126 protein-coding genes, 1 tRNA gene and 8 pseudogenes (2 of these 135 running past the window's edge) are annotated in these 105,652 nt (G+C 65.2%); 62 read left to right on the top strand and 73 right to left on the bottom strand.

The window, feature by feature from the left end; all coding sequences use genetic code 11:
* The 4 genes and pseudogenes from AC3WSN_RS25350 to AC3WSN_RS25335 form a co-directional block, all read right to left on the bottom strand.
* On the bottom strand, window positions 1-811 hold the 5' portion of the coding sequence (locus AC3WSN_RS25350; RefSeq protein WP_492541746.1) for a hybrid sensor histidine kinase/response regulator. The gene continues 815 nt to the left of window position 1, outside the view; the window shows 811 of its 1,626 coding nt (coding positions 1-811); its start codon is at window positions 809-811; its stop codon lies beyond the left edge, outside the window.
* Window positions 812-2,713: 1,902 nt separating this feature from the next.
* A complete protein-coding gene (locus tag AC3WSN_RS25345) occupies window positions 2,714-2,974 on the bottom strand; it encodes a hypothetical protein (RefSeq protein WP_492541744.1) in 261 nt (86 codons plus the stop codon).
* Between the two features lie 112 nt (window positions 2,975-3,086).
* A pseudogene (locus tag AC3WSN_RS25340) lies at window positions 3,087-3,335 on the bottom strand (hypothetical protein).
* A gap of 236 nt (window positions 3,336-3,571) precedes the next feature.
* Entirely contained in the window at window positions 3,572-3,727 is a 156-nt protein-coding gene (locus AC3WSN_RS25335; protein WP_492541742.1) for a hypothetical protein, read from the bottom strand.
* 456 nt (window positions 3,728-4,183) lie between these two features.
* Here AC3WSN_RS25335 and AC3WSN_RS25330 point away from each other — a divergent pair, with 456 nt between their 5' ends.
* The 7 genes from AC3WSN_RS25330 to wrbA all read left to right on the top strand — a co-directional run bounded on the left by AC3WSN_RS25330 (window position 4,184) and on the right by wrbA (window position 8,314).
* Window positions 4,184-4,438, top strand: a complete 255-nt coding sequence (locus tag AC3WSN_RS25330) for a hypothetical protein (protein ID WP_492541740.1) — start codon at window positions 4,184-4,186, stop codon at window positions 4,436-4,438.
* A 148-nt stretch (window positions 4,439-4,586) separates the two neighbouring features.
* On the top strand, window positions 4,587-4,826 hold the full coding sequence (locus AC3WSN_RS25325) for a DUF6894 family protein (protein ID WP_492541738.1): 240 nt from the start codon (window positions 4,587-4,589) through the stop codon (window positions 4,824-4,826).
* A gap of 94 nt (window positions 4,827-4,920) precedes the next feature.
* Window positions 4,921-5,709, top strand: coding sequence for a Crp/Fnr family transcriptional regulator (locus tag AC3WSN_RS25320; RefSeq protein WP_492541736.1), 789 nt, complete (start codon window positions 4,921-4,923; stop codon window positions 5,707-5,709).
* Window positions 5,710-5,867: 158 nt separating this feature from the next.
* The gene (locus tag AC3WSN_RS25315; RefSeq protein ID WP_192711576.1) at window positions 5,868-6,164 is read left to right on the top strand and encodes a hypothetical protein; all 297 of its coding nucleotides are present in this window, start codon (window positions 5,868-5,870) and stop codon (window positions 6,162-6,164) included.
* Window positions 6,165-6,198: 34 nt separating this feature from the next.
* On the top strand, window positions 6,199-6,486 hold the full coding sequence (locus AC3WSN_RS25310; RefSeq protein WP_492543247.1) for a hypothetical protein: 288 nt from the start codon (window positions 6,199-6,201) through the stop codon (window positions 6,484-6,486).
* Between the two features lie 869 nt (window positions 6,487-7,355).
* Entirely contained in the window at window positions 7,356-7,649 is a 294-nt protein-coding gene (locus AC3WSN_RS25305) for a hypothetical protein (protein ID WP_492539537.1), read from the top strand.
* An 8-nt stretch (window positions 7,650-7,657) separates the two neighbouring features.
* Window positions 7,658-8,314, top strand: coding sequence for an NAD(P)H:quinone oxidoreductase (gene wrbA, locus AC3WSN_RS25300; protein WP_492541734.1), 657 nt, complete (start codon window positions 7,658-7,660; stop codon window positions 8,312-8,314).
* Here wrbA and AC3WSN_RS25295 read toward each other — a convergent pair.
* The gene (locus AC3WSN_RS25295; protein ID WP_492541732.1) at window positions 8,311-8,475 is read right to left on the bottom strand and encodes a hypothetical protein; all 165 of its coding nucleotides are present in this window, start codon (window positions 8,473-8,475) and stop codon (window positions 8,311-8,313) included. The two genes, wrbA and AC3WSN_RS25295, sit on opposite strands and share 4 nt — an antisense overlap.
* A 421-nt stretch (window positions 8,476-8,896) precedes the next feature.
* Window positions 8,897-9,374 (bottom strand): annotated as a pseudogene (locus AC3WSN_RS25290) (hypothetical protein).
* A 14-nt stretch (window positions 9,375-9,388) separates the two neighbouring features.
* Between AC3WSN_RS25290 and AC3WSN_RS25285 the strand changes: the two are divergent.
* Both AC3WSN_RS25285 and AC3WSN_RS25280 read left to right on the top strand, forming a co-directional pair.
* The gene (locus AC3WSN_RS25285) at window positions 9,389-9,568 is read left to right on the top strand and encodes a hypothetical protein (protein WP_492541730.1); all 180 of its coding nucleotides are present in this window, start codon (window positions 9,389-9,391) and stop codon (window positions 9,566-9,568) included.
* A gap of 86 nt (window positions 9,569-9,654) precedes the next feature.
* Window positions 9,655-9,879, top strand: coding sequence for a hypothetical protein (locus AC3WSN_RS25280; RefSeq protein ID WP_492541728.1), 225 nt, complete (start codon window positions 9,655-9,657; stop codon window positions 9,877-9,879).
* 87 nt (window positions 9,880-9,966) lie between these two features.
* Here the strand turns inward: AC3WSN_RS25280 and AC3WSN_RS25275 are convergent.
* The 3 genes and pseudogenes from AC3WSN_RS25275 to AC3WSN_RS25265 form a co-directional block, all read right to left on the bottom strand.
* Window positions 9,967-10,461, bottom strand: a pseudogene (locus tag AC3WSN_RS25275) (manganese catalase family protein); the annotation flags it as partial.
* 163 nt (window positions 10,462-10,624) lie between these two features.
* Complete coding sequence (locus tag AC3WSN_RS25270) at window positions 10,625-11,041, bottom strand: ester cyclase (protein WP_492541726.1); 417 nt, start codon at window positions 11,039-11,041, stop codon at window positions 10,625-10,627.
* 97 nt (window positions 11,042-11,138) lie between these two features.
* Window positions 11,139-13,301, bottom strand: coding sequence for a molybdopterin-containing oxidoreductase family protein (locus AC3WSN_RS25265; protein ID WP_492541724.1), 2,163 nt, complete (start codon window positions 13,299-13,301; stop codon window positions 11,139-11,141).
* Window positions 13,302-13,529: 228 nt separating this feature from the next.
* On the opposite strand from AC3WSN_RS25265, the gene pdxR reads away from it, so the two are divergent.
* Window positions 13,530-15,002, top strand: a complete 1,473-nt coding sequence (gene pdxR, locus AC3WSN_RS25260; RefSeq protein ID WP_492541722.1) for a MocR-like pyridoxine biosynthesis transcription factor PdxR — start codon at window positions 13,530-13,532, stop codon at window positions 15,000-15,002.
* Between the two features lie 352 nt (window positions 15,003-15,354).
* On the opposite strand, the gene AC3WSN_RS25255 is transcribed toward pdxR, so the two are convergent.
* On the bottom strand, window positions 15,355-16,098 hold the full coding sequence (locus AC3WSN_RS25255) for an SDR family oxidoreductase (protein WP_492541720.1): 744 nt from the start codon (window positions 16,096-16,098) through the stop codon (window positions 15,355-15,357).
* A 93-nt stretch (window positions 16,099-16,191) separates the two neighbouring features.
* Here AC3WSN_RS25255 and AC3WSN_RS25250 point away from each other — a divergent pair, with 93 nt between their 5' ends.
* The 3 genes from AC3WSN_RS25250 to AC3WSN_RS25240 all read left to right on the top strand — a co-directional run bounded on the left by AC3WSN_RS25250 (window position 16,192) and on the right by AC3WSN_RS25240 (window position 17,887).
* On the top strand, window positions 16,192-17,121 hold the full coding sequence (locus AC3WSN_RS25250; RefSeq protein ID WP_492541718.1) for an AraC family transcriptional regulator: 930 nt from the start codon (window positions 16,192-16,194) through the stop codon (window positions 17,119-17,121).
* 158 nt (window positions 17,122-17,279) lie between these two features.
* The gene (locus tag AC3WSN_RS25245; protein WP_492541716.1) at window positions 17,280-17,468 is read left to right on the top strand and encodes a DUF3606 domain-containing protein; all 189 of its coding nucleotides are present in this window, start codon (window positions 17,280-17,282) and stop codon (window positions 17,466-17,468) included.
* Window positions 17,465-17,887: a response regulator gene (locus tag AC3WSN_RS25240; protein ID WP_492541714.1), complete on the top strand. Its 423-nt coding sequence runs from the start codon at window positions 17,465-17,467 to the stop codon at window positions 17,885-17,887. The genes AC3WSN_RS25245 and AC3WSN_RS25240 overlap by 4 nt, the downstream gene beginning before the upstream one ends.
* Window positions 17,888-17,904: 17 nt before the next feature.
* Here AC3WSN_RS25240 and AC3WSN_RS25235 read toward each other — a convergent pair whose 3' ends face one another.
* Window positions 17,905-20,397 carry a hybrid sensor histidine kinase/response regulator gene (locus tag AC3WSN_RS25235; protein ID WP_492541712.1) on the bottom strand — a complete coding sequence of 831 codons (2,493 nt, stop codon included), beginning with the start codon at window positions 20,395-20,397 and terminating at the stop codon, window positions 17,905-17,907.
* Window positions 20,394-20,600, bottom strand: a complete 207-nt coding sequence (locus tag AC3WSN_RS25230) for a type II toxin-antitoxin system ParD family antitoxin (RefSeq protein ID WP_192711749.1) — start codon at window positions 20,598-20,600, stop codon at window positions 20,394-20,396. Before AC3WSN_RS25230 ends, AC3WSN_RS25235 begins: the two co-directional genes overlap by 4 nt.
* 446 nt (window positions 20,601-21,046) lie before the next feature.
* Between AC3WSN_RS25230 and AC3WSN_RS25225 the strand changes: the two genes are divergently transcribed.
* The 4 genes from AC3WSN_RS25225 to AC3WSN_RS25210 all read left to right on the top strand — a co-directional run bounded on the left by AC3WSN_RS25225 (window position 21,047) and on the right by AC3WSN_RS25210 (window position 25,303).
* Complete coding sequence (locus AC3WSN_RS25225) at window positions 21,047-22,075, top strand: IS110 family RNA-guided transposase (RefSeq protein ID WP_492541710.1); 1,029 nt, start codon at window positions 21,047-21,049, stop codon at window positions 22,073-22,075.
* Between the two features lie 371 nt (window positions 22,076-22,446).
* Window positions 22,447-23,715: a flavin monoamine oxidase family protein gene (locus AC3WSN_RS25220; RefSeq protein WP_492543245.1), complete on the top strand. Its 1,269-nt coding sequence runs from the start codon at window positions 22,447-22,449 to the stop codon at window positions 23,713-23,715.
* 305 nt (window positions 23,716-24,020) lie between these two features.
* Window positions 24,021-24,410, top strand: coding sequence for a hypothetical protein (locus tag AC3WSN_RS25215; protein ID WP_492541708.1), 390 nt, complete (start codon window positions 24,021-24,023; stop codon window positions 24,408-24,410).
* 524 nt (window positions 24,411-24,934) lie between these two features.
* Window positions 24,935-25,303 carry a hypothetical protein gene (locus AC3WSN_RS25210; RefSeq protein WP_492541706.1) on the top strand — a complete coding sequence of 123 codons (369 nt, stop codon included), beginning with the start codon at window positions 24,935-24,937 and terminating at the stop codon, window positions 25,301-25,303.
* A gap of 470 nt (window positions 25,304-25,773) precedes the next feature.
* Here the strand turns inward: AC3WSN_RS25210 and AC3WSN_RS25205 are convergent, their stop codons facing one another.
* Complete coding sequence (locus tag AC3WSN_RS25205) at window positions 25,774-25,989, bottom strand: hypothetical protein (protein ID WP_192711767.1); 216 nt, start codon at window positions 25,987-25,989, stop codon at window positions 25,774-25,776.
* A gap of 254 nt (window positions 25,990-26,243) precedes the next feature.
* Between AC3WSN_RS25205 and AC3WSN_RS25200 the strand changes: the two genes are divergently transcribed.
* The 4 genes from AC3WSN_RS25200 to groL all read left to right on the top strand — a co-directional run bounded on the left by AC3WSN_RS25200 (window position 26,244) and on the right by groL (window position 29,201).
* Window positions 26,244-26,432, top strand: coding sequence for a DUF3606 domain-containing protein (locus AC3WSN_RS25200; protein ID WP_192711768.1), 189 nt, complete (start codon window positions 26,244-26,246; stop codon window positions 26,430-26,432).
* Window positions 26,429-26,851, top strand: coding sequence for a response regulator (locus tag AC3WSN_RS25195; RefSeq protein ID WP_492541704.1), 423 nt, complete (start codon window positions 26,429-26,431; stop codon window positions 26,849-26,851). Before AC3WSN_RS25200 ends, AC3WSN_RS25195 begins: the two co-directional genes overlap by 4 nt.
* A gap of 325 nt (window positions 26,852-27,176) precedes the next feature.
* Complete coding sequence (groES, locus tag AC3WSN_RS25190) at window positions 27,177-27,464, top strand: co-chaperone GroES (protein WP_243920647.1); 288 nt, start codon at window positions 27,177-27,179, stop codon at window positions 27,462-27,464.
* Between the two features lie 99 nt (window positions 27,465-27,563).
* Window positions 27,564-29,201 carry a chaperonin GroEL gene (gene groL / locus AC3WSN_RS25185; RefSeq protein WP_492541702.1) on the top strand — a complete coding sequence of 546 codons (1,638 nt, stop codon included), beginning with the start codon at window positions 27,564-27,566 and terminating at the stop codon, window positions 29,199-29,201.
* 454 nt (window positions 29,202-29,655) lie between these two features.
* On the opposite strand, the gene AC3WSN_RS25180 is transcribed toward groL, so the two are convergent.
* The 4 genes from AC3WSN_RS25180 to AC3WSN_RS25165 form a co-directional block, all read right to left on the bottom strand.
* Window positions 29,656-30,519, bottom strand: coding sequence for a transglutaminase family protein (locus AC3WSN_RS25180; protein WP_492541700.1), 864 nt, complete (start codon window positions 30,517-30,519; stop codon window positions 29,656-29,658).
* A 402-nt stretch (window positions 30,520-30,921) separates the two neighbouring features.
* The gene (locus AC3WSN_RS25175) at window positions 30,922-31,674 is read right to left on the bottom strand and encodes a Crp/Fnr family transcriptional regulator (protein ID WP_492541698.1); all 753 of its coding nucleotides are present in this window, start codon (window positions 31,672-31,674) and stop codon (window positions 30,922-30,924) included.
* 81 nt (window positions 31,675-31,755) lie between these two features.
* Complete coding sequence (locus AC3WSN_RS25170; protein ID WP_192711702.1) at window positions 31,756-32,004, bottom strand: hypothetical protein; 249 nt, start codon at window positions 32,002-32,004, stop codon at window positions 31,756-31,758.
* The gene (locus tag AC3WSN_RS25165) at window positions 32,001-32,780 is read right to left on the bottom strand and encodes a Crp/Fnr family transcriptional regulator (protein WP_492541696.1); all 780 of its coding nucleotides are present in this window, start codon (window positions 32,778-32,780) and stop codon (window positions 32,001-32,003) included. Before AC3WSN_RS25165 ends, AC3WSN_RS25170 begins: the two co-directional genes overlap by 4 nt.
* A gap of 695 nt (window positions 32,781-33,475) precedes the next feature.
* Here AC3WSN_RS25165 and AC3WSN_RS25160 point away from each other — a divergent pair.
* Window positions 33,476-33,964, top strand: a complete 489-nt coding sequence (locus AC3WSN_RS25160) for a response regulator (RefSeq protein WP_192711704.1) — start codon at window positions 33,476-33,478, stop codon at window positions 33,962-33,964.
* Window positions 33,965-34,628: 664 nt separating this feature from the next.
* Here the strand turns inward: AC3WSN_RS25160 and AC3WSN_RS25155 are convergent.
* The 7 genes from AC3WSN_RS25155 to AC3WSN_RS25125 all read right to left on the bottom strand — a co-directional run bounded on the left by AC3WSN_RS25155 (window position 34,629) and on the right by AC3WSN_RS25125 (window position 37,654).
* Window positions 34,629-34,853, bottom strand: a complete 225-nt coding sequence (locus AC3WSN_RS25155) for a hypothetical protein (RefSeq protein ID WP_192711705.1) — start codon at window positions 34,851-34,853, stop codon at window positions 34,629-34,631.
* Between the two features lie 162 nt (window positions 34,854-35,015).
* A complete protein-coding gene (locus tag AC3WSN_RS25150; protein ID WP_192711706.1) occupies window positions 35,016-35,198 on the bottom strand; it encodes a hypothetical protein in 183 nt (60 codons plus the stop codon).
* A 282-nt stretch (window positions 35,199-35,480) separates the two neighbouring features.
* Entirely contained in the window at window positions 35,481-35,675 is a 195-nt protein-coding gene (locus tag AC3WSN_RS25145) for a hypothetical protein (protein WP_492541693.1), read from the bottom strand.
* Between the two features lie 371 nt (window positions 35,676-36,046).
* Entirely contained in the window at window positions 36,047-36,247 is a 201-nt protein-coding gene (locus AC3WSN_RS25140) for a hypothetical protein (RefSeq protein WP_492541691.1), read from the bottom strand.
* A 7-nt stretch (window positions 36,248-36,254) separates the two neighbouring features.
* Window positions 36,255-36,494 (bottom strand): hypothetical protein, encoded by a 240-nt coding sequence (locus AC3WSN_RS25135; protein WP_492541690.1) that lies wholly within the window; start codon window positions 36,492-36,494, stop codon window positions 36,255-36,257.
* A gap of 768 nt (window positions 36,495-37,262) precedes the next feature.
* On the bottom strand, window positions 37,263-37,403 hold the full coding sequence (locus AC3WSN_RS25130) for a hypothetical protein (protein WP_192711708.1): 141 nt from the start codon (window positions 37,401-37,403) through the stop codon (window positions 37,263-37,265).
* Entirely contained in the window at window positions 37,403-37,654 is a 252-nt protein-coding gene (locus AC3WSN_RS25125; RefSeq protein WP_192711709.1) for a hypothetical protein, read from the bottom strand. The genes AC3WSN_RS25130 and AC3WSN_RS25125 overlap by 1 nt, the downstream gene beginning before the upstream one ends.
* A gap of 1,137 nt (window positions 37,655-38,791) precedes the next feature.
* On the opposite strand from AC3WSN_RS25125, the gene AC3WSN_RS25120 reads away from it, so the two are divergent.
* Complete coding sequence (locus AC3WSN_RS25120) at window positions 38,792-39,154, top strand: hypothetical protein (protein ID WP_492541688.1); 363 nt, start codon at window positions 38,792-38,794, stop codon at window positions 39,152-39,154.
* A 109-nt stretch (window positions 39,155-39,263) separates the two neighbouring features.
* The gene (locus tag AC3WSN_RS25115) at window positions 39,264-40,235 is read left to right on the top strand and encodes an alpha/beta fold hydrolase (RefSeq protein ID WP_492541686.1); all 972 of its coding nucleotides are present in this window, start codon (window positions 39,264-39,266) and stop codon (window positions 40,233-40,235) included.
* 426 nt (window positions 40,236-40,661) lie between these two features.
* Here the strand turns inward: AC3WSN_RS25115 and AC3WSN_RS25110 are convergent, their stop codons facing one another.
* The 5 genes and pseudogenes from AC3WSN_RS25110 to AC3WSN_RS25090 form a co-directional block, all read right to left on the bottom strand.
* A complete protein-coding gene (locus AC3WSN_RS25110; RefSeq protein ID WP_492541684.1) occupies window positions 40,662-41,750 on the bottom strand; it encodes an AraC family transcriptional regulator in 1,089 nt (362 codons plus the stop codon).
* Between the two features lie 97 nt (window positions 41,751-41,847).
* Window positions 41,848-42,138, bottom strand: coding sequence for a hypothetical protein (locus tag AC3WSN_RS25105; RefSeq protein WP_492541682.1), 291 nt, complete (start codon window positions 42,136-42,138; stop codon window positions 41,848-41,850).
* Window positions 42,139-42,277: 139 nt separating this feature from the next.
* A protein-coding gene (locus AC3WSN_RS25100; RefSeq protein ID WP_492541680.1) for an IS630 family transposase occupies window positions 42,278-43,239 on the bottom strand; the annotation gives its coding sequence in 2 pieces (ribosomal slippage) (window positions 42,278-42,891 and window positions 42,891-43,239; 963 coding nt in all).
* A gap of 250 nt (window positions 43,240-43,489) precedes the next feature.
* A pseudogene (locus tag AC3WSN_RS25095) lies at window positions 43,490-44,264 on the bottom strand (IS701 family transposase); the annotation flags it as partial.
* Between the two features lie 35 nt (window positions 44,265-44,299).
* Window positions 44,300-45,460, bottom strand: a pseudogene (locus tag AC3WSN_RS25090) (IS3 family transposase).
* Between the two features lie 304 nt (window positions 45,461-45,764).
* Here AC3WSN_RS25090 and AC3WSN_RS25085 point away from each other — a divergent pair.
* Both AC3WSN_RS25085 and AC3WSN_RS25080 read left to right on the top strand, forming a co-directional pair.
* On the top strand, window positions 45,765-46,214 hold the full coding sequence (locus AC3WSN_RS25085) for a hypothetical protein (protein WP_492541678.1): 450 nt from the start codon (window positions 45,765-45,767) through the stop codon (window positions 46,212-46,214).
* 105 nt (window positions 46,215-46,319) lie between these two features.
* Window positions 46,320-46,478: pseudogene (locus AC3WSN_RS25080) on the top strand (DUF6531 domain-containing protein); the annotation flags it as partial.
* 21 nt (window positions 46,479-46,499) lie between these two features.
* Here AC3WSN_RS25080 and AC3WSN_RS25075 read toward each other — a convergent pair.
* The gene (locus AC3WSN_RS25075; RefSeq protein WP_492543354.1) at window positions 46,500-46,718 is read right to left on the bottom strand and encodes a hypothetical protein; all 219 of its coding nucleotides are present in this window, start codon (window positions 46,716-46,718) and stop codon (window positions 46,500-46,502) included.
* A gap of 229 nt (window positions 46,719-46,947) precedes the next feature.
* Window positions 46,948-47,490 carry a hypothetical protein gene (locus AC3WSN_RS25070; protein WP_492543352.1) on the bottom strand — a complete coding sequence of 181 codons (543 nt, stop codon included), beginning with the start codon at window positions 47,488-47,490 and terminating at the stop codon, window positions 46,948-46,950.
* Between the two features lie 103 nt (window positions 47,491-47,593).
* Between AC3WSN_RS25070 and AC3WSN_RS25065 the strand changes: the two genes are divergently transcribed.
* Window positions 47,594-48,085 carry a carboxymuconolactone decarboxylase family protein gene (locus AC3WSN_RS25065; RefSeq protein WP_492541677.1) on the top strand — a complete coding sequence of 164 codons (492 nt, stop codon included), beginning with the start codon at window positions 47,594-47,596 and terminating at the stop codon, window positions 48,083-48,085.
* A 728-nt stretch (window positions 48,086-48,813) separates the two neighbouring features.
* Complete coding sequence (locus AC3WSN_RS25060; protein WP_492541675.1) at window positions 48,814-49,236, top strand: hypothetical protein; 423 nt, start codon at window positions 48,814-48,816, stop codon at window positions 49,234-49,236.
* A 324-nt stretch (window positions 49,237-49,560) separates the two neighbouring features.
* On the opposite strand, the gene AC3WSN_RS25055 is transcribed toward AC3WSN_RS25060, so the two are convergent.
* The 5 genes from AC3WSN_RS25055 to AC3WSN_RS25035 form a co-directional block, all read right to left on the bottom strand.
* The gene (locus tag AC3WSN_RS25055; RefSeq protein ID WP_492541673.1) at window positions 49,561-49,857 is read right to left on the bottom strand and encodes a hypothetical protein; all 297 of its coding nucleotides are present in this window, start codon (window positions 49,855-49,857) and stop codon (window positions 49,561-49,563) included.
* A gap of 15 nt (window positions 49,858-49,872) precedes the next feature.
* On the bottom strand, window positions 49,873-50,232 hold the full coding sequence (locus tag AC3WSN_RS25050; RefSeq protein WP_492541671.1) for a hypothetical protein: 360 nt from the start codon (window positions 50,230-50,232) through the stop codon (window positions 49,873-49,875).
* 503 nt (window positions 50,233-50,735) lie between these two features.
* Window positions 50,736-51,593 carry an outer membrane protein gene (locus tag AC3WSN_RS25045; protein ID WP_492541669.1) on the bottom strand — a complete coding sequence of 286 codons (858 nt, stop codon included), beginning with the start codon at window positions 51,591-51,593 and terminating at the stop codon, window positions 50,736-50,738.
* Between the two features lie 415 nt (window positions 51,594-52,008).
* A complete protein-coding gene (locus AC3WSN_RS25040; protein ID WP_492541667.1) occupies window positions 52,009-52,389 on the bottom strand; it encodes a hypothetical protein in 381 nt (126 codons plus the stop codon).
* A gap of 117 nt (window positions 52,390-52,506) precedes the next feature.
* Complete coding sequence (locus tag AC3WSN_RS25035) at window positions 52,507-52,917, bottom strand: DUF1236 domain-containing protein (protein WP_492541665.1); 411 nt, start codon at window positions 52,915-52,917, stop codon at window positions 52,507-52,509.
* 1,010 nt (window positions 52,918-53,927) lie between these two features.
* Here AC3WSN_RS25035 and AC3WSN_RS25030 point away from each other — a divergent pair.
* Window positions 53,928-54,194: a hypothetical protein gene (locus AC3WSN_RS25030; RefSeq protein ID WP_492541663.1), complete on the top strand. Its 267-nt coding sequence runs from the start codon at window positions 53,928-53,930 to the stop codon at window positions 54,192-54,194.
* Between the two features lie 286 nt (window positions 54,195-54,480).
* Here AC3WSN_RS25030 and AC3WSN_RS25025 read toward each other — a convergent pair whose 3' ends face one another.
* Both AC3WSN_RS25025 and AC3WSN_RS25020 read right to left on the bottom strand, forming a co-directional pair.
* Window positions 54,481-54,876, bottom strand: a complete 396-nt coding sequence (locus tag AC3WSN_RS25025; protein ID WP_492541661.1) for a response regulator — start codon at window positions 54,874-54,876, stop codon at window positions 54,481-54,483.
* A gap of 345 nt (window positions 54,877-55,221) precedes the next feature.
* Entirely contained in the window at window positions 55,222-55,398 is a 177-nt protein-coding gene (locus tag AC3WSN_RS25020; RefSeq protein ID WP_192711669.1) for a hypothetical protein, read from the bottom strand.
* 1,767 nt (window positions 55,399-57,165) lie between these two features.
* Between AC3WSN_RS25020 and opgC the strand changes: the two genes are divergently transcribed.
* The 3 genes from opgC (at window position 57,166) to AC3WSN_RS25005 (ending at window position 58,961) form a co-directional block, all read left to right on the top strand.
* Window positions 57,166-57,318: an OpgC domain-containing protein gene (opgC, locus tag AC3WSN_RS25015; protein WP_492543242.1), complete on the top strand. Its 153-nt coding sequence runs from the start codon at window positions 57,166-57,168 to the stop codon at window positions 57,316-57,318.
* A 493-nt stretch (window positions 57,319-57,811) separates the two neighbouring features.
* A complete protein-coding gene (locus AC3WSN_RS25010; RefSeq protein WP_492541659.1) occupies window positions 57,812-58,339 on the top strand; it encodes a DUF4142 domain-containing protein in 528 nt (175 codons plus the stop codon).
* A gap of 226 nt (window positions 58,340-58,565) precedes the next feature.
* Window positions 58,566-58,961, top strand: coding sequence for a response regulator (locus tag AC3WSN_RS25005; protein WP_192711667.1), 396 nt, complete (start codon window positions 58,566-58,568; stop codon window positions 58,959-58,961).
* A gap of 51 nt (window positions 58,962-59,012) precedes the next feature.
* On the opposite strand, the gene AC3WSN_RS25000 is transcribed toward AC3WSN_RS25005, so the two are convergent.
* The 3 genes from AC3WSN_RS25000 to AC3WSN_RS24990 all read right to left on the bottom strand — a co-directional run bounded on the left by AC3WSN_RS25000 (window position 59,013) and on the right by AC3WSN_RS24990 (window position 59,855).
* A complete protein-coding gene (locus AC3WSN_RS25000) occupies window positions 59,013-59,231 on the bottom strand; it encodes a hypothetical protein (protein ID WP_192711666.1) in 219 nt (72 codons plus the stop codon).
* Window positions 59,232-59,261: 30 nt separating this feature from the next.
* Window positions 59,262-59,486, bottom strand: coding sequence for a hypothetical protein (locus tag AC3WSN_RS24995; RefSeq protein ID WP_492541656.1), 225 nt, complete (start codon window positions 59,484-59,486; stop codon window positions 59,262-59,264).
* Between the two features lie 207 nt (window positions 59,487-59,693).
* Window positions 59,694-59,855 (bottom strand): hypothetical protein, encoded by a 162-nt coding sequence (locus tag AC3WSN_RS24990; protein WP_192711664.1) that lies wholly within the window; start codon window positions 59,853-59,855, stop codon window positions 59,694-59,696.
* Between the two features lie 1,588 nt (window positions 59,856-61,443).
* On the opposite strand from AC3WSN_RS24990, the gene AC3WSN_RS24985 reads away from it, so the two are divergent.
* Complete coding sequence (locus AC3WSN_RS24985) at window positions 61,444-61,581, top strand: hypothetical protein (protein WP_492541654.1); 138 nt, start codon at window positions 61,444-61,446, stop codon at window positions 61,579-61,581.
* Between the two features lie 1,079 nt (window positions 61,582-62,660).
* A complete protein-coding gene (locus AC3WSN_RS24980; RefSeq protein WP_192711663.1) occupies window positions 62,661-62,858 on the top strand; it encodes a hypothetical protein in 198 nt (65 codons plus the stop codon).
* Between the two features lie 44 nt (window positions 62,859-62,902).
* On the opposite strand, the gene AC3WSN_RS24975 is transcribed toward AC3WSN_RS24980, so the two are convergent.
* Window positions 62,903-63,439: a hypothetical protein gene (locus AC3WSN_RS24975; protein ID WP_192711662.1), complete on the bottom strand. Its 537-nt coding sequence runs from the start codon at window positions 63,437-63,439 to the stop codon at window positions 62,903-62,905.
* A 109-nt stretch (window positions 63,440-63,548) separates the two neighbouring features.
* On the opposite strand from AC3WSN_RS24975, the gene AC3WSN_RS24970 reads away from it, so the two are divergent.
* Window positions 63,549-63,803 carry a hypothetical protein gene (locus tag AC3WSN_RS24970; protein WP_492541651.1) on the top strand — a complete coding sequence of 85 codons (255 nt, stop codon included), beginning with the start codon at window positions 63,549-63,551 and terminating at the stop codon, window positions 63,801-63,803.
* On the opposite strand, the gene AC3WSN_RS24965 is transcribed toward AC3WSN_RS24970, so the two are convergent.
* The gene (locus tag AC3WSN_RS24965; protein ID WP_492541649.1) at window positions 63,800-64,750 is read right to left on the bottom strand and encodes an IS481 family transposase; all 951 of its coding nucleotides are present in this window, start codon (window positions 64,748-64,750) and stop codon (window positions 63,800-63,802) included. The genes AC3WSN_RS24970 and AC3WSN_RS24965 overlap by 4 nt on opposite strands.
* Before the next feature lie 688 nt (window positions 64,751-65,438).
* On the opposite strand from AC3WSN_RS24965, the gene AC3WSN_RS24960 reads away from it, so the two are divergent.
* A complete protein-coding gene (locus AC3WSN_RS24960; protein ID WP_492541647.1) occupies window positions 65,439-66,059 on the top strand; it encodes a hypothetical protein in 621 nt (206 codons plus the stop codon).
* Between the two features lie 32 nt (window positions 66,060-66,091).
* On the opposite strand, the gene AC3WSN_RS24955 is transcribed toward AC3WSN_RS24960, so the two are convergent.
* Window positions 66,092-66,358 carry a hypothetical protein gene (locus AC3WSN_RS24955; protein ID WP_492541645.1) on the bottom strand — a complete coding sequence of 89 codons (267 nt, stop codon included), beginning with the start codon at window positions 66,356-66,358 and terminating at the stop codon, window positions 66,092-66,094.
* A 66-nt stretch (window positions 66,359-66,424) separates the two neighbouring features.
* Entirely contained in the window at window positions 66,425-66,853 is a 429-nt protein-coding gene (locus AC3WSN_RS24950) for a hypothetical protein (protein ID WP_492541643.1), read from the bottom strand.
* Between the two features lie 158 nt (window positions 66,854-67,011).
* Here AC3WSN_RS24950 and AC3WSN_RS24945 point away from each other — a divergent pair, with 158 nt between their 5' ends.
* From AC3WSN_RS24945 to AC3WSN_RS24935, 3 genes are all read left to right on the top strand, one after another.
* The gene (locus AC3WSN_RS24945) at window positions 67,012-67,269 is read left to right on the top strand and encodes a hypothetical protein (protein WP_492541642.1); all 258 of its coding nucleotides are present in this window, start codon (window positions 67,012-67,014) and stop codon (window positions 67,267-67,269) included.
* Window positions 67,266-67,418 carry a hypothetical protein gene (locus AC3WSN_RS24940; RefSeq protein WP_492541640.1) on the top strand — a complete coding sequence of 51 codons (153 nt, stop codon included), beginning with the start codon at window positions 67,266-67,268 and terminating at the stop codon, window positions 67,416-67,418. Before AC3WSN_RS24945 ends, AC3WSN_RS24940 begins: the two co-directional genes overlap by 4 nt.
* Before the next feature lie 134 nt (window positions 67,419-67,552).
* Window positions 67,553-68,005: a carboxymuconolactone decarboxylase family protein gene (locus AC3WSN_RS24935; protein ID WP_492541638.1), complete on the top strand. Its 453-nt coding sequence runs from the start codon at window positions 67,553-67,555 to the stop codon at window positions 68,003-68,005.
* Window positions 68,006-68,410: 405 nt separating this feature from the next.
* Here the strand turns inward: AC3WSN_RS24935 and AC3WSN_RS24930 are convergent, their stop codons facing one another.
* Complete coding sequence (locus AC3WSN_RS24930; RefSeq protein WP_492541636.1) at window positions 68,411-68,671, bottom strand: hypothetical protein; 261 nt, start codon at window positions 68,669-68,671, stop codon at window positions 68,411-68,413.
* 330 nt (window positions 68,672-69,001) lie between these two features.
* On the opposite strand from AC3WSN_RS24930, the gene AC3WSN_RS24925 reads away from it, so the two are divergent.
* The 3 genes from AC3WSN_RS24925 (at window position 69,002) to AC3WSN_RS24915 (ending at window position 69,911) form a co-directional block, all read left to right on the top strand.
* Window positions 69,002-69,193 (top strand): hypothetical protein, encoded by a 192-nt coding sequence (locus AC3WSN_RS24925; RefSeq protein WP_492541634.1) that lies wholly within the window; start codon window positions 69,002-69,004, stop codon window positions 69,191-69,193.
* 231 nt (window positions 69,194-69,424) lie between these two features.
* On the top strand, window positions 69,425-69,640 hold the full coding sequence (locus tag AC3WSN_RS24920; RefSeq protein ID WP_492541632.1) for a hypothetical protein: 216 nt from the start codon (window positions 69,425-69,427) through the stop codon (window positions 69,638-69,640).
* 133 nt (window positions 69,641-69,773) lie between these two features.
* Window positions 69,774-69,911: a hypothetical protein gene (locus AC3WSN_RS24915; protein WP_492541630.1), complete on the top strand. Its 138-nt coding sequence runs from the start codon at window positions 69,774-69,776 to the stop codon at window positions 69,909-69,911.
* Window positions 69,912-69,966: 55 nt separating this feature from the next.
* Here the strand turns inward: AC3WSN_RS24915 and AC3WSN_RS24910 are convergent, their stop codons facing one another.
* Window positions 69,967-70,245 (bottom strand): hypothetical protein, encoded by a 279-nt coding sequence (locus tag AC3WSN_RS24910; RefSeq protein WP_492541628.1) that lies wholly within the window; start codon window positions 70,243-70,245, stop codon window positions 69,967-69,969.
* A gap of 220 nt (window positions 70,246-70,465) precedes the next feature.
* On the opposite strand from AC3WSN_RS24910, the gene AC3WSN_RS24905 reads away from it, so the two are divergent.
* Entirely contained in the window at window positions 70,466-70,675 is a 210-nt protein-coding gene (locus AC3WSN_RS24905) for a cold-shock protein (protein ID WP_192711697.1), read from the top strand.
* A 347-nt stretch (window positions 70,676-71,022) separates the two neighbouring features.
* Here AC3WSN_RS24905 and AC3WSN_RS24900 read toward each other — a convergent pair whose 3' ends face one another.
* From AC3WSN_RS24900 to AC3WSN_RS24885, 4 genes are all read right to left on the bottom strand, one after another.
* Window positions 71,023-71,244, bottom strand: a complete 222-nt coding sequence (locus AC3WSN_RS24900; protein WP_192711685.1) for a hypothetical protein — start codon at window positions 71,242-71,244, stop codon at window positions 71,023-71,025.
* A 107-nt stretch (window positions 71,245-71,351) separates the two neighbouring features.
* Complete coding sequence (locus AC3WSN_RS24895) at window positions 71,352-72,182, bottom strand: cobalamin B12-binding domain-containing protein (protein WP_492541626.1); 831 nt, start codon at window positions 72,180-72,182, stop codon at window positions 71,352-71,354.
* Between the two features lie 296 nt (window positions 72,183-72,478).
* Complete coding sequence (locus AC3WSN_RS24890) at window positions 72,479-72,631, bottom strand: hypothetical protein (protein ID WP_492541624.1); 153 nt, start codon at window positions 72,629-72,631, stop codon at window positions 72,479-72,481.
* A 41-nt stretch (window positions 72,632-72,672) separates the two neighbouring features.
* Window positions 72,673-72,987, bottom strand: coding sequence for a hypothetical protein (locus AC3WSN_RS24885; protein WP_492541622.1), 315 nt, complete (start codon window positions 72,985-72,987; stop codon window positions 72,673-72,675).
* Between the two features lie 170 nt (window positions 72,988-73,157).
* Here AC3WSN_RS24885 and AC3WSN_RS24880 point away from each other — a divergent pair, with 170 nt between their 5' ends.
* The 7 genes from AC3WSN_RS24880 to AC3WSN_RS24850 all read left to right on the top strand — a co-directional run bounded on the left by AC3WSN_RS24880 (window position 73,158) and on the right by AC3WSN_RS24850 (window position 75,930).
* Window positions 73,158-73,418, top strand: a complete 261-nt coding sequence (locus tag AC3WSN_RS24880; RefSeq protein WP_492541620.1) for a hypothetical protein — start codon at window positions 73,158-73,160, stop codon at window positions 73,416-73,418.
* A 70-nt stretch (window positions 73,419-73,488) separates the two neighbouring features.
* Complete coding sequence (locus AC3WSN_RS24875; RefSeq protein ID WP_492541619.1) at window positions 73,489-73,689, top strand: hypothetical protein; 201 nt, start codon at window positions 73,489-73,491, stop codon at window positions 73,687-73,689.
* A gap of 172 nt (window positions 73,690-73,861) precedes the next feature.
* Window positions 73,862-74,080, top strand: a complete 219-nt coding sequence (locus AC3WSN_RS24870; protein WP_492541617.1) for a hypothetical protein — start codon at window positions 73,862-73,864, stop codon at window positions 74,078-74,080.
* A 261-nt stretch (window positions 74,081-74,341) separates the two neighbouring features.
* Window positions 74,342-74,521, top strand: coding sequence for a hypothetical protein (locus AC3WSN_RS24865; protein ID WP_492541615.1), 180 nt, complete (start codon window positions 74,342-74,344; stop codon window positions 74,519-74,521).
* A 325-nt stretch (window positions 74,522-74,846) separates the two neighbouring features.
* Window positions 74,847-75,113, top strand: coding sequence for a hypothetical protein (locus AC3WSN_RS24860; RefSeq protein ID WP_492541613.1), 267 nt, complete (start codon window positions 74,847-74,849; stop codon window positions 75,111-75,113).
* Window positions 75,114-75,125: 12 nt separating this feature from the next.
* Complete coding sequence (locus tag AC3WSN_RS24855; protein ID WP_492541611.1) at window positions 75,126-75,389, top strand: hypothetical protein; 264 nt, start codon at window positions 75,126-75,128, stop codon at window positions 75,387-75,389.
* Between the two features lie 172 nt (window positions 75,390-75,561).
* Window positions 75,562-75,930, top strand: coding sequence for a hypothetical protein (locus tag AC3WSN_RS24850; RefSeq protein ID WP_492541609.1), 369 nt, complete (start codon window positions 75,562-75,564; stop codon window positions 75,928-75,930).
* Between the two features lie 103 nt (window positions 75,931-76,033).
* Here the strand turns inward: AC3WSN_RS24850 and AC3WSN_RS24845 are convergent, their stop codons facing one another.
* Window positions 76,034-76,186 (bottom strand): hypothetical protein, encoded by a 153-nt coding sequence (locus tag AC3WSN_RS24845; RefSeq protein WP_492541607.1) that lies wholly within the window; start codon window positions 76,184-76,186, stop codon window positions 76,034-76,036.
* 349 nt (window positions 76,187-76,535) lie between these two features.
* Between AC3WSN_RS24845 and AC3WSN_RS24840 the strand changes: the two are divergent.
* Window positions 76,536-77,696: pseudogene (locus AC3WSN_RS24840) on the top strand (IS3 family transposase).
* 33 nt (window positions 77,697-77,729) lie between these two features.
* Window positions 77,730-78,269, top strand: a pseudogene (locus AC3WSN_RS24835) (DJ-1/PfpI family protein); the annotation flags it as partial.
* A 33-nt stretch (window positions 78,270-78,302) separates the two neighbouring features.
* On the opposite strand, the gene tnpC reads toward AC3WSN_RS24835, so the two are convergent.
* From tnpC to AC3WSN_RS24790, 9 genes are all read right to left on the bottom strand, one after another.
* Window positions 78,303-79,583: an IS66 family transposase gene (gene tnpC, locus AC3WSN_RS24830; protein ID WP_492541606.1), complete on the bottom strand. Its 1,281-nt coding sequence runs from the start codon at window positions 79,581-79,583 to the stop codon at window positions 78,303-78,305.
* A complete protein-coding gene (locus AC3WSN_RS24825; protein WP_492541604.1) occupies window positions 79,556-79,843 on the bottom strand; it encodes a hypothetical protein in 288 nt (95 codons plus the stop codon). Before AC3WSN_RS24825 ends, tnpC begins: the two co-directional genes overlap by 28 nt.
* Window positions 79,844-80,068: 225 nt before the next feature.
* Window positions 80,069-80,710, bottom strand: a complete 642-nt coding sequence (locus tag AC3WSN_RS24820; RefSeq protein WP_492541602.1) for a hypothetical protein — start codon at window positions 80,708-80,710, stop codon at window positions 80,069-80,071.
* A gap of 80 nt (window positions 80,711-80,790) precedes the next feature.
* The gene (locus tag AC3WSN_RS24815; protein ID WP_492541600.1) at window positions 80,791-81,675 is read right to left on the bottom strand and encodes an MvdC/MvdD family ATP grasp protein; all 885 of its coding nucleotides are present in this window, start codon (window positions 81,673-81,675) and stop codon (window positions 80,791-80,793) included.
* Window positions 81,672-81,851: a hypothetical protein gene (locus AC3WSN_RS24810; RefSeq protein ID WP_492541598.1), complete on the bottom strand. Its 180-nt coding sequence runs from the start codon at window positions 81,849-81,851 to the stop codon at window positions 81,672-81,674. Before AC3WSN_RS24810 ends, AC3WSN_RS24815 begins: the two co-directional genes overlap by 4 nt.
* Window positions 81,852-82,253: 402 nt before the next feature.
* A tRNA-Ser gene (locus AC3WSN_RS24805) sits at window positions 82,254-82,343 on the bottom strand.
* A gap of 81 nt (window positions 82,344-82,424) precedes the next feature.
* The gene (locus AC3WSN_RS24800; RefSeq protein ID WP_192711334.1) at window positions 82,425-83,543 is read right to left on the bottom strand and encodes an ATP-dependent DNA helicase; all 1,119 of its coding nucleotides are present in this window, start codon (window positions 83,541-83,543) and stop codon (window positions 82,425-82,427) included.
* The gene (gene hemF, locus AC3WSN_RS24795; protein ID WP_492541596.1) at window positions 83,540-84,472 is read right to left on the bottom strand and encodes an oxygen-dependent coproporphyrinogen oxidase; all 933 of its coding nucleotides are present in this window, start codon (window positions 84,470-84,472) and stop codon (window positions 83,540-83,542) included. The genes AC3WSN_RS24800 and hemF overlap by 4 nt, the downstream gene beginning before the upstream one ends.
* A gap of 69 nt (window positions 84,473-84,541) precedes the next feature.
* Complete coding sequence (locus tag AC3WSN_RS24790; protein WP_492541594.1) at window positions 84,542-84,955, bottom strand: PaaI family thioesterase; 414 nt, start codon at window positions 84,953-84,955, stop codon at window positions 84,542-84,544.
* A gap of 435 nt (window positions 84,956-85,390) precedes the next feature.
* On the opposite strand from AC3WSN_RS24790, the gene AC3WSN_RS24785 reads away from it, so the two are divergent.
* Window positions 85,391-85,894 carry a Ros/MucR family transcriptional regulator gene (locus AC3WSN_RS24785; protein ID WP_192711337.1) on the top strand — a complete coding sequence of 168 codons (504 nt, stop codon included), beginning with the start codon at window positions 85,391-85,393 and terminating at the stop codon, window positions 85,892-85,894.
* A 74-nt stretch (window positions 85,895-85,968) separates the two neighbouring features.
* On the opposite strand, the gene AC3WSN_RS24780 is transcribed toward AC3WSN_RS24785, so the two are convergent.
* Entirely contained in the window at window positions 85,969-86,148 is a 180-nt protein-coding gene (locus AC3WSN_RS24780) for a hypothetical protein (RefSeq protein WP_492541592.1), read from the bottom strand.
* Between the two features lie 176 nt (window positions 86,149-86,324).
* Between AC3WSN_RS24780 and AC3WSN_RS24775 the strand changes: the two genes are divergently transcribed.
* From AC3WSN_RS24775 to AC3WSN_RS24765, 3 genes are all read left to right on the top strand, one after another.
* The gene (locus tag AC3WSN_RS24775; protein WP_492541590.1) at window positions 86,325-86,852 is read left to right on the top strand and encodes a cupin domain-containing protein; all 528 of its coding nucleotides are present in this window, start codon (window positions 86,325-86,327) and stop codon (window positions 86,850-86,852) included.
* 60 nt (window positions 86,853-86,912) lie between these two features.
* On the top strand, window positions 86,913-87,374 hold the full coding sequence (locus tag AC3WSN_RS24770) for a GNAT family N-acetyltransferase (RefSeq protein WP_492541588.1): 462 nt from the start codon (window positions 86,913-86,915) through the stop codon (window positions 87,372-87,374).
* Between the two features lie 70 nt (window positions 87,375-87,444).
* Window positions 87,445-87,801 (top strand): hypothetical protein, encoded by a 357-nt coding sequence (locus AC3WSN_RS24765; protein WP_492541586.1) that lies wholly within the window; start codon window positions 87,445-87,447, stop codon window positions 87,799-87,801.
* 115 nt (window positions 87,802-87,916) lie between these two features.
* Here the strand turns inward: AC3WSN_RS24765 and AC3WSN_RS24760 are convergent, their stop codons facing one another.
* Both AC3WSN_RS24760 and AC3WSN_RS24755 read right to left on the bottom strand, forming a co-directional pair.
* A complete protein-coding gene (locus AC3WSN_RS24760; protein WP_492541585.1) occupies window positions 87,917-88,630 on the bottom strand; it encodes a peptidoglycan-binding domain-containing protein in 714 nt (237 codons plus the stop codon).
* Between the two features lie 27 nt (window positions 88,631-88,657).
* The gene (locus tag AC3WSN_RS24755) at window positions 88,658-90,547 is read right to left on the bottom strand and encodes a sensor histidine kinase (RefSeq protein WP_492541583.1); all 1,890 of its coding nucleotides are present in this window, start codon (window positions 90,545-90,547) and stop codon (window positions 88,658-88,660) included.
* Window positions 90,548-90,801: 254 nt separating this feature from the next.
* Here AC3WSN_RS24755 and AC3WSN_RS24750 point away from each other — a divergent pair, with 254 nt between their 5' ends.
* Complete coding sequence (locus AC3WSN_RS24750) at window positions 90,802-91,107, top strand: hypothetical protein (protein WP_192711344.1); 306 nt, start codon at window positions 90,802-90,804, stop codon at window positions 91,105-91,107.
* 10 nt (window positions 91,108-91,117) lie between these two features.
* On the opposite strand, the gene AC3WSN_RS24745 is transcribed toward AC3WSN_RS24750, so the two are convergent.
* On the bottom strand, window positions 91,118-92,248 hold the full coding sequence (locus AC3WSN_RS24745) for a DUF2336 domain-containing protein (RefSeq protein ID WP_192711345.1): 1,131 nt from the start codon (window positions 92,246-92,248) through the stop codon (window positions 91,118-91,120).
* A gap of 859 nt (window positions 92,249-93,107) precedes the next feature.
* On the opposite strand from AC3WSN_RS24745, the gene AC3WSN_RS24740 reads away from it, so the two are divergent.
* The 3 genes from AC3WSN_RS24740 (at window position 93,108) to AC3WSN_RS24730 (ending at window position 95,625) form a co-directional block, all read left to right on the top strand.
* On the top strand, window positions 93,108-93,932 hold the full coding sequence (locus tag AC3WSN_RS24740; protein ID WP_492541580.1) for an outer membrane protein: 825 nt from the start codon (window positions 93,108-93,110) through the stop codon (window positions 93,930-93,932).
* A gap of 449 nt (window positions 93,933-94,381) precedes the next feature.
* Entirely contained in the window at window positions 94,382-94,933 is a 552-nt protein-coding gene (locus tag AC3WSN_RS24735; RefSeq protein ID WP_192711347.1) for an RNA polymerase sigma factor, read from the top strand.
* Window positions 94,930-95,625, top strand: coding sequence for an anti-sigma factor (locus AC3WSN_RS24730; protein ID WP_492541578.1), 696 nt, complete (start codon window positions 94,930-94,932; stop codon window positions 95,623-95,625). Before AC3WSN_RS24735 ends, AC3WSN_RS24730 begins: the two co-directional genes overlap by 4 nt.
* Before the next feature lie 89 nt (window positions 95,626-95,714).
* On the opposite strand, the gene AC3WSN_RS24725 is transcribed toward AC3WSN_RS24730, so the two are convergent.
* The 3 genes from AC3WSN_RS24725 to AC3WSN_RS24715 all read right to left on the bottom strand — a co-directional run bounded on the left by AC3WSN_RS24725 (window position 95,715) and on the right by AC3WSN_RS24715 (window position 98,695).
* Window positions 95,715-96,284 carry a fasciclin domain-containing protein gene (locus AC3WSN_RS24725; protein ID WP_492541576.1) on the bottom strand — a complete coding sequence of 190 codons (570 nt, stop codon included), beginning with the start codon at window positions 96,282-96,284 and terminating at the stop codon, window positions 95,715-95,717.
* Between the two features lie 114 nt (window positions 96,285-96,398).
* Window positions 96,399-98,051 carry a sensor histidine kinase gene (locus AC3WSN_RS24720; RefSeq protein ID WP_492541574.1) on the bottom strand — a complete coding sequence of 551 codons (1,653 nt, stop codon included), beginning with the start codon at window positions 98,049-98,051 and terminating at the stop codon, window positions 96,399-96,401.
* Between the two features lie 353 nt (window positions 98,052-98,404).
* Complete coding sequence (locus tag AC3WSN_RS24715; RefSeq protein ID WP_192711351.1) at window positions 98,405-98,695, bottom strand: hypothetical protein; 291 nt, start codon at window positions 98,693-98,695, stop codon at window positions 98,405-98,407.
* A 323-nt stretch (window positions 98,696-99,018) separates the two neighbouring features.
* Here AC3WSN_RS24715 and AC3WSN_RS24710 point away from each other — a divergent pair, with 323 nt between their 5' ends.
* Complete coding sequence (locus tag AC3WSN_RS24710; RefSeq protein ID WP_492541571.1) at window positions 99,019-99,357, top strand: DUF1491 family protein; 339 nt, start codon at window positions 99,019-99,021, stop codon at window positions 99,355-99,357.
* A 148-nt stretch (window positions 99,358-99,505) separates the two neighbouring features.
* Here the strand turns inward: AC3WSN_RS24710 and AC3WSN_RS24705 are convergent, their stop codons facing one another.
* Window positions 99,506-100,555: a ketopantoate reductase family protein gene (locus AC3WSN_RS24705; RefSeq protein ID WP_238199770.1), complete on the bottom strand. Its 1,050-nt coding sequence runs from the start codon at window positions 100,553-100,555 to the stop codon at window positions 99,506-99,508.
* Between the two features lie 570 nt (window positions 100,556-101,125).
* Here AC3WSN_RS24705 and AC3WSN_RS24700 point away from each other — a divergent pair.
* On the top strand, window positions 101,126-102,094 hold the full coding sequence (locus AC3WSN_RS24700) for an IS110 family RNA-guided transposase (protein WP_492536452.1): 969 nt from the start codon (window positions 101,126-101,128) through the stop codon (window positions 102,092-102,094).
* Window positions 102,095-102,168: 74 nt separating this feature from the next.
* On the opposite strand, the gene dgcA is transcribed toward AC3WSN_RS24700, so the two are convergent.
* The 4 genes from dgcA to AC3WSN_RS24680 form a co-directional block, all read right to left on the bottom strand.
* A complete protein-coding gene (dgcA, locus tag AC3WSN_RS24695; protein ID WP_492541569.1) occupies window positions 102,169-103,152 on the bottom strand; it encodes an N-acetyl-D-Glu racemase DgcA in 984 nt (327 codons plus the stop codon).
* Window position 103,153: 1 nt separating this feature from the next.
* Entirely contained in the window at window positions 103,154-104,167 is a 1,014-nt protein-coding gene (dgcN, locus tag AC3WSN_RS24690; protein WP_492541567.1) for an N-acetyltransferase DgcN, read from the bottom strand.
* 251 nt (window positions 104,168-104,418) lie between these two features.
* Entirely contained in the window at window positions 104,419-104,970 is a 552-nt protein-coding gene (locus tag AC3WSN_RS24685) for a GNAT family N-acetyltransferase (protein WP_492541565.1), read from the bottom strand.
* A gap of 227 nt (window positions 104,971-105,197) precedes the next feature.
* Window positions 105,198-105,652, bottom strand: the 3' portion of a protein-coding gene (locus tag AC3WSN_RS24680) for a type III PLP-dependent enzyme (protein WP_238199763.1). The gene runs 712 nt beyond the window's last position; the window shows 455 of its 1,167 coding nt (coding positions 713-1,167); its start codon lies beyond the right edge, outside the window — the gene reads right to left on this strand; the stop codon is at window positions 105,198-105,200.

Below are 105,652 nucleotides of genomic sequence, written 5' to 3'. Positions count from 1 at the left end.
TCCAGAGATCCTCAACAAGGGCTAACCGCATCTCGATGTGCTCGCCGAGGGTGCGCTCGGCCATCTCGCTCATGTTCTGTACGAGGCCGTTGAGGTTCAGGAGGCGGCCCTCCAAGCGCTGCTTGCGCGAGAAGGCGAGAAGCTGGTGAGTCAGCTTGGCGGCGCGCTCGCTGGCGTCGCGCACGGCCTCGCCCGCACGGCGCATCCGTCCGACATCGATGGTCGGGTGATCGATCAGCGCGAGCATCACCTCGTTGTGGCCTGAGATGACTTGGAGCAGGTTGTTGAAGTCGTGCGCGATGCCGCCGGTAAGCTGGCCCAGGCTTTCCATTTTCTGAGCCTGATGCAGCGACTCCTCGGCGTCCCGCCGCCGCGACACGTCAAGCTGCGAGCCGAAGAAGTACACGAGATCGCCCGACCTGTTGAACACCGGAGAGACGAACAAGGCGTTCCAAAACGAGGAGCCGTCTTTGCGGTAATTTATGATCTCGGTGGAGAACTCGCGGTGCTCGGCGATGGCGGCGCGGATCTCAGCGACTGTCTCCCGATCGGTCTCTGGCCCTTGTAGAAACCGGCAGTTCGTCCCAATCAACTCCGCGCGGGTGTAGCTTGTCATCCGCTCGAAGGCGCGATTGACGAAGATGATTGGGTTGTCCGGCTGATGCGGGTCCGTGACGATCATAGGCATGCGCGTCGTCTCGACGGCAGCGAAAAAGATGTCGTGGTGCTGATCGACGACGCCCTCGGGGCCGCTACCGCTGACCGGTGTGCGCGGGCCGCGGATCGCGGGCTTCTCAGGAGTGGTCACCATCGGTTCGGCTCATTACGGGACCGAACCGCGGATGCAACAGGCCATCTCGTCACTTCGTTCTGAGGACGCGTAACATGAAGCCGGAACCATGTCCGGGTGCAGCGCGGCTACCCGCTGTCGCAGTTGTCACAAGAATTAGATCCCCTATCGGAGCCGATAAGTCCTTCGTGCCCCGCAGAAATTTTTCTCTTGCCGAGTCTTTGACCACGGATGCGTGGATGAAATAGGTTATGCGATCTGAAAAAGTCTACTTTTTCACACAACTTGCGCGTCGGTCTCAGCCGCCAGCTGCCATAGCGAGGACCACCACGAGTTGAAGAAACACGAGCCCCCCCGAGCGTCAGCCGCCAGCCCGTCAGGAGCCTCGGCATCAAAGCCAACTACCCGATAGGACCAGTGCTTTCGCCCCTGAGAGGGCGAGGTCGGTGACACCATTGTAGATGTTGAAGTGAAAGCGCACGGGGCTCTCCGCCGTTCGAGGCGGGAGCCGGCCGCTCTCACTCGCTGGCGTGCCAAGGCCGAAGCCCGCGATTGATAGCTGCGTTGTCACCCATCCTCGGGCGTCGCACAGACACAGATCAACCTTTCTGATGCGCGATATGCCAACCCATGTTGGGCAAGGTCGCTTCTGGCCGCATGGTCACCCGATCGCGCCGGCCGTAGCCCTTGAGTGGGCTTCCGGTTTTCCGCTCTCCATGCTCGCTGACGCAGCCGCCCTGTGGCGCGCAGCGCTATAGAGGACGCGATCTCATTTCCATAAGGCTCGGGCTGCAACTATGAGCGCCAAGGCTGTGAGGATTGCCAGCTGTGGCCAGTCACTCCGGTCAGGTGCGTTTCCATAACGCTCGATCTGCAGCACCCCACCGCCCAGAAGTACGGTGAGCAGCAGCAACAGAACGAGGCTTAGCATTCAGACGCTGCGCGTCGGCGCTGCGTACCACAGCCTCTCTGCCCGGCTTGCTGACTGAACTCAGCTTGGATCTGACGAGCTTCTAAGGTCATGCGAACTCGTCCGACCTCAAATTCAGGAGTTCAGGTCGGACTGAGGCTTTCATGCGGGCTCCCTCTACGCCGCAGTAATCAGGGGAAGCGTCCTAAGGCTCGCGCAACGGTGATGATGCCTGCAAGCGCCACGAGGCCAGCGGCCAACAGCAGCTTGGCGTGTACCCACCACATGTCAGCTTCGCTCCGGCCAGTAGTTTTAGGGAACCTCACCGGGTGAGCTATGTGACCAAGACACTCTGCGCTAAGCGAACGCACCCTCGCAGCTCGCCAGGCCTCACGCATCCCGATCGCATTACGGCTGCTGATACCAAGATAGGCTGATCGAACGGCTTGCCCGACGTGACCACGTGATCACATTGCGACGCGAAAAGGTTGTTCATCGACGGTCGGTTACAGTGCGGCCTCGCCGACGCAGTCGCATAGAGCCTGCCCAGGTCCCATCTGGGCGGGCTTTTTCGTGCGTGATATCCAAGGCTCTCTTCACCATCCGAGGCGGAAGAATGGACCGACTCGGGATTACGCCCGTTCAAGCCGCATGGGCCAACGGGCGCAGACGCTACAGGACTTCCTGACGTCCAGCGCATCGGCGGTGGCCGACCTATCCGTGGCCGACTTCGTTCAACGCTGGCGTATGATCACGGGCGAACCGCCAGCCGTTCTGCTCACCTCACGAACCGAGATGCTGGCGCTCCTCATCGAGAGCACGCCCGCCGCGCCATTCAAGGCCCCCATCCCTACGTGGGACAATCGCAAGCTGGGTTCCGGCACCGCCCGGTAATCGCCGCCCGCCATCCTGCCTCCGAGCCAAGTTGCGTATCGGCTCGGCTCACACGCTGGTGAGATCGGACGCTCCCCCGCCCCGTGAGCAGATCGGGGCGGGGCCGAGCGGCCGAGGAGTCAGCGCTTGATCGGCTGAGCAGACATGACGGCGGCAGTCAGCACCATCCGAAATGCCTTCTCCTTTGGCCCTGATAGGTCCACCGCCTCAAAGGCTGGCGTGGCGTTCACGAGGGCCGCGATGTCGAGGTTGTGTCCGCTAGCGAACCGGTAGGGGCCAGCGGTCGGATCCCGCAGGTACACGTCGATCGCCGCGACGATCTCCTGGCTGCTGATGATGCCGGCCCTGCGCAGGTCGGCGACGGTCGGCGGTTCGGCCATGGCGGCGGATCATCCCTCAAGGTAGTGACTTGGGCCGCACAGTCAGATCGAACAGCACTGCCAGCAGCGATCCACCTCGCGGGAGCTAGCCATGTGCCAACGGTGGCTAATCTCAGGTCGATCTCGGCTCCCGCTTTGGCGAGCGTGCGAGGCTCTGGATACTTCGCGGCGGTCGCTTCGCCTTCACGGCAATCTCAGCTTCCTGCTACGGCATGAGGTCGCGCGCCGGCTCATCACCATCGAAGCCGCTCAGGATCTCCATCGGCATGCGCCTGTTCGAGGCGCGGCTGCCGTCCTCGAACACGACGTCGAACAGGATGAAGCCTCGATCCTGAGGCAATTGTTTCACGCGCTTGGCCATGCCCCGCTGATAGGCCGGCAAGCTCGGCAGTGCCAGATCTCTCGGCCGCGGCAGACGGCTGGCCCATGTCACGAAAGGCAGACAACCCGGCTTCAATAGGTCGACGGGGGCGGGCCTACACGCGACGACACTGACGAGGTCCCATGGCGCCGAAGAGTAGGCCACGCTGCTCTGCCGGCGTCGGGCAATCACCCGGTCGCTGTGGGAGCCCTACCGAACGGGGGTCAACGATCCGTTTAGGGAGTGGTCGCCTGCTGATCTGAGATCTCCGCCGTAGCTTGATCGATCGCATGCACAAACAGCATTGCGGCGACGACGATCAACACGAGCGCTGCGATGCGCCAGGGTTCGATGATGGGTTGTAGGGCTGGCGTGTTCATCTCGGTCTGCATCAGCCCACTCTCCCGGAGGTCTTGGGCCGTGAGACGGCGCTGAGATGGCAAGCGCTGGGTAAGAGCGTGGCACCCTGACGTTGGCTAAACCGTATAGTCCGGTCGACTCAGACAATACCATTCACGCTCGGAGGCCAGCGTAGCATCAGCCGGCACTCAGCAGAACCGCTAGAGGGCTGCGGAGGGGCGGCGGGCGACTTCCTCCGAAGCGATCCTGTGAGAATTCTCGCAGGCGGCAATTCGAGCGGAGCCATGCGTTGAGGGTCTGCGATCGGGCAGTATGACGAACGCGGTTTCCCGTCGCACCCAGCCTGCCGCCTAACTCAAGTAGTTTCAGCAACAGCTGCCTCTGCACAGGACAGGCGGACCGGCCGCGTGCCGGGAGGTCCTGTCGGCCGTGTTCTAGTCCCCCTCAGTTCACGGCTGACAGGTCCGCTCCTGGGAGAAACGCACCGCATGAAGGAAGGGGCTGCGTGTGGGCCTGAGTTCTGGGATGGGCTCGCCGACCACGTCACTGCAACCGTCGAGCCGGTGTTGCGGCGGAACCGGCGCGCCCGCGAGCCGGTGATCGCCTACCTGCGCGATTTGGAAGTACTGGCGCGACGCGAGTGCGACAGTCGAGAGGTGATCCAGATCATCGCGTCCGCGCGCAGGCTCCTCGGTGATCGGGACGAGATCGAGACGCTCAATGAGCCATCCTTTCGAGCTTAGTCCCCGTAAAAACGTGTTTTCTTTGATCTAGATGCTATCGTAATCGACACAACTGTACGAACCCTGGCCTCAATCGTAGCGATTAATCCTGGCAGGGCTGCGAGTGAGGGTCCGTGTCGCCCCCGCCGAGTGACGAGCGGGGGTATGGATGCCGCGCTACCACTTCAACGTCCACGACGGCGTGAGCAGCCTTGATCACGATGGGACGGAGTTGCCGGACTGGAAGGCTGCCCGCCTGGAGGCTGTCCGGCTGGCAGGCGAGATCCTGAAAGACGAGGCGGAGCGCGTCGTTCTCGGCGAGGACTGGCGTATCGAGGTCAGCGACGATACTGGCCTCGTCCTGTTTCACATGGCGTTCGTGATAACCGAGTCCTCAGCTATAGGATAAGATTAGACCGATCTAGGTCGCTTGTTCTGACCACCTTCACTTGACCGTCGAGTCACCGGCGGTCGCCGATCTCAGCCCACGGGTCCGTTCGCCGATGAACAAGCATGACGCCGGTGGTTTCGTCGGCGATCGACCAAGGTCTATCGATCTCGACAACCCGCTGGCGCGCAAACTGGAGCATTTTGCCCGCCTCGCGGATGACGATCGGCTGCAGCTCGCGGCGGCTCTCTCACCCGCTCGGACCATAGCGGCGCGCGCCGATATCCGGGAAGAGGGAGACGACCCGCGCTCCGTCAACGTCATCCTCGACGGTTGGGCCTGCCGTTACCGGCAACTCCCGAACGGGCAACGGCAGATCGTCAGCCTGCTCCTGCCAGGCGATCCGTGCGACCCACAGGTGTTCCATCAGCGCCGCGTCCATCACGCGATCGGCGCGCTCACCCCAGTCAGCCTCGCTCAGATCCGCGGGTCTGCCATGAAGGAGCTGATGGCGCACAGTTCCGCGCTGGAAGAGGCCTTCTTCCGCGAGCGCCTGAGCGCAACGGCGATCCAGTACGAGTGGACGGTCAGCCTGGGCAGGCGCTCGGCCATCGAACGGCTCGCGCATCTATTCTGTGAGCTCCACGCCCGGCTCGACGCTGTGGGTCTGGCCGACGGAGCCTCATGCGCGATGCTGCTGACCCAGACCGATATGGCGAACGCTCTCGGCCAGACCTCAGTCCATATCAACCGTACGCTGAAGGAGTTGCGCGATATGGAGCTGATCACACTCCGGTTGCGGCGCCTGACCATCCACGATCATGCAGGCCTACAGGCGCTGGCCATGTTCGAGCCTACGTATGTGATGGACGATGAGGTGGGTTCGTCAGCGCAGCCACGCTGATCCTCGGTGCAATCAGCGGGGCACCAAGACAGCCTCTAGTGATCCTCGCAGCTGTCCTGATGACCGTGGGCGCGGCTTAGGTTGTCCTGTTCTGATTGTCCCAGCCAGGAACAACGTCGCGGGTCCACGTCTTCCCTTCCCTCAAACTTGGAGGGAACATGTCTCGTTTCATCACGCTCACCGGCGCTGCGGCCATCCTGGCGCTCACGGCAACAACTTCTTTCGCGGCCCCGTGTGCTGTCGGTACGACGACCAGCAGCAAGGGCCCGACGACGAAGGACACCAGCTCCAACGTCGAGGGTGGCTCGACCCAAAAGGTGACTCCGGGCGCGAAGGGCGAGTCCCCCGGCACAGTCGGCGCGCTGAACAACGTCGGCGCCAACGCGATGGCCGACAAGGGCGAGAAGAAGGCCCCCGAAGGTCAGCCGGTCAAGCCGGGCGACGACAACTGCTAAGGTGAACCTGATCCGCTTATCTGGTGAAACGTCGATGTCGGTGAGGACGCTGACTTTGGCAACCGCACTTACGCTCGCGCTCTCGGGTGTCGCCACGGCCCAGGCTGCAGCCGGCGGCGGTAGCGCCGAGGGCAACATGAACAACCCCGGCTCGGTGAAGAGCAATTCTGAGAAATCCATGAGCACTGGATCTGGCACCAAGACCACGGGTACTGGACCTGGGACCAGCGGCGGCCCACCCGTCAGCACGTCCGGTGCACCAACCGGCAGTGGCACGGGCAACAGTGCCACCGGCAGCGAAGCAGCGCCAAGCGGCAGATAAATCATCGCCCCGCGGCTTCATGGTCGCGGGGCTGTCACTTCGCTTATAGAGCGGCCCGACTGCCATGGCGTCGCAGCGGAGGACCTATTCGGTAAAGTGCCTGTTGCACTCTCGGATCCGCATTTGTGGATCAGCGAGGTCTTCAGGTGGCAGAGCGGCATTCCAGCCAGAACGGGCAACACGGCGGCCCCAAGATGCCGCTATTTTACGGTGTAATCTGCAGTATGGGGCTGATGGGCGCGGCTCTAACCATCCTGATGACTGGACAGATCTTCGGCGCACATCCGAAGACGAACGGCCCAATTTCGCTGTCAGGTGAAGCATTAGTTGCTAGAGGTAACGTTCTACCTCGCAGCCCGGGCAACAAGCAACCGACTCAGACGCGTTCAGAACTAGACGGGCAGCGCCTCTCGCGCGCTCCGATCTGATGATTGCGAACCTCCGGGGCGCGGGCAAGATCAATCACGGGCATGTTGGAGCGGCCCAACTCGGTACATGCGATGAGGCAGGAGGGGCCCCCACAACACCGCAATTCGTGAAATTTGCTCGCGCGAACGAAGCGGCGTCGGAACGTGTGCGTGATACACATCAGACGCGCGACGGTCTTAGGTGGACCGTGCCGGTCTTCTCCGTAGCTATCGCCGCGATCGGAATGACATTAGGTCTTGGGATCTGGATGACTCCGTGAATTTATCGCGCTGAATGTCAGGTTCAGCTCGTTAGCATCTCAGGTGCGCCGGCTGGCAGCTCCTGAGATGATAGCATCATCGGCAGGAGCGCAGCAGTCAAAGCGCCACAGGGCCGGACCTTTCATACCAACAGCCCGTTGCACCTACGCGCTCGCATCATCGAGCGAGCGAGGTTCATCGGTGGCAGAACAACTCTCCGGGCAAGACGGTCGCCAAGGCAAGCGCGGCAGGCCGGCGCTCTACGTCCTGATCGTCAGCGTGGGTTTGATGCTGGCAGCGCTGGCCGGGCTCATGATGTGGCAGGGTGCGAGTTCGCCGCCGGACTATGCGAGCCAGAGCCAAGGCGCTTCACGCAAGCAGATCACGGGAACTGAGAGCGGTCAGGGCAGCGCGACGTCGTCGTCCAACAGCACCGCTGTTCCGGGTGGCAACCCGTCTTATCCGCAGCCTGCGGCACGCAGCGCTAATCCGTAGGGCGCGCAATGGCTGACCGTACATCCGATCCGACACGCCTGCTGATTGTCTATTACTCGCGCAGTGGCAGCGTCGAAAAGCTTGCGACCGCCGCGGCCGAGGCTGCACGAGAGGCCGGCGCCGATGTGCGCGTGCGCAGAGCGCGAGAGGTCGTCGATGCGGCAGCCATGGCCAAGGTCGATGGCTGGACCGAGAGTGCGGCTCGGCAGAACGCTCTGTACGAAGCGCCCACGCACGACGATGCCGAATGGGCGGACGCGATCCTGTTCGGCACGCCGAGCTACTTCGGGGCGATGGCGACCGAGGTGAAGAACTTCCTCGACCAACTCGGCCCACAGTGGAAGCGGGGTGCTCTGGCCGGCAAAGTCGGGGGAGCCTTCGCGGCGGCATCCTGGCCGCACGGTGGCTCTGAGGTCGTCACGCTGTCGTTGTACGCTCCGATGTCGCATCTGGGCATGGTAATCCTGCCGACCGGCTACACCGACGAGGCGATGCTGGAGGCGGGCTCACCCTACGGTGCATCCACGATCGTCGGTAAGGAGAACCAGCCGCCACGGTCGGAGGACCTCGATGCCGCCCAACATCAAGGGCGGCGGATGGTGGCGATCGCCGGTGCGCTGATCGCGGCCGGCGAGATGCCGTGTCGCCGGCCGGATGCTACCTAGGCCAAGCCATCTTTGGCTGCTCTGTCCGGATCGTCAGGCTTGCGCTTAGCGTCCTCGACGAGATCCTCGCTACCGGTCGTTGGATCCGGAATGTTGACACCCGGGATCGGTACAGTGGGCGGCTGGACGCTTTCGCCCGCAGGCTTGTCATGCTCGGACATGATGCTGATCGCTCTCCTATCGTCCTCGCAGGAAGAAGAACCAGATCAGGATCAGGACGGGGATCGGCACCCCTAAGAGCCACAGCAGGCTACCGGTCAGCATGGTGTTACCGCCTTGTACCGGTGGTGATGGCGTTCATTGCGCCAGAGTGCGACAGCGACACGCCGGGCCTCGTAGCTTCGCCGCAGCGACGTACCAAGGCCGCCCTGCCCTTCCGGCGCGTACCCATAGGTCAGCACCCCATCCGGCCCGTAGATCCGGCGCATCTCCTCACGCCAAAGCCGATCCGCTGATGCGAGGGCGGCTTCCGTAAGAGCTAAACGGGTAGGGTTTGGCAGGATCATGGAAAACTCCGCGCGTGTATCGCTCAACGCGGCGATCGGAGCAGAGGTCCTCAGAATTGGCCTCGCTCGCCAGCCGTTAGGCGTAGGGGCTGCCGAACAGGTCGCCCAGGGCCTTTCGCCGGAACAACGTGCGCCCAGCGCCTAGGCTGATGCTCCGGCCGTTCGTGGATCATGTGGCATCGCTGGCAGAAGGCCGCGAGGTTGGCATCTGCGTTGTTCGAGGTGTTGTGATCCCGATGGGCGGTGGCCAGAACGACCCGGGTTTGACGGATCAGCCCAAGGATGTCGGCGTCCGAGGCTATGCGGAACCGCCTTCCCCAGCCATTGCGCCATCGGCCGGTATCCGGGTCCCACCAGCGTCCATCTCCGAGATGGTAGACCATCCGTCCGTGCGGCCGCCCGCAGCCTTCGCAGCAGCCTTTCGCCCGGCTGAACCGGATCACGGCTGAGATCTGCGCCCAGTCGATGGGGTAGAAGTAGCGATGCTCGGGCCGGATCGGCCTGGTGGTCGCACTGTGCCACCGAAGATGAAGAAAGCGTAGCGTTAGAAGGATGCTACGGATCGCCCATGGACCTATCCGACCTTGAGTTCTGGGCCTTCCTCACGGCGGCGATCCCAGTCCTGTTCCTGCCGGTCGCGATCGTCTGGTGGAAGGGCCGCCCCATCGTTCCGGTTGCCCTGCTTAGCGTCGTGTTCTGGCCTGGCGCGCTGATCCTGGCTCTGCGCCTGCGGCGGCGGGATCCGTAACTAGCCTCTGCGGGAACTTGAACGATGTTGATCGCGGTCACGTTAGGTCCGGGACCGATCAACACGATCCGTCTGGAGGAAACGCCATGTCGATCAAGACACTCGCGCTGGCTGCAGCACTGTCGCTCGCAGTCACAGGGTCGGCTCTCGCTCAGATGCCTGCTGGTGGCGGCAGCGCCCAGAGCAACATGAACAACCCGGGCAGCGTGAAGAGCCCGTCGCAGAAGCGGATGGGCGGCCAGCGGGTTATGATGAGTATGAAGCACATGAAGCGCCATCGGCACCACCACATGCGTCGTTCCCCCATGTAATGTGATTTGCCCCGCGGGTCTCACGCTGCGGGGCGTCTGCACGCTTAGACCACTAGGGGATCCACCCTGATCCCTACCTGGATTAACTTAGCATCCCTTCTTGTAGAGTTTGCTCGCGATCTCGAAGATCTCCTCCGGCGCGTAGTCCGGCGCGAACGCACCGTAGTTGCCGTCGAGTTCCGGGATCTTGCCACCCTCAGGGTAGCTGTCGACGACTTCGAGATTGCCTGGCGGGTCGCCTAGGAGCGCCACCTCGTCGTTCGACCATACGCCAGCCGCTTCCTTGTAGTCATGCTCGCTGAAGGTGTAGAGCCGCCGGTGCTTGCCCTCGTCGAGGTACTTCTGACACTCCGGGATGCGCGACAGGTCGATGTTGGGCGTCGGCAGCATCTGCTCGATGGCCACCCCGGTGAGCTACTTCAGCGCCAGAGCGTAGGCATGGGCGTGGAGCGAACCGCGCACCAGCAGGTAGCCGCAGACCTCGCGCCCCGTCGGCTCGGTCATGGTCTCATAGACTCGCAGCTTATGGATGCGCGCGCCGCACTCCAGGTGGAAGTTGTGCAGCAGTTCGATGATCCGGTTCCTCAGATCCAGTTCGCGCACGTCCGAAAAGGGTCGTTTCCGGCTGTTCCGCTTATGGAACCGGCGACAAGGAAAGCAGCGGTTCCTTAGTATAGCTCGGGTGCATATGTCTGGCGGCCTCGTCACGCGGATTGGTGGAGGACGAGGCTCGCTGCTGAGGTAATTAAGCCCATCCGAGCTCTCTCACGGCCCGGACGTCATTCCAGATCTTTGTCAAACCTACGATCCGGTTACCCTCGAACTGCATGACATACACGTAGTCGGTCGACGTGGACTTGCCCGTTGGCGGGCAGGGGCCGCCCTCGCCGGTGTGGGTTCCGTGGAAGACCCCGTAGGCCGCCACATTCTGGCGCTCCTCGTCGGTCGCGAAGGATCGCACCTCGTACCGACCATCGGGGATGAAGGTCAGGAGCCCCTTCATCCACTCCGTGTAGTCCCTCAGTGAGGTTACGCTGGCCAGGGCATCGGCCTGGGCCGAGAAAGTCGCGTCTGGGGCACAATAGCGCTCGCATGCCTTCCAGCCTCCGCCCGTCTCGCAGGCGTCGAAGAAGGCCCTTGCTACCGTCGTGATGTTGCCCATGCCTGGATCGCCCTTTCCCATTGCCTGAAGCGCCGCATGTAGCTGATGCCATCCGCGCCAGCACCCTCTGGAAGTGCCGGCGCGGATGGCCGTTCGGCTAGTTCGCGCGCGACACCTCGACGAGGTTGTCGGAGAACGAGGGGGCGTGGCCCATGTCGGTGAAGGCGCCGGACGAGATGCTGTTGACCGTCCCCTCGTTGAGCTGGCGCCAGTAGCCCAGCGTCGCCACCACGATCCCGGCCTTCACGTCGTCGGTGATCCGCGCCACGCCTTTGAAGGCGCCGCGGTCGTTACCGACCTTCACCCGGTCGCCGTCCCGGATGCCGCGCGCGTCGGCATCGGCTTGGCTGATCATCACGAACTGCTTGCCCTGGCCCTTCTGCTTGTCCTCCATGTTGGCGTAGCAGGAGTTCAGGAAGTAGTGGCTCTTCGGCGAGACGATGTTGAGCGGATAGCGCTTGGCGAGCTCGGGATCGTTCGTGTGCGACTCGCGCGGACCGAGGTAGTCCGGCAGCGGGTCCAGCGCCTCGCCGGGCTGGAAGCCCTCGTACATCTGCCGGAACGGCGGGGCGACGAAGTTCGTGGCGCCCTCGACCTTCAGCATGCACTTGCCGGTCGGCGTCGGGAAGTTCCCCTCCCGATGCGGCGCCCGGTCGTCCGGCGTGCCGACCTTGAGGCGCGCGAAGCCGTGCTCGCGCATGTAGGCGAGGTCGATGCCCTCGCAGGCGGGGGCGTTCCAGTCGACGTAGTGCTCAAGGCACTCAGCATCGCTCCACTTGAAGTTCTCCTCCTCGAAACCGAGCCGCGCGGCGAGCCTGCGGAAGATCTCGTTGTTGGGGATCGCCTCGCCCGGCGCCTCGGCGCACTTGGTGTTGTAGGTCAGGTAGAGATGGCCCCAGGACAGGATCATGTCCTCCATCTCGGCGCCCATGGTGGCGGGCAGCAGGATGTCGGCGTAGGAGGCCGTGTCCGAGATGAAGTGCTCGGCCGAGACCATGAACAGGTCCTCGCGCATCAGCCCCTCGACGATCTTGTCGGTCTCGGGCGCCTGCGTGACGGGGTTCGAGTTCCAGCACATCATCGACATGATCGGCGGGTCGAGCTTCATCTCGCCGGTGAGCGCGCGGCCGATCTGGAGGTTCGAGACGACGCGTGTGCCCTCCGGGATCAGGTCCGGGCGGCAGATGACGTCGAACTTGTAGGGGTGCTCCCAGACGCCGAACTGCGTGATGCCGCCGCCGACATGGCGCCACGCCCCGGTGAGCGCCGGGATGCAGGCGACCGCCCGGATGGTCTGGCCGCCGCCATAGTGCCGCTCAAGGGCCACGCCGATGCGGATGCCCACCGGCTGCTCGGTGGCCATTTCACGGGCGAGCTTGCGGATGTCGTCGGCGGAGACGCCGGTGATCTCCGCGGCCCATTCGGGCGTGCGGTCCGCGGCCCGCTCCTTCAGCTCCTCGAAGCCGACCGTGTAATTGTCGACGTAGTCCTGGTCGACGAGGCCCTGCGCGATGATCGCGTTGATCAGCGCCATGGCGAGCGCGCCGTCCGTGCCGGGCTTCGGCGCGATGTGCCAGTCGGCGGCCTTGGCGGTGCGCGACGCGTAGGTATCGATCACCACGACCTTGGCGCCCTTCTTCTGGGCGTCCTTCACGATCGCCCAGTGGTGCAGGTTCGTGCTGACCGAGTTGCAGGCCCAGATCACGATGTACTTGGAGTGGATGTAGCTGTCCGGGTCGAGGCCGGCCGTCGGGCCGACGGTGAGGAGCCACGCGGTGCACGAGCCCTCGCCGCAGAAGGTGCGCTCGGTCACGGTGGCGCCCATGCGGTTGAAGAACGCGTCGCCGCCGTTCAGCCCGTGCACGAGGCCCTGGTTGCCGAGGTAGCTGTAGGGCGCGATGGCCTGCGGCCCGTACTGGTCGATGATCGCCTTCCAGCGCGACACGATGGTGTCGAGCGCCTCGTCCCAGGTGATCCGCTCGAACTGCTTCGAGCCCTTCGGGCCGACCCGCCTCATCGGGTAGAGCAGCCGGTCCGGGTGGTAGTGGCGCTTCTCGTAATCCTTCAGCTTCACGCAGAGACCGCCGCGGGTCATCGGGTGATCCGGATTGCCGCGCACGCCCTGGAGCTGGCCGTCCTTGACGTCGAACAGCATCGAGCAGGTGTCGGGGCAATCGTGCGGGCAGCCCCCGAAGAAGGTCTCCGTCAGGCTCTCGGCCTCGGAGACGATCAGAGAATCCGGCTTGACGATCTCGTTCATGGGTCCTCCGCGATCGGACGTCCGGCCTTCTTGGCGTTCCGGATGACGTGCCCGACCCGTTCCTAGGGTGCACTAAGCTGCAAGCAATTCCAAATTTTGGTCAGGTAAAAGGGCCAAAACAGGCGCGACCGATGGTGCCAACCGTTTTGTCGCGCCTGACTGGGCAGGTCCTAAGCGGTGGGCGCTGGTACCGACTGGGCGTCCTGACGGGTCGCCGACGATGATGGGGTGACGGTGGAACTAACGCTCACGCTGGACGCGGCCTCCGCCAAACCCTTGCAGGTCCAGGTTTTCGACCAAGTCCGGGAGATCATCCTGGAAGGGAGGCTAAAGGCCGGCATGGCGCTGCCGCCGAGTCGTCTGCTGGCCGAGCGCCTGGGCGTCTCTCGCAACACCGTGATCACGGCCTACGAGCGGCTAGCGGCCGAGGGCTACGTCAAGGCGCGTGGCACGGCCGGCCTGTTCGTAGAGCCGATCCCGCCGGACAGCCTCCTGCTGATCCAACGTGGCGGCCAAGCTTCGACCAATGGACCGGTCCCGGACGTAGTCGGCGAGCCCTTGCTCTGCTTCGCCGGCTCGCCGGGCGGCGGCGGAGACCGGCCGGCGCTCGACTTCTGGGTAGGACGCTCCGATCCCGCGGGGTTTCCCCTCCGCATTTGGCGGCGGATCGTGAACCGTCTCCTGTCACACGAGACCGTATACCTGACCGACTATTGCGACCCGGCCGGTCTCCCGGAACTCCGCGCAGCCATCGCCACGCACCTGAGGCGTGCCCGCGCCGTGGCGGTGACGGAGGACCAGATCATCGTGACCACGGGCGGGCAGGACGCCCTCAACCTGGTGTTCAACCTGCTCAGGCCACACACCCGGCAGCTCTGCATCGAGAACCCCTGCTACCTCGGGGCTTCCCTGATCTTCAGAAGCGCCGGCGTAGCCATCCATCCGGTACCGGTCGACGGCGACGGGCTGCGCACGGACCTTCTGCCCATGGACCGGGGCAGCCTGTTGTACGTCACGCCCTCGCACCAGTTCCCCACCGGCGCGCTCATGCCGGTGACCCGGCGGCTGGAACTGCTGCGATGGGCCGAGGAGACCGACAGCTATATCGTCGAGGACGACTACGACAGCGACTTCCGGTACGACGGCCCGCCGCTGACCGCCCTGGCCGGCCTCGATGGGGGACGACGCGTCTTCTATGTCGGCACTTTCTCCAAGTCGGTGGGGGCAGGCCTACGCATCGGCTACGCCACGGTCCCGCGCATGTTCTGGGACGAGGCCCGGATGCTGAAGGCCCGGATGAGCAACGGTCAGGCATGGCTTGAGCAGGCCGCGCTGGCCACCTTCATCAATGAGGGGCACTTCGACCGGCACCTGCGCCGGCTGCGACAGGTCTACAAAGCCCGGCGCGACTGCCTCGTTCGGGCGCTGCGGGAGACGTTCGAGGAGCCAGTCATCCTAGGTGCCGAGAGCGGCCTGCACTTGGTCTGGCGGCTGCCGAATGGCTTCCCGCCGGCCAGGAAGATCCAGATCATGGCACGCGAGCGAGGCATCGGCGTTTACGCCCTGTCCAGCGGGGCCGCGTACGACTTCGACCTCGACGCGCGGGACGACATGCTCGTGTTCGGTTACTCGTCGCTGACTGAGGTACAGATCGCAAAAGCGGTCCGCGAACTGAAGTTGCTTTCAAAGGATGCACGCTGAGGACAAAGCTTAACGCAACTTATGTCCGCTCTCGGGCGCTCGCGACAACCCTCCGAGCGTCCGCCCTGGGTCGAAAACCGAATGACCGCTCAGGGTGGATTTTGTTGAAAAACTCAGGACCTGGCCGATTGCACCTTGTGAACGGCTCCGGCCGGTGAAGATCCTAATATTAAACGCTTAGAACACAATGCAGGAATGGGGTCGCGCCGTCCGCAAGAGGCAAATTTTCTCCCGGGCGCCAACTTTGATGACGCTTGAAGCGCTACCTTCGAGTTTTCAACAAAATCGGTGGGTATCTGCCAGTCCGCTTCCGCTCAAACATGTAGCGGAAGCGGACGTTCGAGGGTTCGTGTCAGGCCGCCGCCCAGGCGATCGCATCAGCGCCGGCCGGCAGGCGCATCGGGCAAGCCGGGTCGGTTGCCGCGCGCCAGACCGCCTCGGCCACGTCCGAGGCCCGAGTCACCTCTTCCGTCGCCTGCTGGAAGTTCGCGAAGACACTCCCAGCCAGATCGCCGTAGGCCCTGGGCACATCCATCCCCATCCGGGTGCGGGCGTTGGTCCCGAACGCGGTCTCCGGCGATCGGCCGGGAATGACGAGATGGGCGCGCACGTCGAATGGCACGAGCTCGTGGGCGAGGGACTCGGTGAAGGCGTTCACCGCCGCCTTGCTCGCGGTATAGACCGCCAGCAGCGGCAGCGGCCGCAGGGTCACGCTTGACGTCACGTTGACGATCACACCGGCGCCCCGTTCCCGGAACTGCGGCAGCACAGCCTGGGTCATGGCGATGGTGCCGAGGGTGTTCGTCTCGAACACCTCCCGGGCGGACTCCATCGACAGGCCTTCCAGGGCGTTCAGCAGCCCGACGCCCGCGTTGTTCACCAGGACATCGAGCGGCCCGGCCTCCGCGACTGCCCGGGCGATGCTGCCGGCGTCGGTCACGTCGAGCGGCAGGACGGTGAGGCGGTCGGACTCCGGGATCAGGGCCGCCTGAGGCGTACGCATCGTGGCGACGACCCGCCAACCTCGGTTGAGGAACAGGCGCGCCGTCTCCAGGCCGAAGCCGGATGAGCAGCCGGTGATGAGGATCGTGTTCATGGGGACCTCGCGTTTGACCCACACGGGGTGATAGGAGCGCTCCGCCGGACGTGATACGGGCGCAAGTCCGTATTTCATTAGCGAGCGTCCGAAATGGTCGACCCGCTCACCCAGGTGGTCGGGCTGCTTCAGCCCAGCGCCTCGTTTTCCAAGTTGGTCCTGGCCGGCGGCGCCTGGACCGTGCGCCGCGAAGACCACGGCCAGCCGTTCTACGCCGCGGTACTGGAGGGGGCGTGCCGCCTCGCGATCGACGGCGAGGCGGAGATCGTCCTCGCGGCCGGCGACTTCGTGCTGATCCCTGCCGCCAGCGCCTTCGCCGCCTCCAGCCTCGTCGCGCCATCGGTGGGGCGGGCGCCACCGCCCGTCGAGGTCGGCCCCGGCGTGTTCCGGCTCGGCCCTCCCGAGGTGCCGCCCGACCTGCGCATGCTGGTGGGGCACTGCACCTTCGCCTCCGACGATGTGGACCTGCTTCTGTCGCTCCTGCCCCGGTTCGTCCATGTGCGCGGCGTCGGGCGACTAGCGATGCTGCTCGGCCTCGTGAACGAGGAGACGCGGGAGGACAGGCCCGGCCGCGAGGTGATTTTGGCGCGGCTTCTGGAGGTGCTCCTGATCGAGGCGCTTCGGTCCACCAAGGGTCCGGCGGCGCCCTCGGGCCTCCTGCGCGGGCTTGCAGACGACCGCGTGGCCGCCGCGTTGCGCCAGATGCACGAGCGCCCGACCGTTCCCTGGACGGTCGCGGCCCTGGCCCGAGAAGCGGGACTGTCGCGCTCGACATTCTTCGAACGGTTCCGGCGCGAGGTCGGCGTCGCGCCGATGGCGTATCTTCTGGCGTGGCGCATCGCGCTGGCGAAGGATCTGCTTGGTCGCGAGGGAGCTGGCGTGGCGGAGGTGGCTGAGCGCGTGGGCTACGGGTCTGCCAGCACCTTTAGCACTGCCTTCGCTCGTCATGTCGGCAGGCCGCCAATCCTCTACGCCCGCGAGCAGCGCGCCCAACTCCGCAGCCCTGCGCCTCTGAACGTCTGAGACGGATGGAGAACAGTCTTGCCGCTTTCAAGCCGCGAATGGGTCGAGGCGGCCAGTTACAGCCTTTGCAACCTAAGCCCCGGGCGTCCGTTGGATGAGTATCCATTCAATCGGATCAAGGAGGCGCGATCTTCGTGAGAAGTCGCGGGAGATCGCTTATGTCTTTTAGTCCTATGCCAGTTCAAAGCCGCACCGTTACGCATATCGACATCACTGATTGCGCCGTCCGATCCGCATGGGCCGAGCGCTATGGCGTGACCGACGCGCAATTGCGCAAGGCCGTGAGGATGGTGGGTTCGCGGATCACCACACTCTCGAACCATCTTCGCATGGCGTCCACATCGTGATCGCTGCGCTTGCCCCGGATCAGCGGGCGTCATTGGCCGCGCATGAACTCGGCGTCCTGATCGTGGACGACGATCCCATACTCCTGATGGACATGGCGCAGTCTCTCGCCGATGCCGGCATCGTCGTGTTCGAGGCGCGAAACGCCAACGAGGCGCTACAGGTGCTCTCCACCCGAACCGATGTGCGCATGACGATCACCGATGTCGATATGGGCGACGGAGGCCTAAACGGGTTCCAGTTGGCGAAGGTGGTCGCGACGCGGTGGCCAGCGATGAGCTTGCTCATCGTCTCCGGTCAGAGCCGCCCCAAAGCCACTGACCTGCCCGAGGGCGCACGGTTCCTGGCAAAGCCCTGTGCGCCCAGTTCGCTTATTGGAAACGTGTTTGCGTTGGTGGCGCAGCAGAGCGGTTCCATCTAGCCGGCCAAGCTGCCGCTTCACGGTCGGTTCGTGCTCCCGTTCCTGCGCTTGCGCATGGCGCGGCTTAGGACCCGCGACAGCGCCTCCACGGAGTACGGCTTCTGCAGAAGCTCGAACCCATGGTCCGCATCCTGCGCGAGCACGTGGCTATATCCGCTCGTCAGGACGACCGGGATGCGCGGGTACAGCCGAGCGATCTCCTGCCCCAGTTCCACGCCGTTCATGCCCGGCATGATCACGTCCGAGAACACCACGTCGTGGGCATCAGGGTCTCGCGCCAATGCATCGAGCCCTGCCTTCGCGCTCAGAACCCAGTCGGTCCGGTACCCCAATTCGCTCAGCGTCTGCGTCACGAACGTGCCGACGTCGCGGTTGTCCTCGACGACCAGCACGCAGGCGCCACCGCCGTCGATGGCCGGCGCGTCCTCCTCCAGGCGGGCGCGAGCCTGCTTCTCGGCCGCGCGCGGGAGGTAGAGGGTGAACGTCGTCCCCGTGCCGACCTCGCTCTCCACCATGATCTCGCCGCCGGACTGCTTGGCGAAGCCGTAGACCTGGCTGAGCCCCAGCCCCGTCCCCTGACCCACCTCCTTGGTGGTGAAGAACGGCTCGAAGATCCGCCCGAGCTTCTCCGGAGCGATGCCGCTGCCGGTGTCCTGGATCGACACCTTCACGAACGCCCCCGATACGGCTTCGTGGGCACGGACCGCCGGCATGCCCGCGGCCGGCTGCACGCTGATGGTCAGCTCACCCTCGCCCTCCATGGAGTCGCGGGCGTTGACCGCCATGTTGACCAGCGCGGTGTCGAACTGGCTCGGATCAGCGTTGATGAAGCACGGCTCGTCGGAGAGCTGCTGGCGAACGCTGATGCGCGCGCCCGTCAGGGTGCCGACCATGTCGGCGATGGCGCGCACGCTGACCGCTGCGTCGAACACCTCGGGGCGCAGGGCCTGGCGGCGGGCGAACGCGAGGAGCTGACCCGTGAGCTTGGCGGCGCGGTCGACCGTGTCGGAGATCGCCGCGATGTAGCGGGCACGCCGCTCCGCCGAGAGGTCGGGACGCTTGAGCAGGTCGGTCGAGGACTTGATGACGGTGAGCAGGTTGTTGAAGTCGTGTGCCACCCCGCCGGTGAGCTGGCCGACAGCCTCCATCTTCTGCGACTGACGCAGCGCGTCCTCGGCCTGCAGCAGCAGCCCCGCCTGCCGGCCGTTCTCGGTGATGTCGCGGGCGGAGCAGTACAGCAGGCCGTCCGAGGGAACGGCTGTCCACGACAGGTGCACGTAGTCCCCGTCCTTGGCGCGGAAGCGGTTCTCGAACGCCAGCGTGGCCCGCCCCCCGGCGAGATGGGGGACCTGCTCGCGCGTCTTGACCTGATCATCCGGGTGTTCCAGCCACTCCGTCGTCCGGCCGATGAACTCGCCCTGGTCCCATCCCAGAACCGTGGTCCAGGCCGGGTTGACGCTCAGGATCACGCCGCCACCGTCGGTCACCATGAACAGGTCGCGGCTGACCTCCCACAGGCCGTTGCGCTCCTGCGTGCGCTGCTGGACCTGCTCGGCCAGGGTCGCGTTCAGGGCCTGCAGGGCCGCCTCGGCACGCCGCCGGTCCGTGACGTCGGAGGCGGCCCCGAGCCAGCCGGTGATCTCGCCTTGGGGATCGAGGAGCGGCACCGCGTGCGAGAAGGCCCAGCCCACCGTGCCGTCGACGCGGTTGACCCGATGTTCGAGGCGGTAATCAGCCTTCGTACGGATCGCGCGCTCGATCTCTGCGCGCACCGCCGCACGGTCCTCTTCCGGGATGTACTCGTCGAGCCAGTTCGCGTTAGCCGCGTCGGTATCGGGAATGAAGCCGCCGCCGGCGAGCTGGTGCAATTCGCCCCAATCCGCGCTGATCGAGTAGCGTACCTCGGAGGACGAGCGGATCAGGGCGTCGAGGCGCTGCTCGCTCTCGCGCAGCCGGATCTCGCTGGCCTGGACGGCCGCGAACTGCCGTTCGAGGCTCTCGTTAAGCTGGGTGAGATCGCGCTCGGCGGTGACCCGTCGTGTCGTCTCCGTTACGACCAGGAAGACGCCGGCGATCCGCCCCGCATCGTCCCAGAGTGGGCTGTGGCAATGGGTGAAGAAGGCATCCTGCGGCGTGCCGTCCCGGTCTGGAGTGTAGCGGGCATCCTCGACGAGGTAGGGCTGTCCCGCGAGCACCTGGTCGAAGATGGGCGTGAGCTGGTCCCACATCTCCGACCACCATTCCCGTGCCGGCTGACCAAGGTGGCCGGGGTGCTTGCGACCGAGGCTCGGCGCGTAGGCGTCGTTGTAGATCGTGACGAGGTCCGGTCCCCAATGGAGCATCATCGGGAAGGCCGAGTTCAGCACGATGCGCACGGCCGACTGCAGCGATAGCGGCCAGCGCTCCACGGGACCGAGCGAGTTGCCGGACCAGTCGAGGGCGCGCAGCCGCTCGCCAGCTTCGCCGCCGCCCGCGAGGCAGGAGCGTTCGAGTGAGAGCCCGGCGCTCACGCGCTCAGGGCCTGGTGTGTGGACTGCGTCGCTTTGAGTGTCTCGCAATGCAGCTGGAAGCTCCGCTCACGCTTATCGAGTAGGCGGAGCGCCGCGCGGAACACCTCGCTCAGATTGCCGTAACGCCCGGAGGCGAGCATGCGCTCGGCGGCGGCATGCAGCTCAGGGCTGAGGGAGACGGAAATGGTCAGACGTGCGGCCATCACTCATGTATCGCGCGCAGGAATTGTTAGAACAAGGCGTCCACGGCTGACGGAGGTGAGAGAGACCTCCGGTTTAGTTCAAGGCAGAAAACTCGGGTCGTCTTCCTGGCACGAGCTCACTCTAACGGCGTGTTGGCGAATGGCTGCTTTCGGGGAGCGGTGACGGCCATCTCAACGGCTGCCTTGGGTCGGTAGGAGGCCGTCTGCTTTTCCGGCAGCACCGCTCCGAAGCGGACCGACAGCTTTCGGCCAGACTACGCCACGCCGGATCGGCTGGCCGGGCAAAACCGGACCTTCGGCTTTGCGCCTATCCCGGCCATTGAGCCGACTCTCCCACTTTCTCCAAAGCAGATGGGGTGGATGGCTCCCGCTCCGACAGACGGCATCTCGGTGCCAAGATGTGGTTGCTGTCGAACAGCAGCCACGCAGATGCAGGAGCCATTCTCATGGAGATCACCACCGTCGGCATCGATCTGGCCAAGAGCATCTTTCAGGTTCACGCCGTCGATGCAGCTGGGCACGTCGTCGTTCGTAAGGCTCTGAGGCGGGCACAGGTCGTGCCGTTCTTCTCCAAGCTGCCGCGCTGCCTGGTCGGCATGGAGGCGTGCGGCACGGCGCACCACTGGACCCGGGAACTCATGAAGCTCGGCCATGACGTGCGGCTGATGCCGCCGGCTTACGTGAAGCCGTATGTGAAGCGCGGCAAGACCGATGCGAACGACGCTGCTGCCATCTGCGAGGCGGTGACGCGCCCCAGCATGCGCTTCGTGCCGGTGAAGTCGACCGAGCAGCAGGCGGCGCTGGCGCTGCACCGGACGCGCGACCTGCTGGTCAAGCAACGCACGCAGTTGGTGAACATGATCCGCGGCCTGCTCGCCGAGTTCGGGATCGAGATGGCGCGGGGCCTGCGGCACGCGCTCGAACTGGCGGCCCGGCTCTCGGCCGGAGACGCGGCCGAGGTGCCGCCGTTAGCCCAGCGCGTGGTGACCGGGCTGGCCGATCAGATCGGTGCCTTGCAGATCCAACTCGCCCGACTGGAGAAGGAGTTGCTCGCCTGGCATCGGGACAGCGACCTGTCGCAGCGCCTGGCGACGATCCCGGGTGTCGGCATCGTCTCGGCAACCGCGTTGGCCGCCTCGGTGAGCGAGCCCGAACGCTTCCGCTGCGGTCGGCAGTTCGCGGCCTCGTTGGGCCTGACACCACGGCAGAACTGCAGCGGCGGCAAGGAGCGCCTGGGCCGGATCTCGCGCATGGGCGACCGCTACCTGCGCCGGCTGCTCGTAGTCGGCATGACCTCTCTGATCCGGCGTGCGAAGACGACACCGACCTCGGTCGACCCGCGGCTGCCGGCGCTGCTGCAGCGTAAGCCGGTGCATGTGGTGACTGTTGCGGCGGCCAATCGCACGGCGCGGGTCGCCTGGGCGATCATGACCCGCGGCGGCACCTACCGCGCACCGGCGGCTACGGCCGCCTGACAGCACGCAGAGGAGACGTTTCCAGGTTGCGAGGACGATGAGAGTTGATGGCGAACCGGTCAGACCGGGAGCCGGGACACCCCGCCGCCTGTCCAGGGCGTCATAGCCCGCAAAGCAGAGTGGGACCCAGCTCGCGGATACCATCGGGGCCAGCGGTCAACATGAACGACTGCATCAACAGCCGGACACAAGACTGCACCCGACCAACGCGTCAGAAGCTCAATTCGCCACTTGCAATGCGGGAGCCATCCACACAGGACGTTCGAACAGCCCAGCGCGTAAGCCCGAGTAGCGTTCATCGGCTTCAACAGGTCGTTCTCCGCGACCCTCGGTGCTTGTGTCATCCGACGGTCGGTCTCACCTACGTCCACATGGCCAGCGATTTCGACGTCATCATCGTAGGCGGAGGAGCCGCCGGAATCGGCGCGGCGCGGCACCTCGCGAGGAGCGGCGTGGGCGTGATCCTGCTTGAGGCGTCATTGCGGCTCGGGGGCCGCGCCTTCACCCAGGATCTCGGAGGCTATCCGCTCGACCTCGGTTGCGAATGGCTGCACTCGGGCGACCGCAACGCCTGGGTCGACATCGCCGAGGCGTCGGGCTTCCCGGTCGACCGGACCGACCCGCCGTGGGCGAAGGCGCATCCCGGCATCGCCTGGGACGAGGACGACGAGGAGGCGGCTCGGAAGGCGTTCGGCGATTGGGAGGAGCGGCTCCGGGCGGTCGCGCAGGGCAGCGACCGTGCGAGCGATGCCCTGGAGCCCGGGGGTGAGTGGAACGCCTACGTGCGAGCCATCGCCGGCTTCATGAGCGGGGTCGCGCCGGAGCGCATCTCTGCCACCGACTACGTGGCCTACGACGATGCCTCGACGGGCCGGAACTGGAACCTGCCGCTCGGCTACGGCACGCTCGTCGCGGCCAGCCTCCCGCCCTCGGTGGTGCTGCGTCTGGCGACCCCCGTCGGCCGGATCGAACTGACGGCGGACGGCGTCGCCGTCTCGACGCGCGCCGGCACCGTCCGCGCCAAGGCCACCATCCTCACGGTCTCGACCGCGGTCCTGGCCGGCGACGCCATCCGCCTGCCCCCGGGAACCGAGCCCTGGCGCGATGCGGCCGCCGCCCTGCCGCTCGGTCGTAACGAGAAGGTTTTCCTTGAGATCGGGCGCGACGCCGCCTTCGAGCCGGATTCGCACGCCTACGGCAACCTGCGCGACGCGCGGTCAGCCGCGTATTCCATCCGGCCCAACGGCTGGCCGGTCATCGAGGCGTTCCTCGGCGGCGAAGGAGCCCGCATCTTGGAGGAGGAAGGCCCGGCCGCCGGCTTCGCCCACGCTACGGCCGAGTTGGGCGCCCTGTTCGGGAGTGATGTGGCCTCGACCCTCCGACCGTTTGCGGCCACGTCATGGAGCCGAATGGCGTCCATCGGCGGCGCCTATAGCTGCGCCCTGCCGGGGCAATCGAACGCGAGGGCGCGGCTGGCCCGGCCGTTCGAGGACCGGCTGTTCTTCGCGGGCGAGGCGACGCACCCCTTCGATTTCACGACCGCCCACGGGGCCCACGACAGCGGGCAAAGGGCCGCCAACGAGGCTCTGGGAGCACTCCGGGCGAGACTTCCCACTGGTCGGTTCGTGCGTTCCGCTTGAAGCCATTGCGGGCGGCATCGGAAGGCTTGCGCTGGAATTCGGCTCGCGCCCTTGGACGAGATCGGTGAGGCCGGTCATGGATATGGAACGCCGTCGCCTCCGGCTTCCTATTCCCTTCACGGACATGCCCGTCGAAGTCGCAGACGAGTAGGCTCGACGCCGTCACTTCGGCGATGCGAGCCCTTCACGCTGAAGCAGTGCGCGGCGAAGTAGGTCCCAGCTTCGAAGCCGTCCGACAGCGAGATCAGGCGATTAACATTATGCGCCCGCCGCGCAGCGAGGATTTCGGCGACGATCTCTAATCCGTGACCGGCCGCGGCGGCGTCGATCGCGACCTCCGGCGTCTCCTCGTCGTGCTACGCCTGCGCACTGCCGACGTCGATAAACGCCAAGACATCGAAGCCCTCCGACGAGAGCGACCGACCGATGCACTCGCGCCGGCCCTCGTCCTCGGACAGGACAAAGCCGAATGGGCGGCCGGCCCGTTCGTCCACCCGGCCGGTCATGCCGCCTTCCGGGTCCTGCTGGCGGTCGCCGTGCCCGAAGTGCGCTTGCTTACCAGCGCCGAACACCTCGTTTTCGCCTTCCTGGGCCCCAACTTACGGGCGGCTCCCGTTCCAATGCAGGCCTCTGCATCATGGCGCGGGCATGCCATTGTCTCGGTAGGTGGCAATCTCTTGCCTCGCACCAAGTGAGATCAGCGCACGGCCCCCGCTACTCGACAGCGGATACTCATCGACTCGACGGAACCGAAAACGAGCGTATTCTCCGATAGCTCCACAAGAGGGCACGGGAGGAATAAATGTCTGCAAATTGGAAGGCGGTCAAAGAGGACTTGGATTGGAGTTTGAATTCGGGGGAAAATGTTCAAGGCCGCAACGACCTGAAAGCAGCCTTCAGCAGAGACAATTCACGGCACATGGATGCTGTAATACAATCTTATAAACACGGCCAGCGCGATAATCACAAAATTTCGAATCTTTCAAGATGCGCGCATGAGGACGAGAAGCGACTGTATAACATAGGAAGAAAATTAGTCGGCTTGAAGCCTCTATGACCGGACGCACTCAGTCTGCCTCGCTCGCTGCCCCGCCTCGTGGGCCTGCCATTCGGCTCTACTGCTCAGCGGGCATCATGGCGGCGCCTCTGAGCCCGAAGCTAGCTGGTATGCGTTGCCTCCGAAAAGGCACCGCCGCTGCTGCCCGTTCAGGACACTCCGATGAACTCACTCATGTGGCTGCTCTCCAAAATCGTCCAGTTTCTCTTCGGCAGTGGGGGGCAGCGTAGAAGCACCTCGATTGGAAAAGAGAACGAGGCAGGAGCCTACAGGGGCCAGACCGCGACCAGAAGCAGGAACTTCGATGACGATTATCGCGCCGCCACGAAGATCCTGAAGATGCGAATGGACGCGCGCTTCCCCGACAATTTCCATGCGCGGATGGGTACCGAGACAAACAGCATGCGTGACTTCGGGGACGAGCGGGCCGGCGCGATCGACACAGCATCGTCCACAATAGCCGAGGCGCTGCGCAGGGGGGCAACCGTCAAACAGGCGGCTGAAGCCGGTGCTGCGAGCGTGGGAATCTAAACGGCGTGACAGGATCTCGGCGACCGCCGGCGTGGCTCTGCTGGGTGATACCTCTCCGGGAAGACTCTCGCGATGCTCAGGGTTGTCGGGGCCGAGGGCTGGGAATGAGCCGAGGTCGATATCAGTGACGGTTTCACCGAACGCCTCGTTGGCCGAGTGTCGGACGAAAGCGAGGCCGCCCTTAAAACTGCGCATCTAGTCCCATCGGTCTCCATCAGGACTGGCATAAAGCTCGAGCGTGCGCATTCCGGGTCCCATATTCCTCAGTTGGCGCCAAGCATACTCCGCCATGAGGAGCCGCGCGAGCGTGACCAACTGTTGAGACTAGGTTAACAACCCTTCCCTACGCTGCATGTTGGGCGGCATCGCATATTTGGTTGGCCCCAGCTTTGCGGAGCGGCAACATGCCTCGCCAGCCGTGATCAGACCTGGCTGCGATGCTGCCCGTGATTTTTCAGATCCGGCCGGCCTCAGTGTCCTCCCGGGTTCCACACGAAGACCTCGGCTCCGCCTTCATCGAGAATGCGAACGCCATCAGGCTTTTGCGGGAGGTCCAAAGACCCGAACAAAGAACGAGCCTTCATCATCGCGGCATCCAGATCCGATGCCTCCTGCTGGATTCGCTCTAGCGTGGCATGCGCCTTATCGCCCGGCCTGATGCGGTAAAACTCGAATGTGTAGTTCATGGTCGCTCCTGCTGCGCGCTAAGCATACACGTCACATCGTATTGTGTGATGCGAACGCGGGCCTCGATCTGCATGGATCTACGACGGTCGCTCATCCGTCGCTGAAGCCGCGATTGGGAGCCGCTGTCAGTCCGCGAAGAGGTGGCAGCATTCGGCGAGGGAACGATGCAACCCTGCCGGTTGTCCCACGTTGGCAATCATCCATCCAACAGAATACCTGAGGCGCGGTCTTCGTGAGAAGTCGCGAAGCTCCCATGCCGTTCAGCTCGACAGCCGATCAAAGTCGCGCCGCCATCCATATCGACATTCATGATCACGTCGTTCGAGCTGCCTGGTCCGAGCGTTTCGGCGTGACGGACGCGCAGCTGCGCAAGGCGGTGAGAATGGTCGGCTCCCGAATCACCACCCTCTCAAGCCACCTAAGCGGGCCGTCCGGATCATGACGGCCCCCGCTGCTCTAAACCAACGGGCAAAGTTGGCCTTGCACCAGCTCGGCGTCCTCATCGTCGACGATGATGCAGTGCAGCTGATGGACATGGCCCAGATGTTGGGCGATTCCGGAATGGTCGTGTTCGAAGCGCGCAGCGCTGGCGAGGCGCTTGGCGTACTCGGGACTCGCACCGACGTGCGTGTGATGATCACTGACGTCGATATGTGTCGCGGCGACCTGAACGGCTATCAGCTGGCGAAGGCAGTCTCGGCGCGGTGGCCCGAGATCAGCTTGCTGATCGTGTCAGGCCAGAGCTACCCCAAAGCCGCCGACTTGCCAGAAGGCGCGCGCTTCATGGCCAAGCCGTACGCACCCAGCATGCTCACCGCCAACGTGTTCGACGTCGTGTCGCAGCAGAGCGGCGGCATCTAGGCCGCCAACGGCGATGGCTTAAACGGGTACACCGACGAGCACGGCGGGACGTGTAGCTGCGGGAGAATGACCCGAATCGTGACAGTATCAGCGGACTGAATCAGGCGGCGTGCAGCTGTAATGTTTGAACTGATGCGCCCGCTTCTACGAGGTATCCCGACAGGTGAAAACGCGGATTTGGTTGCCGGAATAGGATTAGCACTACCGTATGACGAGTGCTAAGGTGCATCGATCGGGCCGCGATGCTCCTCTTCGCCGCTACCTCTCCCGCGACAGCGCCAACCATGTCGGTTGGATCTCGCTTGGGAACGATCAGGATCTCACAATGAAATTCCGTCCGCTGCACGACCGCGTGGTGCTCCGTCGCATCGAAGGCGAAGAGAAAACCAAGGGCGGCATCATCATTCCCGATACGGTCAAGGAGAAGCCGCAGGAAGGTGAGGTCGTCGCCGTGGGGCCAGGTGCACGGGACGAGGCCGGCAAGATCAACGCACTCGACGTGAAAGCCGGCGACCGCGTCCTGTTCGGCAAGTGGTCCGGCACCGAGGTCAAGATCGACGGTCAGGACCTCCTGATCATGAAGGAATCCGACATCCTGGGCGTCGTCGCCTAGCTCGGATCAGGCCGCAACGGCCTTGATCCTCGACCTGCCCTTTGAGGCGCCCGCTGTGGCGTGCCTCGGGGTCAAACGACAGATGATGAGCGCCCCACCATGTCCGCCAAAGACGTTCGCTTTTCGGTCGATGCCCGCGAGAAGATGCTGCGTGGCGTCGAACTGCTCGCCAACGCGGTGAAGGTGACGCTCGGCCCGAAGGGCCGCAACGTCGTGATCGAGAAGAGCTTCGGCGCCCCGCGGATCACCAAGGACGGTGTGACGGTCGCCAAGGAGATCGAGCTCGCCGACAAGTTCGAGAACATGGGCGCCCAGATGGTGCGCGAAGTGGCCTCGAAGTCCAGCGATACGGCCGGTGACGGTACCACCACTGCGACCGTGCTGGCCGCGTCCATCGTCCGCGAGGGCGTGAAGTACGTCGCCGCCGGAATGAACCCAATGGACCTGAAGCGCGGCATCGATTTGGCGGTAGCCGCAGTCGTGAAGGATATCGGCGAACGCTCACGCAAAGTCGCCTCGTCGGAAGAAATCGCCCAGGTCGGCACGATCTCCGCCAACGGCGACAAGGAGATCGGCGAGATGATCGCCCACGCCATGCAGAAGGTGGGCAACGAGGGCGTGATCACGGTCGAGGAGGCGAAGACCGCCGAGACCGAGCTCGACGTCGTCGAGGGCATGCAGTTCGACCGCGGCTACCTCTCCCCGTACTTCATCACGAACGCGGAGAAGATGGTCGCCGAGCTTGAGGACCCCTACATCCTCATCCACGAGAAGAAGCTCTCCTCGCTCCAGGCCATGCTGCCGGTGCTCGAGGCCGTGGTCCAGACCGGCAAGCCGCTCCTGATCATCGCCGAGGACATCGAGGGCGAGGCTCTGGCCACGCTGGTGGTCAACAAGCTCCGCGGCGGCCTGAAGATCGCGGCCGTCAAGGCGCCGGGCTTCGGTGACCGCCGCAAGGCGATGCTCGAGGACATCGCGATCCTGACCAAGGGCCAGATGATCGCCGAGGATCTCGGCATCAAGCTCGAGAACGTGACGCTCCCCATGCTCGGCCGCGCCAAGCGCGTGCGCATCGAGAAGGAGAACACCACGATCATCGACGGCGCGGGCGAGAAGTCCGACATCGAGGGCCGCATCTCGCAGATCAAGGCGCAGATCGAGGAGACCACCTCGGACTACGACCGTGAGAAGCTGCAGGAGCGTCTGGCCAAGCTCGCGGGCGGCGTCGCGGTGATCCGCGTCGGCGGTTCGACCGAGGTCGAGGTCAAGGAGAAGAAGGACCGCGTCGACGATGCGCTGCACGCCACCCGCGCGGCGGTCGAGGAAGGCATCGTTCCGGGCGGCGGCACCGCGCTGCTGCGCGCCAAGGCAGCCGTTCAGCGCCTCTCGAACGACAACCCCGACGTCCAGGCCGGCATCAAGATCGTGCTGAAGGCTCTCGAGGCCCCGCTGCGCCAGATCGCCCAGAACTCGGGTGTCGAGGGCTCGATCGTGGTCGGCAAGATCACCGACAACACCTCGTCGGAGACCTTCGGCTTCAACGCCCAGACCGAAGAGTATGTCGATATGATCCAGGCCGGCATCGTCGACCCGGCCAAGGTAGTCCGTGCAGCGATCCAGGGAGCTGCCTCCGTGGCCGGCCTGCTGGTGACCACCGAGGCGATGATTTCCGAGGCTCCGCGTAAGGAGGCTCCTGCCATGCCTGCCGGCGGTGGCATGGGTGGGATGGATTTCTGACCTGCCAAATAGACCCAAAGCGCTCTCCGGCATGCCGCGATGCGGCTGGTTGGAGAGCGCTTTGGAGCACCGCTGAGTGGTGGATTGGTCTGCTGAGACTAACGACAGCTCCGCGCCGCCCTTACGGTTTTAAGGCCGTCAATGATGACCGCTCGCTTAGCGCGTCGCGAGCCGAGTTCAAACAGGAACACGGCGCGTCGCTGCGTCATCGTATGGATTCTCGACCTTAGACGGCGAGCCGTGCCGTTCGCGTCCGTTGTCCGTCAAGGGATTTAAGAACCAATCCCGACGTCGCTATCGCCCCTGCCGACTACGAACGCCGTCGGAACTCCACGCAGGATGAACGCCCCTATCGACCCTCGGCGAGCCTTGTCCGGATCAGCGTATGCAACAGACGCAGATCACCATCAGCATGCCAACCTCGACGTCATCTTCGACAACCAGCACATGGCGCCTACCCGTCGACGCTGACCTCTACGGACATGTCCAGGAAGGCATCTGCCGGCCCGACGAAGCTTCCGACCAGCGGCATAGCTTGCCTGATGTCGCGTGCGACCGCGACCGGGATCAGGTTCGCGCCGCCGACGCTCTGGTTCGTCGGATCGAATGTGACCCACCCCGCACCCGGCAGGAAGATTTCTGCCCAGGCATGCGTGGCTCCCGCATCCGCAGAGCCGAGCAACGTTCGCGACGGGTCATGGAGGTAGCCTGAGACGACCCGGGCTCCGAAGCCGAGGCTGCGCACCGCCTCGACGAGGAGCGTCGCCAAGTCCCGGCACGAACCCACCCCGAGGGACAGGGTCTCACTCGGGGACTGCGTACCTTCGTCCTCCCGAACCCGGTAGACGATGGTGCTGCCGACCCCCGCATTCAGGTCCTTGAGCAGGGACAGCGTGTCGGTCGGATAGGCCGCCACGAACCCTTGCGCCCAGGCCCTCAGGCTTGGCGATTCCTCCGCATACTGCCGAACCGTCAGACTGCCGAGGTCCGTCCATTCGTCGTCGGTGTACCGGAAGGGAAACGTGATGGCGGAACCGGCGATGGCAAAGACCGGATAGGCCGCGGCCGAGAGTTCGACCCGCGATACACTCTCCACGACAAGGCGCTCGGCCAACGACCCGAACGTCGCGGTCGCCACGGCATTGCCGGCGACGTCGTAGGCCCAGGTGAGAGTCGCGTCCGGCGATAGGCTGATGTCATTCGACAGCAGGCGCAGGTCTCGGCTCTCCCGCGGCCTCATCATCAGCCGATGCGGTCCGAGGCTGACCGGCTGGCGATAAAGGTATGTCGTACGGTGGCGAATACGAAGCTCGACCAAAGAATCGCCCTCTCAATTCTTCACGTCCGCGCGGCGCGCCAGCTATTCCGACGCAGCCTAGCATGCATTCGGCCCTATCCCGATCCGGAGCGCGATCGGCTTGCCGGGATCAGGAATTCGTCGGGGGAGACTTGTCCGGCAAAATAGGATTTGGACTCTGTGACCCATGTTGCTTAGGGCGATGAGCCTCACGCTCTCATCGTCGATGACGACGCCCTGATCCGCTTTCGAGCCATTGCGGATGCTGAGAACGTCCGATTAGGCTGGTCAGTCACTCAAAGGGAACCGACCGAAGCGGGCAGTCTCGCTCAAGCTATTTCTGAGTTGAAAATCGCGGTGCAGTTATCGAGTAAACGATGTGTCCGAGCCTGGCTCGGCGTTCGCGATTACCAAAACAGAAGCCTACATGCCGTCCTGGCTACTCAGATGTAGGTAAGTCGGGTCGAATTCTGCCGCCGCCGTTAGCCCCTCCCAGTCGTTCACTGTCAGCCGTCTGCTGCGCAGTGTGATCAACCCCGCCTCTCTGAGGCTCCCCAAGGTGCGGTTCACGTGCACCGGCGTAAGCCCGAGCGCGTCGGCCAATTCGGGCTGCGTCATGGGCAGCGAGCAGGTACGATCCTGGACAAGCCCGACTGCCTCCAAGCGGGTCATCAACTCGCAGAAGAGATGGGCCATGCGGGCATAAGCGTCGCGCCGGCCGATGTTGAGCATCCACTCGCGAATGATGGCCGCATCGATCAGCGTCGAACGCCAGAACGCGCCCAGCAGCCTCGGCTGAGCTTGAAACAGCGCACGAACTGCATCGTGCTCGACAAAGCCTATCCGGCATGGGCTAACCGCCGCGATGCTGTTGTCGAGCACCTTCAGGTGCAGACTCTGAAGATCAGGTACGTCGCCGGGGACGTGGTAGGCCATGACCTGACGCTTGCCTGAGCGCGTGGTCTTGTAGACGGCGGTGAAACCCTCCAGCACGGCGAAGCAGCGGGAGGGCCGGTCACCCTCGCGTACGATGTCCTGAGACCCGTCGAACTGCGCCACATGCATCGGCAGGGCGAGCAGCGCGGCCCGCTCCGCCTCCGACAGAGGGAAGAGCGCGATGCTCTCTACCTTGCGCACGAATGGGTGCGTGCCGCGCGGGTGGAGAGATCCGGTCATCACGTTCCCACGCTGTGCTTGAGGACGCAATTCCACTGGCCGCTAAGCTCAACGTATCGACCTCGCCTATGTTGCCGCGGCTCAAGCGAAAGGCAGTCCGAGCTTGCCCAAGATCCAGGACTGCGCCGCGTCAATGTCGGAGAACACGGGACCGGAGAAGTCACTGACCGGGCCGAAGCCCGCTTCCAGGAACCACTTGCCGGCGTTTGCTTCGTGCTGGTCGGAGAGGCGCACCAGGATCGCGACGAGGTAGCCGTCGTGGAACACAAGCTGGCTCTCCTGGTCGTCGCTACCCGTTGCAACCTGCACGGGTTGGAGGCGAAGGTTCATGCCGCGTCTCTCCCGCCCAGATGCAGGTAGTTCGGCTTGAACTCGGCCAGCGCCTCCAAGCCGGCCCGATCCAGGATCTTCAACTGCCGTCCTGACAGTTCAATCAGCCCGCGCTGCTTCAAGGTCCCGAGCATGCGGTTGACGTGGACGCTGGTCAGGCCGGTGGTGTCGGCCAGATCCTCCTGGGTGATCGGCAGGGTGTAGCCCTCGCCAGCCGTCCGGCCCACGGCGCGCAGCCGCAGCAACAGCTCACACATGAGATGCGCGATGCGCTCGTCCGCAGAGCGCCGGCCGACGTTGACCAGCCACTCGCGCAGTGTCGCCTCATCCACCAGCGTGGCCAGCCGCAACGCATGCGTGATGCCGGGATGGTCTCGCAGCAGGTTCTCGATGGTGTCCAGATCGATCCGGACCACTTGGCAGGCCGACAGCGTGCCGATCGCGTGGTCCATGGCCTTGAGCATGGCCACGTCCAGGTCGCAGTAGTCGCCCGGTACGAGGTAGGCCATGATCTGGCGCGCACCGCTGGCTCTGAGCTTGTAGCGGCAGGCGATGCCGTCGAGGATCAGGTAGACGCCGTCCGGCTTGTCGCCCTCACGGATCAGGTCCGTACCGGCTGGGACAAGATGCGGCTTGGCGCTGATCCGCTCCAGCACCACCCGGTCGTCATCGGAGAGCCTGGTGAGGCTCTCCAGCTTCAGGATCAAGGGGTTGTTGGTCCACCCAGCCGGGCGGGATGTGCCGTCACCAGCAGCAGCTTTGTCGTTGTCCTGCATCGCCTTTCACCCGACTCGTGCGTGAGACTGCCGAGGGAAGTAGGCAGTCCGTCCCTGTTTCGCGATTAAGGCATCGCCGATGCAATCGGCATCGTGCAAGCTTAAGCCTCTGCCGCGATAATTCCTCTTCGCAATGGGCGGTGTAAACCAAAGTTCCGCTTCGGCCACAACACAGGATTGTTGCGGCGCAAAGCGTCGACTTCTGCACCATAGGTCTCGGCGTCGTCCGACGAGCAGCAGAGGCGGCTCCAATATGTGGAAATCCGTAGAACGCATTTGTGCTGGCAGCTTACGGACCGGTAAAAGCGTCTGGGTACCGTGCTACGTCTGAACCGATCGAAGGATCGAAAAATGCAGACGGTTACCGAGATGCCGCCGAGACGAACGACTACGTTTGAGCCCGGCTTAGGGCGGCCTCTAAGGCAAAGTTGAGTCAGACGCAGCCTGGGCGCTGAGGGTGATTTTGCGACGGTCCCGGATGTGGCGAAGGATTGACAGACGGAACCTGAGCTTTCGACGACGCGGTTCAACAGCGCGCTCGCCGGTGGAGACAGCTCCCGGATTAGGCATCCTGCCCCTGGTGCGATACGATATCGAGTGGCTCCTACATTCATGGAGCAGCGACATCGCCATGCCGGAGTGCTCCGAAGCTCCTCGTCCTGACGACCGTAAGTTCGAGATCAGGAGCGGGCTTGATGGTCGTCGACAGCAGGCCTGTAGCAATCCTCATCGCGGAAGCAGATCGGCTCGTCCGTACGATCACGGCCGACATGCTGAGCGACGTGGGCTTCCGGACTATCGAGGTGCAGACTGCAGCTGAGGCCTTGGTGGTGCTCGAAGGCCCGGCCGCTGTACACATCCTGATCACGGGGCGAAGAATCGTGGGCGATGGTGTCGCCCTGGCCCACCTCGTCCATCGCCGTTGGCCCGCTGTGAGCATCATCGTCACTTCGGGAGCTGGAGCGGATATGCAGCACGTGTTGCCGCCGGGCACACGCCTGCTGAGCAAGCCGTACGATTTTGTGGACCTCATCCACGAGGTGGAGGCTGGACTCGGACATGTTCAGGAGGAGCCTGCGGCCGCTCCCGTACTGCCGAGCGGTGTGCCGCCCCATACAGGAACCGAGATGAGCAACGGCATGAGAGCTGTTGCCGCTCCCGCGACAGAGCCGGACAAGACGTAAGCTTCATCTTCCCAGCCGTACATCCCGGACCAATTCATTTGCCATAAGATGTCCGTACGGTTGATCTCCGTCCCGGAAGCGACGATTGGACGCTGCTCCACTCGTCTGCTTTCGAGATTGGCGCGCATCAGCAGCATCGGCGGGGTTGGGTCGCAACCAGCCCGTCCGCTTAGACTGGCCTCACTGCAGGGAGCATCGGTTCGAGCGACTTCTCGCCTCGTCGGCATGCGCTGACGAGGCGAAAGGCGATGGGACATTCCGCATACGATCCGGCCACCAAAGGGCGACCGGCCTGGAACGCTGGCCTCGAAGCTGCCTTACGTTCCCTTGCGTGTGAGCGCGGGCCTATCGAGGTTTTGGTCTATAACGCTTACAGGGTCCGCATCCGGCTCCCGGTGCACCCGTGCCACGGAACTTCGCGGCCGAACCTCCAGGCGAACGTGGTCAGAGCCTACGCGGCAGCTCGGTCGGTCCGCAATCTGATTGCGCCTCGCGGGCGCGGCGGCATCATCCTGACCGGTGGCGGCCTAGCCATCGATCCCCGGCCTGGCCCAGTGCGTTTTCCCTCTCTGCCGGAAAGGCGGCTCTACGCATCGTGAGCGACCCCAGCATCACTTCAGATAGCCCTTCGCTTTCAGGCGCTCGGTGAGGGTGGTAGCCATGCTTAACCTCCGCTCCGATTGTTCATCTGAACAAGCCGAGTCAGCACTTCTTCAAAGCTCGGGTCTCTTTCCACGCCATCCACGACGGTCGCAGTCGCGATCAAGTCACGCTGCATGTCGGCCTCCAGTAGGGGCCACGCCAGGATCACGGCCGCTCCCAATTGGGCTAAGGCGACGCTGTCCTGTTCGCCGTGCGTGTCGATGAGTGCACGATCTTGATCGGCCATGGAAGCCTCCTGCTTGGCGCCAGGCATACGCCATCGGGAGGGAACGCGCGACGACTAGGAAAGGAGCACCCTAGAAGCTCGCATAGCGAACGGCGTCAGACTCACTTCAGGTAGCCTTTCGCTTTCAGGTGCTCGGTGAGGAGCTACGCAACGACACTCATATCACGGCTTCTTTGCACCAGCCGCGGAGGCATCTCGTGCAAGCCGTGCGGCCTTCAGACGAGCCGTATTTTGGTCCGCGTCGCTGAGGCTTGTCTCGACAGCGACATCACCGCCGGGACGGACCTGCGTTTTGGCAAAAGCCTCCTCGGCGTGCTGTCGCTCTTTGCTGTGGTTGTCAGCCATAGGAAACTCCGTCAGTTCGCTGACTCAGGACCTCGCAGCGCCGTACGTAATCCTGGTCCGCGAGCCATCAGGTTGCCGCGCTCTCCCGTGCAAGCCTCATCGCCCGCAGCCGCTCCGTTCGCTCATCAAGCGTCTGGCGCTCAGCTTCAATTTCATCCCTTACTTGAGCAGATGTTGACACTCGGGTCTCTGCCTTTAGTTGGGCGCTTGTGCGATCAAATTGGTGGGATGACGGGAAGTGGGACATGCACTCTCCTCGCTGAGCGGCGGCCTGGGATAGGATCAGGTGCGGCTTTGTCCTACGCCCAATCCCTTGAGCGGCACGCCAGTTCTGAAGCGGTCGTACCTGCGGCCGACGTTATCGAGCTGATCGCCCAACCCAAAGAGCGTGACGTGAAGATCCTTGCGGTCGACCACCCGTAGTAGACGAGCACGGAAAAGTGAGTCGGGCTCAGGATCGCTCATAAATTCCTTCACCAACGCTTCGGTTTCAACACTTCCGCGAGAAGGCGGCGGATCGCTTCAGAAGTTCAGGTATTGGACACTGGCCGAGCCGACTCCAGTCGCTCAGCCATCTCGCGCACAACTTCTTGCACGAGGGGCGGCCAAGTGATGTTGTTGTCCGTTAGGTACCGGGCAGCTATCACAAGCGCCGTGAGGTGGCTCGTTGGAATTGACCGGCCCATGATCTGTGAACCGAGCATCTGCTCAGCTAGCGCGTTTGCCAAACGCAGAACCTCGGACATCTTCGTAGGCTCTGCGTCGGCGTTTGTCATTTTAGATAACCCTTCGCCTTCAGTCACTCGGTGAGGGCTTCGCGGAGAACCTGAAGACTGGTCAGCTCGGGCTCAGGTGTCATCATCTTCGGTGCCGCCATCCCCGAAGCCGTCGAACCCATCCAGCGGCACACCGGTCCGGCACACGTCGTACTTGCCACCCAACGCGTCCAGCCGCTTTCCCGTCGCTCTGATCACAAGGTCCCGATCACCGTCATGGACTTCTCGCAGCATGCGCTCGCGAAAGTCGGCATCTGGCTCGGGATCGCTCATGCGTCACCTAGGTTCGCTTCGCCTTCAGGGCTTCCTTCACGAGGCGACGAATGCCTTCAGATACCTTGATACCCTCGCACTCAGCATAGGCGGTGATCTCGGCCACGCATGCCGGCGTCATCCGCACCGGGATCGGATCAGCGAAAGCGGCGCCTGCTGGACGACCACGCTTTTTTCCTTCCACAGGAAGTGATGCCGAAGCCATATTACCCTTATACAGAAATCCGGGCCGAACGGAAAGGCTCAAGCTTCCGTCCAGCATAAGCTAGACTCGGCAGGAATATACTGAGCCTGGACGGGGCAAAAACCGCCTTCCAAGACTTCCGCCTTCGCAATCTGTGGATTGCAAATCCAATAGCACCCACGCCCGCGGACCTCTCACCGGGGGAAGCAAACTCCGAGAACGTGGGCGGTCGCCAGGATCAACGACATTGGAAGGTTCCTTCTGCCCGGCAACACTGGTTACCTGCTTATGACACGGCATCCACGCCCGCCCGCTCGGATCGGGAAGAGAGAGCGGGCGTGGAAGGTCAGTGGCGCGGGGCTGCCACCAACTCAGTCAACCTGCGCCGAAGTAGCAAACCGGCGTCGGCCTTAAGGCACGTGCGGCTGGATCAAGCGGCCAACTTGGCCACTTGGCCGACCGAGGGTTCGCCAAACGGGCAAGGGCACCCACGCCCGCTGACCTATCGCCCAAGGAGGGTGTGGCGATCACCGCGGACGCGGGCGGTTGAGCCCCCATCCCGAGACCTCGACCACTGTGCTTAACCTAGATCAACCCAGTCTCCGAATGGGCTAAGGATCCCAGAGGTTGCAAACAGCGCAGATTGGGGCGGTTAACTACAGCATTCACGGGCGCGGCGACGGCTTTTTTGGGCGCACACAAAGCATCGAGCGGGCGCGAAAGGTCGGGCAGTCCGGTGACCGCCGACAGCAGCCGTTAGCTGAGACCGGGACAACAGCCTGATCAACGCCCTCGCGAATGCCGCTCACACATCGGGTGCGAGCGTCAGACTTAGGCGCCTTGCGCGATCCAGCCGAGAACCGTCGCGCAGCGCTCGGCTTGGTTGCGGGTCAGTCCTGACGCGACGGCTGCACCGTTGCGGTAGACCGCGAAGGTGCCGTCATCAGTGACGCGGATCTTGACCGAGGGCATCAGGCGCCTCGGTGGTCAAACGCGCCGAGCTTCTCCAGGCCTGCCGGAGTGATCTGCCACTTCGAGAAGGTGCCACCGAGATGAGGGCCTGCCTGCTCCCCAAGCCACACGAGTTCGCCTCGGCTCTCAAGATTGCACAAGCGGCTGTGATCACCGGGCCAAGCTCGGTCCAGCTGGCGTTTGACAGAGACGCATCCGTCGGTGGACTGGGCGGCCTTGGTAAGCAGGCGGCGCTCGTGGTTGACCAGCATCGGCTCTCCTGGGTGCGGGCTCCATCGCGCGTCGCGTTCGAACAATGCGGCGCGTATAGTTAAGCTTCAGCAACAGTGCGGCAACAATGTGGTTTTCTACGTAGTCATCTCAGCCCTCACGAACGCCGCTCGCGCATCCGGTGAGGGCGGGACGGGACGACCATTATGCCGCTAATCTGTAGGCCGGAGGGTGCTCGGATTGAGCAAGCTGTAGGTGTGATCACACCAATTATGCGTCAGAGCCCAAAAGGGACCCACTCGCCTCTTTTGGGTCGAAACCTTAACCCGCCGATCGGCGTCCAAATCGCAGTCTACTGCAAGCGGAGTGATGATCCCGATACCGCCGGACGCGATGGTGTCTCGTCTGCCAGGCCACGAGCATACAACTTGGCTACAATGACCCAAAACTCTGGGCAGTCGCGCTCTTCCAGCTGGGAATCGATCTTCCGCCGGGCAGCCTGGGCGTACTCTTCAACCCAGTCGACCGGGATCTCTAGAGGCATGACCATCACTTCGCCCTCGCGGACGGAATGTGGCGCCCGTTCACATTAACCCATGAGAAGAAGCATCGATCCGGCAGGCCACTGCCAGCGCTCCCTCAGCTGCGAGCCGTGCTCCCTCTCATGCTCCCGGGCCAGCCGCACCGCCCGCTCACGACCCTTCTCAGACCTTGAGAGTGTCCGCTTCTGTCCCATCCGATCAAGCGGAGGCGGATGATCGGGATAGTCGGTTCAGCGACGTTTCGCTTTCAGGTCGTCTGCTGGTTGTAACGAACAACGTGGCCCGACCGGCAATGACCTTATCGAGGTGGGTACCCTCTATGTCCCGCAGCCACGCGTTTCGCCGCCGTTCGTAGCAAACCAGGACAATCCAGGACGCGTTCGTATCTGCAGTCCGGCCTGACTGCGGACCCGCGACGTAGGCTTCGCTGCCCCGTACGCCGGGTGCACACGCCCCAATTCGGATCTTTCCTCGATCGCTAGGGATCGTTCTCGGCATCCGAGGGTTTTCATGTTGCACCGCAACCATCCCTGCAATCACCCGTCGGCCGCGTGAGTATCCCGCTGCCACTCGGATCGTGCGGCCTGCCGCCATGGCAAAGCGTGGATCAACGGCTCGCGGTACAAAGGACCCCTCATGCGCCTCGAACTCTCTCTTGCGGCTTCAGCCCTTCTACTCGGCCTCACGCAGCTCCCTGCTCGGGCCAGCTCCTGCGCCGAGCAGATCGGGACAATCGACCGCCGTCTCGACAGCGCCGGCGCTGTTCACGTGGCCGGTCTCCAGGACGGCCATGCGATCCGCAGCAGCTCTTCGCCAAAGGCTCTCGCCGCAGCTCCGACTGGCGAACCCAGCGACGCCACGATGATCCCCACGTCGGCGCGCGTCGCTGAGGCGCGTCGGCTTCTGAGCCGAGCCGTCGAGGAGGATCGCCAGGGTCATCAGCGAGCGTGCGAGGACACGATGACTCAAGCCAAGGGCATGATTGGCGCGCTGCCGTAGCGCGCAGGAACTCCCGGCTCGGCATTCAAACCGCGCCGACTGTACCGCATGGCTTCAGAGCGATCCGATTGATCAAGGAGCATGTCCCGCAATCCACCAGGATCATCTCATGACACGCCATTCCTCTACCGGCCGTTGGCTCGGACCGACGCTACTCGGATCCGCCGCAGCGGTCGCTGCATCGGCGCTCTATGCTGCCTCGAAGACGCGGGATGCTGAGCGCCAAACCCCGCCGATCGGCCAGTTCCTGACCGTCGACGGGGTGCGGCTGCACTACGTCGAGCGGGGCCGCGGCGAGCCGCTGGTGCTGATCCACGGCAATGGCATGATGATCCAGGATTTTCTGGTCAGCGGCATCGTCGACGATCTCGCCAAGCGCTATCGCGTCATCATCATCGACCGACCCGGTTACGGCTACAGCGATCGCCCGCGCGGACTCTGGACGCCACGCGCCCACGCCACGCTGTTCCAGAAGGCGCTTCAGCAGCTCGGCGTCACGCAAGCTGTCGTGCTCGGGCACTCCTGGGGGGCATTGGTCGCGGTCGCCCTCGCGCTTCAGGCCCCGCAGCTCGTCCGTAGCCTCGTCCTGGCCTCCGGGTACTACTATCCAACGTTGCGGGCCGATGTGGTCCTGTTCTCCCCACCTGCCATCCCGGTGCTCGGGGATGTGATGCGCTACACGATCTCGCCCGTGCTCGGGCGTATTCTGCAGCCCGCCTTGATCAAAGCTATGTTCGCACCCGCCGCCGTCACAGAGCGGTTTGACCGCACATTCCCGAAAGCCATGATGCTGCGGCCCTTGCAGCTACGGGCCTCGGCGGAGGACGCCGCGCTCATGACGCCGGTGACGGTCGAGCTTCAAAAGCGCTACCGCGACCTGAAGCTCCCGGTGGTGATCATCGTAGGCGGGGACGATCAGATCGCCGACGTGGAGCGGCAGTCGAAGCGCCTGCACAGCGAGCTACGTAACAGTGACCTCATCGTCGTCCCCGGCATGGGCCACATGATCCAGCATCTGGCACCAAGAGAAGTCATCGCCGCAATCGACCACGCATCGGAGCTGGTTCGCGAAGCTGCCTGATGAGCAGACGGTGCGGATCCCCGTGTTGCGATCGTGCGGTCCGAGTATGAAGACGCGCCCGTTCGTCGACGAGGGCGCGTCAGCGATCAAGGCGGGGGCCAAATTGAGTGCCCTTGACTGCTGCACCCCGAACGCCTGCTTCCGGGAACGGCGCCAGCAGGTTTCTACGATGTTATTGGTTCGTGGGCGAAACGTCCGCTTCAAGGTGGAAGGCCAAGGTCCGGTTGCCACCCTTTGCGGAAGCTGGGAATGTCCGCTTGAGGGCTGATTGGCGAGCCTGAGGCCACTGCCGGGATGGGTGGTTTCCTGCCCGTCCGCTTCTGAGCGGCGGATACATCGAAGCGGACTTAGCTACGGGAGACGCTCACGACCCATAGCAGGCCCTAGGAAGGTCCGCCTTCTTCGGTAGTAGGCAGTGTAGATCTTCTACGGTTGGTTCCCGCGCCGCCAAGCACTTGGCGTCGTGCCCGACCAGCGCCGGAAGGCGTGCGTGAAGGCGGCAGGCTCGGAGAAGTTCAGGGCGGTCGAGATCTGCATCAAGCTCATGCCGGTGTCGGCGAGCAGTTGCTTGGCCGTCCGAAACTGCGCCTCACCGGCAAGGCGCCGGAATTTCGTACCCTCAGCCTTCAAATGGCGGCTCAAGGTACGGCGTGTCACCAGCCTCAGGCGCGCCACGCGCTCCACCTTACAGCGCTGCCGGGTCACAGCGGTCTGGAGGTACTCGCGAAGCTTGTCCGTCAACGAAAAGGGCTGATCGGCCTCAAGGCGGCGGAGGCGAGCCTCTATCCTCTGGCGCACGGGCGGATCCGCACCCGTGACCCGCTGCTCCAGGAGTTCGGCCAAAAACACCAGGGCGGCCACTTCTTGATGGAAGCGGACAGGTGCCCTGAAGAAGCTGGCGTATGGAGCTAGATCGCGCGGCGCAGATCGTGGCAGCAGCACCTCCAACGACGCCCACTCAGCCCCGCACAGGTCTCGCAGAATGTTGGTCATTGTGGCGAGCGCCCGCTCCAGATGCTGGGCGGTTCCCTCGGCCGCGGGTTCGTGCGGAGCGTAGCTAAGAAGGGCCGTGTCGGCGTAGACACCAAGGCCGACCACTGCGCCGCGGTCGCGCACGCACGCGTATGCTTCCAGGGCCCGCAAGCCGTCTCCCACCGAGGCAGAGTTGCGGAGCAGCCCACCGAGGAGGCCGAGCGAGGTCAGGCTGGTTTGCTGTCCGACCAATAGTCCGAGCTGGCGGCAGCGCGTGCGATCGGCCGCTAGAGCGAGCAAGCGGCCGACGGCAGTGAATGGGACAGGCTTGCTGCTGCCGTCGAAGTGGTGTGGATCAAGGCCCGCTCCAGCGATGAGGCCGTCGAAGTCCTCGCCGAGTTCGACCAAGACAGCGCGGATCGCGCGCACGACATCGGGATGGATGAAGCCAACGGACTGAGCCTTCTCGGACTCGTTCCACCTCTCGTCCGCGGCTACCCCGTCCGAACGAATGTCGGTATGTAATCGGGCAGGAGAGAGCATGGCCGCATCCTCCTGCTCTCAGCTCAACCTATGCGGGCATTCGCGCTTGATCAAATGGACAGGAGAATGCAACCTGGGTCTTTGACAAGCTGCGTTGTCAGTGCTTCGCGTCCGTCTGGCGGCCGTCGACGGTGAGATCTGCGCCCGGCGCGGCAGGTGTCTCCCCATCGAAGATGGTCGTGATCACTCGGGCGACGCTGGCGCCCACGCCCGTCAGCTCGATCGACCGCGCCCGTTCGACGGCGTCTTTTCTCAGGGCGTCGTGGTCCACGAGGCCGAGGCGCTCCAGCTCGTGCAGGAGAAGCGCATTCATCACCAATCCGGCGATGGCCTCATGTGCCGTTGCCGTCAGAGCCTTTTCGGTCTGCGCCGCATTCTCCGCCTGCATCAGAGCCAGTTCGGTGAGCTGCTCGTTGGTGAAGGGTCGTCAATGTCACTCATAATAACCCGGAGCAGTCGTATCGCATGAACCTCGAGAGGTTTTAAGTAAGTCCCTGGCCTCGTCCGGCACTTAGAGCTGTTCCCGATCAGGTAGCGACGGCCAAGTCGCTCTCGTAGCCGGCTGCGGCGAGATAGTTGCGGCACTCCTGCGGAGTGAAGCGCATGAAGGCGTGTCGGATTGCTTTCCAGAGATCCGGGATCGTGCGGGCGGCCGCACTGCGCAACAGCGCTTTCAGCTTTGAGAAGACCTGCTCGATCGGGTTGAAATCAGGGCTGTAGGACGGAAGGTAGAGCAGCCGCGCTCCTGCGGCCTTGATCGCCTCACGCACGCCGGCGACTTTGTGGGCTGGCAGGTTATCCATGACGACGATATCGCCAGGGTGCAGCACCGGGACCAAGGTCTCGGTGACGTAGCTGCGGAAGCGCGTGCCGTTCGTGGGGCCGTCCAACAGCGCGGTGGCGCACAGCCCGCTCGTGCGCAGGGCGGCGGTGATGGTCGTGGTTTTGTAGTGGCCCAACGGGGCTGCAAGCCGGCAGCGCTCACCGCGCGGGGCCCAACCATAGCGGCGCGCCATGTTGGTGGCAGCCGCCGTCTCATCCAGGAACACCAGCCGATCCGGATCAAGCTCGGGCTGCGCCTCGAACCACGCCTCGCAAGCAGCTCTTACATCCGCGCGCTCCTGCTCAGCTGCGTACGTCGCCCCTTTTTCCAGCTGATCCCGTGGCGGGCCAAGAAGCGCGACAGGCCGCTCGTGCTGGTCTGGATACCCTGCTCAGCCAACCGGTCGCGCACCTCGCGCAGGAAAAGACGCGGCTCCTGCTTGGAGATCCTCAGGATCAGCCCGGCATGCGCGTCTATGCGCTTCGAGGTGTGATCGCCGCCCATCGGCTTGGAGGCGAGTTGGCCCTCGCGGCGGAAGCGCTGCGACCAGCGGCTGGCGCTCGACACGCTGACCCCGAAGCGAGCTGCGGCTCGGTGGCACGAGGCACCTGCCGCCACGGCAGCCACCACACGCTCGCGCAGGTCCACAGACAGGGGTGAAGGCATGGGCAAGCTCCTTCACCCACCAACGCGCTACCCGCAAACTCGTCTCAAGTGGCGCGGGACCGGCTCTAAGTAAATTAACTCGTCGAACAGTAACATGCACGGACCCAATTGTTGCGGTGCTCTAGATTTCTAGCGACGAGAGTGGCCGTGCAGCTAGCATTACAGTTGCATTCGCCTTCTGAGATGCGCCTGTCGAGGGGCAGCTCTGTGGGCGCGCCGCCAAGCTGACTAGGCGAGCACGAAGGCGGGCTCAATGCGGCGCTGCGCCAGCCGCATCGCCACGCGTTGGATCTCCTGAATGGACCACGGCACCTGCGAGCTTGGCGATGAGCGTCGTTTTTGGGGGCGGCCCGTTGGCCAGCCGGCGCACCCGCGCCAGCATCGCGAAGGCCAGCATCACCAAGCTGACATGCCGGTGCCAGCCATGCCACGAGCGGCTCTCGTTGTGGGCCAGCCCAAGTTCCGTCTTGGCGGTCTCGAACGCGTCCTTGATCGCGAGAGCGCCGGCCTTCCACCATCACCAGCTTCTCGACCGGCGTGCCGGCCGGGCACCAGGTGGTGAAGTACGCGAGCGCCCCGTCCGACAGGCTGCGCCGCACCAGCAGGCCGCGCGTCCACAAGCTCTGGTCGAGCGCGGCGTCGAGCGCGTCGGCCCGGAGTGTGGCCAGCGGCAGATAGGCCCAGTCGAATAGGCGCGCTCCCTTGCTGCCGGCTCCAGCCGAGAGGCGCAGCCAGTCCTGGTCGGGGATGCTCTTAGCGATGTCCGCGGCGGTGCCCGCAACGTCGAGGTTTGCGTCCCAGGACCAGAAGCGATGCTGACCGGTGACGCCGAGCACGTAGCCCTTATAGGCGCGCCGCAGCGCCAGCTCGATCTCGCCCACGCCGTAGATGCTGTCGGCCGCCACCCAGGCAAACGGCACCTCTGCCTGGATGGCCCGCTGGATCATGGCCGGCGCCAGCTGCGGCTTGGTGGCAAAGGTGATCGCCTCGGGCACATGCGCCGCTTGCCTTCGGGCCGGATCTGACCTGACCGGTATTTTGGACCGGGCTGAGTGAGAGGCTACTGCATGGCCGCTGCCATGGGTAGCCGGAAGGCCAGATCCGGGTCTCTGACGGGCGCGGGCGGTCGATAGCCCAGCGACGAATGCGGTCGGACGCGGTTGTATGTGTTCTGCCATAGACCGATCACGATCGGCGCCTCCTTGAGCGAGTAGAAGATCTCCTGGCGCAGGCACTCGTTGCGCAGTTTTCCGTTGAAGCTCTCACAGTACCCGTTCTCCCACGGAGAGCCGGGTGCGATGGACTGGATCTGCGCCCCCGTCTTGGCGACCCATTGGCGCAGTGCCTTCGAGACCATCTCGCTGCGCGGTCCTTCGGTTCAGGGCCGTTGTCGCAGCGGATGTGCGCCGGGAACCGTGCAGGCACATCGCGTCGGCCAGCGCTTCGATCACGCCGACGCTGTTGATGCGCCGCGCCACCTTCAAGGAGAGGCAGGCCCGGCTGTGCTCGTCGATCAGCGTCAGGATGTGAAGGCTCCGACCATCGTGGGTCTGTCCCTGCACGAAGTCGAAGCTCCAGACGTGATTGCGGTAGACTGGGCGCAGCCGAACGCAAGAACCATCGTTCAGCCAAAGCCGGCTGCGTGGTCGATGCCTTTGCGGGACCTTGAGCCCCTCGCGACGCCAGAAGCGCTGAACCCGGTCCTTGCCCACCTGCCAGCCGTCTGCCTGCAGCAGCGCGGTGACGCGGCGGTAGCCGTAGCGCCCGTACTCGGACGCCAGGGCGACGACGGCTTGGGTCAGCGCATCCTCGTCGGCCGGCACGGTCGGCACGGTGCGTTGCGTGCCGCGGTGCTGACCGACGATCCGGCAGGCGTGACGTTCCGAGAGACCGTACGTCTCCCGGATGCCGACCACTGCCTGCCGGCGTCGCTCGGGGGCTATAAGGTTCCCGAGGCGACGTCCGCCAACACCTGACCCACCAAGGACAGGTCAGCTACGAGCCGGCGTAGCCGCGCGTTCTCGCGCTCCAGGTCCTTCATCTTCCTGGCTTGGTCGATTTGGAGGCCGCCGTACTCCCTGCGCCAGCAGTAATAGCTCTGCTCGGAGATCTCCGCCTCCTTGCACGCCAGGGCCAAACTCTTGCCCTGGGCCGTCTGCACCTCGATCTGGCGCAGCTTCAGCACCACCTGCTCCGCGCTCGTCTTCTGACCTCGCCGCATGTCCGACGCCTCTGGTCCTGGCTGATCCGCTCAATCAGCCCGGTCCAAAGCCAGCCGGTCAGGTCATTAAGAACCCGCAGTCACGGCACTGGCGGCCAAAATGCTGTCAGATATAGGGCGGCGCAAAGGCGTATGATTCAGGACGGCCGTTATAGGGATGCTGTTGCTTCAGACTTCAAGGATGCAAGAAAAATAGCGAGAGATCAGGGCGACCCGAAAAAATATAATGAAGCAATGCGAGAGGCGTCTGCCTACCGGCGCTGCTCGGAAAAAAATGGGATAATTCCAGGAAAAAGGAATTAACATGGCTTGGACAATACGGCCTTATCAGGGAGCTGGCCCTGTAAACCTCGGCATAACGTTTGACGATTTATGCAAAATCATTGGTTATAGAGGTGATAAGACAGATGATGCTTCCAGTTTTCGGTATTTATTGGATGAACATAAAACAATTACGATAATTCGAAACGGAATTGTTGAAGAGATAAATTTCTCGAATTACTATGGCGAAGATTTGCTGTTTCAAGGAATTAATTTTTTCAAAGATAATGAGCTGGATGTGATCGCGCGAATGAAAGCTATGAGCAAACAAAAAATATTCGAGTTTTATGGATTTATTATTTTCTTTGATCTCGGCATTGCATTGAGCGGATTCCATGACAGTGACGAAGATCAGAAATCAGTATCGATATTTCAGAACGGCGCATGGGATGAATTCCGAGACGAGATGACTGTCTATAAGTTTAAGCAGTAGGGACTATCAATTCTGAATCAAATTCGGTGCACAAAATAATGATTATAATATAGAGATCTATAATACGCGCGTGTAAAAGTATGCGCTGCTGCATGAAAAATTGAATTGCAGCTGCGCGGCACCCTCGACCTGATCCTGTCGCGCCACTACGCCTCCGACGAGACCTTCGTCGGGCCGCTCGGGCGCAGCATCGCCACCTCGATCGACGTCAGCATCACCGAGACGCCCGAGGGCGAGCTCGTCTACCTGCAGAGCGTCCACCGGCGCATCCGGTTCGCGCGGCCCTCACTGTTCCCGCACATCTGGACCCGCAACGACGCCGACAAGAATCTCGCCCTGTCGTTCGCCAACCTCGACATCCTGCTGCTCAAGGAAGACGGCCTGTTCCGCCGCTTCACCCGCCAGCCGGACGGGGTCTGGCGCCTCGCCGCGATCGAGGACCGCAACGGCAACCGCATCACGCTCGAGCGCGACCCGCGCGGGCTGATCACGCGGATCGACCACCCGGACGGGCTGAGCCTCGCCGTCGACAACGACGCGGCCGGCCGGCGCACCGCGTCACCCTGGTCGGCACCGACGGCACGCGCTGCCCGCTGCTCCGCTACCGCTACGACGCCCGCGCCAACCTCGTGGCGGCCGAGTCGACCTGCGGACCGTCGCACCACGACGAGCACGACGCCGCCGGCCGGCGCGTCGCCTGGACCGATGGGCTCACCACCCGGTCGCGCCGGGTCTACGACGCCCAGGGCCGGGTCGTGCTCGTCGAGACCCGGGGCGCCGACAGGGCCCCCACCTCTACGACGGCGACAGCTTCACGTACGATCCCAAGAACCGTCGCACCCTGTACACGCCCGGCCGCCGGACGGAGGAGCGGCGCTGGTACCATTACGGGCCCGGCGGGCCGGTCACCGCCGAGGAGGACGCGCTGGGCCACCGTAGCGAGCAGGTCTGGAGCGCGGCCGGCGAGAAGGTGGCCGAGGTCGACGCCGAGAGCGGCCGCACCGAATACCGCTACGACGCCTACGGCCGGGTGGCTTCGGTGACCGACCCAGAGGGGCGCGAGACCCGCACCGACCACGACGCCGACGGCAACCAGCAGCACGTGCTCGACCCGCTCGGCCGCTCCTGGGTCTACGGCACCGACGAACGCGGCAACCTCGTCTCGGTGACCGACCCGCTCGGGCACCGCACCGACATCACCCTGGACGCGGCTGGCCGGCCGGTGGCGCTGATGCGCCACGACGGGCTGATCGAGCGCCGGGCCTACGACGCGCATGGGCGGCTGTCGGGGATCCGCGACTTCCGGGGCGGGGTGACTCGGTTCGCCCGAGACGCCTTCGGGCGGGTGGTGGCGGCGCGCGGGGGCGCGCGAGAAGATCATGAAGGTCTCAAGCGTCGGGCTCGCCGGCCCGTACAACCCGATGATCCGCAGCCCCGAGATGGCGCAGCGGATGTACGATCTTCTCGATTACCTGCGTTGGCATACGTCCGTCCCCACGCGGCTGAACGAATTCGCCATCCTGATCCAGGGCCGCCTCTGGCGCTCGCAGGTCGAATGGTATGCCCACTACCCACTGGCGATTAAAGCGGGGCTCTCCGAGAAGGTCGCAACTGACCTCAAGGCGAACAAGCGACCGGAAGGCATGAAGCCCGACGAGACCGCCGTGTACGACTTCTGCATGGAGCTCTCCACGAAGCAGGCGGTCTCGGACGAGGTCTTCGCACGCGCCAAAGATGTGCTGGGTGAGCAGGGCGTGGTCGACCTGACGACGCTCACCGGCACTTATGTGAAGGTCGCCATGCTGCTGAGCATGGCTGAGGAGAGTGTGCCGCCGGGCAAGGAGCCGCCGTTCAAACCCGGAGAACGATGAGCTAAGCGCGGCTCTCCACCGGGCGCAGGCTGAAGCCTTAAAGATCGAGACGCAGGCCAAGCGCCGGCTGGCGGATGGCTACGATGCTGCGCAACAGCGGGGCGAAGTGACCGTGCAATGCCAGCACGCTACTCATGTTCCTGATGGGAACATGAGGGCTACTGTCTCGGACCTCGGCCTGACCCGGAAGGCGATCCACGAGGCCCGGCAGTTGCGCAACACGGAGGGGGCCGACCCCAGCGTGACTTTCCGCACGCTCAATGCGAAGCTACGTCGAGGTTGGGAGCCCAAGCCAAACCCAAGTCGAGGATTCTCGCAGATTCCTAAAAATTCTGCTTGGTTTCCTATTTTTTTGCTCTGATCTTTATTGTGTGGCGGCGATCAGAGGAGTTGGTAATGGTGGCGCCGGGGATTAGTCTATTTCTGCTGACGATCCGAATGAAGCCCCGGAACGCCTTTGTGACCGGGGCTTCTTCTTGCGCCCAGTCCTACTCGGGTGCAACAGCCTTCTTCGACTTGCGGGCGCGGGACATCTTCTCGGCCGCAGCGATCGGCGCAGGGACAGGGGCAGCAGAAGTCCGGAGGCATGAAGCTCGGCCAGCCGTATAAGCCTCAGACGATCGGCTTGCAGCAAGCCCAGGCCCTGTTTGATCCGGGCCGGTTCTATGGTGTGCTGCGCAACGCGGGGGTTCGTGGAGGCTGAGGCGTTGCCGCCGTGATTTAGTCAGATGGGCTGCGAAAAGCGGCCGGGATGGCTCGAACCCTTACCGCTGTCGCCCGATCAGGCCCCCCATCCTCAGGCTGTTGAGGTAGGCCCGCTGAAGCGGACACCAGAAAGCGGCGCCGCTCTCGCGGATTTGAGCCGTGTCCTCAGCCTCGGCACTGTCGACCGCCCGCAGCAGCCGATCCTTACCGTAGCGGGCGAGCGCTTGGTTGAACAACCCGCTCCCGATCTCCTGAAGCTGAACTTGGTCGACGGCGTAGAACAGTGCGCAATTCCGGCCGATGAGGGTCACGCGGACGATCATCTGCGCTGCTTGGGCGAGGCGAGCGGCATCCTGCCCTACCAAGGCGGTTGGCGGGTCAGCCGGTCCGGCAACGGCGCTGCCACTGATGAGCGCGAGGACGATCAGCGTGCAGCGTGCTCGTGAGAGGCGATCGAGGACACGTGACCGAGAGCACCTAGGAGCAACACCCTGGTGTGCAGGCTCCTCCTGCAAATCGTAGTTCTGGATGTGTCGCCCGGGCATGCGCGCAAGATGGCGAGCGCTGGGGCGGCTGTCGAGGCGTCAGGCACCCCTCTTGCAGACCACCACTCGTGTCTTCGCAGGCGCAATCCTACACAAGATGTTTTTGCGATGGTGGCCTCGGCCCGTATACGAACGGTGAGCGACTGGACGGATGAGGGATACCGTGGCCTGCGCATCCTGAATTGCACGTCATGCCGAACCATGACGTGGCGGACCTGGGATCAGCTACAGGCCCATGGGACGGAAGAGGTTCTGGCCGTTGCGCAGCGCTTCCACTGCGGGAAGTGCGATCAGATCCCGGCTGGGCTCCCGGTCGTGGTCAGCACTGGCCGGTAGCGCCAACCGCTCAGCCTCCTCGGGCCACGTGTCACGCTCGGCCCGCATGGCTGCAACGAGAGCGTGCATGTTTCCGGCGTTGATCGCAGTCTCCACGAGCATGTCCTGGGCGGAGGCCAGTTGCTCGCGCAGATCGGCGTTCTCGGCCGCCGGCGCCAGGAGGAGCGCAGTCACGACATCGCTCATCTGAAGCCCTGACGGTTAGGCTCCGCGGCGCTGCGCCTTCAGCTGCTGCAGAGTGCGCTGGCTCTCGCGCTCGAACTGCGCTGGCGTGATCTCCCCAGCATCGACACGGCGCGCGAGCTGCTTGCGGTATTCCAGCGCCTCTTCTTCCTGCGCGCTCAAGGGCACGCTGGCGCGTGCGGCTGCCTGAGTGCGTTCAGCCCATTCGGTGTAAGTGATGCGATGCGCGTCACGCTCAGCTCTGAGGCGGACGACATCTTCCTGGAGAGCTGCAGACCCCGCTCCTCCCTGGGCAGCCTGTTGCAGGCCCGGAGCACCTGTCTGGCAGGCACCAAGCCCAACGGTGATGAGCAGGGTCGCGGCGATGTGTCGGTTCATGAACAGCCCCTCGTTCAGGACGAGCTAAGCTGCTCCGTGCCGCCAGAGCGAGAGTGGATCGGCCACAGTTGCCCATCCATGGCTGGGGTCGACTACCTCAACCGGCAGATGGAAGCTGCTCGCGAAGTGCGCCGTCAGCTCTGCGGGTAGCCTGAAACGACAACGGCGCAGCAACCTAGAAAGGCACTGCGCCGCTGGATCGGGCCGCCGAGGGGGCGATGACGGCCTCGGTGGATTGATACGCCTGGCTCAGTTTCCGCGAGGTGTGCCCGAGCACATACCGCCCAAAGACCTACCGCCGTCCGAGCTCCGAACAAGAAACACCCCAGGAGCAGGGCTCCCAGGGTGTCGCCGACCTCGCGGCCAGTTTGATCGGGCTGGGGAATGCGAAGGCCAGCCGGGCGGCTCCTCTTCAGCGGCGGAGAGCGATGAGGAGGACCAACTATCTTTCGCCCGCCGCCGCATCTTCCGGGACAGACACCCGGGAGCAGCTCGACCGGATCTTAGTACGAGCCGAACTTGTAGTTCAGGCCGGCGCGCACGACGGCGAACTGGTCATCGCGGCGGCCGACGCCGCTGTAGAGGACCGGGACGTTCGAAGCGGCGTCGATGAGGAACGCGCCCTGATTGCGGGTGCCACGATCCAGGTTCACGTACAGGCCTTCGACCTTCAGCGTCACGGCGGACGAGCGGAAGAAGTTCAGGAACGACTCGGTCGGGAGCGCGAACTCGACGCCACCGCCAGCCGTCCAACCGGTCCGGAAGCTGTCGTTGCCGGCGAAGCCGCCGAACGAGCGGTCAGCGCTGCCCGAGCCGTAGGCGAAGCCGCCGGTGCCGTACACGAGGGTGCGGTCGAACGCGTAGCCGAGGCGGCCGCGCACTGTGCCGAAGAAATCGAGGCTCGACAGACCGCGCGGGTCGGTGGCGTAGAAGCCGGGACGGATGCCGCCGTTCACGAAAGCGTTGTTTCGGTCACGCCCGAAGTCGAGGTACTGCGCGTCGGCCTCGAAGCCGATCACGACGCCCGAGCCCGGGGTGAACTGGTAGTTGTAGCCGATCTGCGCGCCGCCCGAGAAGCCGTCCTGGCTGCGGTTGCGGAAGGTCACCGCGACCGGGGCTCCGCTGACGGTGTACCCGCCTGCGCCACCCGGCACGATAAAGGTGTTGCCGCTGTTGCGGTCGCTGGCGTCGAAGGCGTAGCCGGCGTTGATACCGAAGTAGGCACCGGTCCAGGTGAAGACCGGGACGGGGGTGAACACCGGCGGCGGGGCAGCGCGGCGCGGCAGGTCGGCGGCCGAAGCGGCAGCGGTCAGGGCGGTGAAGGCGGCCAGCGAGGCCAGCGAGGCCAGGAGCTTGGTCATCGGGTCAGGTCCAGATTTCAGTCTGGATGTATGACTACCGATCCGTGGCCGAATTGGCTGTAGTTTTACGGACACACTCGTCGACGTCTAGGCTGAGCGACATAGTAAAGCGAATATGAACATGCCCGAAGCTGCCAGAATACTTCAGGCTGGACATGGCTCGGCGCCACAACATCTCAACGACGCTATGGTTGCGTCTGGCCGGTGAGTTTCGGTGTGCATGTGACAGAAAAGCAATGGGCTGGATCAACTGGAACAGCTGAAGCACTGCGAACTGGATCATCCGACGGTATGATCCACGATTGGCCAGGGCAGCAGTGGCAGCGCTGGCGTAAGATATTTCGCCGGAAAGCGCCTGGGACTTGCTCAGCGAATCCTGTGATTGAGATCGAGGCCCAAGCGGATCGGCCACCGGTCAGCTATCCTGATCGAGATCGAGCCCGCGGATCAGGGTTCCAATCGGGTCACCATCAGCATCCTTGCCCTGAGTAGTTGGAGGTAACAGCGTGCTCGACAATCTCGGCACCGTCCTCGCTCCTGGCGGCAGCGCAATCGTCAGACGATGAGCTAGGAGACTGCTGCTTTCCGCCATCAGTGCGGCGGGCTCAGTGCCGTGCAACCTTTGGGGCGGATCGGTCCAGATCGTCGACACGGACGGCGTCTCAGCCATCACTGTGACGACCCGTGCCTGGCGGCTTACCCGCTCATAATTGCCCGGGTGCAGAACGTGCGCGGCGACGACCAGTCCCAGTGCAGCTAGAGCTGTGGTCGCAAGGGTGGATCGATAGCGTTCCATGCTGGCAGAACATACTGCCAAGCTCGCCGTTCCGCCCGAGTGCCTGGAATAGCTAATCGTGAATTTACAATTGCGCTGGACATAGCCTGTGGTTTCGGGCTGCGCTCTGGTCTGTGGCTACTCGATCACCTCAACGATGCGCCGGTTCCCCGGCTCGACGAGCACGGGATGGCCATTGATGATCGTGTAACTGTACTCCGGCAGCGCGAATTCCCGAGGCACGTCGTAGTAGAACACTCCCTCCTCTGGCAGAACGGTGCCGACCCGCACTGGGACGGCGAGCGCGATGGATGGGCGGTGCTCAGCCAGCGCGTAGATGCGGAAGCGCTCACGCCGGTCGACGCCGAGGATGCCGTTGGCCGTGCCGACGGCTGCACCGATTGCACCACCGACGAGTGCCCCGAGCGGACCGGCGACTTCCTCTCCGCGTGCAACCCCGTCCCGGGCGCCTCGCTCCAACCCTTGTGCATGGGCGGCCCCCATGAGGCCAAGCGTTGCCATGAGCATGAGAGTGGTCGTGACCCGCATTCTGCATCCTTGAGGCTGGGTATGACTGGCGTTTAGCGGCACCAAGCAGCAGCTCCACACCACCGGATCGGCGCTTGGTTGATCGCGCCAGTCACCATGGGATCAGCAGATGGCAGACGCGCGACCGCTGGTTCAGCGGGCCGATTGGCCTCCACCAGCATCGCGGCCGAGAAACAGCAGAGCGCGAAGGCAGCGATCCAGAGAGCGCCTCTCAGGGTTCGGATCGTTCGCTTTGACATACCGACGACGGTGACGGCCGTCGGTTACCGAACCCTTGCACCGTCCGCGACGCCTCGGGCCGGATCCTTGCCCTCATGCCGTTCTGCGATGAGCCAACTCGTCGAGCAGCTTCTGGAGCGCCGCACTCGTGGGCCGTTGCGTCTCGTCGACAAGCACGAACAGCGCTTCGGCGACGACAGCGGTTCGCGACGTCGGGTCCTCAGACGATCTGGGGCGGGGCGTCGGCGGTGAGAAGGCCGACCGCAAGAACGCGGCGCTGTCTTGGTGACCGAATTCGCAGGCGGATGTTTGCACTGTGAGTGGGCACAGCGCTGCATCGGTGATCGACCATGGTAGGTGGGTGGGAAACGATGGAAACGGCACCGACCGAGGAGGGTAGCAGAGTCCTTCTCTTCGACGGCACGTACCAGTTCGTGGGCGTTCTGACCCGGTACAACCATAAGCATACGGGAGAGTGGCGCCTATGGACCGGGGATAGGCCGGCTCCGTGGGACGGCGGGATCCCGACACATTGGATGCCGCTGCCGGATGTCCCTTCCGGCTCCTGAGCGGCCTGTTCCGACAAAGCGGCAGGCCGGTTCAGCTGACGGCCCTCTAACCTCCTACAGCCATCCTGCCCACCGAGCCGCGTAGCGTACTGGCTCAGGCCGTGTAGCCCACGGCACGCCCTGCCAGTCCGTGATCAGGTCGGGCGGCGGGGCAGCAACGGTCTCGTGGTTGCCGAACTGCACCGGCGACCAAGATCCCTCAGCCAACCCTGGGGGATCTTCATGATGATTATCGACCCGCTGATCGCGGTAGGCGTCGTCGGCGCCACTGCCGTTACCGATGCGGCCTACGTTTTCTTCAACGCCGCTGTGGCTGCCCGCCGGCGCATCCCAGCCGCAAACTGGCCGGCATGCTGGTACCTGCTCTCGGCGTTCGCCGTGATCAGCTACACGGAGAACGCCGTGTACGTGGCCTTCGCCGCGCTCGGTTCTTGGCTGGGCGCTTTCGCGTCCGTCACGTGGCTCGTGCGACCTGTTTCTCCGCGGTAGCACGTACACGGGGCAGCGCCGGCCGGCGTCCTACGCCCGACCGAAATATCTCACTGGGACGGGTTCTCCCCGGGTCAGCTGAATCCCTGCGGGTTGAGATTTGAGTGATCGCCCTACAAGCAGAGCGAGGCCAACTAAGGCGGCTGATCCGGCAAGAGCGACGGATGCACACCACCAGAACACGACATCAAGCATGGTGGACAGGGTGCTCCGATTACGTGCTGACGCTTGGAGCCGCATGGTAAATGTGCCGTTAAGGCTGCGCTCAGTACATCTCGGTCCAGGCTTAAAAAGCCCTACCTCGCGTTACCAGCACGGCGCGAAGGGCTTCGGCGAGCCCGTCATGCGCGAAGGGCTTACGCAGGAACCGCGCGCCCATTGGCATTTGCTCCTCGCCCGGCCACTCCACTCCCGATACGATCAGGATGGCGACTTCGGGCCAGCGCGCCGCTACGGCTTTTGCCAGGGTAAAGCCGCTCAAGGGTTCGCCGGCCAAGTCCACGTCCGCGATCATGGCTACAAGCTCGGGGCGAGCCGCCAGATGGGCCTGAGCGGCCTCCACAGTCGAGGCCTCGGCGACCTCGTACCCAGCATCCCGCAACGTTGCAGCCGCTTCCATGAGCTGCACGGGATTGTCCTCGACAATCAGCACGGCGAGCCGTGGCGCGAAGGCGTCTGCCATTCAGGACCTCCGCATGATCGGTGCTACATCAACGCAGTCGCCCCCGATTGCGTCGCACTCAAGCGTGCCCGGCGCGGGGGCGCTATCTTGGGCAGGCGGATCGGTCTCGGGCTGCTGGCGGCCGATGCGGCCGGCGTCCAGTGAGCAGACCGTGCCGCCGCGCGAGACCGTGCGGTCCGCATTTGGCGTTTCCGCCAGATGTTCAGCCCGTACGCGGCCAACTATCTCGTGGTGAACCGCGCACCGCCGGGCAATCTCACGATCCGCCCAGCTGCCCCACACCTCGGCTTGCGGGATGGCACCGCGCAAGCCGCCCTGTCGCACATAGCTCGGCAGCTCGGCGCCCTAGGGCCGGATCTCCTCGACCTGGATGCCGCCGGCTCGCAGGTAATCAGGAATGTCGGAATGGTCGTAGTACCCAGCCTCGTGGGCCATGGCGTCCAAGGCGGCGAGCGGATCCGTCGCCGAGCCGGTCCAGAGGATTGTCCCAGTTACGCTCTGCCGAACTCGATAAACCTTCATCACGGCCACCCCTTGTTTGACCGCCGATCATCAGCACAGGATTGGAGCACGTCCCGTAGCAAGTCTGTATAGGTTGCGTTTCAGCCGCATGGAGTGAGAAAAATCACCTACGCGTCGCGCAGCTGACGGGCCTCGTGGATCGCCTTCCGGGCCAGGCCGAGATCCGTAACGGCAGGGATGCTCCCAGCCGGAGCATGGCACGAGAGGAGACGTCGCTTGCGAACATCTATGATCACCGCGGCTATGCTGCCCGCGTTCAGTGCCGCCGCCCTCACTACGCCGGCTTCGGCGGCGCCTCTCAGTCCGGCTCCAGCCGCCACTATCACCGGCGCCCAGGACAGCATCACCGACGTTCGCTGGCACCCGATCCGCCGCATGCATCGCGCGGAACGCCGCTTCATGCATCGGCACTTTCGCCACCGCAGATAGCAGCTCGGCGGTCGCTGCTGGCGACGCCATCTGAGGCTCGACCGTGGACGACACCGCTGCTGGGGCCGTCTTTTGCGATTTGGCGCAAGGGCTCGGCACCTCGGCGCTAGCCGCTTCTGCCCGTTCAACGCCTTCGTCAGATGATTGGGGCAGACGGGGGGATGTCCACTTTGATCAAGCTGCGGGTAGCTCATCCAGGTTAGTTCTTGCGAGTCGGGGCTCCGGATGGGGTCCTCGGCCGCCCACGTCCGCGGTGATTGCCGTTGGCCCCCCTACGACGATAGATCGGCGGCGTGGGCGCTCTTTGCTTGAGCCACCCGCACCGGATGCGCGGGCGGCGTTCGTGTGGGATGGGGCGATCAGCCATCCGTAACGGCCGGCTCATCAGATAGAACCAGTCCCTCATCCAAAACAGCTTCTTAGATCCGCTGGTGTGTCATTTTCTGCTCCACGGTCCCTGTAGACATGAGATCTTCAATCTGCAGAGTTGATCAAATTTGCACTTCTGCGCCAGATATATTATCAATTGGCCGATGAAGCCGGTTTTTGTCCTGATTTGCCTTGTGTATGGCGTGGCAGTTGCGCATTTAGCTGCCAAAAATCCATCCCAAAGGACGTTGATGGAAAATATTAGCGGCGTGTTGATTGTTGTAGCGCTTGGAACAATTGGCCTTTGCGTGCCGTTTTTTCGGTAAATCATCGAAGTACATCGGCATAATTATCTCATATTAAGGACCGCTGTCCTTCTCGCCGATTAACTAAGCTTCGTCAGTCTAGTGCCGATCTCCACGCCTGCGCTGGGGCTCCTGAGGAGGAAGCCTTTGCCAGGCCTGGATGCCACGTCTGACATGGCATCGCCTTCGGCCTTGAATAATCTGTCGCATCGGCATCGCGCCGACCTCCACGCCCTCTGGGAAGCCGTCTTCCCCCTCAAGGCCAAGAGAGGGCGTGGATGCCGACATTGATCAAGACCAACGCGACTGATCCAAGCCAGTCTGGCCCGTCGGGGCGCTAGGCAGGCAGCCCCGGCCGCCCACGCTCACTGTGATCGCCACATAACCCCAGTGGCGATAGGTCAGCGAGCGTGGGTGCCTTCGCCACGTTGTCCAACCCTCGGCCAAGTAGAGTCGCTAACGTGGCGACTTACGCCTCACCGCATCGTTGCCAGCGACGGCAGGTTCACCCGAGCCGCCAAAGCTTCGGCCAGTCGCACCCGCTCTCGCGACGGTTCGAAGGCCTCATCACCATCGCGGCAAAGGCGTTCGGAAAGGGCCAAATTGTACTGGACTAGCAAGAGTGTCGTAGAAATCTGCGTCGACCAGTACGTGCCAGTTATGGATCGGCAGGCATTCGTTGAAGATCTTCGCGGCGGGGTGCTTGGCGGCACTCATTGGCCGCATCCTTTACTGCACCTTCGATGTCACAGGCCATCTGCAGATCGTGGTCAATCTCGGCGGGGTTGCCGCGATGCTAGGCCTCCGGCTTCCATGATCACCGTGCGCGCACCCGTGCCGCACGGGACGCTTATCACAGGTCGTCAGCTGGGGTGTGGACGGCGGCGGCTGCAGCGGCTTAGCGAACAAAACGCGCTGAGGGCCAGGCCTCCGCTGATCGGCCGACTACGGCAACAGATGCCAGAGGTCGGTCCCGAACCTGATCACGAGATCGAGCGCGATCAGCGCAAACATGCCCGCCTGGAATATGCTGTCTCCTCGATCGTCTGGACCGCGAGAGGCGGGGTTCAGCAACCCGCTCTTCCGCCTCTTCCTCGGTGGCGCGAACGGGCTAACGATCTTCAAGGCCATTCTCCGGCTACGCAACACAGGCGGCGAGGAGCGCCGACAGGTGACTGTTGGTGCCCAAGGTGCGGCTCGCCAGCCTCTCGCGAGGCCAGTCGCGCCGGACCGCCGCGGTGGGCGGAATGTTTCGTGCGGAACGGCATCGGCGCTCCACAGTTTCCTGACACAAATCAGGAGGGACCGTCATGAAGAAGCTCGCTATCTTAGCTATATGCCTGGTTTTCACTGGCCCAGCTCTCGCCGAGAGCGTGTCTGAGAAGACTGGTCTGAACTCGCTAGTCGGCGCCAGCCCGAATACGCAGGACTTCGTCACTGAGGCTGCTATCAGCGACATGTTCGAAATCCAGTCAAGTAAGCTTGCTCAGGAGAAGAAGGACACGAAGGTAAACGATTTTGCGAACAAGATGATTGCCGACCACACCACATCGAGCGAAGCCATCAAAAACTTAGTTCAAAGCGGCAAGGTGAAGGCGGACATTCCGGGATCTCTCGACAGCAAGCACCAGAGCATGCTCGATAAACTCAAGAGTTTGAACGGCGACGATTTCGAGAAGCAGTACCGCTCCGATCAGATTTCCGGCCACAAGGATACGGTCGACCTGTACAGGCGCTACGCCAAGGGCGGCGATAACGCGGACCTGAAGGCGTTTGCGGAGAAGACGCTGCCGATCGTTGAGCACCACCAGAAGATGGCCGAGGATCTCGCCAAGTAAGGCCAACGAGCCTGGACGTACACTTGCCCTGTAGTGCGTCAGCTCGGATCTCACTGGCGGAAACGCCAGTGAGCCCACCACCCGGGCGTACCGGGATCGGCACGGCAACGTCACCCAGACGGACACCGCGCGGATCGGCTGGCAGCAGCCCGAGCCCGGTGCGATCGAATGAGACACAATCAGGGCCAGCTGCGTTGATGTAGCACCGATCATGCGGAGGTCCTGAATGGCGGACGCCTTCACGCCGCGGCTTGCCGTGCTGATTGTCGAGGACGATCCCGTGCAGCTCATGGAAGCGGCTGCGGCGTTGCGGGATGCTGGGTACGAGGTCGCCGAGGCTTCGACAGTGGAGGCGGCTCAGGCCCACTTGGCGGCCCGTCCCGAGCTCGTGGCCATGGTTGCAGACGTCGACCTCGCCGGGGAGCCCTTGAGCGGCTTCACCCTGGCAAAAGCCGTGGCGGCGCGCTGGCCAGAGGTCGCGATCCTGATCGTGTCGGGAGTGGAGTGGCCGAGCGAGGAGCAGATGCCGATGGGGGCACGCTTCCTGCGTAAGCCGTTCGCCCTCGAAGGGCTCGCACAAGCACTTCGCGCCGTGTTGGCGGCGCGGGGAATCGGCTCGTAAGCCGACCGCCCGCGGCAATCGCGGTTCAGTCTGCTGGTGCAGCCAGCGACGTCAGGCCTCAGCGCTCGACCACCTCTCCAGCACTTCCGACCCGGCATGCAGCTCGACATGATGGCCGTGGGCGTCGTCGCGAGTCTTGCAAAGGTCAACCGCTGAAGCGAAGCGCGTCCGTGCAGCTACCTCGGTCTTGACATCCTCGGCGATCACCTGCTGCCCGTCACGGAATGTGAGCACGCGAAAGAGCGGGTGCTTCAGGTCATTGGCTTCCACGTGCTGAGTCTCCGATCACGTCGTTGCACGTCAGCCAGCGCCGTGGCCGCCCTTGGCGTTGTCGGGCCTGGGCATGTCCGGCCGGTTGTCGTAGCCGCCGCTCTCAGGTGCCTCGCCAACATCAGGCATTGGACTTCCTGGAGAGTGCGGGCCGCTGCCGCCCGCTTCCGGCGTGATGTTCTTGTTCTCACGCTGTAGTGGGGCCTGCGGTACCGTGCCGAAGGCTTCGCGCGCCGCGTCTACGTCGTGTCCCATGCTGGCCTCCCTTGGTGTTGTGAGAGGAAGGCGTACGGACCACATGGGTTCCGGCAGGCCCGTCCGCTCGGCCCCGCCCCGAACTGCTCATGGGGCGGAGGAGCGTCCAATCTCACCAGCGTGAGCCGAGCCGATACGCAACTTGGCCCGAAAGCATGATGGAGAGGCCTCGGTTACGGGCGCGTGTATGGCGCCCGTGCGTCGCGCTCAGTAGCCGTAGTACCCGTAGCCGTAAGGCCGGCGGTAGTAGCCGTACGGGCCGGCATAGTAGCCCACGGGGGCGTAGCCGTCGTAGCCGTAACCGTAGCCACCGTAGGGATAGCCATACCCGCCAGCGAGGCCGTATCCAAGGGCAGCACCCGTGGCCAAGCCGAGGCCAAGTCCCAGGCCGCCGTAGCCATATCCACGACCGTATCCGTAGCCGTAACGACCATAGCCGCCGCGGAAGCCGCCGTACCCACCCCGAAAGCCTCCATAGCCACCGCGGAACCCAGCGCCACGGAACCCGCCACCAAAGCCGCCACCGTGGAAACCACCGCCGCCAAAGCCGCGTGCATCAGCACCAGTCGGAACGAAAGCGAGCGCGGCCAAGACCGCCGTTGAGGCAAGAGCAAGACGTTTCATCAGGATCATCTCCTATCCAGAAGCGTGATCTAAAAACCCGGTTTGCTGCACGCTGGATCCCGTCACGGGAAGTACAAGGCGTCGCAGATTTGTATCTTTGTGTTGCTAGCGGACAGAAAAGCCCGACCAAGGAGAGATGATCCCTGGCCGGGCGAAACCACTGTCGAGCACTGTGAGGGTGGTTCTGCTCGACACAGTTGCCGGGCCAACCGGTTGTACGGGTCAGAGTTCCCCGATGGCATCTGCTCGTGGGCGAGGACGCCTCAGCGTGCCGTTGCGCCGCGGATTTTACGCGGAAAGCCGGCCTGCGGGTTGCGAGATTGAAGGCGGCGTGAGGCCCGCTCTCTGAGGGGCGGGCCGTCTGCCTCAGTTGAACGAACTTACCGCTGGTAGATCACGGTCTGCCGAAGGGCGGCGCTTAATAATCTGCACACGCGGCAGCCGCGCCATTGCATCCGCATACCCAGGTACAACGGCCGCGGGCACGAGAGCGATGCGCGCAGCTGCGCGGTCTTTCAAATTCGACATGGGGTACTCCGTAAAGCGCAGGGCCGAGCCCTGCGTGCGCTGCAACAGATATGGGGTGCGATGCGATAAGCCGCTGCTGCTTGCGGCGTTGTGTCAGCGCCGTGTGGACCCGGTCTTTCTAACGAGAGCAGCCGATGCAAATGCCCTTGGTGATCGTATCGTTGCGCTGATCGTTCTGAGTGCGCCGCTGGATGCTGCCAGTCTCCTGAGGCCCAAGTACGCTCGGGTGCGGCGCCCTCCGTCCCGTATGCACCATGCCGGGCGCCCCCTCAGCCGAGGCACCCCCTCGGCCAGTCCCCATCTGGTCCATACCTTGGGCCAGGGCAGGATAAGAGGCCACGCTAATGAGCGTGGCCACCGCGATCAGTAACGGTGTGCGCATGTAAAAACCCGGCAGATATGCACGTGAAACTCAAGGTATGTGGGCATACTCGCACAAAGTCGCAAAGTTCCGCTTGTAAGGGTGCGGCAAAGATTTCGAAAACTTAGGCCTTCCAACTTTGAATTGTCGGATATCAAACTGTTTGATTGGCATGCAGGCGGATGGGGAGTGTTGAAGCTAGGCTTGCCCCTGGTCTTGGGAGCGGGCTTCCGCATCTCTCAGCCCCGCTCAGTCGTGAGCCGGTAGAGTCAGATCCGTAACCAAACCGCCGAATGATCGCTGCAGGCCGGCGGTAGGCACAGGCGCTTCCGCAACAGACATGAGCGAGGGCATGACGCGAGCCGATCTCGAGAAGCGTGCCGAGTTGACCGTGTGGCTTGGCCACGGCCGGGCACCCCTTTCGCGGGGGGCCACGAGTTCCCAATGCTCCGCGAGGCGCTTGCTGCGGCGGCTGAGGCCATGAATGCCGAGGACGGGCAGCCCTGGATTATCACCGAGGACAGCGACATCCTCTCGCCACACTGGATCAAGGCCGATACCAACGCGGCCCGCCTGCAATGATAGGCCGTAATCCAGCGCTTGCAGTGCCCAGTTCTCCCGCCCCGCCGACTCCCACACGATTGCCCGGCCAAGGCCTCACGGGCGAGCCCGAGGGAACCGGCCCAGAGGCGCCTGTCGTTACGTGCTTGCCCGCCGCGGGCCATGTGGTGTCGCGTATGCCTCAGGCGCACTGGCAGGAAGAAACGGCGCTGTAGCAGGTGCATACCGGCCGGTCGCCTATCGTCCCATCTGGATCGATCGCGCACCGAACCGGTTCGCTCCGTGACGGCACACGTCCCGTTTGGTGCCCTTGGTCTTGACCAAGGTGTGCATGTGGCTGTGCTATTTAAGCGAGTGCAGTTCAGCGAACGACGGCTTCGCGGTTATGAGCGGTGTTGTGGTGAGCGCGGCGGTGGTACGGCTCCGGTGCGCGGCTCTGGGAGTAGCCCGAGATCGGAACAGCTTCGGCTTCCGGTCGGGTCGGACCGCTCAAGAGCGCACCGAATAAGCCTCCGGGTCTGTATCCCTGAGCGTCGACGATCCTATTCGCCTTTTCGATGCTCATATCGCAGGCGCTCGTCATACCCTGGAGAGCACCGAGGGCCCGCTCGTATTCGGGGAGATTGACGCAGCCTGGTGAAGTCCAAGCCCAAGCTGGAGCCGGTCCTACTAGCCCAGCAACAGGAACGGTAACCGCTAAGTTTGTCTTAATCCCCACAACCAACTCTCCTCCATGCCCCTCGTTCTATAACAATGGTCAGAGACTCAGTGATCCCACCTGCGTCACACGGCCGAACCCTGCAGGTGAAGTGAAGATCGCAGCCGTGTCAGTGCCGGTGGCTTGAGACAGGCACATCATCGGCTTCTACGGCGTTCTTCAAACCGTCCAGCCGCAGACTGTTACCGCATAGCTCGACCCGCTCCACGACCCGCGAGATCTCTCATGAGGTCGCCTCGGCTGGGATTACGCGCTGCCCCGTTGGCAGCCCTTCGCCGGTTCTGCTGAATGCCGGTGGATGATAGGTTGTTCTCCAAGCAAGGCCGCACCGGAACGGCTCATGTCGGCCGGGCGGCACCGTTAAGTCAACGTTGGGGCAACGATGACCGAGCTTGAGAAGGTCGAGCGCGAGATCGCCATCCTGCAGGAGAGTGTCCGGTCTTCGACGCACGCCCTCAGCGACCCGACCCTGTCGGTTGAGGGCGCCAACCGCGAACGAGCGAGCATCGAGGTCTATCGGCGGCATCTCGACGATCTGTTCACGAAGCGCGACGATCTGCAGGCCCTAAGCGAGGATTAGGGGCTGTTTCTCGTCGGCTCCTTGGCATCGCCTCGGACTGCGCGTTACTCCGCGCTTTCAAGCGCCTGCGACAGGCCCAGCCAACCCTTCACCTTCGCAGGCAGGATGCCGGGGCGCTTCTTGGTGGAGTTGTCTGGGCCACGAACTGCGTCCAACCGGCTTGCCACCTCTTCCTCTTCCAGCGGATCCGCTCGTCGCCCGATGGCGAGCGCACCTTCGAGAGCTTTGAGCCCTTTGTCGAAGCTGAAATAATCCGGGAACAGCGGGCAGCCGATTTGTGCGTCGATGTAACGGGTCCGCTCAAGCTCGGCTGCGGGTGTGTCCGCACAGGCTAGCCGCGTCACAAATGGTATCAGGCGCTGCCGCTGCGTGTCCGTCGCCATATCGTTCAGATGCATGGCGAGTTGGCAGATTGGCCGGGAGAAGCAGGGCGGCATCGAATTGGCCGACCGGACGGGCCGATAGCGAAACCCGGCTGCCAAAATCGCCGCCTCGTTGATGCAGGTGCCGCCGTCCGGTCCAGGGAAGGCGTGCGAGCCCCGGAGAAGCTTCCAGTTTAGGATGTGATCGTAGTCGCTCATGGTGGCCAACTCCGTAGCCGCCCCCGCATGAGCCTCCTCCTGTACGGCTAAAGCGTCAATCGCGTCCTTCGTTCTGGTGCTGCCGAGCCTGTCAGCGTATCAGCCCGGCATGGCAAAGCGCGTGAAGCAATATCCTCAGGATCGGGGCTCAATCCTGTTTGACGTCGTGTTCGAGGATGGCAGCCGCGCCTTGAACCGGCGCGTGCCGATGGAGATCCTGGTCGGCTTAGACGGCGACGAGCCCGCGCGTCAGCTCATCGAGCAGCAAGAGGCCGAGATCGCCCAGAAGGCTGGTCGGACACCGCGTGCGATCCAGAGACTCACGCGAGCTGCCAAGCCCGAACCGAAGCTCACGCGGGCCTAGGTGTATGGTCCCGGGATGAGGTGTGACGGGTCGATCCTGAAGCGATTGGGCTCTTTCGTCCAGGCGTTCAGGATGAACTCGGTGGGTGTCAGGCCCCGCAGGGTCTTGAGCCGACGAGCGTGATTGTAGGCATCGACGAACAGGTGCAGATGCGTTCGAAGCTGGTCGTGGCTGTCGTAGTGGTAGCGCTTGACCGTCGCATCCTTGATGGTGCGGTTCATCCGCTCGACCTGTCCGTTGGTCCAAGGATGGTTCACCTTGGTCAGCCGATGCTCGATGTTGTGCTCGTCGCAGACGCGGTCGAAGATGTGCTTACTATCGTAGATGTCCTGTCGACGTGATGTGAACTGAACGCCGTTATCTGTGAGCACGGTGTGGATGCGGTAAGGCACCGCCTCAATGAAGTCGCGCAGAAACTGGGCGGCCTCCATCTTGCCGGCGCTCTCCACGAGCCGCACGAAGGCAAATTTGCTGGTTCGATCGATGGCTACGAACAGCCTGAGCTTACCTTCGGCCGTGCTCACCTCGGCGATGTCGATGTGGACGTAGCCAATGGCGTAGGTCGCAAAGCGCTGCTTCTTGGGTTTGTCGCCTTCGATCTCGGGTAGTCGGCTGATGCAGTGCCGTTCCAGGCAGCGATGCAGCGAGGATCGCGTCAGGTGCGGGATGGTCGGCTGCAAGCCATAGAGGCAGTCGTCAAGCGGCAGCAGGGTATGCCGGCGGAAGGCGACAATGATCGCTTCCTCCTCGACGGTGAGCATGGTGGAGCGCGGTTCCTTGGGGCCCATCCGGGCATCCGCTGTGCTCGTCCGTTTGCGCCACTTCTGCACCGTCGTCGGGCTGACGCCGTAGCGCTTGGCCAGCGCTCTTACGCTCTCTTCACGTAGCTGGATCGCGCGACGGACTGCCTCCGTCGTGGTGGCGCTTCCATGAAGAACCTGGCCCATAGCGCATCCCTCGCAGCATGGTGGTCAACCGTACCACCACACCGCGGGATCAAACACCTAGAACACCTCTCGACTGCCAACCGTCACGTTAAATCACTCGGTCGGGCTGTACGGACTAGAACCACGACGCTTCTGACCCGTTGGCCGCATTGAGTTTGCGCTAACCTCTACGCTTGCCCTACGTGCCATCCGGGCAAGAGTGGAAGGCTCGGCGATCGTCCACGTCAGGCTGAGCAAGGCGAGGCGGACCCGGATCAACTTCGAGAAAGCTGATCTTATCCACGAGGTGAGGCGGCGGCTGAGCGCCTTCTGATCTCATCCAACGGACGCAAGGTCGCTCGCACCTTCGCGACCTCCAGCGGCTCCGGCGTTCCCAGCAAGGCCTGGATGGCCTCGTGGGTTGCTAGCCAGCGGCGGGCGATGACAACCAAGTCAACACCAGCAACATCAAGGCCCTGACGCGCAACGCGTCGGCGGGCACCCTCCAGCTGGCGGTTGAGCCACCGCACCCTCAACATCAGGATCAGGAGCCGGGCTGTGTCGGGCCAGGACAGGCGTTGAACGAGTGCAGCAGTGTTGGAGCGGCTAGGGAGCGTGGTCGGCATCTGCGCACCTTGGCGAGGTCGAGAAGCGCTACGCCGACAGCGGCCACGATGTTCCCGCGACCGTCCCACCAAAGAGGCGACACTTGGGTCACGAACGCCTCGGGCTGCGCCTCGGCCGCCACTTCCGGCATCAGGGTCTCAGCCGCTTCGGCTTCCTGGTCCTGATCCCGGCCGCGCGTTCAGGTGATCTAACTGAACTAATGGCCTCTGAAGCGGCCACGAAGCCGGATGAACTGCCAAGCTATCTCATTTATTTGCGCGCGTGTCCAGGCACATCAGTAATAGACCAAATCATAAAGTCTTCAATGACCGAAGCGGACGGATCGCTCGGCGATATACTGGAGAGCGTCATGATCAGCAAGACATTCAAGTCTGTGCTCGCTGCTGCCGCCATCACGGCTCCGCTCGACATGTTCGCGGCCACTGATGCCTCTGCCTTCGGCGGCCACTTCAGCGGCGGCGGTGGTGGCGGCGGTCACCTCGGTGGTGGTTTTGGCAGCGGCCACTTTGGCGGCGGGGGCTTCGGCGGTGGGCACCACGGTGGCGGAGGTTTCGGAGGCGGCGGCTTTGGTGGCGGGCACCAGGGAGGTGGTGGCTTCAGCGGGTATGGCTGGGGACCCCGCACCGTCGTCTACGTGGGCAGCGGCTGTGACTACGGCTTTCACTACAGCAACTCCTGGGACCGCTGTATTCCGAACGACTGAGCGTCACCTCTGGAGCGTCAGAACAGGCGCTCCTACGCCCGTTCGAGTAGGTCGATGAGTGCGACGCCCGCCGCCGCAATGACGTTGCCTCGACCGCGCCAGGGCAGGATTTCGGCCCCGGCTGCCAATTCGGCTGGCACCTCCGGCAGAACGGTTTCGGGCGCCTCGGCCTCGCGGTCCTGATCGTTCCCGCGCATGCAGCCGACCTGGCCGCCTTCGTGGTTTTCGGGTGCAGCAAGGGAGGGCTCCTCGTCTCCGCCGTCCTCGTAGTCGGCGTCGCCGTCCATGCGGTCCAGCACGGCGATGATGCGGTCCGCCGCGTCGAGGGCAGTCTGCGCCGCCTCATCCAGGCTGGCGAGCCGCTGTTAGCGGTCCTCGCGCTCGACTTGGACCCAGGCCAGCAGTTCGCGGGCGAGGGCCTCAGCTTCAGCGGGGCTGCCGTTCTGGATGGTCGGCAGGGCCAAGATTTGCAGCCGTGTCTCGCGATCCATAGGGTGGAATGGTGTGCGTCGCCGGGCCTCGTTGTGGGCCGCGGTCTCCACGTCGATCAGCGCATCGCCGAGCCACTGCATCAGCTTGCCGGCGGCATTGGGATTGTCGCCACGGCCTCGGGCCTTGCACCGCGCAGTCCATACCGTGGCGTAAGCGACGCCGCCCACGAGGTTGGCAACGTCGTGGAGTGACCGTAGATCCTCCAGCGAGGCGGACGCGAAGTCGATCATATCGACAAGGCTGGAAGTGGGGAGCGGCGCGTCGTGGCCGTCGGCGCCGAAGGCCAGTAGATCCTGCGCCAATCCCGCGCCGAGGTTATCCGGCGACTCTACTCCGACGTCGTCGCAACGCTTCCCAACGCTGGCTTTGAGGCGCAGGCCAGCCAGTGAGGCGGCCGACAGCGCGGCTATGCGGTCCTCAACCTCGCCGAGAGCGCGGCACGCATCCGGGAGCGGAAGGGATGACGCGCCTCAGCGGCCACAAGCTGCCAGAGCAGCAGCCCGAACGCGGGCTGCCGCGCTGGCTCGTGTTCGTGATCGCCGCTGGCACCTTCAGCACTCCAATCGCGGGAATGCTTCTGATGGTGTGGCCAGTCCTGCTGCAGAGGCCGAGCTTCGTCGCCGACAGCATCGAGCTGATCTGCTTGGCATTCGCGGCCGTCCTGATCGGCGGCGTCATGGCCCCCTACATCCACCGGGGCCGAGGCCAGCGCCTATGAGCCGGGCCAACACCGCGCAGATCCGGCTGCTCTCGTTCCTGGCGCTGACGCCCAGCGGGCAATTCGTCGAGCTGGCCCAGCTCGAACAGACGCAAGGGATCCGCTCCGGTGATAACCTCTTCGTGCCCTCGCTCGTGGCTCAAGGTTAGGCTGAGATGGGTTCGACACGCCGATGCTCTGTGCGCATCACCGAGGCTGGACGGCATGCTCTCATGGGTTTTGAAAGCGATCGTATCGGACGATCAAACTACTCTCGATCAATGTCCTCAAGGAGGCTTACTCGATGACCCAACGCCTCGACTACAACAGCGTCGCGCCCGATGGAATGAAAGCGTTGGGCGGTGTACATGCCTATATCGGTAGGTGTGGGCTGCCGAAGGAACTGATTGATCTAGTCTACCTGCGAGTTTCGCAGATCAACGGCTGCGCATACTGCATAGACATGCACTCGCGCGACATCCTCACCGCGGGAATGACTATCGAGAAGTTGCTCCTCGTGCCGGTTTGGCGGGAGGCAGGCATGTTGTTCAATCCTCAGGAGCGCGCCGCGCTGGGATGGGCCGAGTCAGTGACGCGCGTCTCGGAGACTGGTGTGCCGGACCATGCCTTCGAGGAGGTCTCGCGCGTGTTCAACGGGAAGGAACTTGCCGACCTTACCATCGCGATTGGTCTAATGAACGCCTACAACCGCATGGCGATCAGCTTCAGAGCCATGCCAGCAGCGGGCCACGACTGAGCCGTGTTTCTGCATCTACATCCACTCGCCAGACCACCTCCAAGAAGGCGACCTCCTCGGCCCGGACGAAGACCCCTCGCCTCGCCGTTGTCCATCCTGTGATCTGCAGGCAGGATCTAGAACGGGCGCAGAACATGGCGAGGCGGATAACCGAGAACGCCGGCATCAACCGGCCGTGTGTCATGGGCAAGCACGAACAGAACAGCACCCGTTGACGGACCATTAACGATACGATGCCAGAATGACCGCAGCGACCGGTCGGGGGGCGAGCGCCGGAAGAGCAGCACCGAGGCCTATTCCCCCTTGGCCTCGGTGCGGCCTCGCCGGCGCAGTCGCAACAAGCCCGCACCTGGAACACCAGGGTGGGCTTTTCTCATTGGATCGGGCGGCGGGGCAGATGCAGGGCTATGTCACAGCCTGCGGATGTGGCGACGGTGTACCGGAGTACGTGTCAGACTTGAGCGGGCAGCCGCTGTGCGCCTTGCGGTGATACAGGCGCCGTTGGACGTTCGGTCCGCTGTACGTCCCGCTAAGTGCTACACGCCCGTGACAGGCCGGACAGCGCTTGATGGCCATGATGTGCTGGGCCGCAGCTTCGTCCAGACTGACGGCGATCCACGCGCCCCCGATCTTCACTTCACAGGTCTGCGGATCAGGGTTCGGCATGGCACCGACCTGCCATGCTGGAGCGCGGATCGCCAGCGCCTCAACGCCACACCGCTGTTCGCCTCCCTGTATCCTGGGCAACCCCCGCTTCTGACCGCATGGGTATCCGATCGCGGCTGCCGTAGCTCGCGAATGGCTTCCAGTTTCGCGCCCTCCATGCTCCCCGACGCAGCCGCCCTCTGGTGCAGCGCTATCGAGGACCTGTCTCCACATGCCTCGCCCTGCCGGTATCTCGTCCTGGCCCAATGAGCGCCGATCCGGGAAGCCGCCATCGACTTCTGCGACCGTCTGGGCGCTGAGGCGCACGCGCTCGGCTGAACGGCAGCCGAGTTGTTTGCGCTCCATCCGGAACACGGGACCCTGCGGATCGAGGTCTGCGGGGTGATGATCACCGGCAACCAGGCGCAGGCCGCCGAGCCAACCCGAGTAATGTTCGAGCGCGGCTCGGCTTACCGGAACAAGCAGGGCCAACACTGGGGCATTCCGGTCTGGGAGTTCGCCAAGAAGGGCGCGGGCCGGTGAGCTACCGGCTCTTCACGCAGATCAGCAGCACGCAGCTGTTGCTGGGCTTCACCGTGCTGGTCACGATCGAAGCGACCTGCGGTCTCTTGGGCGTGGTGCCCCGACAGCCCGCAAGACCTCCACCGAAACAGGTATCCGCACTATCATCCGCAAGCCAGCGGACCTGACCCAATTGGAACCGAGAACGATCCGTTAAATTAACCTACGTGGAGATTTCGGTGGAGCGTTCGCATGGGTTTTACGGTTGTGGGCAGCAAGGACGACCACGAATTGGAGGATGCCGTCCGTCGCGGTGTCGCTGATGGGTTAGCGCGACTGCTCGGAGTGCCGAAACACCCGGTCGGCGTTCAAGCTTTCCTCGACACGAATGACCTTAATTACGATAAAGAACGTGAAGGCCAGAGCGAACAGACGCACTCACCCACTACGGCCGTAGTCGAGATCTGAAACACGCCCCGCTGGGCCGGAAAACCCACGGTAGCTGTGATCGCCATCAATCAGCGCTCCGTCGTGTAAGAGCCCATATAGAAGGCGTCCCTCCGCGCATTCCCGTGCTCTGGGCAACGGAGCGGAGGCCGAGATGGCTCGCGAACTCACGACCGGCAAAGCTCAGGCCGTCACCCCCGAGGACTTCAACAAACGCGTGAGGCGCCTGCTTGCCGACAAGCCGGCCCCGCGCAAGGCCGAGCCGAGAAGCAAGAACTTCAAGGCCAGTTAGCTGGTAAGGAAGGCCTGACGAGATTGATCCGAGGGCGTTCGCTCGAGGGCAACGCTCACGGGTCCATCGTCGGCTCGTCCTCAAGCAGCCTGATTGATGACGCGACTGGGCCGTCCAACGGGCCGACATGGGCGACGAAGCGTGCACGTGACCAGAGTTCGACGCGATCTCCGTCGCTCAGGTGCAGAGCACGTTCTGCAGCCTCCGCGTCGGTGTCAGCCTCAATCAAGATCGTCGATCTGACGCTGCCGTCTGGTGCGAACCGGTAAGCCTGATATGGCGAGATCGTGCAAGAGGAGCGCCGGTCGGCTGGAAAGCTCACGACGTCTGCCATGCGCACGCCTATCCGCTGCAAAGGGCGGGACCCAGAACCTCAAGCGTGGGAGCCTGAGGCCGTCCATTCGCCGATGACGGCATCCTGCGCCTCTATGGGCGGCAAGGATAGCGCGGATGATGAAGTGGCACGAAAGCTGACGGAACGGGCGGCCGATACGGCCAGTTCGAACCTGATGGCGCGCCACATTGGCGTGCCGCAGACGATTAGGATTGTTGCGATGGCTACTGGCACCGTGAAGTGGTTCAACGAGACCAAAGGATACGGCTTCATCCAGCCCGACGACGGCGGCAAGGACGTGTTCGTTCACATCTCGGCCGTCGAGCGCGCCGGGATGCGCAACCTGATCGAGGGTCAGAAGGTCTCTTACGACATCGAGGCTGACCGGCGCAGTGGCAAGGAGAGCGCCGCCAACCTGAAAAGCGCCTGAGCCGCAGCAGGCCCACACAGGCTCGATGGCGTCGCTTCTGCGGTGGCGCCATCGCATTTGACAGGGCATAGGGTAGGCATGTCAGACGTGCCGCCCCCCTACTCCATCGAAGTCTTGCCGCTTACCAAGCCGGAGGGCCACTTCCAGTGGGCGATCCGCCGGAGCGGTAAGCTGATCAAGCGGTCTGATCGCCCGCACCGCAGCGAGGCCAAAGCCTTGGAGAACACCATGGAAGCCGTAGAGCGGGCCATGAAGCCTAGCAGCGATTTCAGAGGCCGCTGAGAGCCCTACCATCCACCAAACATTTTGCCCGTGAACAGCGCGACCGTGCTGCTCGTTGATTGAGTCTATGATTTTATGGGCGCCAATTCGCATAGGGCGACGTCAATCGCCTGGATCAGATGTTCGGCCGCTTGAATAACCGCAGGTTCCCGCGCCATGACGGTGGTTACCTGCTGCAGCGAGCGAAACTGCTGAAGACGAGCAATTGGATCGACCCCTCGGGCAATGGAAGATTGCACGAGCCCCCGGACGAACTCATGCGCTAGATGCTCGTCGAAGTCCGGCAACGTCTGGACCTCACAGGTTGACCCGGCCCGCCTCTAACACCTTCTGCGCGAAAACGGATCCACGCCTCGCCGTTTCACCAGGGCCGATGACGGACGTGGCCCCGCCATCACGCGAACAGGGCCTCGGCCACCGCGACGGCGGACCGCCCATCGTCGGCGGCAGCGTCTGCCCCAATGGTGGTTGCACTGGCAGGCTCCCGCAGGAACAGCGGGCCGCCGACCATGACGCGAACGCCCGGGTTGCACGAGGCTGCACGCAGCTTAGCCACGAAGTCGGCCATCGCCGGCAGGAGCACGTCGCAGGACAGCGAGATGCCGATCAGATCGAACTGTTCCGCCTGGATCAGAGTGGCGGGATCCTGGTCCACTCCGTTCGACAAGACGACGTCCCAGCCCGCCTCGCGAAAGAAGCTTGCCACGAGGGCCAGACTGAAGAGGTGCGTCTCACCAGGGCAGGGTAGCAGGAGGACGCGCCGCCCGCTCATTGGAACATCCTCACCCTCCAAGTGGGCACACACCGCGCGGGTGAGGCTCTGAAGGCGGCCGAGCGCGACTGCAACATCGAGGAAGTCTGCCTCGTCCTCTTCCCAGAGCTGCCCGAGGCGGCGCGCTGCTGGGGCGAACAGGTCGAGCAAGAGAGTATCTAGGGATAAGCCCTCTTCCAGGAGAGCGCGCACCCATTCACCATGCGGGCTGCCCTCCATGAGCGCCCGGGCGAACGCCGCAACGCGTTCTGGAGTAGGCGATTGCGTATCCGATGCGAGCGCTCGCTCGCCTTCTTGGTGAGCGAGCGCGAGGCGCGGTAGGATCTCGCCCTCAATGATCCGCGCAAGACCCGCATGAATGTAGGCCGTGTTGCGGGCAGCCGCGCCGCGACTGCGGCCGGAGTGCTGGCCGGCACTCGTGCCCGCGCCATCGAGACCCACCATCTCAGGCATCAGCGCCCCCGATCTTCGAGGCACTATAGGTTTCTCTGGGAGTGGAAGGCAAATCTAGATAGGAATTATAGTTCGTTATATGCGGCGTGGCTGAGGCGTGGAGCCGTTCCGGCTACTGCCTGTCCGGCAGGATTTCCTCGAGATGCGCCTCAACCATCTCGGCCGAGAACGGCTTGAGGATGAAGCGCGTCATTCGGCAGTTCCAACGGGCAGCACGACGCGGCTGCCCGACTTCAGAACCACGGTGCCGGTCTTGGCGGCCTGCGGCCTCATGGGCGTGAGCCCTAACGCCAGCACTAGGCCAGTGCGATCAGCATCCAAGCGCGTGCCTTCGCCTCAATGTCGTGATCGGCCGCAGACGGATCGTCGATGATAGCGCGATCCACAATCTGCCGGGCATCCTGGCCGCTCATGCCGATGCCCTGGATGAAGCCGCTCAGACGCGCCATCACGCGGTTGGCGACAAGCTCGTGCTTGGCGCTCAGACCACTCATTTCTGAACCGGGAAGCCCATGATGACGGCGGTCATCACCATCGTGCGGCGCAGGCCGGGCGCGCTTGTCTTATCCGCGAGCAGCTTCTTGGCTTGCGGGTGCATTTCGACCGTCTTGGCCACGTCGATGGTGTGCCCCGACTTGAAGGCGAACGGCTTGGCGCCCTCGTCCTTCAGGTAGGCCGCGGCTGCCGCCTCGATCTCATCATCCGAAACTTCGGACTTCCGGCGCAAGTCGCCGACGCCGGGGATTTCTTTGGCCATTCTCTGACGTATCGTCCCTGGCAGCCTGGTCGAGGCGCCGAAGGTCAACCCTTTCTCGTCAGCCCCCAACCATACCAGCGAGGCCTTTTCAGTCTCGCACACGACCTTCCGCCCGTGTTGATCCGCAGAGCCGGCGCGGGCACTCTCCCTGAGAGCCATCGCAGGTGTCGGCTTGTGAAGCTCCTCACCGAGCACCTGAAGGCGGAGGGCTATCTGAAGTGAGTGATAACGACGCTCAGCCCCGCGAACTGGAAGAGGTCCTCCGTCTAGCAACAGCGCTTGCGGAGCAGTTGCTGGTGTCCGAAATCCCGGCGCGCTCGATGTCTCCTGCAAGGGCCAAGGCACTGATCGGAGCTGCCCAGTTCCTTCACGAGAACGACGTGCCTTGGCCAGCGGCCGTGCAGGAGGCTTTAGACAAAATCCGGGAGCACATGGCGGCCACCAAATCAGAGCCGGACGACGGCGACGCCGAGAGATAAGTAGACCATACTGGCTTCATCCGCCGCCTCGTAGAGGAAGCTTTGAGGGCGAAGCGATCATAGGTGACGCATGAGCGATCCCGAGCCAGATGCCGACTTTCGCGAGCGCTTGCTGCGAGAAGTCTCTGACGGCGATCGGGACCTTGTGATCAGCGCGTCCGGAAAGCGGCTCGACGCGCTGGGTCGCAAGTACGACGTGTACAGGACCGGTGTTCCACTCGATGGCTTCGACGGTTTCGAGGATGACGGCACCGAAGATGATGACGCCTGACCCTCGGCCAGCCCGCCTTCAGGTTTGCCGCGAGGCCCTCGCCGAGCAAGCGAAGGCAAAGGGCTATCTGAAGTGAGCAGCACTTGGACGAGGTGAAAGCAGCGGCCGATCCAGACGTTGGTCGGCGGGTTACTCAGATTAGATAGCCCTCTGCAGCGATTGTCGGGATAAGATGAGCGACCCCGAACCCGACGCCATTTTTCGTGAGCGCCTCGTCCACATCGTCAGCGAGGAGCTTCGACCCTATGTCGTGATCGCCTCGGGGGCCGAGCTTGATATCATTGGCCGTCGGTACGATCGGTTCAGAACCGGCGTGCCGCTGAAGGGCTTCGAAGCAGCGAGCGATCATCCAGCTTCGAGGTTGCCCGAGGGCTTGTGGAATAGGCGCTGAAGGAGGTGACCATGAACCCGGTCGTGCTCGCCATCATGGCCGCAATACTGATCGCCTAGATCGGGATCGGCGTTCTCGTCATCGCATACGGCACGCTGCTCGGCGTCGCCTTCTACGTTCTCACTATGGTTGCCACGAACCCGAGGGTTTGGCGGTTGCACTGACCGTCCGCCCTCGTGGAAGAGGCGCCGGAGGCGATAGCCATAATTGCTCCACGGATCAGGCGTCTCCTCTCTGATGTTCACTCCGGGAGGAGCGGCCATGCCCTATCTGTCGAGCCACATTCGCAGGCTGCAGGAAATCAAGGCAGCCAGAGAGAAGGCGCTCCTCGATAACGCGGAAGGGCTTTGGGCGCGGGTGGAAGCCGAGCGCCGCGCTGTCGACCGATTTGCGATGCAGCTGCGAGCGGCGCTCCTAGCACGAGAGCACGCTCAGGTCTGAAGGCTGCTCCGTCCTGCCGCCCTCGAAGCCGCTCGCATCATCTTCATCGAGGAGAACGGCAAGGGACCGGGTGTGCGGCTGACGCTGAGGAAGGCTGTATCTGATGCCGATTGACCTGCTGCCGCGGAAAGGGCCGCGGGAGACGTCACCTCATTTTGCGCGCCGCCAGTTGCGTCGGCTGATGCAGAAGGCGCAGATCTGGCGGCTGAAGTTGTGGTGGTGGCTCTACCGCCGGTAGTGTCCCTGGCCTCGTGGAAGAGGCGCTGAAAGCGAGGGGCTATCTGAAGTGACTAGCGGCAGCAGCGGCAGCGGCCGGCCCGAGAAGGTGGCTGAGGTTTCCTGGCTGGCGGCCGCAATTGCTAATCGCATCCTCGAACAGCACGAGGCGGGGACATCGATCCCGCCGGAGCAGTTCACCATGCTGGTGCGCGCCGCCAGGATGCTCCTTGATAACGGCGTGCAGTGGCCGCCGTCGGTCGAGTGCCTCGTGATGGAGGTCGCTAAGCGGGTCGGGAGGACCGAGCCGACCACCAAAGGCGACAGTGTTGTCGTCCACTTGGGGCGGGATCTGACCTCCACGAAGAGATCCTAAGGGCTGCCACTGATGGAAGAGGACCATAACTTTGAGCACTCGCCGCTGTCTGGCTCATTCAGCCGCGATAGCGAGACTGTGGACGTCGAGATCTACTGCTATGCCGGCACGCAGGAGCCCTGGCAGCTGGTCGTGATCGACCTGTCGTCAGGTGGCTGCACCGCTTGGAAGGAGGCGCTCGCGACGGATCAGGAAGCCTACGCTGCTTTTACCGCGATGGTCGAGGCAAACGGCATGGCAACTTTCACGGGTGTCGTTCCGCTCGTTCAGCACTGACCCGGTACGCCGGATCGCGGTAGAGGCGTTGAAGGCGATGGGCTGCTTGGAATGAGGAGCGCGTTGAACTAGCGCAGTCGCTCCCAAGTCAACAACCGGAACTTGCATGCGAGGGCCGCCTTACCTGTGCTAGGCGCGGAAGACTTGCTGTATGTCGAGTAGACGATCAAGGATGCAGTCTGGCTCTGCCCGAGGCGAACAACTCGTCGAGGCATGGAACCGATCCGACGTCGAATTCATCCTTGACCAGCTCGCCGCCGACATTGTGCTGGAAGCGCGGCTTCCAAAAATGCCGGTGTTGCTGAGCAGCTTTCGGCTCAAAGGTAAGATAAAGTTTTCGCTCGGATTGCGATCATACCCGCGAAATCTTCCGACATTTAACATCGTCAGCGCGATGGAGGATTCGCATACAATTTGTCTTGTGCTGGAAGATGTAGACCATGATCTGCTGGCCGTCACCATCGAGCTGAACGATGACGGGAAATTTGCACGCATAAGCAGCTATAGATCAGGAAGGCACCTGCGCGGTAGCACCCTATGATCTGCGACAAACTGTATTCAGCGTACGAGAAGCGAGGAGCCAGCCCGCATCTGCCGCCCATGGTTCTGCACGATGTCGCGAAAGAGGTTGGCTGCTGACAGCGTCAGCGCATCCAAATCAGGATTGCGAGCAGGGTTACGAACTCGATACCGATAAGACCGGCCAGAAGCAGCAGGGACCGCTCGTCTGGGATGATCTCGGAAGCGTCAGCGGCGGTCTCATCCGGCATATTCGCGTCTCCGGCGAACCTCCTCATACAACGATCGTTTGAGGCCCCGACTCAACACAAGTTGTGGTTACGTGATGTATTATGCATACTTTAGGGCGGATCAGGCCTCGCTGGATCTTGGCGCGACACGAGAAAAGCCCGCTCCGGTGAATCGGGCGGGCCGAAGGTGTATGTCCGCGTCAAGGACCGAGCTCAGATTTGGGGCTTATGGTTAACGAAGAGTTAATGCCCAAATCTGAGTTGCCGCGCTGATCTCTGGTTTTCCTGAGCGCCAACGAAGGTGGCTCACGTACCTCCGGCCGTAGACCACTGACCTGACCGGCTGGCTTTGGACCGGGCTGATTGAGAGGATCGGCCTGGACCAGAGGCGTCGGACATGCGGCGAGGCCAGAAGGCGAGCGCGGAGCAGGTGGTGCTGAAGCTGCGCCAGATCGAGGTGCAGACAGCCCAGGGCAAGAGCTTGGCGCTGGCGTGCAAGGAGGCGGAGATCTCCGAGCAGAGTGACTCACGCTGGCGCAAGAAGTACGGCCGCCTGCAGGTCGACCAGGCTCGAAAGATGAAGGACCTGGAGCGCGAGAACGCTCGATTGCGGCATCTCGTGGCTGATGTGTCTCTGGTGGATCAGGCGCGGGCGGACGTCGCCTCGGGAAACGTGTAGCCCTCGAGCGACGCCGGCACGCGGTCGACGGCATTCGGGAGACGTACGGCCTCTCGGAACGTCACGCCTGCCGGATCGTCGGCCAGCACCGCGGCACGCAACGCACCGTGCCCACCGTGCCGGCCGACGAGGATGGGCTGACCCAAGCCGTCGTCGCCTTGGCCTCCGAGTATGGGCGCTATGGCTACCGACGCGTCACCGCGCTGCTGCAGGCAGACGGCTGGCAGGTGGGCAAGGACCGGGTTCAGCGCTTCTGGCGTCGCGAGGGGCTCAAGGTCCCGCAAAGGCATCGACCACGCAGCCGGCTTTGGCTGAACGATGGTTCTTGCGTTCGGCTGCGCCCAGTCTACCGCAATCACGTCTGGAGCTTCGACTTCGTGCAGGGACAGACCCACGATGGTCGGAGCCTTCACATCCTGACGCTGATCGACGAGCACAGCCGGGCCTGCCTCTCCTTGAAGGTGGCGCGGCGCATCAACAGCGTCGGCGTGATCGAAGCGCTGGCCGACGCGATGTGCCTGCACGGTTCCCGGCGCACATCCGCTGCGACAACGGCCCTGAACCGAAGGACCGCGCAGCGAGATGGTCTCGAAGGCACTGCGCCAATGGGTCGCCAAGACGGGGGCGCAGATCCAGTCCATCGCACCCGGCTCTCCGTGGGAGAACGGGTACTGTGAGAGCTTCAACGGAAAACTGCGCAACGAGTGCCTGCGCCAGGAGATCTTCTACTCGCTCAAGGAGGCGCCGATCGTGATCGGTCTATGGCAGAACACATACAACCGCGTCCGACCGCATTCGTCGCTGGGCTATCGACCGCCCGCGCCCGTCAGCGACCCGGATCTGGCCTTCCGGCTACCCATGGCAGCGGCCATGCAGTAGCCTCTCACTCAGCCCGGTCCAAAATACCGGTCAGGTCAGATCCGGCCCGAGATGGGCGAGGCTTGGTATCACTTCGCCAGCTGCGCGATCGAAGACGGCCCGCTGCGCGCGCATGGGGGCTTCACCCTGTGGCCGGACCACGGCATCGAACTGATCGACCGTGCCAACATCATCGTGGTGCCCGGTTGGAAGGGGAGCGACGAGCCGGTCCCCGAGGATCTCTGCCGCCGCCTGCGCGCTGCCCACGGGCGCGGTGCGAGGCTGGTTTCCATCTGCTCGGGCGCGTTCGTACTCGCCGCCACCGGGCTCCTCGATGGCGGGACGGCGACGACCCACTGGCGATACGCCGAGGCGCTTCGCAATCGCTACCCCGCAGTCAGGGTCGATCATGCTTCGCTTTATCGCTCTCACGGACGCGTCTTCACCTCTGCCGGGAGTGCGGCGGGGCTCGATCTGCTGATCGACATCGTGCGCCAGGATTTCGGACCGGAGGCTGCGAACTCAGTGGCGCGCCGCCTCGTGATGCCCACCCACCGCACGGGTGGGCAGGCGCAGTTTCTGGAGCGCCCGGTGCCGGGTAATTACCCACGCGTTTGATGGCAGGATTCAAGCGCCGATGGTTTTGAGGATGGCGCCGAAGGAACTGCTGCCTGTGAGGCGCGCGGTATCGACGACGGTGCGAATGGCGGCTTCGCCCTCGGCCGCCCACATGGCGCGATAGCCGTTGGTGACCTTCCGCTGCACGACAGCCGGACGAAGCAGCCGCTCGGAGCCGTTATTCGTCGGCTCGACCTTTCCGGGATAGGCGACGAAGACCAGGAGCTGATCGCGCGCACGGCTGATCTTGGCCTGCAGGTCGCGTGTCAGGTCACAGCGGCTCGGCGTGGCCAGGATGGCACCCAGTTGCCGATCCAGGCTCCGGCGCTTGGCCGAGAGCGTCGCGGCGGCCAAGTCGGTGACGCGCTCGGCCAGGGCGAAGACGCTTTCCAGCCAGAGCTGCAGGCGCCAGGGCACGGGATCGTCGCTGGCCTCGACGACGCAGGCAACGTCGCGCGCCAGATGCGCCAGGCAGGTCTGGTGCTCGGCGGCATGTCCCTGTTGGGCGGTGTAGCGATCTGAGATCCACACCGCGGGCCGGTGCCCGTCCATCATCTCGCGCACCACGACAGCGCCGCGCGTCGGCGACGGCGTGTGCACCACGGCTTGCGCCGAGTGGAACAGCCAGTGATAGGCGTTCGAGCCTTCGATCCGCACGCCGGTCTCGTCGCAGGCGACGACCTCAGCCTTGCGCAAGGTCGCGATGGCCGCGTCACGGCCGGCACGGAAGCGGCCCTGCGCGCGGCGGAGCAGGTTCATCAGCCCGCCCTGGCTGAGGGTGAGGCCGAACAGGTCACACAGCGCTGCCTGCAGCCGCTCGTAGGACAGGGCCTGAAAGGTCTTGAGGTACGTCGCCACCGCATGCCGCCGCGGACCGAACGGCGTGCCGCGCGCCGCCTCCGGCACCGGTGCGACGACCCGCTCCCCACAGCTCGGGCAACGGACCGCGAGCTGGCGGTGCTGCGTCACGATCGGCGCCACCGCGGGCAGCTCGATCCGCTCGCAGACGCTGACGACCTGCGCCGGAAGAGCGGCGTGCAGGCTGGCGCCGCAGCACGCGCACGCCTCCGGACGATGCTCGACGATCGTATCGGGATCGTCGCTCAGCACCCGGCTGTGACCCTCGTGACCGGGCTTGGCGCCGCCGGGCTTGGACTGCGCGCGCTGCTCCTTGCGATCCGTCGCGGGCGGCTTGGACGAGGTCCGCGAGCTCTTCTCTGGCCGCTGCAGCCGCAGCACCAGCTCGATCAGCTCCTCGCGGCTCAGCCGTTCCAGTTCGCTTCGACCCATCCCACGAAGGAATCAGCGAAATTCGACCCGCGCAAGAGCCGACCCGCGCAAGAGGCAAGCGTGGTTCGGCAGGAGCGCAGCCGCGGGCGTTCAACCGACGACCAAGCAACCCCGTGGGTAATTACGGTGCCGGTGCGGCGGAAGACCGAGGTGGCACCCTTGCTCGACCGGATGCGAGCCGAACTCAGCGCATCGTGGCCGCTGACGCGGATGGCCGAGGAGTGCTGCATGAGCCTGCGCACATTCGTCAGGCGCTTCACGGAGACTTCCGCAGTAGTATTGGCATCAGCCCCGGCGAATATCGGACCCGCTTTGGCTCTCCCGAGACAGCACGAAGCGAGGTGCCCGTTCCGTCCGCTTACGAGCACTCTGCATCGTCATCCGGCTGACTGGGTTGGGTCGAATACAGACGGCACCAAGCGTGAAATTCTTACCTCTGAGGCAGCATCCGTTCCCGTCGAACCCTCATCGTCTTGGTTGCTGCATTAGGAGGTCATACAGGCGAGAGAAAGAGCCTTCGGAATGAGGAGACAGCCGAGGTACCAGACAATCTGCAGGAGCAGCAGGAGCCCGAACCAGCGCACAGCGAACCGAAGGAATAGGTGGCACATCTTGATGCCGGTGACCTTCCTGTTCACCGCGTCTCGGTTCCGCCGGGTCACCACGAGAAGCTTTTTGGCGAACGCTTCCTCAAACGTCGACTGAGCCTGCCCTGCGAGCGCGACGAGGTCGCTGGCGTCGATCCGATCGTAGGCGGCGACGCCGAGCGTCCAGAAAGCCCAGCGTCCCGCCCCGAGCAGGTACAGGATGGCGACCCCAAGGACGGTGAGGCTCAACCACCGGGGAGCCTGACCGAACGTCTGACCCCAAACCGTTCCCTCTAGGTAGGTGAGAAGGGGAATGAGTGCCGCAATGACAAGGAGATAGGTCGACGCTCTCGCCTCAGCGCCGAGACGACGTGCCTCCTCATCCTCCGCAAGCTTCTTGGCAGCCTCGAGGGCCGAACCGCCTGACGCTCCGAACGAGCAGACCTCGATGGCCGCCAACTCTTGCGTGAGTTCGGTTGCGGCGCTCTGGCGTTCGGCCGCCGTCATCGGTGCGAGGGTCGGCCAGACGTAGTCGGTCAACCCGCGAATCATGCTTGTGCGATGCCCTGAAGTTCGTCGACGATCGCGGCGGCGATCCGCAGACCGGTCATGGTCTCGACTCAGGCCCACTGCCCGTTCGGGTTGATCTCGAGAAACCAGTACGCTCCATCGCGGTCCAGAACGAGGTCGATCGCGCCCAACCGCAGGCCCAGGCCAGCGACCAGAGCCCGCACGCGTGCTTCCATCTCAGTAGGGAGTGGATGGATCGTATGGCTCAGGGCGAGAACGTCGCCACGCCGCCAATCCGTCTGGCTTTCCGCGGCGTGCTGCGAGTGGATCGCGACTGAGAACACCCGCTGGCCGACGACAGTCACCCGTACGTCGTACGCCTTGACGATCTCACGCTGGACAATGAACGGCGCAAGGCTAATGCCGGCCCAATCCTCCGGACGGAGGCCACCGGACAATCGCGAGGTGAAGATGACGGATTGGCCGGCGGCTCCGGTGACCATGCCATTTCGGAGTGGCTTCACGATCATGGCGTCATCGACGAACGCTTCGACGAACTCGGCATCGTTGGAGACCATGGTCTCGGGGACCTTGAAGCCAAGTTCGGGCGCGATCGTGAGTTGGCGGAGCTTGTCCTCGGCCCGAGCCATCGCCGTGGGCGCATTGAGCCAGCGATCGCCCAGGTGATCGTAGAGGGCGTCGAGCAAGGCCACCCATTCACTGACCGCATAACGTCGCTCGCCCAGATCCGCGAGTTCCGCGAGGTCTGGTGGCAGAGGCCGACGCAGATATGCCGCGGTGACGGCGCTCAGATCGAGCGTTCGTCCGTTGAAGGCGGTCGTCCACGTCGGATGGCCACCGTTGAGCCGCCAGCACGATCGCGCGCTCGGTAGGTCTTCCGTGTTCAGACGTGCGTACGGGAGCCCCCGGCGCTGAAGCTCCAGCACGACGTGGTCGCTGGTGACGTCACGCCGGTTGGTGACGAGGAGGATCACTTATCAATTTGCTCGGCGTGCACCTCAGTCAAGGTCGCCGCTAGGTAGAGCGGCATCGCATCGCTTCGAACGTCCGTACGCTCCATGTTGACGGCCGTGCTCGTCGTACCCGCGACCGTGCCGGCGTATGCGCCGCCGATCGATTGATCGGTCTGCTCCGCCAGCACCTTTGTCACGGTCTAGACCGCGCGGCATTCCTCTTGGCGCTGAATGAGCGGGATCAAGCCTTCCGGGCTGTCCGTGACCCAGACGTCGCGCTCTGGGCAATAGCGACCCGGCAACACGTCCGTACCCGTTCGTGCCTGTGCAAACCTCAACAGAAACGGCGATGCGGTTTGAGCGACGTGCCCCGATTCGTTCGGCATTGAAGCGCTGTTCCTGCTGCCCCGATCCCATCAAGACCACGTGGTCCCATGGCTCGCGTCGGCCCAAGCATCGGGCGGAGGCGACGAGCACAAGCTCGGAAAAAAGCCCAACCATTTCAACGGTTGCGATATCGCAGACGCAGGATTATCCTGAGATCATATCAACGATCACTGCGTGAAACGCAAATTTATGGTGATCGTGACGGAACGAACTGGCGGAGAGGGGGGGATTCGAACCCCCGATGCCCTTGCAGGCATGCCGCATTTCGAGTGCGGTGCATTCAACCGCTCTGCCACCTCTCCGCAAGGTGCCTCGATGAGACGGGCGGTGCCTAGCACGCGGGATCGGGCTTCACAAGCGATCTAAAGCGCGGCGGTAGAGGATCAGACCACCACGGTGATCGCCTGCGCCGCCCGGGTCAGGCCCGTGTAGAGCCAGCGCGCCCGGTGCTCGCGGAACGCGTAGGATTCGTCGAACAGCGTCACCCGATCCCACTGCGACCCCTGAGCCTTGTGCACCGTCAGCGCGTAGCCGTAGGTGAACTCGTCGGTCTCCCGGCGCAGGAACAGCGGGATCTCCTCGTCCGTGCCGGAGATCATCGCGCGCAGCACCTTGATGTCGGTGGGCTTCCGGCGGAGCGCCGGGTCGTCCTCCGGCACCACGTCGAGGCGGATCAGGTCAGGCCGCGGCGGCGCGCGCAGGGCCTGCACGGTCCAGGTCGAGCCGTTGAGCAGGCCCTTCACCCGATCGTTGCGCAGGCAGACCAGCTTCTCGCCGATGGCCGGCATCGGATCGGTGTGGCCGGCGAGCTCCCGGAGCCGGGCGTTGTAGAGGCGGCGCGTCTTGTTGAGGCCGACCAGCACCTGGTCGCATTCGAGCACCTCGGCCGGATCCAGGGCGCGGCGCGACACCACGCGGCTCTGCCCGTAGCTGCCGAGCTCCAGCCGCCCGCCCTCGCGGATGGTCATCGCCATGCGGACGATCGGGTCGTCCTTGGCCTGCCGGTGGACCTCGGTGAGCATCACGTCGGGCTCGGCCTCGGTGAAGAAGCCGCCGCCGCGCACCGGCGGCAGCTGCGCCGGGTCGCCCAGAACCAGGACCGGCCGCTCGAACGACAGCAGGTCGTTGCCGAGGTCGGAATCGACCATCGAGCACTCGTCGATGATGATCAGGTCCGCCTTGGCGGCCGGGCCCGAGCGGTTCAGCGTGAAGGTCGGCCCGCCCTCCTCCGCTTCCTTGGTGCGATAGATCAGCGAGTGGATCGTGGCGGCGTCGTAGCAGCCCTTCTGGCGCATCACCGAGGCGGCCTTGCCGGTGAAGGCCCCGTAGACCACCGTGCCGTCGACATCCTCGGCGATGCGGCGGGCGAGCGTGGTCTTGCCGGTGCCGGCATAGCCGAACAGGCGGAACACCTGGGATCCGCCGTCCCGCCGCCACGCGGCGATCGCCTTCAGCGCCGCATCCTGCTGCGGGGCGTAGGCAGCCGGCAGGCCCGCGCTCACGGCCAGCGCACGGTCGGCGGCATCGAGGACAGGATCGACGCGACGTTGCCGCCGGTCTTCAGGCCGAAGATCGTGCCCCGGTCGTAGAGCAGGTTGAACTCGACGTAGCGACCGCGCCGCACCTGCTGCTCGTGACGGTCCGTCTCGGTCCAGGGCGTGCCGAGATTGTCGCGCACGATCTTCGGGTAGGCCTCGAGGAAGGCGCGGCCAACGTCACGGGTATAGGCGAGGTCGGCCTGCGGATTCCCGCTCCAGAGATAATCGTAGAAGATCCCGCCGATGCCGCGCGGCTCGTTCCGGTGCTTGAGGTGAAAATACTCGTCGCACCACGCCTTGTAGCGGGCGTGATCGATGCCGTGAGCCGCGCAGGCGCGCTCCAGGCAGGCGTGGAAGTGGCGGCTGTCCGGATCGTCCTGGTTGCGGCGCCGCTCGAGGACCGGGGTGAGATCGGCGCCGCCGCCGAACCACGCCCGCGTCGTCGCGACGAACCGGGTGTTCATGTGCACCGTCGGCACGTGCGGGTTCCACGGATGGGCGATCAGCGAGATGCCGGTGGCGAAGAAGCGCGGGTCCTCGGACGCGCCGGGCATCTGCGCGCGGAATTCCGGCGCAAATTCGCCGTGCACCGTGGAGATGTGCACGCCCGCCTTCTCGAACACGCGGCCCCGCAGCATCGCCATGACGCCACCGCCGCCCGGCCGGCCGGTATGGTCGGTCCGGTTCCACGGGGTCTTCTCGAAGACACCGGGGCTCTCCGGCGCGTCCGGATGGAACGGGCCCGCCGCCTCCGCCTCGAGGGTCTCGAAAGCCGCCAGGATCCGGTCGCGCAGGCTTTCGAACCACGCGGCGGCCTCGGATTTCATGGCCGTGACATCGGCCTCGGAGGGAGGCGCAGCCAGGGCTGCGCGCGCGTCGTCCGGCATTGTCATGGACGAGGCTTTCCCACCGCGCCGCGCCGGCGTCAATTCGCTTCCCGCCGGATGCCGGCCCGCAGGCCGCTAACGCGCCGTCGGCGGCTCGCCGACTGGCTTCAGCAGACCGGTCGCGCTGGCCACCAGCTCGCCGCCCGCATCGCGGATCTCGGCCTCGCAGAAGATCACGGAGCGGCCCGCCCGGGTGACGCGGCCTTCCGCGAGCAGGACGTCGCGGCCCGGGGCGAGGAAGCGGGTTTGCATATCGAGGGTGACCACGGGCCGGCCGGCCCGCAGACGGGCTGCGGTGCCGAGGGCAACGTCCAGCAGGGTGCAGATCACGCCGCCATGGGCGATGCCGAGATTGTTGGCATGCTCCGCCCGGAGCGCCAGACGCAGCCGCGTCCGGCCGTCCCGCACATCGAGCGCCTCGATCCCGCAGAACCGCACGAAGGGGATGTGGGCGCCGAAGACGGTGTCGGGCTCCGATTGCTGGTTCACGCCGATGGCTCCGGATCTCTCCCTGGTAGACCCGTTATGACCCAGGCCCGCACACTTGCCCACGCTTCGCCCGCGACATTGTCCGAGCCGTCTCCGCCAGACTTGGCGGCGACCGCGCATGCAGAGAGACGCGTTCCGCAGGACATCTCGGGAGACTTCGCGCTTCTTGTCAGACAGGAAACGCTCTTTGCAGACGAAGGCACCTGCCGGGGTTCGATGCCGGGCAGAGGGGGGAGGCGTCGAGAGGCGCCAGCGCGTGCAAGTGTGCCAGCTGGGGCCTGGATTTTTCAGGCTACGATTTCAGCTCCACCGTCGGCTTGAATAATATGCGTGTTCACGACCTGAGCCTTGTGCAGGGAAATGCTCGACGACGACTTGATTTTGTTGCAAAGACGATAGAACCGTAGGACCACCGTCAGATAGAGGGAATCATCGATGGACGACAACGCCACTGAACAGCAGCAGACCTTTATCGAGCAGGCATCGGACATCGTATCGGCCTATGTCTCGAACAACTCCGTTCCGATCAGCGAGCTGCCTGGTCTTCTCGCCGGTGTCCACGCGGCTCTGACGAAGCTGTCCGCCCCCACGGCGACCGTCACCGAGACGGCCGACAAGCCGACGCCGGCCCAGATCCGCAAGTCGGTGACCCCGGATGCGCTGATCTCCTTCATCGACGGAAAGCCGTACAAGACGCTCAAGCGCCATCTGTCGCGCAACGGTCTGACGATCGAGCAGTATCGCGAGCGCTTCGGGCTGCCGCGGGACTACCCGTCGACGGCCGCCAGCTATTCCGCCCAGCGCTCGGAACTCGCGCGCAGCCTCGGCCTTGGCCAGCAGCGCCGCAAATCCGCGGCGCCGGCAGAGGAGCCCGTCGAGCCGGTTGCCGAGAAGCCGAAGCGCGCGAGCCGTCCGCGCAAGGCCAAGGAAACGGCCTGACGCCAAGCGCCGGCTCTCCATCGCGAGCCGGCTCTACGGATCTCGAACGGCACGCGGCCCGCGTGCCGTTCCCGTCAGGCGAAATCCGCGAGGTCGTCGGCCACGTCCCCGGCGGCGATCTCCGTCTCGGCCTTCTCGCGCTCGACCCCGTCGCGCGCGCTCCGGTCCTCGGACCGGCGATCCGGGTGTGCCGTCTCCGACGCCTGCGCGTCGCCCTGTCCGTCCGGAGACCGATCCGGTACCCGCCCCGCCATGCTGCGCTCCCCGCCGACCTCGCGGCTGCAGAGCAATGCCCCGCGCGCCCGGCGCGTTCCGGGCCGTGATCAGGAGCGGCGCGGTTTCACGCGCCCGGAGAGAAAAACGCGAAACATCCCCATTGCCTGATGGAATGCCGCCGGGAACGCCGTCGGCAACAGGGATGGAACGCACGATGACGGACACGCAAACCCGGGCGGAGACGAGCCGGCGCGACCTGCTCGCGGCCTCGCTCATCGGAACATTACCCTTGCTCCTGGCCGCCGGCGCCGAGGCCAGCCCGCTCAATCCGGATCAGACCATCATCCGCGCGCCCGACGACCTCCCGTGGGTGCCGTCGAAAGGCTATCCCGAGCGCAGCGTCGACCGCTGCACTCTCACGGGCGACATCAACGGCAGCGGCCTCTACTATACCCTGATCCGCTGGTGGCCGGGCTACATGAGCGCGCCGCACACCTACACCACGGATCGGTTCTGCATGGTCCTGGCCGGCACGTGGTGGTGCAACAGCGGGGCGGATTTCGATCCGGCCGCCTGCGTGCCCGTGAAGGCGGGCAGCTTCGTCCGCCGGGTTGCGGGAACGCCGCATTACGACGGCGTCGTCCGCGACGGCACCGAGCCTGCGGTCATCGCCATCTGCGGCATGGCACCGGTCAATTACAGGCTGGTCGACCCGTCGCAGCCGGGCTGGCGCCGGGTCTGAGGGCGACCGATCACCCAGTCCCGCGTTGAATGGCCGGAGCTTGTCGATCGGGAGCGGGATTTGGGCAATCGCTACGGGCTGGAGATCCGCGCGGCGACGGGCCCCGACGCCGCGGGCCTCGCAGCCCTGCTGGGCGAGGCGGGCGTCGCGGTCGGGGCAGCCGATCTCGCGACCCGGCTCGACGACCTGCAACGCAACGGCGGCACCGCCCTCGTCGCCGTCGAATGGGGGCCGCCGAGCGGTCTCGTGGCGCTCGCGCCGGTCCGCACGCTCGACGCGCCGCGGCCATCCGGCCTCATCACCACCCTCGTGGTCGCCACCGAGTCCCGGCGCAATGGCATCGGCCGGATCCTACTGAAGGCGGCCGGGCGCGCGGCACGGCAGGCCGGCTGCGACCGGCTGCTGCTCACCGTCGGCCCGACCCAGGACGACCTGCGCGCCTTCTGCGCCGCCGCCGGCTTCACCGAGGAAGGTCGAACCCTCGCGCGTCCGTTGCTGAAGCGCGGATCCGGCGACGCTTGAGGCCCGCGACATCCTGACCGCAGCCGACGACGGTTCCGGGCGTTGACGGAGACACGCTGGAGCCCTGCCGATGACGCTGCGATCCGAGACCCCACCGCCACCCGCGAACCTGCCCGTCGATCCGCCGCCGGATTCGGACGCGCCGACCACTGCCCAGCTCAAGGGTGACATCGACAGCGGCCGCACGGCCGACAAGACCCCGCATATGGATGTCGGCGCCGCCCCGCTCGGGACCTGCGAGGAGGCCGGCGGCACACCCCCGACCTCGCAGGAGGTCCGGCTCGCACGGCAGAACGAGCGGGCGCCCTCCGAGAAGGCCGCCAAAGGCTACGTGCACCAGCGGCAGCCCTGGGTCCTTCCGGCCTATGCCGGCTTCATCGTGCTGGCCGCGGTGGCGCTCGGCGTCGGGCTCTGGATGACGCATTGAGGCCGCGATCGCAGCACCGCAGCGCAACGCGCGGCGATCCTGATCGCTGGAACAAGCGTGGCGATCGTCGCCTTCGCGGCCTGGTCTTGTGGGCCTGCACTGAGGCCCCGGCGGGCTATACGGCGCCGGCCCGGGTGACCAGCTCGCGCAGGGTCCGGCCCGAAACCTCGCCGGTGACCGGCAGCTTGGCACTGCGCTCGAACTTCTCGATCGCGGCCCGCGTGCCCGGGCCCATCGCGCCGTCGGCCTTGATCGGATAGCCGAGCTTCGACAGCGCCTTCTGGGCCCGCAGGACCGGATCCGTCTCCTTCTCGGACTTGGCCGTCTTCGACGCCTCCTTCGGGGCTTCCTTGGACGCCGGCTTGACGGCGGCGCGCGGCGGCGATCCCTTCGGGGTCACCGAGGCCGTGGTCTCGTCCGCATGGATCAGCTCGCCGATCGCGTCCCGGCCCGCTGGCTTGGCCGGAACCGCCGTGGCCGCCCTGTCGGGCTCGGGGCGGGCCGGATCCCGCGCAACGTCCCGGACGGGCTCCTTCGCGGCCGGGGCAGCATCACGCGGCGGCGCCTTCTGAGCCAGCTTGGGCAGGATCGGCGCGGGATGGCGCCCGGCCTGATAGCCGAGGGCATTGACGCAGACGAAGGCCGCCGCGCCCACGGCCACGAGGCTGCCCAGCACGGTGCCGGGGCTGGTCCGGCAGGTCGTACCCGCCGCCTTCAGCGCCCCCATGAGGACGGCGCGCCAGTCGCCCTGGCCGGCGGCCCGGCGCGGGGCGGGGCGGCGGGCGCGGCCGACTTCACCCGGGATGGCGATCTCGCGGTAGCCTGACATCCTATCTCCTTCCGGGGGACCTTGGGCTCAAGCGGTGCGGCGCAGGGCCGGGCCGGCGGGCGCCGCGGCGGGACCGGGCTCCGCGTCGAACAGGCCGAGGGGCAGGCGCACCACGCGGCGGGACGGCGCAGCGCCCCGGACGGACGTGCGGACCGGGGCGGGGCCGGGTGCGGCCAGCGGTCGGCACAGGAGGGGCAGCGTCACGGTCACGGCGGTGCCGGCCTGCGGAGCGCTCTCGATGAGCAGCGCGCCGCCGTGCAGGCCGACCAGGCCCTGAACCACCGAGAGGCCGAGTCCGGTCCCCTCGTGCTGGCGCTTGTAGTCGCCGCCACCCGCCTGGAAGAACGGGGTGCCGAGCTTGGGCAGGTCGGCCGCGCCGATCCCGGCGCCGGTATCGGCCACGACGATCTCCAGGCTGTCCGCGCGGCGGCGCAGGGACAGTTCGACCCGGCCGCCCCGCGGGGTGAACTTCACGGCGTTCGACAGGAGATTGATCAGAATCTGTCGGCACGCGCCGGGATCGGCGGTGATCTCCACCGGCCCCGCCGCCGAGACCGCGAGCGTGACGCCGGCCGCTTCGGCCTTGAGGCGCATCAGGTCGCAGCAGCCCTGGAGCAGCGCCGCGATGTCGAAGCTCTCGGGCGCGTAATCGAAGTTGCCGCTCTGAATCCGGCTCATGTCGAGGAGCGTGTTGACGACGCCGAGCAGATGATGGCCCGACGCGCCGATGATCCCGGCATATTCCCGCGCCTGGTCCGGGCTGAGGCTGACGGCGCCTTCGCCCGCCAGGACCTCGGAGAAGCCGATGATCGCGTTGAGCGGCGTGCGCAGCTCATGGGTGACGTTGGCGAGGAAGCGCCCCTTGATCGCGTCCGCCCGCTCGGCCTCGGCGCGGGCACGCTCCAGCTCCTCGGCGTGGCGATGATGCTCGGTCATGTCGCGGGTTACCGCCACCACCGCCATGGCGGTGTCGTGGGACCCGTTCTCGATCCGATGGGCGCGCATCTCGGCATGGATCAGGCGCGCGCCGTCGGGCCGGTCGGCCTGCGCCTCGACATGCAGCCGCAGCGGCAAGGTCGCGGGGCGCCCGGTGGCGGCGACATCGCTGACGGCCTTGAGGAAGGCCGGCCGGTCGGCCACGTGAACCCGCTCCAGCAATCCGTGGCCGCGCAGCCGCGCCGGCTCGCTGCCGAGGAGCCGCGTCGCCGAGACCGAGGCCTCCAGCACGCGGCCGTTGCGGTCGTGCCAGGTCACGAGATCGTCGATCGCCGAGAGCAGCAGCCGGTCGCGCGCCTCGTTGTCGCGCAGGCGGTCCCGCCACGCGCCCTCGTTGCGCATGTGCTCCAGGGCCTGGGCGGCGACGTGGCCGATCGCCGTGATGGCGAAGGCCGGCAGGGCGAGGCTCGCCGAGATGTCCATGACCGGCAGGGTGTCGGTCCAGGCGCCGAGGCCAACCACGGCCAGAACGCCGAGGATCGCCATCACGGCCGCCGCGGCGGTCGCGCGCAGGGAGCCGGAGACCAGCGCCTCCAGAGGGATCGCCACGAGCCAGACCGAAGCCGGCGAAGCGACGCCGCCGGTGACGCTCGCCAGGGCGACCACGATGCCGGTCAGGCCCGCCGAGGAGACCGCGTGCGCCAGCCACAGGGACCCCGTGCGGGCGAGCAGCACGGCGGCGAGAACCGGCAGCAGCAGGCTCGCGATCGCCAGCACCTCGATGCCCGAGGGCACGCCGCGCCAGAGCAGGTAGGGCGGCAGCCCGGCCATCATCACGGCGCCGGTGGCGAGGCGCGACACCAGGAAACGCTGGTGGCGGGATTGGGCGGCCGCGTTGTCGGCCACGGATTCGTGGACGAGACCCGCGAGGCGGTCGTCGATCAAGGAAGTCAGGACTTTCTGAATGGGCAAGGCTGGCACGCGTCGCGTTGGATACGTTTTGCGCATCCGTCGCGCCTCCGGTTCGACTTCGAACGACTTCCGGACGGTCGCAGAGCCGGCTTAAACGAGTGTTGCGGGAGATATCCGAATGAACAGGATGCTTTCCGCAAGGTAACCAGCCGCTCTGCGGCAAGATTTGTTCACCATCGCGCGGGAAAGCCCGGACCGGTTGAGGGCCGGTTCACGAAATCTGTCGAATTCTCGCGCTCGACACCGAGCGGAGGAGTCGACCCATGACCGTCCTGCTGCGCGCCGCGCTGGTGATCGGCGTGCTCTCGTACCTGGCGCTGCTGCGCAACGGCGCCGATCCGGCCGCCGAGGCCCGCAAGGCCGCGGGCGCCTTGCCGAGCGCCCAGGCCGTGCTCCCGGCAGCGCTCGACGCGGTGCCGTCCGAGACCCGCGAGCGCGCAGTCCGCGCGGTGCTGGCCCGGGGCCTGATGGCCGAGCTGAGCCGCCGCGCCGCGGAGCCGCCGGCTTCGACCGACACCCTGGAGGCGGCCGACCGGCAGCCGGCCTGGCGGGGGATCGAGCCCCGCTGAGGACAGCCCGTCAGCCGGTCTCGCCGCCGCTCGCCGAGCGCGCGCGGATCGGCAGCGGCGTGCGTTGCGCGGCGGCGCGCTCGGCACCCTGGCGCAGCTTGGCTTCGGGACCGTGCAGCGGCTGGTGTGCCTCGCTCCGCCCGCGCTCGGTGAACGGCCGGTCGAGGATCGCCGCGACGAGGTCCCGGGACGCCGGTCGGCTGACGGTCCGGAACAGCCGGACGAGGGCGGCCACCCGTTCCGCCGAGCGCGCCACCCCCTGGTTCAGGGTGAGGAAGATGTAGACCGCCTCTTCCTCGTGCAGGCCGGCGGCGCGCAGGCCGAGGGTCAGGAGATCGTAGCGAGCCCCCGGATCGGCGACCACGGTGAGGAAGTCGCGGGGCAGGCCGAGCCCGTCTGCCAGGGCAGCCATGAAGGCGGGCACGTCCTGCGCGCCCGAGAGTCGGGTCAGGTCCTCGCCCAGGCCGCGGGGCGGCGGCGGGCAGGGACGCAGGGCCGCGGTCGCCTCGACGGTCCGGCCGATCACGTCGCGGCGGATCGGGTCGGCATGCAGATAGAGGGGCACGAGGTCGGCAGCCGAGACGTCGGGGCGCACCAGGAGCAGCTTGGCCAGGTCGGAATTGCCGCGGCCGCGGCCCACGAGCCGGGCGAGCGTCGCCCCGCGCAGGGTGATGCCGAGATTGGCGGCCAGGGCCCGGTCGATCTCCGGGCGGCCCTCTCGGGAGAGCTCGTCCACGACCTCGCGGTTCAGGCCGGCCCGAGCCGCGATGCGGGCGGCGAGGTCCGACCCGTCCGCGAGGGCCGCCTCGATCAGGCGATGGCTCAAGGTCGGGGCCAGCTCCACCACCGCGTCACGGGCGCCGCCGCCCCGGAGCGCCAGGGCCTCCAGCACCGCCGAGGGCGTCTCGGGGCAAGGGGCGAGCTTGCGCGCGACCACGCGAGCCGTCTCCTCATCCACTGTGGGGATCAGGCCGCAGGCCAGGGACTCGAAGATCTCGACCTCCGTCCGGTCCCGGCCCGGTGCCCGGACGAACAGGTCGGTCTGTACCCGGAGGATCACCGGCTTGAGATCGAGATTCTCGATGCGGGACAGTTCGAGGAGCCCGGACAGGTCCGGCGGAGCATCGACGGATGGGGGCATGGAGGATCGGTTTACGCAGGACTGCAGTAAGGCCACGCTAACCGCATCGACGTGAATCGACCTTTAAACCGCCCCGCGCGGACCCGTGCCGTCCTGCATCAAAGCGGTGCAGCCTCGGCGGCGGGGGCGGGAGCGATCAGAGCTTGGAGGCTCCGGTCTTCGGTTCCGGCACGGCCTGCCTCGGCAGATTGCTATCCTGGCCGGGCGAGACGGCCCCGCCGGTCCCGGACGCGAACCCCGTCACGGTCCGGTTGGCAGCGTCCGGGCCCGATCACGGCTAGCACGGCGCGTCGACCGGTACCGTCGCGAACCTTGTCGCGCGACGTGACGACCGCCCCATCGCCCATCCCTCCCCTCATCCTGAGGTGCGGGTGGGATGACCCATCCCCACGCCACGACCCGTATCGGCCGTCGTGCACCCCACCGTGATCGGGAACAGCGCGAGCCGTCATGGAGATGGATCGGCGCCGACGAGCCCCCACCGTCCGGGCCGACCGCGACTCCACCGTGCTGACGGTTGCGCGGCCTGTCGGGCTGATAGGCGGCGTGCCCTCGTCGAGATCCGGATGGCCGGTGCCCGACAGGCCGATCGGATCCGCCCCGGCGATCAGGAGAGCGGGTCTAGCGGTCTGCAAAAATCCCGGGCGCGCCAGGATTAAAGCACAGCCTGATGCGTTGCTCTGACTTTACCAGTATGTAGACATGTTGTCGCAGGCCCAAGTGCGACTTTCCCGGATTTTTCCGCCCTACTCGATTGCAAACACCAGGTTTTAGATTCCGATGTGACTTTGCAGAGACATCGTGCCCGGACATTTGTGGGTAGCTTGCGTCCGATCAGAATTCGGGGAGCCACTTGCAGATGAAGACGTCTCTGGCCGTGTTGGCCACGTTCGCCGCCATGACGGCCACCGCCTCAGCCGCCGACCTGCCGCGTCGCGCAGCCCCGCCGCCGGTCTTCACGCCCGTGCCGGTGTTCACGTGGGCCGGCGCCTATTTCGGCGTCAACGCCGGCTACGCCTACACCGAGTCGGACACGATCCGGACGGTCGGCATCGGCACCCTGCAGAACAACGTGAACAACCTGCTGCGCAGCCCGGCGGTCCGCCTGCCGCAGGACGGCTTCACCGCCGGTGGCCAGGTCGGTTACAATTATCAATTCACGCCCGGGTCCGGCATCGTCCTCGGCGTCGAGGCCGACGCCCAGTACATGGATCTCCAGCGCACCGGCGTGCAGTCGATCTTCCGCCCGGCATTCAATCCCAACGTCCTGACCAACACCTATCGGACGGATCTCAGCTTCCTCGGGACCGTGCGCGGGCGCGTCGGCTACGCCTTCGACCGCGTCTTCGTGTACGGCACCGGCGGCTTCGCCTACGGCGACGTGACCCAGCGCGTCGGATTCCAGACCGGCGCGCCGCTGACCTACTTCGGCAGCCGGTCGCGGCTGGACACCGGATACGCCTACGGCGGCGGCATCGAGTACGCGCTGCCGACCGACTCCGTCCTGAACTTCTTCCGCTCCAGCGCGGTGACCCTCAAGGCCGAGTACCTGCGCTACGATCTCGGAAGCCACAATCTGCTCGTCGGCTCCGTCGGCGGCCCGGGTATCGGCTACATCTCCCGGTTCCGCACCGAAGGCGGCATCGCGCGCGCCGGCCTGAACTTCAAGTTCGGGTCGTACTAGCAAGACGCGCAGCTGAACCCGCCCCCCCCGCCAAGGTGCCCGCGGCCTCCGGGCGAGGAACTGATCCTCCTCGTCACGGTTCAGCCGCGAGGATCGTGGCAACTTGATTTGACCTTCGCAGCTCAAGCGGCATCACAGTGTCGGCGAGGTCGATGGCACCCTGGACGCGCGAGCGACTAGGGTGCTTTTCGCGTTTGGCTGTCTCATACCGATCGAGAACACATCCATCCGGCGGCTGGCGCCGGTTGAATGGGCGCAACGAAGACCGGGCCGCCAAGCCGGGACCTCACATCTTCATCCCTGACGCCGCCGACCGTGCCCGGGATCGGACGCTGCGCCGGGATCTCCTGTCCCTGCCACGGTATCTTTCCAGTCACGAAAAGTGGGCTAAAGCAGCGTTGGGGAGGGCGCCCAACACAGGACGCCTCGAGGTTTTGCGGGGAGCCATCTTGGCCGACGACGCCACGCTGCGCCGGCTGCTTGCTGGGATCGGCCGAGGTGAGGCGGACCAGCTTGCCGAACTCTACGATCTGACGAGCCCGAAACTCTACGGGCTGATCCTGCGTATCCAGCGCGACCGGGCCTTGGCCGAGGACGTGCTCCAGGACGTCTACATGCGGATCTGGCAGGCGGCGGGCAGCTACAGGCCGGACGCCGGTCCGCCGATGCCCTGGCTGATCGCGATCGCACGCAACCGCTCCATCGACAGCGTGCGCCGGAAAGTCGAGGTTCAGGGGCCGGAACTGGAGAGCGGCGAGGATTGGGTGGCACGGCTGATCGACCCGCACGACGAGGCGGTCGCGTTCCAGAACCGCGATGCCCTCGCAGCTTGCCTCGGCCGGCTTGACCCGCGCCACAGGGATTGCGTGGTGCTGGCGTATTGCGAGGGTCGCTCGCGTGAGGAACTGGCCCGCCGGTTCGACTGCCCCGTCAACACCATCAAGACCTGGCTGCATCGCGCGCTGGCCGCTTTGAAGACCTGCCTGGAGGCCGTGTCGTGACCGGACCGGGCGGACCAGACCCCGACGATCCCGACCTGCGCGCGGCGGAGTACGTGCTGGGAACGCTCGACGCCCGGGAACGCGAAGCCGTGGAGCGCGCAGCCGCCGGCAATCCGGCCGCACGGGCGCGAATTCGGGCCTGGGAACAGCGCCTCGGCCCTCTGGCCGAGGTGGTCCCCGCCGAGACGCCGCCGCCGCGCGTGCGCGCCGCGTTGTTGCGGGCGTTGCCGCGATCGGGCCACGCAGTCGCCGGTCAGATCGCGGCTCTTCGCGCTCAGCTCCGGTGGTGGCGGATCGCCGCCGGCGGAGCCGGGTTGCTGGCGGCCGGGCTTGCCCTGTTCGTAGTGGTGGGGCCGTCGCTGACGCCGTCCGGCGGCCGCTACCTCGCCGTGGTGCAGGGTGGCGGCACGGTACCGGCGCTGATCGTGCGTGTGGACCTCGGCACCGGCATCGCGCAGGTGAGACCCGTCAACGCCGAGGCACCCGCGGATCGCAGCCTGGAGCTCTGGTACGTCGGCGCGCAGGGGCCGAGGCCGCTCGGCCTCGTCGGTGCCGGACAGAGCCAAGTGAGACTGCCGACGGGGACCGCGCCGGATGGGATGCTCGCCGTCTCGGTGGAGCCGCCCGGCGGTTCGCCGACCGGTCAGCCCACCGGCCCTGTGATCTATACCGGCAAGCTTCTCGCGGACTGACACGATGTCGGCGCGCCGCCGGCTCGTCCTGGGCGAGATCGGCACCCGCAGCCTCGCCGGGGCTGCGGGCGCCGATCCGCTTGGGCCAATCAGGGCGTCAGCACGGCGTTGACGACGTGGATGACGCCGTTCGACTGCATCACGTTCGGGGTGGTCACGGTGGCGGTGTTGCCCTTCACGTCGGTCACGTAGACTTTCTTGCCCTGCACTTCGACGGCAAGCGGCTCGCCGGCGACAGTGGTGAGCGTCCCCTGTCCGCCGCCCTTCTTGGCGAGTGCCATCAGGTCCTGAGCCGTGTAGACGCCCGGGACGACGTGGTAGGTCAGGATCTTCGTCAGCGTCGCCTTGTTCTGCGGCTGCACGAGGCTCTCGACGGTCCCCGGCGGCAGCTTGGCGAAGGCGGCGTTGGTCGGTGCGAACACCGTGAACGGCCCCGGACCGTTCAGCGTGTCGACCAAGCCGGCAGCTTTCACGGCGGCAACCAGGGTGGTGTGATCCTTCGAATTGACCGCGTTCTCGACGATGGTCTTCTGGGCGTACATGGGCGCGCCGCCGACCATCGGGTTCTTGGCATAGGCTGCGCCGCTCGCCCCGAGGCCGAGCGCGAGGGTCAGAGCGAGCGCCTTGGCGGTGCGGCGGCTCGTGTTCCTGGCAAGCATCGTGTTTCCTTCCGTCCGACCCCTCTGAGCGGGGCAGCGCGCGCCCTTACGGAGCCGTCGGAAAGAAAGTTTCGCCGCGTTGAGGCAAACGGATGGGACGGCAGCCCCGGCCGCCTATTCGTCCGCCTCGATCGCGGCCAGCGGGGCGGTCAGCGCGCACACCACGCCCTCGGGTTTGTAGCTGAGGTTCGCCTCGCCGCCGAACGCCCCGGCGAGGCCGCGCTCGATCAGGCGGCTGCCGAACCCCCGGCTGGTGGGCGGCGTCACGGGCGGACCGTCGTGCTCGCTCCAGCACAGGCGCACGATCGGCTCCGGTCCTGTCGTGTCGATCGTCCACCCGACGCGGACGCGGCCTCCGGCAACCGACAGCGCCCCGTACTTGGCCGCATTGATCGCCAGTTCGTGGACGATCAGCGCCAGCGACAGCGCGGCCCGGGCGCCGACCTGCACCGGAGGTCCGTCCAGCCGCAGGCGATTGGCCTGTGCGTCGTCGTGGATCGCCAGCGTCCCCCGCAGGATGGCGCCGATGCTGGCGCTTTCGCGCGTGCCGCTCAGCAGCAGGTCGTGAGCCTTGCCCAAGGCGATCAGCCGGGCCGCGAGAGCGCTGCGGGCCGCATCGAGATCCACAGCGTTGCGCATGGTCTGCGTGGCGATGGCCTGCACCATCGCCAGCGTGTTCTTCATGCGGTGGCTGATCTCGTGGTTGAGGGTCGCCTGCTGCTCCTCAGCCCGCAGGCGGGCGATGCCGACCTGCACCCGGTCGGCCACGTTGCGGGCGAACGCGACTTCCTCCGGCCGCCATTCCCGCACCGTGGGACTATGCACGAAGAACACGCCGACCGTGCGTCCCCGCTCGCGCACCGGCACGTTGAGCATGGCGTAAACGTTGATGGCCGTGAACGGCTTGGCGTGACCCGCGGTGCGGATGTCGGTCTCGACATTCGTGACCACGAGGGTGTCGCCGCGCTCGATCCCGGGTCCGACCGTGCCGTAATCGGCGAAGCGATGACGGCCGATCAGCCTGACCTCGCCGGGCAAGGCCCAATCGTCCGGAATGGTTATCACCTGGCTTGTGGCATCCAGCTCACCATAGCCGGCGCGGCTGGCGTTCAGGGTCCGGCCGACGATCTCGGCCGCCTTGGCGGTCATCGCGTCGATCGTAGGGAGGTCGCGGAGCTGATCGCCCAACTCGATCAACGCGAGACGCCGGGTCGTGGCGGCACGGGCCAGCACCTCCGAGGCCCGCATCTTGGCGAGCTGGCGGCGCTCGCGCAGCAGGATCATCACCTGCCGCGCCAGTCGCCGCAGCGCGTCCTTCTGCGCCTCCGTCAGCCCGTCCGGCCGGGGCTGGTGATCGATGACGCACAGGCTGCCGAGTACACGGCCGCTGGGTGTGCGCAGCGGTGCTCCGGCATAGAAGCGGATATGGGGCTCACCCGTCACCAGCGGGTTGTTGCGGGTGCGCGGATCTGCGGTGAGGTCGGGGATGATCAGCAGATCCGGTTCGCTCAGCGCGTAGACGCAAACGGACCGGTCGAGATCAGTCTCGCAGGCCGGAAAGCCGACCCGCGCCTTGAACCACTGGCGCTTGGCCGCGACCAGGCTGACGAGGGCCACCGGGGTCTGACAGATCAACCGGGCAATGTGCACCGCATCGTCGAAAGCCTCCTCGGGCGCCGTGTCGAGCACGTCGAACGCGTCCAGCTCGGCGAGGCGTTCAGGCTCGGATGTGTCCGGCCTGACGGAGCTTTCGGAGGGGTGGATCATGGACCGGGGACGGGGCTCAGCTTGGTCAGTCCTAGCGACTTCCGGAGGCCGTGTCATGGAATCGCCGCCGGATGGCCGACCGGCGTGGGGAGCACGAAGCCGCGGGTTCCGGTGCGCAGCGGCTCTGGGCTCCGCCCATCGGGCAGGATCTCACCGAGATGCGCACGGACCGTCTCGGCCGAGAAGGGCTCCGGGTTTCGGAATCGGAAGCGGAACCCCCGCTTCCGATCCCCGGGGCCAAGGTGAGGGCCATCCTCTGCGGACATCGCGGGCGGAAGTCCCAGCATCAGATGTGGGCCGTTACGGTGCTCTTCGCCAAAGTGGACACCGGTTCGGCGCGTGAGCGTGCGTCTCTAGTATTGCGTGCCGGTAAATCGGCAGATCGTCTTACAACGCGGGCCACCATTGGCCTGCCAGGACTTCGCGTGGCCGATCGAGCCGGTCATGTCCTGCGTGGGATTCCCGCCCGGCCGATGCACGACGATGTTGCAGGCATCCTGCGGCGTCCGCTGGTAGCGCGGGCAGGACGCAGAGTCGCGGTTACCGAGCAAATCCATGAGCGTCTCCGAACGGGCGTGAGCCGAGGGCGCAATACCGCACAGGCCAGCGAGCATCAGCGTCGCGAGCGAAATCGTTCTCCACATCGGAGTGCTCCTTCTTTCATCGCAAAATGCGAATTCAGGTGCCCTTTGCTCAGATAATCATCAAACAATACTATAGATGTGCGCATTCACACATCGACAAATTCTTTTTTAATCCCGAAAAATACGAAATTATGCGCCGGAATATTCCAGGCGCCGAACCGTTGCAGCCCGGCCGGGCCGCGTCGCGCGGCCGAGGTTGATCGAGCCGGCGCTTTCACGCATGGCGAAGGCAGCACTCCCCTGGATCCGCAGGGTTCAGGATCCGACCGCCGCATCGGGCTGCCCATCCTGCGGCGAGCCGATTTTCACGAGGTCCCAGACGCATGCGCCTGCGTTCCGATTTCTGGGTCTCGGCCCATCTCCGGCGGCTCGACGTCGCGGGCATCCCGGCCGTGCTCCGCCGGCGCGGAGCCGCAGAGGCCGGCGCGATTTTCGTGAAGGTCGATCGCCTCGACGGCAGCGCCGACCTCTACGGACCGGCGCCGCAGGCGCTGTTCGAGGCCGAGGAGAGCGGCGACCGGCGCTTCGCCGCAATGGTCGTCGGCGGCAGCCCGCTCGACGTTGAGGAGCGCCTGACTAAGGAGATCCGGTTCGATTCCGATCTCTGGATCATCGAGATCGACGACCGCCAGGGGCGGCATTTCCTGAATCTGGCGGAATGACGGATCGCAGATCCGTCCTGGCGAGCGGTGCGACGCCATCCAGAACCGCCACACCGATCGATGGCGCGCGGCTCCGGGTCACTTCGCGACGCTCGTGAGGACAGCGTAAGTGGCGCGACGCCGTGCGGCGTCGCGCCCGACGCCTCCGTCAGCCCTCGATGATGCGCTCGTCGAGCTTGCGATCGACGGTCTCGACCGTGCGGTCGATCTCGGCATTCGGCTCGCCGAGTTGGTGCGCGATCAGCTTCACCAGCAGGTCGACGCGCTCGATGTAGGGGGCGCCGTTCGCCACGGCCCGCGCGGCCGAGGACGGCTTCAGCAGGCTCTCGGCGGCCTTGGCGTACTTCTCGAACGGCACCTGATCGGCCGGATCGGCGCCGAGCTTCCGGGCGATCCCGTCGACATGCTCGTAGATCGCCCGCGAGCGCGCCAGATCGCCGTGGACGGCGTCGTGGATCGATTGCGGCTCGCCGGGCGTGATGCAGCGGTAATTGCCGGTCAGCAGCATCGACCACTTGGCCAGCGGAACGAACAGCGAGTCGAACACCTTGAGCTTCACCGGGACGTCCTGCCCGTCGAGGCGCACGGCGTCGATATCGGCCTCCAATTCCCGGAGCAGGCGGTTATGCGCCTCATCGGCGAAGGTTGCGGCCTTGAAGTTCGTCGGCAGCCCGACATGGAGGACGTTCGCCTCCTCCTCGGGCGGCCGGAAGGCCTGCGGATCGGGCGAGCACAGCGACACCAGCCCCGGCTCGAATCGGTCCCAGACGCCGGCGTTGGTGTAGGCGTCCTCAAGATCCATGGCGGCGAGCCCCGGGATCCGCTTGAGGTAGGGCAGCGGCGGCATGTTCATGATCGACAGGCACGGCAGCTTCGCCGCCGCGATCTTGATCATCAGGACGCGGATCGTGTGGTTGTTGTACTGCGGCTCCTGCATGGCGAGGCCGACGAGGTCGTAGCGCGACACGTCGACCTCTTCCGGCGGCATGGCGTCGACCTTGCCGGGCAGGTCGCGCGAGTGGATCGCGCGGTGCTCCTTCTCGTCGCGGAGCTTGATGCGGACCTCGGTCCCCTCGCGGTTGATCAGGTCGGCGGTCTTCCGGCGGCACACCAGGGTCACGTTGTGACCGGCCATCAGGAGCTTGGTCCCCAGGAGCGAGCCGTAGGAGGCTCCCAGGATCAGGATGTTTCTGGCCACGTCGTTCCTCCCCAGCATTGAAGACTGCTGTTGTGTTGTCTGGCTGCTGGGAGCAACGCGTCCGCGCCACGCCCCATCGCACCGCCGATGGATGGCAGCCGGGCGGGCGGAACGCAAGCCTTCTGGTATACCTAATCCCAAACCCGTTGTGATGCCCAGCCGGTGACAGGTTGGGCGATCCCTATCCTCTTCGGCCGGCCTCTCCACAGGGTGAGGTCGTCGCGCCCCGTCATTTCAGAGCCGCGCAGCGGAACCCGCAATCTAGCCGCGCTGGCGTGCCAGGATCTAGCACTGTGGGTGGCTCTGGATTCCGGGCTCGCCTTCGGCGCCCCGGAATTGTCTGTTGCACGGGTGCTAGTGTGGGGCTGTTCCGCGCGAGCGGGATGCCTGGTCCGGGTGGCCGCCCGGACCAGGCGCGCGGCGCCGGCCGTCCCGGAATAGGGCTGATACGCCCGTCGTCATCCTGGTCGACGCTGCGCTTCCCTTGCCACGCTTGATGAGTTGCCTGGGCCCCTCTGCCAGCCGGCATGACGCCCGCAGACAATCGCAAGCCGCACCAGGATAGCCCCCATGGCCGAGCCCGTCACCCCGCCCACCCCGACCCGCTTCATCGGCTGCGATGTCGGCAAAACCCTCATCGTCGTCTGCGATAGCCGCGACGGCAGCACCCGCACCCTGGCCAACACACCCGAAGCCCTCGCCGGCTTCGCCGCCCGCCTGGACACCACCTGCCTCGTCGTCTGCGAGGCCACCGGTGGCTTCGAGGACGCGCTCCTGGCCGCCCTGCTGGCCGCCGGATGCCCCGCTCACCGCGCCGACGCGCGCAAGGTCAAAGCCTTCATCCGCTCGTTCGGGACCCTGGGCAAAAGCGACAGCCTCGATGCCCGGGCGCTGGCCCGCTACGCACAGGAGCGCCACGCCCGCCTCGCCCGCTGGCAGGCCCCCGACCCGCGACGCGAGCGCCTGCAGACCCTGGTGCTCACCCGCGCCGATCTCATCGCCCAGCGGACCGCCTGCACCAACCGGCTGGCCGCCCCCGGCGCCGAGCCGGTCCGCGCCTGCCTGGACGCCCTGCGCGCCTGTCTGGTCGCCCAGATCCAGGCGCTCGAGGCCGCCATCGCCGAACTCGTGGCCGGCACCACTGATCTGAGGCGCGCCGAGCGCGTCCTGCGCGCCATCCCGGGCATCGGCGCCACAACCGCGGCCGCTCTCATCGCCCTCATGCCCGAACTCGGCCGCATCGACCGCCGCCAAGCCGCAGCCCTGGCCGGCGTCGCCCCCCATCCCAACCAGAGCGGCGCCGCCGACGCCTACCGACGCACCCGCGGCGGACGACCCGAGGTCAAGCGGACCCTGTTCCTGGCCGCCCTCACCGCAAGCCGCTACAATCCCGCCCTCAAGGACGCCTACCAGCGCCTGCGCGCCGCCGGAAAGAAGCCCCTCGTCGCCATCACAGCCCTCATGCGACGCCTCATCGTCATCGCAAACGCACGCCTGCGCGACGCCTACGCACACCCACAAAACTCAGCCGCCAACTGAGTTGATGACGATGCGGCATGTGGGACGACGAGATCCGCGCTGCGGGTGGCGATACGCGCCCCCGCCCGTACACGCTATCCCCACAGCTCCGGCGTGGGCGGGTGCATCAGGCTGCCGTCGTAGCGCAGCGGCGGGTCGCGGTCGCGGGCCAGCAGCAGCGGCCCGTCGAGATCGACGAAATCCGCGTCATTCGCCAGCAACGCCGCCGGCGCCATGCCGAGCGACGTGCCTAGCATGCAGCCGACCATGATCGAGAGCCCCCGCGCCTTCGCCTCCCAGGCGAGCAGCACCGCCTCGGTCAGGCCGCCGGTCTTGTCGAGCTTGATGTTGATCGCGTCGTAGCGCCCGGCGAGCGCGTCGAGGCCGGCGCGGTCGTGTAGGCTCTCGTCGGCACAGACCGGCACCGGATGGGCGATCTCGGCGAGCAGGGCATCGGCGTCGGCCGGCAGCGGCTGCTCGATCAGCGCGACGCCCGCCTTCAGGCAGGCCTCAAGGTTGGCCTCCACATTCTCGGGCCGCCACGCCTCGTTGGCGTCGACGATCAGCCGGGACTCCGGCGCGCCGGCCCGCACGGCGGCGATGCGCTCCGGATCCCCGTCCCCGCCGAGCTTAACCTTCAGCAGCGGCCGGTGGGCGGCCTTGCGGGCGGCCTCCGCCATGCCTTCCGGCGTGCCGAGGCTCAGCGTGTAGGCGGTGATCGCGGGCCGGGGCTCGGGGAGCCCGGCGATGGACCAGGCAGGACGACCCTGCCGCTTGGCCTCAAGATCGAACAGCGCGCAGTCGAGGGCGTTGCGCGCGGCGCCAGCCTTCATCCGCGCCATCAGCTCCTCCCGGCCGATCCCGGCCGCGATCGCTTCCGCCTGCCCCGCGATCAGGGCGCTGACGCTCTCGACGCTCTCGCCGTAGCGCGGATAGGGCACGCATTCGCCGCGCCCGACCGTGTCGCCGTCCGTAATCGTCGCCACCACCACGGCGATCTCCGTGCGGCTGCCGCGGGAGATCGTGAAGGCGCCCGCGATGGGAAAGCGTTCGACGGCGAGAGTCAGGCGACGGGCCATGTCAGGCCTCCGGGAAGTCGGCGACGATCCGGTCGACCAGCCCGTCGACACCGAATCGCACCGGGTCAGTGGCAGGCAGGCCGTGCTCGGACCCGAGCTTGTCCAGGAGCGCCCGGGCCTCGCCCTCGGCGAGCGCCTGGGTGTTCACCGCGATGCCCACCGGCTTGATCGCCGGGTTGGTCAGGCTGCCGAGCTTCACGGTGAGATCGATGACCTGCTGGATCGTCGGCAGCGGATGCTTGACGCCGCGCATATTGGTGCGGGTCGGCTCGTGGCAGACCACGAAGGCGTCGGCCTGGGCGCCGTGCAGCAGGCCGAGGCTCACACCGGCGAAGGACGGGTGGTAGAGCGAGCCCTGGCCCTCGATCAGGTCCCAATGGTTCGGGGCGGCGTCGGGCGAGATCGTCTCGACGGCGCCGGAGATGAAGTCGGCCACCACGGCGTCGATGGCGACGCCACGGCCGGAGATGAACACACCGGTCTGGCCGGTGGCGCAGAAATCGGCATCGAGGCCGCGCGCGCGCATGCCGCGCTCCAGGACCAGAACGGTGTACTTCTTGCCGACCGAGCAATCGGTGCCGACGGTGAGCAGGCGCCGCCCCGCCCGCTTGATGCCCTTGCCGGTGGGGAAGCGCTCGTCGGTGTGGCGGACATCGTGGAGCTGGCGGCCGCGCCGGGCCGCGGCCTCCGCGATGGCCGGCACCGCGCCAAGCTTGACGTGCAGGCCGCTCGCCACGTCGAGACCCGCCTCGATCGCCGCGACGATCTCCTTGACCCAATGGTCCGGCAGCACGCCGCCGGCATTGACGACGCCGATCACCAGGGTGCGACAGCCCTTCGCCAGGGCCTCGGGCAGGGTCATGTCGGGGATGCCGAGATCGGCGGCGCAGCCCGGCAGGCGCATCTGGCCGACGCACCATTCGGGGCGCCAATCCTTGATCCCGTAGGCGGTCTTGGCCGCCAGCGTGTCGGGCACGTCGCCCAGGAACATCAGGTAGGGCGTGGCGATCTGCATCGGTCGAGCAACCTTCTCCGGAGGCCGGCGGACCGTCTATGCGGGATCGCGGGCGCCCGGCGCAATGCACGAGAGCGGCCAGGACGGTGGACGCGGCCGCAGCCCCGACATGCCAGGCTTGCACTCCGTCATCGCGCGCAGCGAAGCAACCCAGGGATTCGCCACAGAATGGGTTCGCGCGCGGCCCTGGGTTGCTTCGCTGCGCTCGCAAAGACGAGCCGCCTCAAACCGGCGACCCGTGACACCCTCGCTCAGGCTGCGCGTCGTCGCGCGACCTGGGCCCCGTTCGCCACAGCCTCGACCGGTGCGAGCACACCGGTCGCCCGGACCAGTCCCTCGGCGCCCGCCAGGGCACCCGCGCGCAGCTCCAGACCGAGAAAGCGCTCCCGCTCGAACGGCCCCGGCAGGGTCAGACCCTCCGCGAGCACCCGATCGAAGCCGAAGCGGGCGTAATAGGGCGCGTCGCCGACCAGCAGCACGGCGCCGTGGCCGAGCGATTCGGCCCGGCCGAGGGCGGCCTGCATCATCACCGAGCCGAGCCCCTGGCCCTGGATCGCCGGATCGACCGCCAGCGGGCCGAGCAGCAGCGCCGGGCGGGCGAGGCCGGCCTCGACGTGCCACAGCCGCAGGGTGCCGACCAGCCGCCCGGCGCGGGTCGCCGCGAAGGCGAGGCCGCGCGCCGGCAGGCGTCCCTCGCGCAGGCGCTCCGAAGTCTTGCCGCGTCGGTTGCCGGGGAAGCACGCATCGAGCAGGCGCTCGCGCGCCGGGACGTCGTGAAGGTGCTCCGCGCGGATCTCGATCATGACAATGCCCTCCCCGGGGCCGGCATGCGGGAGAAGCGATGGGTCGTCTCGGCGAGCGATCAGGGCTGGCCGACGCTTCCGGAGAAACGACAGCGGCCCTTAACGCCGCGTGACCGCAGGGTGGTTCCAGACGAACGGGATCCGTGCGTCCGCCTCCTGCCGCGTGTCACCCGCCGGGAACGGTTTCGGAAGAAGGCCGCCCGGAATGTCCCGGGCGGCACGCGCGATCAGATCACGATCTGCTGAAGGGGCGGGAAGCCGTTGAAGGCCACCGCCGCGTAGGTCGTGGTGTAGGCGCCCGCGCCCTCGATCAGCACCTTGTCGCCGATCGAGAGCGAGACCGGCAGCGGGTAGAGCTGCCGCTCGTAGAGCACGTCCACCGAGTCGCAGGTCGGGCCGGCGATGACGCAGGGCTCGGTCGCGTCCCCGTCCCGCGCCGTGCGGATCGGGTAGCGGATCGCCTCGTCCATGGTCTCGGCGAGACCGCCGAACTTGCCGATGTCGAGGTAGACCCATCGGACCTCGTCGGCCTCGGCGGACTTCTTCGACACGAGCACGACCTCCGCCTCGATCAGGCCGGCATTGCCGACCATGCCGCGGCCCGGCTCGATGATCGTCTCGGGGATCTGGTTGCCGAAATGCTTGGTCAGGCCCCGGAAGATCGCCTCGCCGTAGCTCTCCA

It is taken from the genome of Methylobacterium sp. FW102-HT35C08 (genome assembly GCF_058790235.1).
Note: the sequence above shows the minus strand (reverse complement) of the source record. Positions and strands in the feature narration are given on the sequence as shown.

Bases quoted from the DNA above. Each gene is read 5' to 3' on its own strand.
- AC3WSN_RS25345 (WP_492541744.1), bottom strand. From the start codon at position 2,974: ATGGCCGAACCGCCGACCGTCGCCGACCTGCGCAGGGCCGGCATCATC.
- AC3WSN_RS25335 (WP_492541742.1), bottom strand. From the start codon at position 3,727: ATGCAGACCGAGATGAACACGCCAGCCCTACAACCCATCATCGAACCC.
- AC3WSN_RS25330 (WP_492541740.1), top strand. From the start codon at position 4,184: ATGAAGGAAGGGGCTGCGTGTGGGCCTGAGTTCTGGGATGGGCTCGCC.
- AC3WSN_RS25325 (WP_492541738.1), top strand. From the start codon at position 4,587: ATGCCGCGCTACCACTTCAACGTCCACGACGGCGTGAGCAGCCTTGAT.
- AC3WSN_RS25320 (WP_492541736.1), top strand. From the start codon at position 4,921: ATGAACAAGCATGACGCCGGTGGTTTCGTCGGCGATCGACCAAGGTCT.
- AC3WSN_RS25315 (WP_192711576.1), top strand. From the start codon at position 5,868: ATGTCTCGTTTCATCACGCTCACCGGCGCTGCGGCCATCCTGGCGCTC.
- AC3WSN_RS25310 (WP_492543247.1), top strand. From the start codon at position 6,199: ATGTCGGTGAGGACGCTGACTTTGGCAACCGCACTTACGCTCGCGCTC.
- wrbA (WP_492541734.1), top strand. From the start codon at position 7,658: ATGGCTGACCGTACATCCGATCCGACACGCCTGCTGATTGTCTATTAC.
- AC3WSN_RS25295 (WP_492541732.1), bottom strand. From the start codon at position 8,475: ATGTCCGAGCATGACAAGCCTGCGGGCGAAAGCGTCCAGCCGCCCACT.
- AC3WSN_RS25285 (WP_492541730.1), top strand. From the start codon at position 9,389: ATGGACCTATCCGACCTTGAGTTCTGGGCCTTCCTCACGGCGGCGATC.
- AC3WSN_RS25280 (WP_492541728.1), top strand. From the start codon at position 9,655: ATGTCGATCAAGACACTCGCGCTGGCTGCAGCACTGTCGCTCGCAGTC.
- AC3WSN_RS25270 (WP_492541726.1), bottom strand. From the start codon at position 11,041: ATGGGCAACATCACGACGGTAGCAAGGGCCTTCTTCGACGCCTGCGAG.
- AC3WSN_RS25265 (WP_492541724.1), bottom strand. From the start codon at position 13,301: ATGAACGAGATCGTCAAGCCGGATTCTCTGATCGTCTCCGAGGCCGAG.
- AC3WSN_RS25255 (WP_492541720.1), bottom strand. From the start codon at position 16,098: ATGAACACGATCCTCATCACCGGCTGCTCATCCGGCTTCGGCCTGGAG.
- AC3WSN_RS25250 (WP_492541718.1), top strand. From the start codon at position 16,192: ATGGTCGACCCGCTCACCCAGGTGGTCGGGCTGCTTCAGCCCAGCGCC.
- AC3WSN_RS25245 (WP_492541716.1), top strand. From the start codon at position 17,280: ATGTCTTTTAGTCCTATGCCAGTTCAAAGCCGCACCGTTACGCATATC.
- AC3WSN_RS25230 (WP_192711749.1), bottom strand. From the start codon at position 20,600: ATGGCCGCACGTCTGACCATTTCCGTCTCCCTCAGCCCTGAGCTGCAT.
- AC3WSN_RS25225 (WP_492541710.1), top strand. From the start codon at position 21,047: ATGGAGATCACCACCGTCGGCATCGATCTGGCCAAGAGCATCTTTCAG.
- AC3WSN_RS25220 (WP_492543245.1), top strand. From the start codon at position 22,447: ATGGCCAGCGATTTCGACGTCATCATCGTAGGCGGAGGAGCCGCCGGA.
- AC3WSN_RS25210 (WP_492541706.1), top strand. From the start codon at position 24,935: ATGAACTCACTCATGTGGCTGCTCTCCAAAATCGTCCAGTTTCTCTTC.
- AC3WSN_RS25205 (WP_192711767.1), bottom strand. From the start codon at position 25,989: ATGAACTACACATTCGAGTTTTACCGCATCAGGCCGGGCGATAAGGCG.
- AC3WSN_RS25200 (WP_192711768.1), top strand. From the start codon at position 26,244: ATGCCGTTCAGCTCGACAGCCGATCAAAGTCGCGCCGCCATCCATATC.
- AC3WSN_RS25195 (WP_492541704.1), top strand. From the start codon at position 26,429: ATGACGGCCCCCGCTGCTCTAAACCAACGGGCAAAGTTGGCCTTGCAC.
- groES (WP_243920647.1), top strand. From the start codon at position 27,177: ATGAAATTCCGTCCGCTGCACGACCGCGTGGTGCTCCGTCGCATCGAA.
- groL (WP_492541702.1), top strand. From the start codon at position 27,564: ATGTCCGCCAAAGACGTTCGCTTTTCGGTCGATGCCCGCGAGAAGATG.
- AC3WSN_RS25175 (WP_492541698.1), bottom strand. From the start codon at position 31,674: ATGACCGGATCTCTCCACCCGCGCGGCACGCACCCATTCGTGCGCAAG.
- AC3WSN_RS25170 (WP_192711702.1), bottom strand. From the start codon at position 32,004: ATGAACCTTCGCCTCCAACCCGTGCAGGTTGCAACGGGTAGCGACGAC.
- AC3WSN_RS25165 (WP_492541696.1), bottom strand. From the start codon at position 32,780: ATGCAGGACAACGACAAAGCTGCTGCTGGTGACGGCACATCCCGCCCG.
- AC3WSN_RS25160 (WP_192711704.1), top strand. From the start codon at position 33,476: ATGGTCGTCGACAGCAGGCCTGTAGCAATCCTCATCGCGGAAGCAGAT.
- AC3WSN_RS25155 (WP_192711705.1), bottom strand. From the start codon at position 34,853: ATGGCCGATCAAGATCGTGCACTCATCGACACGCACGGCGAACAGGAC.
- AC3WSN_RS25150 (WP_192711706.1), bottom strand. From the start codon at position 35,198: ATGGCTGACAACCACAGCAAAGAGCGACAGCACGCCGAGGAGGCTTTT.
- AC3WSN_RS25140 (WP_492541691.1), bottom strand. From the start codon at position 36,247: ATGAGCGATCCCGAGCCAGATGCCGACTTTCGCGAGCGCATGCTGCGA.
- AC3WSN_RS25130 (WP_192711708.1), bottom strand. From the start codon at position 37,403: ATGCCCTCGGTCAAGATCCGCGTCACTGATGACGGCACCTTCGCGGTC.
- AC3WSN_RS25125 (WP_192711709.1), bottom strand. From the start codon at position 37,654: ATGCTGGTCAACCACGAGCGCCGCCTGCTTACCAAGGCCGCCCAGTCC.
- AC3WSN_RS25120 (WP_492541688.1), top strand. From the start codon at position 38,792: ATGCGCCTCGAACTCTCTCTTGCGGCTTCAGCCCTTCTACTCGGCCTC.
- AC3WSN_RS25115 (WP_492541686.1), top strand. From the start codon at position 39,264: ATGACACGCCATTCCTCTACCGGCCGTTGGCTCGGACCGACGCTACTC.
- AC3WSN_RS25110 (WP_492541684.1), bottom strand. From the start codon at position 41,750: ATGCTCTCTCCTGCCCGATTACATACCGACATTCGTTCGGACGGGGTA.
- AC3WSN_RS25105 (WP_492541682.1), bottom strand. From the start codon at position 42,138: ATGCAGGCGGAGAATGCGGCGCAGACCGAAAAGGCTCTGACGGCAACG.
- AC3WSN_RS25085 (WP_492541678.1), top strand. From the start codon at position 45,765: ATGGCTTGGACAATACGGCCTTATCAGGGAGCTGGCCCTGTAAACCTC.
- AC3WSN_RS25070 (WP_492543352.1), bottom strand. From the start codon at position 47,490: ATGCGCGTCGTAGGCCCGGCGCTCGATCAGCCCGTCGTGGCGCATCAG.
- AC3WSN_RS25065 (WP_492541677.1), top strand. From the start codon at position 47,594: ATGAAGGTCTCAAGCGTCGGGCTCGCCGGCCCGTACAACCCGATGATC.
- AC3WSN_RS25060 (WP_492541675.1), top strand. From the start codon at position 48,814: ATGGGCTGCGAAAAGCGGCCGGGATGGCTCGAACCCTTACCGCTGTCG.
- AC3WSN_RS25055 (WP_492541673.1), bottom strand. From the start codon at position 49,857: ATGAGCGATGTCGTGACTGCGCTCCTCCTGGCGCCGGCGGCCGAGAAC.
- AC3WSN_RS25050 (WP_492541671.1), bottom strand. From the start codon at position 50,232: ATGAACCGACACATCGCCGCGACCCTGCTCATCACCGTTGGGCTTGGT.
- AC3WSN_RS25045 (WP_492541669.1), bottom strand. From the start codon at position 51,593: ATGACCAAGCTCCTGGCCTCGCTGGCCTCGCTGGCCGCCTTCACCGCC.
- AC3WSN_RS25040 (WP_492541667.1), bottom strand. From the start codon at position 52,389: ATGGAACGCTATCGATCCACCCTTGCGACCACAGCTCTAGCTGCACTG.
- AC3WSN_RS25035 (WP_492541665.1), bottom strand. From the start codon at position 52,917: ATGCGGGTCACGACCACTCTCATGCTCATGGCAACGCTTGGCCTCATG.
- AC3WSN_RS25030 (WP_492541663.1), top strand. From the start codon at position 53,928: ATGATGATTATCGACCCGCTGATCGCGGTAGGCGTCGTCGGCGCCACT.
- AC3WSN_RS25025 (WP_492541661.1), bottom strand. From the start codon at position 54,876: ATGGCAGACGCCTTCGCGCCACGGCTCGCCGTGCTGATTGTCGAGGAC.
- AC3WSN_RS25020 (WP_192711669.1), bottom strand. From the start codon at position 55,398: ATGAAGGTTTATCGAGTTCGGCAGAGCGTAACTGGGACAATCCTCTGG.
- AC3WSN_RS25010 (WP_492541659.1), top strand. From the start codon at position 57,812: ATGAAGAAGCTCGCTATCTTAGCTATATGCCTGGTTTTCACTGGCCCA.
- AC3WSN_RS25005 (WP_192711667.1), top strand. From the start codon at position 58,566: ATGGCGGACGCCTTCACGCCGCGGCTTGCCGTGCTGATTGTCGAGGAC.
- AC3WSN_RS24995 (WP_492541656.1), bottom strand. From the start codon at position 59,486: ATGGGACACGACGTAGACGCGGCGCGCGAAGCCTTCGGCACGGTACCG.
- AC3WSN_RS24985 (WP_492541654.1), top strand. From the start codon at position 61,444: ATGCTCCGCGAGGCGCTTGCTGCGGCGGCTGAGGCCATGAATGCCGAG.
- AC3WSN_RS24980 (WP_192711663.1), top strand. From the start codon at position 62,661: ATGACCGAGCTTGAGAAGGTCGAGCGCGAGATCGCCATCCTGCAGGAG.
- AC3WSN_RS24975 (WP_192711662.1), bottom strand. From the start codon at position 63,439: ATGAGCGACTACGATCACATCCTAAACTGGAAGCTTCTCCGGGGCTCG.
- AC3WSN_RS24970 (WP_492541651.1), top strand. From the start codon at position 63,549: ATGGCAAAGCGCGTGAAGCAATATCCTCAGGATCGGGGCTCAATCCTG.
- AC3WSN_RS24965 (WP_492541649.1), bottom strand. From the start codon at position 64,750: ATGGGCCAGGTTCTTCATGGAAGCGCCACCACGACGGAGGCAGTCCGT.
- AC3WSN_RS24945 (WP_492541642.1), top strand. From the start codon at position 67,012: ATGACGCGCCTCAGCGGCCACAAGCTGCCAGAGCAGCAGCCCGAACGC.
- AC3WSN_RS24940 (WP_492541640.1), top strand. From the start codon at position 67,266: ATGAGCCGGGCCAACACCGCGCAGATCCGGCTGCTCTCGTTCCTGGCG.
- AC3WSN_RS24935 (WP_492541638.1), top strand. From the start codon at position 67,553: ATGACCCAACGCCTCGACTACAACAGCGTCGCGCCCGATGGAATGAAA.
- AC3WSN_RS24930 (WP_492541636.1), bottom strand. From the start codon at position 68,671: ATGCCGAACCCTGATCCGCAGACCTGTGAAGTGAAGATCGGGGGCGCG.
- AC3WSN_RS24920 (WP_492541632.1), top strand. From the start codon at position 69,425: ATGGGTTTTACGGTTGTGGGCAGCAAGGACGACCACGAATTGGAGGAT.
- AC3WSN_RS24915 (WP_492541630.1), top strand. From the start codon at position 69,774: ATGGCTCGCGAACTCACGACCGGCAAAGCTCAGGCCGTCACCCCCGAG.
- AC3WSN_RS24910 (WP_492541628.1), bottom strand. From the start codon at position 70,245: ATGGCAGACGTCGTGAGCTTTCCAGCCGACCGGCGCTCCTCTTGCACG.
- AC3WSN_RS24905 (WP_192711697.1), top strand. From the start codon at position 70,466: ATGGCTACTGGCACCGTGAAGTGGTTCAACGAGACCAAAGGATACGGC.
- AC3WSN_RS24895 (WP_492541626.1), bottom strand. From the start codon at position 72,182: ATGCCTGAGATGGTGGGTCTCGATGGCGCGGGCACGAGTGCCGGCCAG.
- AC3WSN_RS24890 (WP_492541624.1), bottom strand. From the start codon at position 72,631: ATGGCGCGTCTGAGCGGCTTCATCCAGGGCATCGGCATGAGCGGCCAG.
- AC3WSN_RS24875 (WP_492541619.1), top strand. From the start codon at position 73,489: ATGAGCGATCCCGAGCCAGATGCCGACTTTCGCGAGCGCTTGCTGCGA.
- AC3WSN_RS24870 (WP_492541617.1), top strand. From the start codon at position 73,862: ATGAGCGACCCCGAACCCGACGCCATTTTTCGTGAGCGCCTCGTCCAC.
- AC3WSN_RS24865 (WP_492541615.1), top strand. From the start codon at position 74,342: ATGCCCTATCTGTCGAGCCACATTCGCAGGCTGCAGGAAATCAAGGCA.
- AC3WSN_RS24855 (WP_492541611.1), top strand. From the start codon at position 75,126: ATGGAAGAGGACCATAACTTTGAGCACTCGCCGCTGTCTGGCTCATTC.
- AC3WSN_RS24850 (WP_492541609.1), top strand. From the start codon at position 75,562: ATGCAGTCTGGCTCTGCCCGAGGCGAACAACTCGTCGAGGCATGGAAC.
- AC3WSN_RS24845 (WP_492541607.1), bottom strand. From the start codon at position 76,186: ATGAGGAGGTTCGCCGGAGACGCGAATATGCCGGATGAGACCGCCGCT.
- tnpC (WP_492541606.1), bottom strand. From the start codon at position 79,583: ATGGGTCGAAGCGAACTGGAACGGCTGAGCCGCGAGGAGCTGATCGAG.
- hemF (WP_492541596.1), bottom strand. From the start codon at position 84,472: ATGACAATGCCGGACGACGCGCGCGCAGCCCTGGCTGCGCCTCCCTCC.
- AC3WSN_RS24785 (WP_192711337.1), top strand. From the start codon at position 85,391: ATGGACGACAACGCCACTGAACAGCAGCAGACCTTTATCGAGCAGGCA.
- AC3WSN_RS24780 (WP_492541592.1), bottom strand. From the start codon at position 86,148: ATGGCGGGGCGGGTACCGGATCGGTCTCCGGACGGACAGGGCGACGCG.
- AC3WSN_RS24775 (WP_492541590.1), top strand. From the start codon at position 86,325: ATGACGGACACGCAAACCCGGGCGGAGACGAGCCGGCGCGACCTGCTC.
- AC3WSN_RS24765 (WP_492541586.1), top strand. From the start codon at position 87,445: ATGACGCTGCGATCCGAGACCCCACCGCCACCCGCGAACCTGCCCGTC.
- AC3WSN_RS24760 (WP_492541585.1), bottom strand. From the start codon at position 88,630: ATGTCAGGCTACCGCGAGATCGCCATCCCGGGTGAAGTCGGCCGCGCC.
- AC3WSN_RS24750 (WP_192711344.1), top strand. From the start codon at position 90,802: ATGACCGTCCTGCTGCGCGCCGCGCTGGTGATCGGCGTGCTCTCGTAC.
- AC3WSN_RS24745 (WP_192711345.1), bottom strand. From the start codon at position 92,248: ATGCCCCCATCCGTCGATGCTCCGCCGGACCTGTCCGGGCTCCTCGAA.
- AC3WSN_RS24740 (WP_492541580.1), top strand. From the start codon at position 93,108: ATGAAGACGTCTCTGGCCGTGTTGGCCACGTTCGCCGCCATGACGGCC.
- AC3WSN_RS24725 (WP_492541576.1), bottom strand. From the start codon at position 96,284: ATGCTTGCCAGGAACACGAGCCGCCGCACCGCCAAGGCGCTCGCTCTG.
- AC3WSN_RS24720 (WP_492541574.1), bottom strand. From the start codon at position 98,051: ATGATCCACCCCTCCGAAAGCTCCGTCAGGCCGGACACATCCGAGCCT.
- AC3WSN_RS24715 (WP_192711351.1), bottom strand. From the start codon at position 98,695: ATGTGGAGAACGATTTCGCTCGCGACGCTGATGCTCGCTGGCCTGTGC.
- AC3WSN_RS24710 (WP_492541571.1), top strand. From the start codon at position 99,019: ATGCGCCTGCGTTCCGATTTCTGGGTCTCGGCCCATCTCCGGCGGCTC.
- AC3WSN_RS24700 (WP_492536452.1), top strand. From the start codon at position 101,126: ATGGCCGAGCCCGTCACCCCGCCCACCCCGACCCGCTTCATCGGCTGC.
- dgcA (WP_492541569.1), bottom strand. From the start codon at position 103,152: ATGGCCCGTCGCCTGACTCTCGCCGTCGAACGCTTTCCCATCGCGGGC.
- dgcN (WP_492541567.1), bottom strand. From the start codon at position 104,167: ATGCAGATCGCCACGCCCTACCTGATGTTCCTGGGCGACGTGCCCGAC.
- AC3WSN_RS24685 (WP_492541565.1), bottom strand. From the start codon at position 104,970: ATGATCGAGATCCGCGCGGAGCACCTTCACGACGTCCCGGCGCGCGAG.